Below are 115,343 nucleotides of genomic sequence, written 5' to 3' on the forward strand. Positions count from 1 at the left end.
AGATATTAGTTTTTGGCATATAATTGCTATATTAAAAGATCAACAAAGGTCGTTTGGGCATAGTCTTATATGCTAAACTACCGGAAAAGAGACAAGGCGATGCAAGTAAACTTGGCAAATATGTCTAGTAAAGCTTGAAGAGGCTTTTTAAAAATGGGCTTAGCCTATAAAATTATTATTTTCCCTATATTCAAAATAAACCTTAATGGCGTTTATGCCTCATAAGGTGTTGAAAGGAATCCAGCAATGGCTGATCTGCAAACGGCAGATGTGTCTTCTGATGACTTGACTGAAGAAACAAATGACCATTCAAAAGAGAGTTTTCGTCTCTTATTGCTTGGTGCAATTGGTGTTGTTTATGGCGATATCGGTACCAGCCCGATTTATGCTTTCCGTGAAGCACTCCATGCGGGTGCGGGTGGTAAAGCAATTGCCAGTGAAGATATCTTCGGAGTTATTTCCCTTATATTTTGGGCATTAGCCCTAATTGTCACGGTTAAATATGTCATTTTCGTTTTAAGGGCCGATAATAATGGCGAGGGGGGTATCTTATCATTGATGGCCCTTGCGCGCACGGGTTTTAAACATCATGGTGGTTGGGCCCTTGGCATTGGTATTTTAGGTGCATCTTTGTTTTTCGGCGATGCAGTGATTACGCCAGCGGTGTCTGTACTTTCAGCGATTGAAGGTATGGAAATTGTGGCGCCGGATCTTGAGCCTATTATTGTGCCGTTAACCGTAATTGTGTTACTTGCGCTTTTTGCTGTGCAGCGTTTTGGAACGGGCCGGGTTGCGGTTATTTTTGGCCCAATTACCCTTGTTTGGTTTTTAGCCCTTGGTTTTTTTGGTCTCGTTCACATTCTTGATGACTTTTCTATTTTACAAGCTTTACTGCCTTGGCACGGTGTTGCCTATATTTTCAATAATCCGGCAACATCCTTTGCGGCTGTTGGCGCAGTATTTTTGGCCGTAACCGGTGCAGAGGCTCTTTATGCTGACCTTGGACACTTTGGTAGAAAACCAATTGTTGCTGCTTGGATTTGGGTGGTTTTTCCTTGCCTTATTCTCAATTATTTGGGGCAGGGTGCATTTATTTTAAGCCACGGCCAAGCCGCTGCTAATCCCTTTTACCAAATGTTGCCAAGTTGGGCATTGGTGCCAATGATTTTAATGGCGACAATGGCAACGGTTATTGCGAGCCAAGCAGTAATTACTGGTGCTTTTTCTATGGCGCGCCAAGCTGTGCAGTTAAATATTCTGCCACGTTTGGAAATTTTGCATACGTCTGAAAAAACACTTGGCCAGATTTATATGCCAAGAATCAATTTCATTTTGGCAATTGTTGTGATTGCATTGGTTATTGGTTTTCAAAAATCGACCAATTTGGCTGCAGCCTATGGTATTGCTGTTACCGGCAATATGCTTGTAACAACATCGCTCTTATTTATAGTCATGACCCGCATTTGGAAATGGAGCTTGCCAGCTTGTATTGCTTTAACCGCTTGCTTTCTAACCATTGATATTTTGTTCTTCTCAGCTAATATTATCAAAATCCATGATGGTGGCTGGGTATCAATCGGTCTTGCTCTCATTGTTTGTGTTGTTATGTGGACTTGGGTGCGTGGCACGCGTAACCTCATGAAAAAGACCCGCAAGAATGAAGTTGAACTTGAGGTTATTATTGATAGCCTTGCAAAAAGCCAACCAACTATTGTTTCAGGGACTGCGGTTTTCTTGACGGGCGATCCTAAAACTGTACCAACAGCATTAATGCACAGTTTGAAACATTATAAAGTTTTGCATGAGAATAATGTTATTTTGACGGTTAAGACGGCTTCAACGCCGCGGGTTAGCCGGGCAGATCGTGCAAGAGTTTCGCAATTTAACGAACGATTTATGCTGGTAGAGCTAACCTTTGGTTATATGGAGCAGCCTAACATTCCGCGAGCATTGGCATTATGCCGTAAGCTTGGTTGGAAGTTTGATATCATGACAACATCATTCTTTGTTTCTCGCCGTTCCATTAAGACGGGTAGCAAGCCTGAAATGCCGCGTTGGCAAGAAAAACTATATATTAAGCTTGCACGTGGAGCGTCTGATGCGACTGAATATTTCCAAATTCCAACTGGACGTGTGGTTGAAATTGGTACGCAAATCACAGTCTAGCGACTTTAGAACTAACGTATTTTCGACAAAGCCTAATTGAAGTTTTAGTTATAAAAAGTTCAAACATTAAACAATAGTCGAAAATGTTAAATTGACATGTTGTAGCATATTAGAAAGGCGTTTTAGCAAGCTGCTAAGACGCCTTTTTTTGGAGCATCATGACTGGCTTCACTTAAGGCTTGATATAATGGCGTTATCGCTACCTTTGCGGCAACTATCTCAATCGCGCGTTCGCGGTAGCTTCTAGGCTTAAAAATTGCCGATAATTCTATTGGGTAAAGGCTGTTATATGAGGTGAAAGGGCAGGGTGTTTTTTTAATATAAAAGCATTGGATGTTTATACTAAAACTTGTGTTTAGGTTTTCAATAAGGTTTGCTTTAATTAACAAGAGGCTCCCGTTAAGTAACAATAGGCTCCATTGTAATTTGCCCATCTAAAGACAGAAAAAGCCCGCTAGGTTTGAGCCTAGCGGGCTTTTGTATTTTGCCAGTCCAAATTTATTGAGCTGGAGTTTCTGATTGCGGAGTAGAAGGTGCTTCATTTGGCGCTGCGGGTGCAATATCCGCAGGTGCAGCAGGAGCTGCTGGGAAGATAACATCTGTTTGAATCACGCGGCCCGAACCACCCATCATATTGTAGTTAAGATGGAACATTGTCCACCAAGTACCAAATATAATGATGAGAACGCCGGCAACTGTAACCCACATGGAAACGATGTTCCACTTGGCATCAGGTCCTTCGTTCAAATGCAAGAAGAAAACAATCTGCACGGCCATTTGAATAAATGCAAGACCAAGCAAATAGATAACTTTTGCACTGATTGACCATTCAGCTAACCAACCAGCCATGATTGGGGCAAAAGAAGCAATCGTCAAAACAACCGAGATAATAAAACCGGTTATATATTTTGAAGTGCTGTTGTCATGATTTTCTTGTGTATGTGCGCTCATTACAAAGCCCCCAACAAATAGACAACGGTAAATACGCCAACCCATACGATATCAAGGAAGTGCCAGAATAACGACAAGCAGGTTAGGCGCGTTTTATTTTGTGATGAAAGACCTGTGCGAGCAAGATGCACGAACATGACAGCCATCCAGATAAGACCAGCGGTTACGTGTAGACCGTGCGTACCAACAAGGGTAAAGAACGATGCCCAGTAAGCTGATGTCCAAGGTTGTGCACCTTCATGGAACAAATGAGCGAACTCATAAAGTTCCATAGCAATAAAGGCGATACCGAAAATAAAGGTAATGCCAAGCCATAGGCGTACACCGGAAATATTATTGCGATGCAATTGGATCATTGCAAAGCCATAAGTGATAGAAGAAAGCAAAAGAAATGCTGTTTCTACGGCCACGAAGTTTAGATCAATCACACTCTTGCCGACGATCCCTTCAGCATAAGCTGAAGAGAAAACGGCAAAATTGGCGAAAAGTGTAGCAAACAAGATCAAATCTTGAAGAATATAAACGAAAAAGCCAAAGGTTTTTACAGAATCTACTTCTTCATGGCCGTGGCCGTGATCGTCTGCGTGGGTGTTATTTAGAGCTGTTGCACTCATGCTCTTGCTCCTTTGCCTTCAAGAACAGCAGTAAAATGATCTTCGGTCTTTTGTACCTCTTCAGCAGAGATATAATAGCCATTGTGATCAGCTGTGAATGAATTGACGATGACGCTTGCTATTGTAACGATAAATGTAACAGCAACCAACCACCAGATATGCCAAACAAGACCAAAGCCGAGTGCAAGCATAGCAATGCCGATAACAAAACCAGCTGCTGTATTTGAAGGCATATGGATCTTAGTAAAGCCACTTGTTGGACGCTTTTCGCCACGTACCTTCATATCCCAATAAGCATCTTCTGCCTGTACATGAGGTACAGTTGCGAAGTTATAGGCAGGAGGAGGTGAAGAAATTGACCATTCAAGCGTACGAGCATCGCCCCAAGGATCGTTTTGGGTAATTGGCAAATTGCCTTTGTGTTTGATACCATACCAAATGGCAAGCAAGACTTGGCCAACGAAGCACAAAATACCAAGAGCAATAATTAAAGCACCAATTGCCGCAATGACAAAATATATTTGCCATGATGGATCGACATAGTGTTGCAAGCGACGGGTTGCGCCGAGCAAACCAACAGCATAGATCGGGAAGAAGGCAACATAGAAGCCAACGAACCAGCACCAGAATGATGCAATACCAAGAGCGCGATTTGGCTTGATACCGAATACTTTCGGGAACCAGAATGCAAGACCGCCAAGGTAAGAGAACACAACACCACCGATAATCGTGTGATGGAAGTGAGCAACAAGGAACAAGCTGTTATGGAACTGCCAGTCAGCAGGAACCATGGCCAAGAGAACGCCGGTCAAACCGCCACCAACAAAGGTAAACATCATGCCCATGCACCAAAGCATTGGTGGTTCAAAGCGAATGCGGCCCTTATACATGGTGAATAGCCAGTTGAAGATTTTAACACCGGTTGGTACAGCAATAATCATGGTAGCAATACCGAAGAAACTATTAACTGCTACGCCGCCACCCATAGTGAAGAAGTGGTGAGCCCAAACGAGGAAGGAAAGAAGAAGGATAACCAACACTGCCCAAACCATCGAGGTGTAACCAAAAAGACGCTTGCTTGAGAAGACCGGAACGATTTCTGAAAGAATACCAAAGGCTGGTACAACAAGCACGTAAACTTCAGGGTGACCGAAGATCCAAACATAGTTGATCCACACCATTGGATTGCCGCCACCATAATTGGTGAAGAATGGGAAACCCAAATAGCGTTCAAGCGCAAGAAGCACATAAGCAACAGTAAGCACTGGGTAGATCAATAGGATCAAGATATTAGATACAAGAGCTGTCCAGATGAAAACAGGCATTTTCATCATAGTCATGCCAGGAGCACGCATTTTGATGATAGTTGCAACAAAGTTTACAGCACCCGTAGTCGTCGCTATACCGGACAACTGCAAGGACCATAGATAGTAATCAACCCCCGTGTCGGGACTAGCTTCAAGACCGGATAGCGGTGGATAGGCAAGCCAACCAACGCGGCCAAAGTTACCAAGTGCCAGCGACACGTTGATAAGAATAGCACCAGCAAATGTGATCCAGAAACCAAGATTGTTAAGGAATGGAAACGCTACGTCGCGCGCGCCAATTTGCAAAGGTATTACATAGTTGAAAATACCAAAGAGCAAAGGAGTTGCCATGAAGAAAATCATGATAACGCCGTGCGCGGTAAAGATCTGGTCAAAGTGATCAGCGGGTAGATATCCGCCAGTTGGCCCAAGTGCAAAAGCCTGATGCGTACGCATCATGACAGCATCGGCAAAGCCGCGCACGAGCATAACAATTGCAAGGACGATATACATAATTCCGATACGTTTATGGTCAACCGTTGTTATCCAGTTGCGCCATAAGATACCCCACCAACCAAGTAAAGTAATTGCTGCAAGAACGGCGGCACCGAGCACAACAATTGCAATAACAGTGTAAAGCACGATAGGTTCATGCGTAACCGCATGAAATGCTTCTGCTGTGGGGTCAGTCAGTCTTCCGAAAAGAAATGATGATGACATTTTTTAACCCAAATTCTAGATTTCAAAATGGATGGGCAGCAGCGCTATAATTGCGCGCGTCCATCTATGGATATTAATGTGCTGGAGCTTCAGCAGGTTCTTTTGACAAAGCATCACGTGCTTGTACGACAAGATCAGGTTCAACAACAGAGCAGAGTTCACCCCAAAGTGATTGGGCTGCGGCCTTCGCCATCAATTGTTCGTTACAAGCTGATCCATCAACGCAACGGTTTACAATGCGATAATAAAAATCTGTAGGTACCGATGAGAAATATTCAGGCTCATGGAAGTTACGATTATTTTTATTTTTCTTAAGCTCTGCATAGCGATCAGCATTAAGAGCTTGGTTGCTTGCGCGTGCCTTAGCAATCCAATTATCGAATTCTTGCTGAGAAACTGAATGCCATTCAAAACGCATATTGGCAAAACCATCGCCACTATAATTGGCTGACATACCTTTATAAACATTTTCATGTTCGGAATAAAGGTGTAGCTTGGCGTTCATCTGTGGCATTGCATAAAGAACGGTACCAAGTGATGGCACCCAAAATGCATTAACAGATTGCTCTGATGTCAACTGCAAGAAAACCTGCTTCTTTGCGGGTGCATAAATCTCGTTTATTGAAGCAACGCCATATTGCGGATAGATAAATAGCCATTTCCAGTCCATGGCAACTGCATCAATCTGCAAGGCATCTTCAATCTTGCCGGCAACTTTTTCATCCAGCGGATGAGATGGTTCAAACTTGTTGGTATAATTAACCAACAAAATAGCAAGAAGCGCAACAACCACAACAGGAATTCCCCACATCCACATTTCAATTTTTGTTGAATGGCCCCAATCGGGAAGATATTCAGCCTTGGTATTGGTTGCACGATATTTATACGCAAAAATGACCACAGCGGCCATAACTGGTATAACGATACAAAGCATGACACCTGTTGCAATTAAAATAACATCGCGCAGGTTTTGTGCTACATACCCATCGGGATTTAACACCACTATATCGCAACCAGACAGCAATAGCATCGATGTTAATACACCGACCATGCCCAGTATTTTTGTTAAGTTTTTCATTCTTACCTGCCTCTCCATATGCAGTGCATATTCTGTGCGAGGGTCCCAGTTAATAGAGTTTTCAAGGCCAATCAACGGTTCAAAAGCCATCATTGGTTATTTCTATTCCCACTTTTCCTCTTCTTTTCATTTTTTGAAAAAAGAAAATAAGCGCGAATCTGCCACAACTAAAATTGTGGCGCATTCTAGGCAAATACATAGCGTGAGATAACAATTTAGAAAAGTTCTTTATGCGCCTTGCGGCAATATTGCGCACCTTTTGCGCATAATCTGCATAAAATTTGCCTTTTTTATAAAATGCATGGTCTAATCAAGGGGATAATGTACTTATTCGCCATGGCATAATAACCATTTTTAATTTTTAAAAGGGTAAAATTTTCATATAAAAAGGAAAATCATAAAAGGGTTACGTTACATTATTAAATCGTGACGTAATATAGAGGTGCGCCAATCTAAAAATTGTTGACCAAAAAAGTTGATGGCCAAATTTTCCATGAATGAAAAGGTACAAAAGCAGGGTAAAATACAATCTTACACCTGCTATCGGTTACTTCCAATTTATTTTGTTGCGTTTAATTTACGCGCAACAAAGTCAATAGCAAAATTATAGCCAAGCGTGCCACAGCCAGCGATAACACAATCTGCGCGCGATGATACAAATGAATGATGGCGGAATGCCTCGCGCTGATGAATATTACTAATATGCACTTCAGCAACCAAACCATCAAAGCTTTTTAGCGCGTCAAGAATAGCAACTGATGTATGGCTATAAGCTGCAGGATTGATAATAATTGCTGCCGCAGTATTTCTTGCTTCCTGTATCCAATCTACCAATTGGCCTTCGTGATTGCTTTGCAAAAACCGAATGTTGTATCCAGCCAATTTTGCAGTTTTTTCGCAAGAATTCTCAACATCTTTTAATGTTTCTGCGCCATAAATTTCTGGCTCGCGCGTGCCAAGCATGTTGAGATTTGGCCCATTTAGGATATAAAACATTTTTGCCGACATGCTAATACCTTTTCCCGTTATGATAAGTTCAATGAGTATTCAATAAAATATTGAGCCAATACTAGCATAATAGTACAAATAAACGCCAACTTATAAAAATACGTTATCCATTGTGTTGTTAAAAAATGCAAAGTGATAAGTTCTCCAACTAAGTGTTTGCCCCAAACGCAACAGAAATGCGCCTGCATTCGGCACTGACTTTTTTAGTTTTTCCAACTTCAATCTTGCCGATTTCACTGGTGTTGTTAACATGGGTTCCGCCACAAGGTTGAATATCTATATCGCCAATTTTAACCAATCGCACCTTATCATTATTCTGTGGTGGCGCGGCATTTAATGTGCGCACAAGCTGAGGATTTTGCGCCAGATCACTATTGGTGATGAAATCTTGACTTATTTCTAAAGCATCTTCAATATATTGGCTTAGCTTGCCATTGATAAGATCCTTATCAAAAACATCGGTTGTTACAAAATCAAGTCGCGCAGCACTATCGCTAATTTGGCAACCATTAACTGGGTATGGTAAAATCGCGCATAAAAGATGGGCTGCGCTATGCATCTTCATGATATTATAGCGATATGCCCAATCAATATTGCAGATCACCGACGAATTTAATAAGCTATCGCGATCAAGTGGTGTATCGCTTGCGATAATATGAAATACCCCTTGTTCATTGCTGCTTGGATGAGATTTTATAACTTTTTCAACTTTAAGAGCTGTCCCATCAGGTAAGACAATTTCGCCTTTATCACTTAATTGGCCGCCGCTCTCTGCATAAAAAATTGTTTGATCAAGCACCACAATACTATCAAAAACATCAATAATCTTTGCCTCGCATTGTTTAAGATAGGCATCATCAAGATGGAGCTTTAATGTCTTAACCATGGGATTATTTCCTTTTTACGAGATAAATTCCAACCAAAACGATAAACATTGCTAGTACTTCCATCCATGTCAAACTTTCATGGAAGAACAAAAATGCATAAATTGCCGAAATAACCGGCTGAGTTAAAACAAGAATAGAGGCAAAAGAGGCAGAAATACGTCCCAAACTATAACTCAAACCGCCTTGTCCTAAAATTTGTGAAAAAACCGTTAGTCCAAGAATTGGTAACAAAGCATGCCATGTATTGGGAAATTGAATGCCTTCAGTCATTAAGCATATGAAAAATAGCGTTACAATTGAACCAAGACCGCTGTAAAACATGATTTGCACAGCACTGGTGCGATTACGCAGTTTATAAACCATCAACAAAAATAGCGCGTAAAATATCGAGGTTAAAAAGGCAAGACTATCACCAAGCAGGTTAACTGATGTAATTGTGGATTTACCACTTACCAGCAAGACTACGCCAATTAGAATAACAATCGCCCCCAAAAAGAAATTACGCGATATTGGCTCTTTATAAATAAAATAACATACTGGAATAATAATCAAAGGTACAAAATTGGCTAAAAGATTGGCATTAGCAACAGTAGTATAATGAAAAGAAATATTCCAAATTGCTAAATCGCCAGCCAAAAAGCCACCAGCAATTGCCAAAAGGATAAAATCCTTCCCCGATAGTGGCTTATAGCCAATTTTTGATTTTTCATAAAGTAAGAATGGCAATAGAATTGGAATACTAAATACAATGCGCCATAGGCCAGTATTAATTGGCCCAAGATCACTCATGCGCACAAAAATACCACCTGATGCCAAGCAGCTAACAAATAGCAAAACAAGCAAAACATCACGGCTATTATTATTTGTTTGGATCATAAGGTTTTAATTTCTTGCTTTACATTTTTTACAATAACAATCGAATTATCTGGTATATCATTAGTGATAATTGAATGGGGTGATATTTTAACATGGTGTCCAACTATTATTGGCCCAAAAAGTCTAGAAAAAGCTCCAATTTCAACATTATTACCTATCGTAGGATGTCTTTTACCAGCCATACCTACAATTCTGGATGCTCCCAGAATAACATTTTGTAAAAAATAGCAATTATTGCCAATAATTGAAGTTTCACCGATAACAGTTCCAATACCATGATCGATTACAAATCTTTCACCTATTGTTGCAGCAGGGTGTATTTCTATGCCTGTTTTAATTTTAGAATATTCTTGGACATTCATTGCTTCAATCCTGCACCCCTTTTTCCAAAGAAAATTAGAAAGTCTATAAGCTGCAATTGAATGATGACTAATATAACTGGAAATTAAAAGATTTAAATCGCCATGACAACTAGGATCTTTTTCAACAAATGCATCCAAATCTAGACAATACTGTGACGTTATTTTGGTGATATCAGTTTCATTAATGAAATAAATTTTATTTTCAATTAACAGATTTAATATGATTGCTAATGGGAATTGTTGATTAAACGATTTCATATAATAAAACCTTATTTAAGCTAAATAACTACGCCCGCTATCAGGTGCAACTGTGACTATTTTCGAATTTAGGCTATAATTACTCGCAATTTTCATCGCCCCTAAAATATTTGCACCGGAAGAAACCCCTAAAAATAACCCAAATTCTTTACTGAGTGTCGAACGCAAAGCTTGCAATTCTTCAAAATCAACCTGAATCATTTCATCTATTAATTTTAGATCTAGAATTTTAGGTGTAATACCCACACTAATTGCTTCAATTTTATGCGCTACAGTAATATTATTAAATAAGTCACAACCTGCTGGCTCAACGCCTATTATTTTTGTTGAAGAGCCTGTAATCATTTTAAGATATTTTGCTACACCGGTAATTGTGCCACCACTTCCAATTGAAGCAACAAAACAATCTATATTGTTTGGTTTAAGCTGCCTTACAATTTCTGGGCCTGTTGTTAAAAAATGAGATTTAGGATTTGAGAAATTTGAAAATTGATCGAGGCAAATAAATTTTGTTTCATACTCTAAAATTTCTTTAGCTAATCTTATATGAGAACCTGGACCTGTTTTATGATCAGAAAGAATAATGTTGGCACCGTAAGCTATTAATGTTTTTTGTTTTTCTTGACTAAAATTATCAGGGATAACTAAAGTGACGTCAAGTCCATAGTGCTTAGCTGCTAATGTAATTCCAATGCCTGTGTTGCCCCCTGTAGGTTCTAAAATTTTACGTCCATTTATTTTTTTGGAAAAGTAGGCATCCCACACCATTTGCGCCCCAGGTCTTGTCTTTACACTTCCCCCTGGATTATACTCTTCTAACTTTACATAAACTGGTGGTGATTTTTCAATTAAAAGATTTGGAATTTTAACTAGAGGGGTATTACCTATATATTCAAGTATATGCATATCATCCTCCTTAGATAGTGCAAATAGAAAAATAAATAGTATATAAAGTTTTTATAATTTTATTGCAGCTGATATTGATTAAAATTCATTTAAATAAAATTTAAAAATATCATACCTAAAAGTATATATATTTATACATTTTATAATTTATTTGTCAAAAATTTTTTGTTATTTTAGTTTTTTATTTTACTAAATTTTAAGGCTTATTAATTGAGATTAAAGATAAGGAGCTGGCATAGTTAAGGGTAAGTATAATTATTCCATCCAACTTGACAATGATTTAATAAAGTTCTTTGTTGAATGATAGTTAAAATGCCACTCACACTTCTTTAATTAGAGGTAAAAGTGCTCTTTTGGGGTACCATTAAAGCGACGCATATGCCGCTTGGCTTGGCTCCAGAAATTCCAATTCGATTGATATGATTGCGATCATCGACAAAGGTTTTTGAATGGTTGATTCGCTCAAATTGAAAATCCGAAATATCGAGAACATCATAAGCAGAAAAGCTTATCTCGATAAACAACAGAATTTGGTTTCCTTGATTGTATGATAATTGGTAAAAGCGATTCTTTAACCACATTTGGGATAAGAAAGACACGAACTTTTCCATTGCGTTTTTAAGAATCCGAATACGGGAGTTGTCCCTCCAGTCTCTAAATTAATTTATAATATTTCTTTAAAAAATTTTAAATATTTAAAAAAAATAATGAATGATTTGTTAGGATCGTTTATTTTATATATGTCTTATGCTTCGAGAGTCATATATATTATATTCGAAAATTCTAAAATAAACTGCCTGATAACTTGTTCAAAAAAATAATTATTTTAATCAGAGTAAAAAGGTTTGGAAATAAACAAAATGATTTAAAAAAATAAAGGAATTTTAAAACAGTCTTTTAACTTGTGTAGTCATTAGTGTGAATTTAAATTCAATTATGTTTATTAAATGCACAACTTAAAATATTTCACTCTCTGAACTAAATTTAATATGACTTTATTAAACTAATTAAATTTAAAGTTTTGTTTTTAAATACAAATAAAATGGTCGGTTATGCACGCTTCCAGTCAATATGGTGGGCAAGGACACTTACTGCTAAATCAATATTGTTTTTACGTAAAGCATCTAAAATGGCGCGGTGATCGCGATCGCTTGGTGCTTCCCATTCGGCTCGCCAGCCAGAAAAAACAAAGCGTGCGCTGGCAATATGCAATTCATCAATCGTGCTCATTAATCGTGGCATGTTGCAAGGCACAAGGATAGAGCGGTGAAACTGCCGGTTAGCATCTTCCCAAGTAGCAACATCGCGAGCTGCTTCGCCCAAACTTGTTAATTCTTCAGCCTTTTCTAAAATGGCGGGGGTTAAATGTGGAGCCGCATGGCGCAAGGCCAAAGCCTCTAATGATGCACGCATTTGCGCCACCTCGCGCATGTCATCCTTAGTAAAGGAAGAAACCCGCACGCCGCGCCGCGGTAAGCTTACCACCAAGCCCATAGCTTCTAAACGGCGAAACGCTTCACGCACTGGTACATGGCTGGTTGAAAACTCAATTGCGATATGGTCTTGCCGCAGTTTTTCATCAGCTTGCATCTCGCCGCGAATAATTCGCTCGGCAAGGATTTTAGCAATATTATCAGCAATCGGTTCTTGAAGCGTTTTTTCCATGTTTCAATAGATAATTCATTATTTTATGAAGTCGATTGTTAATTTATCTTTTTAACAGCTAATTCAACCATGCTTATGTAAATATATTTTGGCAAGATGGCTTGTTATACAGCCAAATTGATCATTTAATGCGATAGCAGTTGGCGTTTCATTATGGCTCATCAACCAAGCGGTTAGCTGCATGCGCCGCATCATGATGAGGTGAGGCAAGGATTCAATCATATGTCTATCAGGTTCTCTCACCTTTGCGTAGCCACTCAACCATTGATCTTGCAACAAGGGCACAATTGGTTCATTTTCGATAAAACTAATAGCATTGGCAAAATCCAAACCAAGCCATGAAAAGCCGCAATCATCAAAATCGATAATCGCTAATTCATCTTTATGCTTCAGCAAATTGGCAAGGCGCAAATCCGCGTGTAAAAGCGAAAATTTTGTGCCTTTATTTGCTAGCGTTTCACAGACATTTTTTAATTGTGCATCGCAAATTTCAAGTAAGGCTTTATTTTTTTCCTCAAGCCTTGCTGCTCGCCAATTACCCCAATAGGCATTTTTACCAATCATGGTTTCATAGGCCCAGCTTTTTCGGGTGAAAATATTTTGACTATTAGCATCTTGAGATGGCCAGTCTCGTGTTATGCTGTGTAACTGCGCTGCTAATCCGCCTAATTTATTAAACCATTGCGGTAAATCATCAGATATTTTAGGCTCAATACCTTCGATAAACGAAAAACAGGCAATTCGCCAATCAGTGTTTTCGGCATGAAGTGTTAAAAAATATTGATTATCTTTGGTTTTATAAATATGGGGCAAAATAATATTGCCTTGTTGTTCAACTTTTTGCATGAATTGCAATTCGCTTAATATCTCGGCATTGCTATGATAATGCGGTCGATAAACACGTAACACACGTTTTTGCCCCTTATCTTGAATAATGAAGGTGGCATTTTCCGAATAGGTAAGTAAGGCAACTTCAGCATTGGAGTGAAACCCCCAATGCCTAATATTATCCTTAACAAGGGCGGCTAAAAACGCTAATCTTTCACGGGTATAAAACATGGTTTAACGGCGCAACAAAAACACAGCTTGTTGCCCAAACATATTAAGGGCAGCTTCTGGCAGCCGAAAACTCACCCGTTCACCAGAGCGTTTAAGCACCACTCTTTCCTCAATGTTCCCATTTAACTCGCGCACCGTATCCAAAAAATCTTCAATCGTGCAAAAATGAATATTGGGCGTGTCATACCAACTATAAGGTAATTCTTTGGTAACCGGCATTCTACCGCGAAATAACAGCGAAGCGCGCACTCGCCAATAGCCAAAGTTGGGGATCGACACAATGACATGTTTGCCAATGCGCAAGAGGTTGTCGAGTACATTTTTGGGATTGCGCGTCGCCTGCAAGGTTTGCGATAATATCACATAATCAAAGGCTTGATCAGGATAATAGATAAGGTCACTATCGGCATCACCTTGAATAACCGATAGGCCGCGTGCCATGCAAAGATCGACGCCCTCTTGTGATAATTCAACACCGCGCCCATCAATTTTTTTTCGCTCAATTAAAAGTTCAAGCAACGAACCATTACCGCAACCAACATCAAGGACGCGTGTTTGCGGCTGTACTAGCGAGGCAATGACGTCAAAATCCACACGCGAAAGACTGGCACTAAGATTTGCTATGTCACTCATCTTTTAGCCCTCTTGCTTTAGCAGCCGATGCAACAAAACCATTAATTGCCGAAAACATGATCGGCTCATCCAATAAAAATGCGTCATGTCCTTTATCGGTTTCAATTTCGACAAAGGAAACTGCTGCCCCTGCAGCATTTAGTGCGTGAACAAAACTGCGGCTTTCTTTGGTAGAAAACAACCAATCAGATGAAAAAGAAGCTACAAACACCCGCGATTTAATGCCGGCAAAGGCTTTTGACAATTGGCCATCATGTTCGCTCGCAAGATCAAAATAGTCCATCGCGCGGGTGAGATAGAGATAGGAATTAGCGTCAAATCGCTCAACAAAAGAACTTCCCTGATGGCGTAAATAACTTTCGATCTGGAAATCTGCATCAAACCCATAGGTAATATTACTGCGATTTTGCAAATTGCGACCAAATTTGCGATGCAAGGCGTCTTCTGACAAATAGGTGACATGGGCAGTCATACGCGCAACACCTAAACCTTTGCGTGGCACAGTGCCTTTTTCTAAATAGCGGCCTTCATGAAAATTGGGGTCAGCCATAATCGCTTGCCGACCAATTTCATCAAAGGCAATATTTTGCGCTGAATGGCGTGCGCCACTTGCCAAAATAATCGCCGAGAACATACGACTATGATAGCTTGATGCCCATTGTAACACTTGCATGCCGCCCATGGAGCCACCAATAACCGCAAATAATGTATCAATACCCATATGATCGACAAGCATGGCTTGCGCCCGTACCATATCACCAATGGTAATGACCGGAAAATCAAGTGCGTAAGGAAGTCCTGTTTGCGGATTAAGCGATGCTGGGCCAGATGAGCCTAAACATGAACCAATAACATTGGAGCAAATAACATAATATTTGTTTGTATCGATTATTTTGCCAGGGCCAACCAATGATTCCCACCAACCCGGTTTACCGGTAACGGGATGATCATTCGCAACATGCTGATCGCCGGTTAAAGCATGGCAAATAAGAATAGCATTGCTTTTATCCGCATTTAAAGTGCCATAATCCTGATAGGCAATTTGAAAGGGTGACAATGTCACGCCGCTATCAAGAATAAGGGGATTATCGGGGCCAAACTTGACAATTTTGCTGTCAGGCTGCACCGCTTGGGCAAGCATAATGCCACCCGCAGGATTGGGTATTGAATTATTCATTTCGGTTGCACCGTCTAGAAAGAGTTAATGCCGTGATATTAGCCATAACTCAATCGGTTTTACAACGTATTTTTGCATAAGTATTAATTTTGCTAAATACAAAATAAAAAGCTGTTCGCCCCATTTTTAGGGCGCACAGCTTCTCAATGACGTAATTTTGATAGATTTAACCAAGCACTTTTTTAGTAGCAATGGTTGAATCAGCATTTAAGGTATAAACAATTGGCACACCAGTCGCTAGCTCAAGCTTTACCACCTCATCAGGAGTTAAGCCTTCAAGTGCCATAATTAATGCCCGTAATGAATTGCCATGGGCTGCAACAAGCACCGATTCACCGCGCAAAACATGCGGTTGAATTTTATGGATATAATAAGGCCAAACGCGTGCGCCAGTATCACGCAAACTTTCGCCTGCTGGAGGTGCAATATCATAGGAACGGCGCCAAATATGAACCTGATCTTCACCCCATTTTTGGCGAGCATCATCTTTGTTAAGACCTGATAAATCACCATAATCGCGCTCGTTTAAAGCTTGGTCGCGGATGGTTTGCAAATTTGGTTCGCCAATCTCGTCCAAAATATGTTGGCAGGTCACCTGTGCGCGGCTTAAAGCTGAAGTAAAGGCAATATTAAACTGAAGTCCTTCTGCCTTTAATTTTTGCCCTGCGCTAATCGCTTCTTGATGACCTTGCTCGGTCAATCCTGGATCACGCCAGCCAGTAAAAAGGTTTTTAAGATTCCATTCGCTTTGACCATGACGGACAAGTACAAGTGTGCGTTGCATATCTGTTTCTTCCTTTTGCGAGATTGGATTTTATAAAATAGTAAACTAATTGCTTGTGTTAAGCTTCAAGCCCCAACACATCAGCCATAGAATAAAGGCCATGCGGTTTATCTTGCGCCCAAAGCGCAGCTTTTATTGCCCCACGAGCAAAGATTGAGCGATTTTCAGCAATATGCGATAAAACAATGCGTTCGTTTTCGCCAGCAAATATAACTGAATGTTCACCAATTACTGTGCCACCACGCAAGGCAGCAAAACCAATTGTGCCAGTTTCACGCGCACCAGTGATACCATCGCGGCCACGCACACTCACATCGTTTAAGTTTTGCTCGCGCCCCTTTGCTGCGGCATCACCCAATAAAAGTGCGGTACCTGATGGCGCATCAACCTTTTTGCGATGATGCATCTCCACCACTTCAATATCAAAGTCAGCTATATCAAGTGCTTTTGCAGCTTGCTTGACAAGGCTTGCCAAAAGATTAACGCCAAGGCTCATATTGCCAGACTTAACGATTTTTGCATGGCGGGAAGCCGCTAAAATCGCCGCTTCGTCTTTTTGTTCAAATCCCGTTGTGCCAATAACATGGACAATGCGCGCTTGCGCTGCAAAGCCAGCATAAATAAGACTAGAAACAGGTGAGGTAAAATCGATAACCCCATCAACTGCCGCAAAAGCTGCCAATGCATCATCGGTTATTTTTATGCCATTTTCTTCCAGTCCAGCAAGAAGCCCTGCATCTTTGCCAATAAGGTCGGAGCCACTACGCTCAATTGCAGCGCCAAGCTCTGCGCCATCAATTTCGTTAATTGTGCGAATTAATTCGCGCCCCATACGCCCACCGGCACCCACAACTGCAAGCCGCATTAAAATCTCCTTTAACTAATCTATTCTATAATGAACTTTAGCCAGAAAGAACGCAACTATCAAAAGAGAAAACATGCAAATTTATTTTAAGAAAAATAATGGATATTCACTAAATAATCCTTTAGATTTTTAGCCAAACCTGCCATGCCTGTTAAGGCAGAATTTGAATCCTTGATGATAAAAATTGGCATATCCTGCATCAACCATTGATGAGGAGCTTTATTTTCAAATTCATCACGAAATATACCTTCATCAAGCAAAGGCAAAAGCCGTGGTACAATGCCACCACCAATATAAACGCCGCCTTTTGCCTTAAAGATAAGGGCAATATCGCCAGCAATACGCGCCAACCACTTTAAAAACAAATCTATGGCTTGGCGTGCTAAATGATGATCATCATGTAAAGCTGCATGGCTGACCTTGTCGGCAGATGTAAAATCAATCACAACACCATTTTTTTGACAAAGCGCATGATATATGGCTAAAAGCCCACGCCCACTTAAAACTTCTTCTGCGGTTAAGCGCCCTTCAAGTAATGGTAGATATTTAAAAAGCGCAAATTCATCTTCACCCATTAATGGAAAATCAATATGCCCACCTTCACCAGCAACTGGTAAATATTGCCCTTTAAAAGAAACAAGCCCAGCAACACCAAGGCCAGTACCTGGGCCTAAAATTGCTCGCGACGCATTGCTTTCATGCATTTTACCGCCAATTTGCTGCAATTGTGCAGCTGGTAAAACTGTTGTGGCTAAAGCCTGTGCCTCAAAATCATTTAGCAAACATATGGCTTTTAAATCCAAATTTTTGGCCAAGGCTTGTTTATCAATAAACCACTTAGAATTAGTGAGCTTTGGTGCCACGCCATCAATTGGCCCTGCCCAAGCAATGATGAGTGTTTTAGGAGGATTTTTAAGGTGCGGTAAAATATTACGCTTAATCGCCTGATCTATATTATCAAAATCAGCAGTTTTTAAACTATCAAACAACAAAAGTTCACTTGCACTATCTGCTAAATAAGCAAAGCGCGCATTCGTGCCACCAATATCGGCAATTAAAACAGGAAAGATAATTGATGATGTATCAAGCATTTTACCCCACTCAGTAATATGATTTATCTATTCATTAAGCAAAGCAGCGCAAGCTTTAGGTAAGTCAGATACCATCATTTCTTTTGGTTGTTCTTCTTCCTCTTTTGGCTTTTTAGGTGTTTTGGGTACCCAAGGTTCATCGGTAAACCACCATGCTAGGGCAGAACCACAACCATCACCCTTGGGTACGGGCGGCTGTGAAACACAAGCAGGAGAACCAGGTTGGCATTTTAACCGAACATGGAAATGCCAAATATGCCCCCAATAGGGGCGCACTTTGCCAAGCCATGCACGGTCGCCCGTTGCTGTTTCACATAGTTGCTTTTTAATGCCAGGATGCACAAAAATACGATCGACCAGTGGGCTAGAGGCGGCATCCCTAATGAGAAAACCATGGGCTGGTGTCCATTTTTTAGGGTCAACATAAAGGCTTTTACCTTTAAGCATTGAAACGCCTTGAATATTTTCACGCTCTTTTGCACTCAATTTGCGCGCTGGCATTGGCATCAACCAAATATCGGCATCCATACCAATTTGATGCGAGGCATGGCCTTGCGGCATTGGTCCGCCACGTGGCTGTGAAATGTCGCCAATTAATAAACCGCGCCAACCATCTTTGGCGGCGTCACGGGATAATTGCTGCAAAAATGCAATTGTCGTTGGATGTCCCCAATTGCGATTGCGCGATAAACGCATAACTTGCCAATTGGGACCATCAATGGGCATCTGCATTGCACCTGATAAACAGCCTTTGGAATAAAAACCAATAGCTTTTGGCTCGCCGCCAGTTGGCGTTTTTTGGGCGCTGAAAGCTTGTTTTGCAGGCTCATCAGCTTGGGCAAGACCTGTATAAGAAAGACCAAAAAGACTTAGGCTACATAAAGCCAGACAAAATTTAAAACTCGTTTTCATGCTGCCGCCTTTCTTAATTAACCGCATCATTTGCAACGAGCCACACCGCGCTTTTGTTGCAAATCTATTTTTACCAATCGCATTTTGCGAACACAAAACCGCTTACGCACTTTTGTTGCAAATCTATTTTTACCTACCGCATTTTGCGAACACAAAACCGCTTACACACATTTGTTGCAAATGCTTATTCCCTTTCCCAACTATTATCACGCCACATGCCATTAAGCGCATCGCGATAGTTTGGATATTTGAAATCATAACCACTTTGTCTTAATTTTTTATTGGATACAACCTTATTATCGCCATAAAAAGAACGCGCCATGGGTGACAAATCTGCTTTTTCGAAGGGTACTTCAACCGGCGGCTCAACCCCCATAATTTCAGCTGCATAAGTAATGACATCTTGCGGTGGTGAAGGCTCATCATCCGCAACATTAAAAATGCCGCCCAAATTATGTTGTGCAAAATAGTGTAAAACACCGGCAATATCATCGCTATGGATCCGGCTGAATTTTTGCCCTGGCTTAATAATTCGGTTAGCAGTGCCATTTTTAAGCTTATTAAAGGCATTGCGGCCGGCGCCGTAAATGCCGCCCAAACGTAAAATTGCAACCTTGGCGTTCAGCTTTTTGCCCAAATCAAGCCAGTTTTGCTCAACAATAACCCGCATTTCATTGCGTTCCGTCGTTGGCTTGCAATTGCTTTCTTCATCTACAATATTGCCTTGATGGTCGCCATAAACTCCAACGGTTGATAGATAGCCAATCCATTGCAATTTTGGTAATAACAAATCAATGTCTTTAACTTGTAGTATTGGGTCCCCTGTTTCATTGGGTGCCGCAGAAACAATAAGATGTGTGGTGTCGGATAGTTCTGCGATAATTTCCGCGCTTAAATTGACGCCATCGAAAATATAGGGCTTTACATTAGCATCTTCCAAAAGTTCAAATTTATCAAATTTGCGCGTTGTCCCTGCTACCGCTTCCTTATTTAGTCTTGCAAAAGCTCGTGCGCTAAAACCTGCACCAAATATAAAAAACTTCATGACGTTACTTCCCATTCAATTTTAACCATATCATCATTTTCTTGGTGCATGTGCAATTGGCGAAAGTCATCAAATTCGTTTGATGACATAAGTTCCTTTAATGCCCAAACTGCCATAGAGCGGACAAGAACATCACCATCATTTAAATGCGCCTTAATATCCTCAATAAATGTTCTATCATTGCTATTGCCAGCTGCCAATAAAACATTACGAATGAACCTATTTCGTCCTATACGCTTTATTGGCGATCCTGAAAAAAACTGGCGAAAATTCGTATCATCAAACCTAAGCAAAAACCGCAAATCTGGTTCCATAAGTTCTGGTCGTGCTTGCAATTTAATTTCATTGGTGTGTTGGGCAAACTTATTCCAAGGGCAGGCCGCTAAACATTCATCGCAACCATAAATACGGTTGCCAATGGCTTTACGAAATTGATGCGGGATTTGCTCTTTAAGCTCAATCGTCAGATAAGAAATGCAACGGCGTGCATCTAATTGATAGGGAGCTGGAAAAGCATTGGTTGGACAAGAATTAAGACAGGCTTTGCAGGAGCCACAGCGGTCAATTTCGGCTTCATCAACGGGCAGCTCAAGAGTTGTAAAAATAGAACCTAAAAACAACCATGCACCAAATTCGCGGCTAACAAGATTGGTGTGCTTTCCCTGCCAGCCCAGTCCTGCAGCAACAGCCAAAGGCTTTTCCATCACTGGTGCGGTATCTACAAAAACCTTAACCTCACCACCAGCGCGTGACGCGAAACGCGACGCTAGTTGTTTAAGCCGTCCTTTGATCAAATCATGATAATCACGATGGCGAGCATAAACCGATATATTCCCCTTATCTTTGCTGTTTGCATCTAAGCGTGGATCATGCTCTGGCCCATAATTAACGCCTAGCATAATGACAGAACGCACTTCTCGCCAAAGATTTTGTGGAGATTGACGCCGTTCCAGCGTCTCTTTCATCCATTCCATATCGCCATGATAGCCACGCTCAACCGCTATCTTTAAACGATCACCGGCATCAAGCACCGATTTTGGATCCGCAATGGCAAAAAGGTCAAAACCATGCGCCTTTGCTTCGCTGGCAATAAATTGTTTAAGCTTTACAGCCTTATCAAAAGTCAAGGTCTGCATAATGGGCGACCGGCATAAGACCACGAATGCGATCACTTAACAATGGACGGAAAGACGGGCGAGACTTTAAGCGAGCATACCAATCGCGTGCGGCGGGATATTGGCTCCAATCAATTTCTCCCATATAATCAAGCACGGATATAGAAGCGGCTGCAGCAAGATCTCCATAGGTTAGCGTATAGCCGCCAATCCAGTCACGCGTCGCGGCAAGCCAATCCAAATATTGCATATGGGGGCGAATATTATTGCGTGCATTGCGCAAAATGGTCGAATCAGGTGCACCACCACCTTGAGCCGCAGTCATTTCGCTTTTATAAACCCGTTCACGGACAATATGGACAGTGGCTTCATTTTCAAACTTATTCAAAAACCAGTCAATGACGCGGCGTACTTCAGCGCGTTCTAATGGATTTTGCGGAAAAAATGGTGCGCCACGATTAAAAGTACCGCGCGTTTCATCAAGATATTCGCAAATGACTGTTGCACCACAAATAGCAACTTCGCCTTCTGCAAGCAATACAGGTACAGTACCAGCCAAGTTTAATGCTTTGAATTCACGGCGATTTGCCCATTCATATTCTTCAATCAAATTGGTAGCAACCCCATATTCATTAAGAATAAGGCGGATAAAGCGCGAGGCAGAAGACATGGGATGTTGAAAAAGCGTCAGCATATGCGGCACATTTCGTTCAATTGCAAAAACCTGATTTCAAATTATAGGAAATAAAGCAAATTACATAAAATATTATTTACTTTATTTTGTACTTCATTAACATATTTCAATAGACCAAGCCAAGCATGGCTTTAAATTGATCAAGCCAAACATGGCCCGAAGAAGACTCTGCCCAAAAAATACATTTCTTGTGCATAATGACTTTTAGCAAATACGTCTAGTGAAAACCAATTATAATAAATTAGTTACTAAATAAATATTTTTTAACGCCTTATTTTATTTTAATGCCTTATAAAGCCAATATATTGTTTTTACCAACCAAAGTCATTAACATTTCACCTTTGCACCAATAGGCTCACTATGGATCTTTTTCAAATTTTTAATTCGTTTTTCCTAGGACTTATTGAAGGATTAACCGAATTTATCCCCGTTTCTTCAACTGGCCATCTTGTTTTAATTGGCCATTTTTTAGGATTTAATTCGCCTCAAAAAACCTTTGAGATTCTCATTCAACTTGGCGCTATTTTAGCAATTTTAACCGTGTATTTTGGCAAACTTGCCTATATTGCCCGCAATTTTACCAGCGATGCTAGCGTGCGCCGTTTTGTCCTTGGAGTTTTATTAGCCTTTTTACCCGCTGTTTTTATCGGCTTTGCTTTACATAGTATTATTAAAACTTATCTTTTAGCCTCACCCTTATTGGTTTGTATTTCGCTCATCATTGGCGGTGTTGTTCTTTTGGTTGTAGATAAGATGGATCTTAAGCCCCGTTATGATGACGCAACAAAATATCCGCTCGCTATGTGTCTTGCCATTGGCTTTTGCCAGTGCCTTGCAATGATACCGGGTGTTTCGCGTTCTGGGTCGACAATTGTAGCTGCGCTGTTAATGGGAGCCAATAAGCGCTCAGCTGCGGAATTTTCGTTCTTTTTAGCCTTGCCTACCATGGCAGGAGCTTTTGCGCTTGAGCTTTTCAAAAGCTATCGTGTTCTCACATTTAATGATGGAATTTATATTATTATTGGCTTTGTTGTTGCCTTTATTTCCGGTGTTTTTGTTGTTCGCCACTTGCTTGATTATGTGTCACGTAAAGGCTTTACGCTCTTTGGCTGGTGGCGCATTATTGTTGGCGTTTTAGGGCTTGCTGCGCTGATGATATGGTCTTAAACTTGAGAAAACATCCTATTTTTTGATTTTTTATTAAATGGCTGTTTATCGCGGGGGGCTTTAGCATCATTAACTATTCATTAACCATTCATCTAAAATTTGCTAATAGGATAGTATTACTACACATATGAACGCGCTGTTGTGACATAGAATATTGTAATAGCAAATAATAATGGCGCAATTTTTTGGCCATCAAGGTCATTATCAGCTGCTTTGGCAGCAAAGGATGGTGTATCATGAAAAGGTTTTTAAGTTCCTTATTAGTAAGTATTTTTTGCCTTGGTGCTGGCACTGCACTTGCTGCTGATGCTATTACAACGGGAAATGTGAATTTGCGCAATGGCCCAAGTACGCGCTACCGTGTACAAGCGACGCTACCAGCTGGCTATCCAATTAATATTAATCAATGTCGGGCTAATTGGTGCTCGATCAATGCTGGTGGCTATAGTGGCTGGATTTCAGCACGTTATATTGCTTATCAAAACGCTAGACAACCGGTGAGACCTTATGTGGGAAACCCAGGTCCAGCGGTCGTAATGCCATTTATTATCGGTGGCTATGGTGATTATTATTATCGTAACCGCGATCGCAATTATTATCGTCACCATTATCATCGTCCACCACCACCAGTCTACCATCGGCCGCCGCCAAACTATCACCGTCCACCTCCCGGCTTCCACCGTCCTCCACCTCCGCGGCCCGGTGTCCAAAGGCCACCTGCTGGGTTTCATCGTCCTCCGCCAAATTATCAACGTCCACCAACAATGCATCAAAGGCCGCCAATGGTTTATCAAGGTGCGCCGCAAGGCTATCGAGTATTACCCAAACCGCCCCAACAGTGGCGACATTGATAAACTTGTTTTCATTTAGATAATTATTTAAAATATTTTCACGATCATGCCATGCGTTTTCAATATTAAAAAAACGCATGGCTTTAATTAGCGATGACTTCAACACATTAAAGTAAAGTCAAAACACCTTCATCCGCACGGTCTTTAACCCATTGGCGTTCTGCGTCCCAGTTGTGGCGTTTCCATCCTTCAAAACCAAAACCAATAATATTGATTTGCCATTCAGCTGGCCAAAACTGTTTTAAAGTGCGCCACATGCCAAGATATCCAGTGGACGGAAATTGCTTGTAAAGACCTTCACCTTCAATACCTATATCGCGGCAAGCTGATAAATAAAATTGCGGTGGCATAATTGTAATCGGTTTACCAGCTTCACCTAATATTTTGATTGCTTCAGCCGTCCAATCAACTTTACGACCTTTTAACAATCGCGATGTGATTAAAGGGCGTTTAAAATAACGGCGCATAATATTGGGGTGATAGACAAAAATAAGCTCTCTTGCTGCTTCAAAAAACGGTGAAACAATGAAAGCACTATCATAAAGCTTGGTTTGCATTGGCTTACCAGAATTTGCCAACATTAAACAATCAGTCTTTAGGCCAGCCCAACCACCTAGCATACGCGGTTCATTAAAACGTAAAACATAATCAGCATTATTAATCTCGTTAGAAAAATCTCGTGATAAATTGCCATTTCCAACGATGAAACAGGTTTTACGATTTTCTATTGCTATTGACGAATGCATAGCCATCCTTCGCATTTCATTATCAATAATACAAAACAGCTAGATATAGGATCATAAGCAAAATTTTACTTCATTTCCAAAGCTGCATGCTATCGTTAAAAGCATTTTACAAAAAATGGAGAGGATTACCTCCTTAAAACTGTAAAAATTGCTCTATAAAATATAATTGAAGTGATTTACGGCATTAAAGATTAATATTTTTTTAAAAATAGCTTTTCATTAGCGTTAAAGCATGGTACGCACCGTTGTCAATTCATATCATTAGCCAAGCGTTAGCCGCATCTTTAAAAGAGTGCGGTATTTGTGCATTTAAAAGGGAATTGACAATGGCAAAAATCGTTGAAACCGCTACAGGGCTGTTAGCTCTTACATTTGATGACGTGCTTATCCAGCCAGGTCATTCAGAGGTTATGCCCGGTCAAGTCGATATTAGAACACGTATTGCCCGCGACATTGAACTTAATTTACCGCTATTATCCGCTGCTATGGACACTGTTACCGAAGCGCGTCTTGCCATTGCAATGGCGCAAGCTGGTGGTATTGGCGTTATTCACCGCAATATGACACCTGATGAACAAGCAGAACAAGTACGCCAAGTTAAAAAGTTCGAATCTGGTATGGTGGTCAATCCTGTAACTATCCATCCTGATGCGCCACTTTCTGAGGCGCGCCAAATCATGAAAGCTTATGGAATTTCAGGTATTCCAGTGGTGGAACATAAGGGCGAAGCCAAGGGGCCAGGTCGTCTCGTCGGTATTTTGACCAATCGTGATGTGCGCTTTGCTTCAAATCCTAATCAAAAAATCTATGAATTGATGACACGCGAAAATCTGGTAACTGTGCGTGAAAATGTCACCCAAGAAGAAGCTAAGCGTTTATTGCATCATCATCGCATTGAAAAGCTATTGGTGGTTGATGATCAAGGCCGCTGTGTTGGTCTTGTTACAGTTAAGGATATTGAGAAATCACAGTTAAATCCCCATGCATCTAAAGATGAACATGGTAGCTTACGTGCTGCTGCGGCATCAACGGTTGGCAAAGATGGCATGGAACGCGCCGAGCGTTTGATTGATGCCGGTGTTGACATTATTGTTATTGATACCGCCCATGGCCATTCACAGCGTGTCCTTGATTCCGTTGCTGAAATTCGCAAAATGGCAACGAATACCGCAATTATTGCTGGTAATGTTGCAACAGGTGACGCAACCCGTGCTTTGATTGATGCTGGTGCTGACGCAGTTAAGGTTGGCATTGGACCTGGCTCTATCTGCACAACGCGTATTGTTGCCGGTGTTGGTGTGCCACAGCTTGCAGCGATTATGGGCGCAGTCGAAGTTGCTCATAAGGCAGGTATTCCGGTTATTGCTGACGGTGGCATTAAATATTCAGGTGATTTTGCCAAGGCTATTGCTGCTGGTGCTTGCGCTGCAATGGCAGGTTCGTTGCTTGCCGGTACCGAGGAAAGCCCAGGTGAAGTTTATCTTCATCAAGGTCGCTCATTCAAGGCCTATCGTGGCATGGGTTCAGTGGGCGCGATGGCGCGTGGATCAGCAGATCGTTACTTCCAAGCCGAAGTTCGCGATGAGCTTAAGCTTGTTCCAGAAGGTATCGAAGGGCAGGTTGCTTATAAGGGGCCAATTTCATCAGTCCTTCATCAGCTTGCCGGTGGTTTGCGCGCTTCTATGGGTTATGTTGGTGCCAAAACTATTTCTGAATTTCAAGAAAAAGCAACTTTTGTGCGCATTACTAATGCCGGTCTTCATGAAAGCCATACCCATAATGTGGCGATTACTCGTGAAAGCCCGAATTATCCAAGTGCAAAATAATTATTTAAAATTCGATAAAAGAGCTGGTCATGGGATCAGCTCTTTGCCATTATGTTGATTCAAGTCTTATAGTCTTGCTTTGTTAAGACTTTTTTGAGCATTCTTGGGTCTGTAGGCGCGGCAGAGAAAAGACTGCGAGAATGGTTAATGTAAAAACAATACCAGAAGCAATAAATCGTATTAAATTCCAAAACTGCCATGGTTGTGAATAGTTTTTCCAAATTAAGTCAGCTTTTTGGATATCTTCGGGTATTACCACAGCAGCTAAAGCTACATTCATAGGCACATTTATAAGGGCTGTTAAAATGAAGCAAAAGCAAATATAAACGATACTTGCAACTGCAACCATTAAGGCACTTTTTTTATGGCGCACATAGAATAGTACAATGGCAGTACAACATAAAGCGATAGGTGTGCCAAAAAACGCCGGAGCAAAGACAGCGTTGCGGACCGAACTATTCATAGCTTGCATTGCATTTATTGCAATACGGGGATCTATTTTATCTAGTCCCCACATCGTCGAACAAAGCCAAGCATAAAAAAATCCAAATATGGCCGCACTTAACAGCAGAGAAACCATAACCATGAAAAATGCGAAATTGCGCATATTTATTCCTTTCAATAAGCGTAAACATTTGTACGCTTTATATTCCGTATAAATGTTTACGTTAAATGTAAAGGGGGCCTAACCAAATGAAAGAAATGGTACGGCGTAGCCGAGAAATTTCAATATTTGAAGCTGCCTATGAGCAATTAAAGCTGTATGGCTATGGTGGAGCATCGATGCTTCGTATTGCAAATGCTGCAAAAGCTTCTAATGAAACACTTTATCGTTGGTTTGGCGATAAGGATGGTTTGTTTAAAGCTATGGTTAAAGAGAACGCTGCACAAACTTATCACACTTTAAAAGAAGCTATTGATCAGCATCAAGACGCTTGGCAAACTTTAGTAAATATAGCACCAATTCTATTACGTATGATCTTAAGTGAGAAAGCAATATTGTTAAATCGCGCAGCAGCAGCTGATCCTAGTGGTGCTTTGGGTCTAGCAATATCTACCAGTGGTCGCGGCGAAATTAAAGCCTTATTAAATCAACTTATAAAACGCATTTGTACGGATGAAAGTCATAACGAAATTGAGGTAACAGAGTGGTTTTTAAGCTTGCTTGTTGGAGATCTCCAAACACTGCGGATTATCAATCAACAAGCGGAATTATCAGATATTGAGATTGAAATAAGATGTTTGAAAACTCTTGCAGCTTTGCGTTGTTTGCTTAACGACAAAGCTAAAATAGCTTAATAATGATCAAAAATTGAAAATTCTTTTTGCTTAACATTATTGATGATTGCTTTTAATGTAGCGTAAGATGGTTTTATATTAAGCACTTTTGGCTGATGATCATTGGGCAATCATTGACCCTTGGTAGAAAATTTGGCTACGTCATATAAATTTTTGCAACGCTAATTGCACTTTGACCGATCAATGCCTGATTTTGCGATATTGAAAAATAAGCTTTATTTTATATAACGCTTTCGCGTCTCGTTTACGAAAATTTGAAAGAAGTATCTTTTCTCTAATTGCCCGTTGAAAAAAAGAGGCTCAAACATAAAACAATTAAACTATCTAGTTTGGTATTAAAAAAAGAATACTATAAATATAAAAAAGACCTATCTGATCGATCATGAAATCAGATAGGCCAAGTGGTTAGCTTGATTATAGCTAACGGGGATTGATGAAATTCTTAACGCAAATGTTGTGGCGCAATTTTAGCAACATTGATGCGATTGTGATTAGCAGCTTTTGCTTCTGATTGTTCAGGCACAATAGTGATTGAGATGTTTAAGCCAGCAGAAGCAGTACGGCCACCTGTTGCGCCAGCACTACCAGTTGCACCACCAGCACTCATTGAACGAGCTTGGCTATTTGCTGCAGCTAATTGGCCTGAAAGCTTGTTGGTTTCAACCCAACCTTTTTGGTTGCCAGCAGTTACATAGCACCAAGCTGAATTACAAACACCAACATTAACTTGTGTCCCCTTAGCAATATTGCTTGTTACAGTGGCACTTGATGCAGGTGCATTATGCAATGATAAAGCAGGGGCTGAAATTGTGGTTGCTTGTGCGCAAAGTGCGCCGCTGATAACTGCGATTGCTAGAGTTGACGCAGCGATGATTGATTTTGTAAAACGGTTCATGATCTTTATCCTTAAATTTTTATGGAAGAACCGCTCAAACCAATGAATTTAAATAAAGCTTCTCTATTCGCGAAAACTCGTTTCGCGCTTAAATGCTTCAAATTTTGACAAGGTTAGATCGTTAACGGGAAAGGCTTTTGGCTTCCTGTTGCTAAATTCTTCGGGGTTGTTTGGTTAATTGTTTAAGCTGCCTTTTAGTAAAGGTTGGCTTTTTTGCCATTTGTCAGCGTTCTTGCAATCATAACGGCTTAGCCGGCAAAAGGTTCCCAAAAAAGTTTACAAAAAGTAAATAATTTAAAAAAAAATGCAGAACTAAAAAATATTTATATAAATCAATTAGATGTAGTAATAACTAGTGAATTTTTATTGCGCACTAGTTATTAATATTTATTCAGCGGCAGTTGGTTGGCCAGAAGTCACATCATCAGGTTGCTCTGGATCACCTGCGGCAGTTTCCAAGCCAAGATCAGGAAAAACAACAATGCGCTTGCCAGAAAAATCAGTGCGTACGACAACAAGACCGCGCTCTTCAAAATAGGTAAGCAAACGGCGGGCGCGAGAATGGGAATATGTACCATAAATACGAGCGAGGGTTGCGTCCCCCGGGCAGGGGGCGCCCGTCACAGCGGCTTGCGCTACGGTTAAAAACACACCTTGTACATCATCGGTCAAGGTTTTGGATAATTCAAGCGCCTGTTGCCAGCCTTCACCTGATGCGGTCTCATCATCAATACTGGCTTGCGCAACCGCTAATTTGCGACGAAACTGTGCAAGATCAAGCGGCTCCCCCGGTACACGGTGGATGCGGCAGCGGACAAGAAAATCTTGATAAAGTACTGCAACAGAGCGGTAGGCTGCATCAGGATCGTTAACAATCTCACGCATGACACTTTCGAACTGTGCTTCTTTTTCTGCCTTACCAATTTCTGGAAAGAGAGGGGCTTCATCCTCTGGCTCTTCTTGGCGCATCCGTACAACTTCTTCTAATATTTCAGAAGTTGGCTTTGGAGGTGGTACTGGCGCAGGCCGGCGCGGCGCTATGCGAATTTCACTTGGCAAAGGTGTAAAGATTAATTCCTGCGCATCAATTGGTGCATCAGGTAGTGGCATTAATTTAGGGCTGGATGAACGAGCAGAGGTTTCCACATCTCCAATTTTAATTGGAAATGGCCGGCGCGATAAAGCAGGCCCAAGGGCAATAAAGTGCCCGCGTTCAAGATCACGGAACATCTCGGCTTGTCGGCGTTCCATGCCAAGAAGATCGGCAGCGCGTGCCATATCAATATCAAGAAAGGTACGCCCCATCAAAAAGTTGGAGGCTTCCGCCGCAACATTTTTTGCAAGTTTTGCAAGGCGCTGCGTTGCAATAACGCCAGCAAGGCCACGTTTACGGCCGCGACACATTAAATTGGTCATTGCGCCAAGTGAAATTTTACGGGCTTCATCTGACACTTCACCGCCGGCGGCAGGGGCAAAAAGCTGTGCTTCATCCACCACCACTAACATCGGGTACCAATGATCGCGTTCGGCATCAAAAAGACCGCCCAAAAAAGCAGCGGCAGCGCGCATTTGTTGCTCGGCATCTAATCCTTCAAGGTTTAATACCACCGATACACGGTGTTGACGAATACGGCCAGCGATACGGGTCAATTCATTTTCAGTGCGCGTGGCCTCAACCACCACGTGGCCGAATCGATCGGCAAGAGTTACAAAATCGCCTTCAGGATCAATAATACATTGTTGTACCCAATCAGCGCTTTGCTCAAGAAGACGGCGTAAAAGATGTGACTTACCAGAGCCAGAGTTACCCTGCACCAAAAGGCGGGTTGCCAATAGCTCTTCAAGGTCAAGCGTCGCTGGAGCTGCTTTACCCAAAGCAGCATCCTTGGTCGCCACACCCATATTGATATCAACTTTCATTAAAACTCCAGACCACGGGTCTATTAACGGCAATCTAAGGGCAATCATAATGCGGCCGCAAGATCAATAAGCCGTAGTGGTAAATGATTCTGTCAGACATTTAGCATTTTTTTGGCACAAATTGTGAATTTTTCAATAAAAAACCCACAACTCTTGCAAGTGAGGCAAGTTTGCTTTATAGCAAGCCATCCGCGTAGACACCCTTGGAGGCAACGCGGAATGCAGGCATTTCCCGTTTTCGTTGAAAAATTACTCAAACAGGCATGATTTGCTGCATATTTTCAACTTAAGTTGAAAATCTCCATAACACTTGAAAGGATACAGCCATGAGTAAGGGCTATACACTCAAGGCCGAGAAGCGCGATCGGGTTGGTAAGGGGTCCTCCCGCGAACTTCGCCGCAACGGTCTTATTCCTGCAGTCATCTATGGTGACAAGCAAGAACCTATTGCAATTTCCGTTCCCTATAAGGAAGTTTTCTACAAGATTCATGGCGGCGGTTTCCGTACAACTGTTGCAACTATTGATCTTGATGGTAAAAAAATTCAGGTATTGCCTAAGGATTATCAACTTAATCCAGTAAGCGATGCTCCTCTTCATGTTGATTTCTTGCGCGTTTCCGCAAAGTCAGTTGTTGAAGTGAACGTTCCTGTGCATTTCATCAATGAAGAAGCTGCCCCTGGTATCAAGCGCGGCGGCGTTCTCAATGTTGTTCGTCACGATGTTGAACTTTTGGCTCCTGCAAATGCAATTCCAGAAGCAATCACTGTTGACCTTACCGGTTATGAAATTGGTGATTCTATCCATATTTCTGCAGTTAAATTGCCTGCAAAAGTTGAAACCGTTATCCAAGATCGCGATTTCACCATTGCAACAATCGTAGCTCCTGCTGCTCTTACATCTGAAGAAGCTGCTGAAGAAGCTGCTGCAAGCGAATAATATTTAAAGGGGAGTTCACTCCCCTTTTTCTCTATGTGAGACAATTTAAAGCATTTTAGGCTTAAACATTTTGTTTATGCGTAAAATGCTTTATGTTTTTTATGGTAATTGTTACCCAATTCTTTAAATCAATATTCAAATATTTGTATTATACTGCGAGGCATCATGCTGCTTATTGCTGGTTTAGGTAATCCTGGCGCACAATATGCGCATAACCGTCATAATATCGGCTTTATGGCGGTGGATGACATTCAACAGCGCCACAATTTTTCCCCTTGGAGTAAAAAATTCCATGCCCTTATTAGTGAGGGAAAAATAAATGATCGCAAAATCCTGTTGATTAAGCCTCAAACCTATATGAACCTATCGGGCCAATCAATTGGTGAAGCCATGCGCTTTTATAAAGTGCCGCTTGAAAATCTCATTGTAATTCATGATGAATTAGATTTACCCGCAGGCAAAGTACGGATTAAAACAGGTGGTGGCTCTGGTGGTCACAACGGCATAAAATCAATTGATGCTCATTGTGGCGCAAATTATCGCCGCTTACGCTTAGGGATCGGCCATCCGGGGCAAAAAGAACTCGTCCATAATCATGTTCTTGGTGATTTTGCCAAAGTGGATAATGATTGGCTTGAAGAGTTATTAAAAAAAATTGCTGATAATATTGGCGACATTGCTGACAATAAAGATAGCCAGTTTATGAATAAAATATCTGGACAGCAAGATAACAACCCTAAAGCAAAAAAGCCCAAAGTTGATAAAGCTAAAACCGATGAAGGTGCAACAGAAAAGCCCAAACAGCAAAGCAATGTAAGGGAAGCGCGCAGCGATAATCATCAACTCAAAGCAGCGGGCCCAATGGCAGACATGCTTAAAAAACTTTTTGGTAAAAAAGATTAACTAGCCTTTATTAATATTGCTGGTGTTTGCACAATACTACCAAGCGCGATATTTGGTCTGACCAATATGACTTTATGGCTTATTTTTTGTCGTTGACTTAAATAATTATCCATGTTTTAAAGTATATATATTTATATTGGTCTGACCAACCTTGGAGGAGGATGCAGATGGAGTGGGTACAAAATTATATACCCGTTGGTAACATATGGGTTTCCAGTATTATCGCGGTTATTCCTATTTTATTCTTTTTTATTGCTTTAACAGTATTGCGGATGAAAGGTTATCTTGCCGGTACAATTACCGTTTTGCTAACTTTTCTTATTGCAATTCTCGTTTATAAAATGCCGATAAATGCCGCACTGGCTTCTGGCATTCAGGGTTTCTTTTATGGCTTATGGCCTATTGCTTGGATTATTATTGGTGCGGTCTTTTTATATAAGATCTCGGTTGCTACAGGGCAATTTGATATTATCCGTAATTCGATTTTAGGCATTACGCCGGATCAACGTATCCAATTATTGCTGGTAGGTTTTGCCTTTGGTGCATTTTTGGAAGGTGCTGCTGGTTTTGGCGCTCCTGTTGCAATTACCGCAGCTTTGCTTGTTGGCCTTGGCTTCCGTCCGCTCTATGCAGCAGGGCTTTGTCTTATCGCCAATACGGCGCCGGTTGCTTTTGGTGCCATGGGTATTCCGATTATCGTTGCTGGACAAGTTTCTAGTATTGATCCATTTTTAATTGGTCAAATGGCTGGCCGTCAATTGCCGCTTTTGTCCATTTTGGTACCATTTTGGCTCATTTTAATTATGGATGGTTGGCGCGGTGTGCGTGAAACATGGCCAGCTATTTTAGTTGCTGGTGGTTCTTTTGCCCTTGTTCAATATCTCACTGCCAATTTTATTGGGCCAGAATTACCCGATATTACAGCAGCTATTGCCACGCTGATTATCTTGCCAGTATTTTTACGTTTTTGGCAGCCCAAACGCATTTTCCGCTTCGATGATACAGTTGCAGAAAATGAAACTTCGTCCACTCAATATAGTGTTGGGCAGGTTGTAAAAGCTTGGTCACCTTTTGTTATTTTGACTATTTTTGTGAGTATTTGGAGTATCGCACCATTTAAAAATCTATTTAAAAAGGACGGTATTTTTGAAAGTTGGGTTTCGGTTTTTGATGTGCCCTATTTACACAATTTGGTGTTAAAAACCCAACCTATTGTTGAGGTCAATGAAGCTTTACCAGCTCAATATAAATTCGATTGGTTGTCGGCTACAGGTACATCGATATTATTAGCTGCAATTGTAACAATAATCATCTTACGCATGAAGCCAGCTAAGGCATTGGCGACATTTGGCAAAACATTAAAAGATCTGTTAATTCCTATCTATTCTATCGGTATGGTGTTGGCTTTTGCTTATGTTGCTAATTCTTCAGGGCTTTCAACAACGCTGGCACTTGCTTTGTCGCATACTGGATCAGCATTTACGTTTTTCTCGCCATTTCTTGGTTGGTTAGGGGTGTTTGTCACTGGTTCGGATACCTCATCAAATGCTTTATTTGCCGCGCTGCAAGCGACAACGGCTCACCAAATTGGCGTTTCGGATGTTTTATTGGTTGCAGTTAATACAACTGGTGGCGTAACCGGTAAAATGATTTCACCGCAATCAATTGCGATTGCCTGTGCGGCGGTTGGACTTGTTGGTAAGGAGTCAGATCTTTTCCGCTTCACGGTGAAACACTCGCTCGCATTATGTGCTATTGTCGGTATTATTACAACCATTCAGGCCTATGTCTTGCCATGGATGATCCCTGCATGACATCTTTAGAGTCAATAGAGCCTCATAGTGTTTCTTTACGCATTGAAAATGAGATTGAGGCTTTTATTAAAAAGCAAGGTTTGAAAGCAGGCGATCGTTTGCCTTCAGAACGCGCTTTGGTTGGCTTACTCAATGCTTCGCGGGCAACAATCCGCGAAGCTGTTAGCAAGCTTTCCGTGCGCGGCGTTATTGAGGTGCGAAAATCTGGCATGGTGGTTGGTGAACCGATGGCAGAGGTTTGGGCGGATAAAACTATTATTACCCCGCTTACGCCGCTTCTGATTGAGAAAAATGGCTATTATCATGATGTCATGGAAACCAGAGAAGCGCTAGAAGGTGCAACCTGCTATTATGCGGCGATGCGCGCCGATAGGCTGGCAAAAAGCCGTATATTGCAATGCCTTAACGCTATACAAAATGGCCATGGGCAAGTAGATGCCAATGAGGAGGCGCGGCTTGATGCGGCTTTTCATATGGCTATTGCCGAGGCTTCCGATAATATTATTTTGCAGCAAGTTATGTCTAGTTTATTTGGTCTCTTGCAACTTAATATTTCGCAAAGTCATAAAAAGCTTTATAATGTGCCACGTAATTTTGATATGATTTTTGAACAGCATCAGGCTATCTATAAAGCAATCGAGCGTAATGATTGTGAAGGCGCGCGTAACGCCTCCAATACTCATCTTGATTTCGTTGTAACAACAATTAAGCAAATAGACGATGATACGGCACGCAAATTGCGCGCGCAAAGCGCCAAGCAAAGCCGCACCGCTAAAAATATGTGAGTAAATATTATGATTATATCTTCTATTTCGGATTATCGCGAAGCCGCAAGGCGTAAATTACCACCTTTTCTTTATCATTATATTGATGGCGGTGCTTATGCTGAGCATACGTTAAAAAGAAATGTTTCTGATTTATCCGATATTGCGCTGCGTCAACGTATATTAAAAGATGTTGCCGAGTTAAGTTTGGAAACAGAAATATTTGGTGAAAAATTTGCCATGCCTGTCGGTTTGTCACCAGTTGGTTTGACTGGCATGTATGCACGGCGCGGAGAAGTACAGGCGGCAAAGGCTGCAGCTTCTCGCAATGTGCCTTTTACCTTATCAACCGTTTCAGTTTGCCCTATTGCTGAAGTGCAAAGCCAATCGCCAAAGCCAATTTGGTTTCAACTTTATGTGCTTAAAGATCGCGGCTTTATGCGTGATGTTTTGGAGCGTGCGCAAGCAGCTGGTATCACCACCTTGGTTTTCACCGTAGATATGCCTGTGCCAGGTGCGCGTTATCGCGATAGACATTCGGGCATGTCAGGCCCTTATGCCAAATTTAAGCAAGTTTTCCAAGGTGCAACCCACCCTGCTTGGGCTTGGGATGTTGGCATTAAAGGTAAGCCACATGATCTTGGCAATATTTCTACCTATCGTGGCCAACCAACTAATTTGGAAGACTATATCGGCTGGCTTGGTGCGAATTTTGATCCATCGATCAGTTGGAAAGATCTTGAGTGGATTCGCGAATTTTGGAAAGGTCCAATGCTTATCAAGGGCATATTGGACGTTGATGATGCGCGTGATGCTGTGCGCTTTGGTGCCGATGGTGTTATTGTTTCAAACCATGGTGGTCGGCAACTTGATGGTGTTTTATCGTCTTGCCGTGCTTTGCCAGATATTGCAAATGCCGTTAAGGGTGATTTGAAAGTAGTGGCAGATAGCGGTATTCGCTCTGGGCTTGATGTTGTGCGTATGTTGGCACTCGGCGCAGATTTTACCATGGTGGGGCGTGCCTTTGCCTATGCCTTAGCTGCAGAGGGTGAAGCCGGGGTTGCCAATATGCTAGATATCCTTGCCAAGGAAATGCGCGTTGCTATGGCCTTAACAGGAGCGAAAAGCATATCGGAAATTGATTCCCGCTCGCTTGTGCAAGAAAAATAAACTTTAAATGTAAAATAAGTTTAACAGCAAAATAGCTTTTAATCTGTTTAGAGCGTTTTCAAAAAAATGTGAAGCGGTTTTTGGATAAAACGCGGTGTAAACAATGGATTAGAGCGCCGATCTGATATAAACAGATCGAAATGCGCTCTAATAAAAATCCCCATATTGATTAACCTCAATATGGGGATTTTTTAATTTTTATCTAGCCAATAAACCAATGGTGTAAAGCTTAAAAGCTTTTGGCTGATAACATTATGCTTTGCGCCTATTGGTGTAAATAATATAGCCAGCCGCAACAACCATGCCAGCTGCTAAGGTAAACCAAGTTAAAAAATAGCCTAAATGGTTGTTTCTAAATTCCACAACGGTAAGGCCGCCAATTGGCATTTTGCCAATATTGGGCGTTTTATCAGCATCAATAAAATAGGGGGCAATATTGTCGCCATTAAGTCCTAATTTTTGTGCCATGGCAGGAATATTACGGGTGAACCAGCGATTCTCTTGCGGATTATTCTTGCGCATGAGATAACCTTCACCTTCACCCATGCGAAGCAGGCCCTGAATTGTGGTTTCACCATCAATTTCGCCACCCTTGCGTGAGCCGCGATCCAAATGATCCATTGGTACAAAACCGCGATTGATAAAGACAATGGTGCCGTCATCTTTTTCAAAAGGTACGACTAACCAATAACCTGCGCCTGCATCGGCAACGGCGGTAATGAGAATCTCTTTGTCATTTAAAAAATGGCCATGAACTTTAACAGGTAGATATTCGTCATTATCTTTTGTTACGTCTGGCCATTTGTCTTTGTTGGGCGCATCAACCGCGGGTTGGTGGATACGCTGTTCTACCTTGGCAATAAGATCAAGTTTCCACGCACGGCGTTCCACTTGCCAAACTCCAAGCGCCATAAATAAGCAAAAAAGGACGGTACATAGACCAAGAAACATAATGGTCCAAAAGCCAAAGCCTTTTCGTTTTGAGGTCGAATTATTTGTTTTTGTCATCATAGTTTCTCTTTTACCATGCAAATTTAATAATAAAAGTGTCAATATTGGCGCAGTTTAGTTGTATAGATCGAAAAAGACTTGACCTTTTGCCCATCTACCCCTATAGAAACCCAACTTTTGAAAAATTCCTGATGGCAATTGTGCGATTATGATTTAACTTTTAGATCTATTCAATACAGTTTTTTATCAGATTACAAACCATTTAGAAGGTGATATCATGTCCCGCGCTTGTGAATTGACCGGTAAGTCAGTACAGTACGGCAATAATGTGAGCCACGCCAATAACAGGACGCGTCGCCGCTTTTTGCCTAATCTTTGCAATGTAACTCTTATTTCCGATACTCTCGGTCAGAGCTACCGTTTACGTGTATCTGCCCATGCATTGCGCTCGGTAGAACATCGCGGTGGTCTTGATGCTTTCCTTGTAAAGGCTGCTGATGTTGAATTGTCTCAACGTGCACGTCTTTTGAAGCGTCAAATCGTTAAAAAGCAAGCTGAACAAGCTGCTTAAGTCGCTATCCAGCGAAAAGAATCATCGGGCTGGCTTTTGCCAGCCTTTTTTCTGGTTCCATTACCCAGGTTAAAAAAATGAAACAGACCGAATCTATTATTCTTGCCATTTTTGCCATGTGTGTGGCGGTTACTGCCTCCAATATTTTGGTGCAATACCCCTTTTCTTGGTTCGGGCTTGAGCATGTGCTCACCTTTGGCGCTTTTATCTATCCTTTTGCTTTTCTTATCAATGATTTGACCAATCGGCGTTTTGGGCCCCAAATTGCTCGCTATGTTGTTTATGCTGGCTTTATTGCTGGGCTTGGCGTGTCATGGATATTAGCAACACCGCGCCTTGCCATTGCATCAGGTTCTGCTTTCCTTTTTGCTCAATTATTAGATATCGCTGTTTTTGGTCCATTGCGCCAACGTACATGGTGGCAGGCACCGCTTGCGGCAGCGCTTGCCGGCTCTGTGCTTGATACGTTAATTTTCTTTGGGCTTGCCTTTGCACCAATATTTGGGTTTATTGATACTGCAACGGGTTTGCCAGATCAGTCAATTGCTGGTACCACCGCATTTTGGGGTGGAAATATTGCCATCTGGTTGTCGCTTGCAATTGGTGATTTTTGGGTGAAGGTGGCAATGGCAATATTTATGCTGCTGCCCTATGGTACATTTCTCGCACTGTTTTCCCCTGCGACTTACAACAAAAGCAAAGTAAGTAAATAATCAATTTTTAAAAAGCTCTGATAAATTCAGAGTTTTTTGTTTTATTAAAGTTTATATTAGACAGTTGATCCATGCCAATGCAGTTTGGGTAAAATGCCTCACTCATCTATAAGTTACGATGCAATTTTGGAAATTATGTGTACAGCCAGTATCAAGGCTGGCAACTATATTATGGCGCATTATCAACAACCGATATTGATTGAAGAAAAAAGCGATCATTCTCCAGTGACGATCGCTGACCAAGGTGCTGAAGCGATTATCTTAGCCACTTTACGCAACGCTTTTGCTGATATTCCAATTATCGCCGAGGAAGAGGTGGCAAGCGGCGTTAAAACAAACTTGGCATCACGGTTTTTCCTCGTTGATCCATTAGATGGTACGCGTGAATTTATCGCTCAAAATGGTGAATTTACCGTCAATATTGCCCTTATTGACAATTATTGTCCTTTATTAGGGGTGATCTTTATACCAGCTCAAAATAAGCTTTATGTCGGTAGTCCCAATGGGGCATTTTTATATCATGTTACCCATGGAAAAAAAGGTGATGCGGTAAGGCTAAGATCACGGCAAATGCCAAGCAATCCAATTGCAGTGATGAGTCGCTCACACCGCTGCGCGATAACCGATGATTGGCTCGATAATCATCATATTGAGCATCGTTTGCCGGTTGGATCATCGTTAAAGTTTTGCCTTGTTGCCGAAGGTAAAGCCGATATTTATCCGCGCTTTGAACCATGTATGACATGGGATGTTGCGGCGGGTGACGCCATTTTAAGAGCTGCTGGCGGCGCAATGGTGGATGAAGCAGGAAATCCTATTCGCTATGGCGCATGCGATGTAAGTGCTGATCCTTGCCATAAACAAGGTATATTTTTTGCTGTTGGTGATGAAGCGGGTTTTAAAAAATTAGGTGTATCTCACAATTAGTTTGATTTTGGTGGCATTAGGACATCTGCCAGCGAAACTTTGGCAGAGCCACGTTTTGATGGTTTTTGCTGATCTGGGTGAGGGGCCCAACCGGAAAGCCAAACAAAATTAAAGGTTGCGCGAATACGCCCATCACTATCGGCAAAACGTGAAGCATAGATTTCTGCTACTCGCATAAAGAAACGTTTTGAAACAGGGCGGCGCGAGCGGTCAAATAACGCATTTTGCATACCCATTTGCCGTAAATCGCGCATCAGATCAAAAGCATTGTCATAGCGCACGGTGACACTTTCAATATCACTCACCGGCATGGCAAAGCCTGCCCTTTGCAGTAAAGCACCGGCATCACGCACATCAATAAATGGGTAAATACGAGGACTTACGCCGCCATAAATTTCGTTTTCTGCTTGCAAAAGACTTTCGCGCAATTCACCCAAAGTGCCAGCCCCTGCAAGGCAGGCTAAAAACAATCCATCAGGACGCAGTGCTTGGCGAATTTGAATAAAGACGCCTGGCGTGTCATTGGTAAGGTGAAGCGAAAGCAGGGAAACGATAAGATCAGCTGATTCTTCTGGTAAATCCAAAAACTCGCGGCTGCGTATTAAGGCGTCATAAGTGTCATCAACAAAGTGCTTATTTGTTTCAATGCGGGTAATGTTTTTTACTTTTTGGCTCCGCCCCATGCTATCGGCCACAACACCGTTAAAGCCATGTAGGTCTAACGCATTTTCAAATATACGCTCAACAGGTTGCAGTCTTTCTTCCAAATCCACAGCCATGCGTTTTAATAAAAAATCAACGCCGCTATCCTTATGTTTTAAGGCGCGCTGACGATAGGTTTCAATTAAATCAAGGTCGAAAATTTGTGGGTTTTGGCTCAAAATAATCTCATTGCAAAAGAGGGGCATTTATCAAGATGCTTAAAGCATTTTTTGCGGAAAATTTAAAGCAGTTTGATTTGGTTTATAAATATCGGTTTTGTTTTTTGAAAGATTGTTTTACACTCTGTAAAGAAGCGGGGGCTTTATCATGCAAGAACTATCTTGGCGGCAAAATATTTTGCGCTTGTTCAAAGAAATTGGTATTTTTTCAGGAAATGTGCTTTTTCCAGCCTGTTGTGTCGGTTGCGGCGTTTTGGTTGCGCAAACCGGTACTATTTGTCCGCAATGTTGGGCAAAATTGCAATTTATAACGCCGCCCTTTTGCCCTGTCATGGGGACACCACATAAATTTAGTTTGGAAGGTGAGCTATTATCAGCGCAAGCATTAAATGACCCGCCAGCCTTTGATCGCGCGCGTGCGGTGCTTGTCCATGATGGTCTAGCGCGAACATTGGTAAGCCGTTTAAAATTTGGTGATCGTACAGAACTTGCGCCATGGATGGCAAAATGGATGGTGGTAGCGGGGCGAGAACTGTTAATAGATAAAGATTTTATAATACCTGTACCGCTGCATCATTTCCGTTTTTTTAAGCGTGGTTATAATCAAGCAGCAGAGCTTGGGCGCAATATTGCCCAGCAAAAAAATATTGTATTTTACCCACAAGCTTTACTGCGGCATAAAAATACACCGCCGCAAGTTGGTTTAACTAAAATAGAGCGGCAAAAAAACGTCGCCGATGCCTTTGAGGTGCCAGATAAATATCGTGATAAGCTTAAAAATAAACGCATTTTGCTGGTGGATGATGTGTTAACCACTGGTTCAACCTTGCGCGCAGCAGCTAAAGCCTTGAAAAAAAGCGGCGTGGCAAAGGTGGATGTTTTAACTTTTTCTCATCGCCTTGATTTCTTGCTTTAATTAAAAGAAGCAAAATTTTTAATGTGAGTGGGAAGCCGCCAAGGCCGCATAATGATAACATCAAACCGCAGCGATAAAGATGCGGCGTCTTTTTGTTGGGCAAGCCAAATATCTGCTGCCGCCATAATGCGCCTTTGGCTGGTAAAATCGACTGCATCATGACCAGAAAGAAGATCTTTTCGTGCTTTTACTTCAATGATTAATATGGTTTTACCGTGCCTTGCAATTAAATCAATTTCGCCGCTTTTGGTTTTAAAACGGCGCGCAACAATCCAATAACCTTTTAACAATAAATAAAGGGCGGCAATATTTTCAGCGCGCAAGCCCTTTTTATAAGTTGTTTTCTTTGGCTGTTTACGTGTCATTGCTTCGTAAAGCCATTAGGCGCAAATAAAGCTCTTGGCGTTTTTGCCCGGTAATTGATGCAGCTTCTTGGGCAGCTTTTGGGGCTGGCATAGATTTTGCTAAATCAAGTAGCAAGGCGTCAATATCATTGGCATCAAAAGATTTTTCCTTGGCAAGGGGCCTACCAACCACCAAAACAATCTCGCCGCGAATGCGATCAACTTCGGCATATTTTCGAGCTAAATTGCCTAAATTATCGCAGTCAAAAGTCTCAAAGGTTTTAGTAAGTTCACGGGTTAAAGCTGCAGGGCGCTCAAGCCCAAATACTTCCGCCATATCGGCAAGTGTTTCAGCCGCACGGTGGGGCGATTCATAAAAGATTAATGTTGTATCCATACCGCTCAAATCTTGCAATTGCTTGATACGCGCCCCCTTTTTGGTTGGCAAAAAACCATTGAAGAAAAAACTATCGGTAGGTAAGCCAGTGGCAACAAGCGCGGTTAACAGCGCTGATGCACCGGGAATGGGGACAACTTTAATTCCGGCTTCACGCGCTTGCGTAACAAGACGAAAACCAGGATCTGAGATCAAAGGCGTGCCGGCATCAGAAACAAGCGCTACCGATTTACCTGAAAGCAAGGTTTCAATCAGCATTGGACCACTTGTTTGCGCGTTATGCTCATGATAGCTAACGGCTTTTTTGTGAATGGCATAACGGTCAAGTAAAACCCGTGTTGTGCGCGTATCTTCACAAGCTAAGACATCACAAGCCGACAAAACTTCAAGCGCGCGAATGGTGATATCGCCAAGATTACCAATCGGCGTTGAAACAAGATAAAGCGCGTTTTCAATCACTGGAGCTTGATAATTATGAGCACCGATAATGTAGCGCTTACTATCTTCATTCTGGGACATGTTTTTCTCTTAACTTATCGGCTTTGCTGCGTGTTTGCCAATGTGTTGCCAGCGCCATTGCTGGTGCCATTGCCAACGCTAATGATTATGTGTTGACTACGTATTTTATAAAATTTGTGCCACGTTCTTGATGTCAAGAAGCATGGCACAAACACAATAGAGTATAAGTTCAACTCGCGATTTTTACGAGCGAAGGCTTGCGCAGAAACGTTGGATCCGCTTGCCAGCTTCTTCCAGCATTTCTTCCGATGCTGCATAGGAAATGCGGAAATTTGGCCCAAGACCAAAGGCTGAGCCATGAACAACCGCAACACCTTCAGCTTCTAGCAATGCTGTTACGAAATCCTCATCGGTTGCGATTACCTTACCATCTTCGGTTTTTTTACCAATGAGAGCAGCGCAAGATGGATAGACATAAAATGCACCTTCAGGAACTGGGCATTCAATGCCCGTTGCTTGATTAAGCATCGACACAATAAGATCGCGGCGAGCCTGAAAAATTGCTTTGTTCTTCTGGATGAAATCTTGCGGGCCATTTAGCGCTTCTACTGACGCCCATTGCGCAATAGAACAAGCACCCGATGTTTGTTGGCCTTGCACCATATCCATCGCTTTAATCAAGGCTAAAGGACCAGCTGCATAACCAATACGCCAGCCAGTCATTGCATAGGCTTTCGACACACCATTCATTGTTAAGGTGCGGTCATAAAGACCAGGTTCAACCTGCGCTGGGGTAGTGTAAACAAAATCACCATAGGTTAAATGCTCATACATGTCATCGGTTAGCACATAGACATGAGGATGGCGCATAAGCACATCAGTCAAAGCCTTTAATTCATCATGAGTGTAAGCTGCACCTGATGGATTAGATGGCGAATTGAAAACAAACCATTTTGTCTTTGGCGTAATTGCAGCTTCTAAAGCTTCTGGGCGTAATTTAAAATTGTCTTCATGGCGTGTGTTAACAAAAACGGGTGTGCCACCGGTGAGCAGCACCATTTCAGGGTAGCTTACCCAATAAGGCGCAGCAATAACAACTTCATCACCAGGGTTTAGAGTTGCCATAAAAGCATTAAAAAGTATTTGCTTACCGCCGGTGCCAACAATTGTTTGCTCTGGCTTATAGTCTAAGCCGTTTTCGCGTTTAAACTTGGCAGCAATAGCCTGTCTTAGTTCAGGAATACCGGAGACAGGCGTATATTTGGTTTCGCCGCGCCGAATCGCTTCAATAGCGGCATTCTTTACATTGTCTGGAGTGTCAAAGTCTGGCTCGCCAGCGCTAAGCGAAATAACATCTTTACCTTGGGCTTTGAGTTCACGGGCCTTTTGGGCAACAGCAATAGTCGCAGATGGCTTAACACGAGAAAGAGCGTCAGCAAGGAATGCCATAATAGTATCTCCTGAAAATTGATATGGCGAAACAAAGAGAAATATCTCTGGTAAATGGCGTTAAAGAAACGCAAGTTTCATTCTATGCGCTGATATGAAAAAAAGTGCAATGATCGCACAGCAATTTTACCAAAAAAAATGGCATTTAAAGGTTTTATTCAATTTATTATTAACGCAACAATAAAGATATTAAGAACAGTTTTAATTTATCATTATATGAAAAAATGTGCTTTATAAATAGCAATTTCTACCCGATTACACGGGTAGAAAAATATCTTAAAATTTTGTTATTTTAATTGATCGTGTAAAGTTTCTTTTACAACGCTATCAAACGAATTATTGTCTTTATCGGGATTTAATTTTTGCTCGGTAATATAGGCATCGCGCTTTTCAATGAGGGCAGACATTTCCGCTTCTAATTTGCTGCGCTCTTGCGATGTTTTTTCAACAATTGCATTTTTTTCTTCGCTAGATTTGCCGCGCAGCTCATCGGGTAGCGATGTTTCTTGCACCTCCTCAATTTTTTGCGTGCCATTTTTTACATCGGTAATTAAATCATTACCACCGGTTACAACCTCTTTGCTACCGCTTTTCTTAGAATAAAAACGTGAATTATCGATTTGAACTGGTGCTGGCGCTTCTGCCTTCTCTTCCATTTTATTCGTGAGTGCTTCACGTTCGTCATGATTGCCATAAGGCAAAACAGTTTTATCAATTTTTCGTTGGATAACAATGATTTGGTCATCATAAGGTGTGTTAATCACAGTAATTCTGCCACCATCTTGCGGTATTGGCATATAACGACCATGGCCAAGTTGAGCTATTTCGCGCCAAATCTTTTTGGTTTCCCTGTCATCTCCCGCTTGTATAGTATTTACAATGATACCATCAGCAACAGCGCCTTTTAACACGTTGGGGTAAAGCGGTGCATTGGGGTAGTCCATATGGGGCGGCGCATCACCAACAAGGAAAATAATGCGTTTTGTATCATCGCCTTTGGTCCATTCAAGCTTGCGTACAGCTTCATCAAGGGCTTCATTTACCGATTCTGGAGTATCACCGCCACCGTCAGCTTCAAGCTTGGTTAATTTACCATATAAGCCTTGTACATCGCTGCTCATATCATAGGTTTTAATGATATATTCATCACCCCGATCGCGGTAAGCAATAAGTGCCATACGAATTTCAGCATCGGGATTAACATCAATAATGGTATTGGCGATTGACCAGATTTTTTGTTTTGCACCATCAATCAAACCAGCCATAGAGCCAGTGGTATCAAGCACAAATGCAACTTCAACCTTTTGTTTATTATTGCTTGGTGCAGCACTTGCGTGAAAAGCAAAGGTTGATGTTATAGCAGTTATAAAAATAGTTTTGACAAATAAATTAATAGGTTTCAGCATATCTATTTCCACTTTATTATTGATGATTTAATAATGTAAAATAAATACGGCTTAATATTGTTTGAATTTCGAATAAATGATGTATTGTTATAATTTGTGAGTTAGTATTTGTTTGAAAAAATATATTTATAATATTTGTAAAAAAGGGCATTTTACCAATTGTGCAAAATGCCCTAAATAAAACTTATTCGCCAGCGTCAATACGCTCAAATATTTCATCAAAACGCTTGCGTGCAACGCCTGGTTGTTTCACATCGCGGTAAGCATCTGGCATCGTCGCCTCGCCAACCTTAATCATCATGATCATGCCCATGGCATAATGCGGTGTACATTTAATGCCGTAAAAACCAGGTACGTCAAAAGTAATTTCGCGTTCTTCATCAATTTTGCCCATAAAAGGTGTTGCACCCTCTGGCATCATTTCTTTGATTGAGGCTGCATTGTGCGAGCGGTGGGTTGCCTTGAAAATCACCTTGTCACCAGGCTTAATTTTAAGATAATCGGGTTCAAAAACCATAGGGCCCTTATCGCCACGATTAAGCATTTTTACCTCAAAAGTTTCAGCCATAACTGGAGCTGAAAGGAACATAAGGCCGATAATGGCCAATAAAACACGTAACATTTAAGCACAATTCCTTATTGTTTGTGATGCGCCTGTTTCTAAAGGCATTTTCTTGATTTTCTGTGGTGCAATATAGCTAATGTTCAAATTGCCGCATTTGCGCGTCATGATTTCAACTTCAACCTTAAAAATTTGACGAATAGTTTCCTCTGTCATTACTTCTTTTGGGCTGCCTTGTGCAAATATTTTTCCTTGATCAAGCACAGCAATTTCGTCACAAAACATCGCAGCATGATTGAGGTCATGAAGGGCGGCAATGATTGTTAAACCTTGATTGCGGACGAGGCTTAAAAGTGCCAGTTGGTGATGAATGTCAAGATGGTTAGTTGGCTCATCAAGAAGCAATATTTCAGGCTGTTGAGCAAGTGCGCGTGAAAAATGCACGCGTTGCTTTTCTCCCCCCGATAGGGTTTGCCAAATACGATCTGCCATTTTGAGCATATCGGTTTTGGTAAGGGCTTCATTAACAATGTCATGATCTTTTTGAGAAAAAGGCGATAATACTGATAGATAGGGTGTGCGACCAAGCTCGGCAGCTTGGCGTACACTGATACGCTCGCCTGTATCGGCATGTTGTTCGATAAAAGCAAGGCTTTGGGCAATTTCGATTCGTTTTAAAGAATTTAATGGCTTATTTCTGAGAAAAACGCTGCCTTGAGAAGGTTTTCTAATTCCGGTAAGCAGCGACATGAGCGAACTTTTACCCGAACCATTGGGGCCAATAATCCCTAAAAAATGGCCAGGTTTTGCCTGTAGCGAAACGTTGTTGATGATTGTTTTGTCACCAACACTCCAAAAAAGATTTTCAGCTCTTAACATGATTACATCTCTTTCTTGGTGACAAGAATAAAGGCAAAAATTGGCGCACCGACCAATGCAGTTATAACGCCGATTGGTAAAACTTGTCCCGGCACAATTATACGTGAAACAACGTCAGCGGCAATTAAAAATATTGCGCCTATAACTGCTGATACAGGAATAAGCGTTTGGTGGCGTGTACCAACAAGCGCACGTGCTGCATGGGGTATAACAAGGCCAACAAAGCCGATAGCACCAACAAGGCTTACCATGACTGCGGTCATTAAAGCGCAGCAAGTGATTAAAATGCCGCATACCCAGCGCACTGGGATACCAAGCGAAGCGGCGGAATCGGTGCCAAAGGCAAAGGCATCAAGCGCGCGTGCAAAAAATAGGCAGATAACAAAACCGATAATCGTTACTGGAAAGGCGATTGCAACATCTACCCAACGTACAGTGGATAGATTACCCATTAACCAGAACATAATGCCGCGTGCTTGCTCCGCATCGGCGCCGCGTGTAACAATAAAAGCAGTGAGAGCGTTAAAAAATTGGGCACCGGCAATACCGGCAAGAATAACAGCTGCTGCACTGCGGCCAATGCGAAAGGCAAGAAGGGCAACACAGACAAAAGCAACCAAAGCACCAATAAAGGCGCCGCCTGACATGGAAATTACCCCTAAGCCTGTTCCTATAATCATAACGCAAACAGCACCAGTTGAGGCGCCTGCAGAAATACCCAACAAATAAGGATCAGCAAGTGGATTTCTTAATATAGATTGTAACACCACGCCACATAGTGCAAGACTTGCACCACAACAGGCGCCAACCACCGCGCGGCTCAAACGATAATGCCAGACAATTCCTGCATCAATAGCACTTATATCCACTTTTGCATTAAATAGTTTTAAAGCAATAGTCTCATAAACCGTTTGAAAGGGAATGGTCGTTTCGCCGATTGCTGCCCCCATCATAAGAGCCAAGCTAATGAGTATAATGGCAATAAAAGTAAAAATAAGCGGTTTCAATCGGAAAGTATATGACATTATTTCGACCAGCCCATTAATATATCCTCCGCAATTGCTTTAATTATGCAGTGCGGAGTATATAAGATATTATATTTGTTAAATTATTTCATTTGCTTTTAAGGCAAATGCGCTTGTTTTATTATTTATCGAGTTTGAATTTTTCCAAAGCGTCAGCAATGATTTCAATGCCTTCAATTGTATGGATTGAACCATTCATCGCTTGCACATCAAGTTCAATGATATGTTTGTTTTTAGCAGCATCCATCAAGCTTGCAACAGGATCTTTTTGAAGAAACTCTTCCTTGACCTTGATATCATCGGCAGGAAAACGGCGGCGTTCCATGGTTGCAGCAACGATAATTGTTGGGTTAGATTTAACGATTGTTTCCCAACCAACCATTGGCCATTCATGTTCTGAAGCAATAATGTTTTTGATGCCAAAAACTTCAAACATATAGTTTGGTGCGCCCTTTGTACCTGCAACATAAGGATCCATTTCGAGTTCCATGCTTGAATACCACATAAAACCAGAAATTTTATCTTTTGGTAGGCCTTTTACTTTTTCAATTGCTGCTTTTTCGCGAGCTTTTAAGCTATTGATTACTTCTTGTCCGCGATCTTGTACGTCGAAAATTTTTGATAATTCGTCAATTTCTTTATAGATCAACGCCATTTCAAACGGTGTGCTACGAAGACCATCACTACCGGCTGAGTTATCCTTGCCATCGCAATCAGCAGGTGAATTATAAACAGGAATCTTCACCTCGTTAAATTGCTCATAAGTGCCAATGGTACCAACAGGGCCAACAAGCCACTCATATTGACTAGCAACAAGATCAGGCTTTTTATTAACAACTGATTCAAAGCTTGGAACATTGTCAGCAAGACGCTCAATCTTGCTGTTTACTTCGGTAAATTCAGGCAAAACTGGGTTAAACCAAAGTGCGGTTGCCTTCACCTTATCAGAAAGACCAAGAAGATACAAAATTTCGGTGCTGTTTTGACCTGCAGAAACAACAGTTTGCGGTGCTTTATCAAAGGTAAGAACCCGTCCGCAATTGTTAATTGTTAACGGGTATTGGGTTTTTTCAGCTTGTGCAAAAGAAATTGTTGCAAAAAGGCAGGCAGCAATTGCAGTGCTTGCCTTAACCAAATTTCCGAACTTTAAATTGAACATGACATAATCCTGAATGGGTTTTCACAATAATGTGAACTTATTACTCACGTTTCAAATTGGCTGTCAATGAAGAATATCTAGCTTATAATTCTTCTAATTTTCTTGTGACAATGTTACGGGATACATAATTAAGCAATATTACTCTTTTAAATTGCTTGCAGTTATATTCATTTTACTAATGGCATCAGCTAAAGCTTCAATGCCTTTAATTGTATGAATAGTACCATTCATCGCTTGCACATCAAGTTCGATGATATGATGTTGCTTTGCTGCAGACATGAGGCTTGCGACTGGATCATTTTGTAAAAATTCTTCCTTGACCTTGATATCATCGGCAGGAAAGCGGCGGCGCTGCATTTTGGCAATGACGATAATTGATGGGTCGGCTTTTACAATGGTTTCCCAACCAACATTTGGCCAGTCAAAATCGGACTTGATGATATTATCAATACCAAGGGTTTTAAACATATAACCAGGTGCCCCCAATTGTCCTGCAACATAGGGTTCCATTTCCATTGCCGGACTTGAATACCACATAAAACCAGATAATTTTTGCGGTGGTAAAGCCTTTATGCGGCTAATTGCCGCTTGTTCACGATCCTTTAATTCAGCAATCAGTTTTTGGCCGCGTGGTTCAACATTAAAAATACGTGCTAAATTATCAATTTCTTGATAGATCATCGTCATATTAAAGGGCTTACTGCGCAAACCATCGCTACCGGCTAAATTATCCTTGCTTTCACAATCCGCAGGTGAGGTGTAAACTGGAATGTTTATTTCTTCAAATTGGTCGTAACCTGCCGCTGCGCCAACCGGCCCAATCACCCACTCAAATTGGTTGGCAATAAGGTCGGGCTTTTTACTGATGATCGCTTCATAGCTTGGCACATCATTTGCAAGGCGCTCAACTATATCATTTTGCTCCTTAAATTCTGTCATGACTGGTTGAAACCAAAGAGCTGTGCCTTTTATCTTGTCACCAAGACCTAAGAGATAAAGTATTTCTGTGCTATTTTGACCAACCGAAACAACACTTTCTGGTGCTTTTTGAAATTCCAAGACGCGGCCGCAATTATTAATTTTTAATGGATAAGCGCTTTGTTCAGCACTTTGCGCTGATGTAAGGCTTAGGCCTAATAGTGAGATGGCGGCAAAAGTAGCTTTGGGTAAATAGTTTTTTAAAGTTGCTAACATAGGATATTTTCCTTGTCGAGAAAGACAATATTAAAATTGGTTTACATTTTTAATGGAGGTTATTGGGCGCTATTTTTGCCCCGCTCATTTGATTTTCTTGTATCTTGATAAGTGCATTTGCAAGCTGTTCTATACCGTCAATGGTATGGATTGAACCATTCATTGCTTGAGCATTTATAGTTATGATGCGCTGGTCTTTAACAGCATTCATCAGCTTGGTAACCGGATCACTTTGTAGGAAGTTAATTTTTACATCGGCATGATCGGCGGGAAAGCGTTTGCGCTGCATATCGGCAATTACCAAAATTGTTGGATTATCCTTAGCAATTGTTTCCCAACCCATGGTTGGCCAATCGAAATCCGATTGAGCAATATTTTTTATGTTAAGAGTTTTAAACATATAGGCAGGTGCGCCAAGACGTCCACCAATGAAGGGATCTGATTGCAGTGTGGAACTTGAAAACCACATAATTCCCGAAATATCTTTGATATTAAGGGATTTTGCCTTTTCAATTGCGGCTTTTTCTCGTGCCTTTAATGTTTCAATGACTTTATCACCACGCTCTTCCACGTCAAAAATTTGGGATAATTCATGGATTTCTTTATAGATAATTTCCATGTCAAAGGGGGTAGTGCGTAAACCATCATTGCCGGCAAGATTATCCTTACCCTCGCAATCTGCGGGCGATGTGTAAACTGGAATGGCTAGATCATCAAATTGGCTATAGGTTGCAGTTGCGCCAACTGGGCCAATTGTCCATTCATATTGATTGGCAATCATATCTGGCTTTTGGGCAACTACAGATTCAAAGCTTGGTTCATTATCAGCAAGACGTTTAATTTGTGCATCAATGTCTTTAAATTCAGGCATGACAGGCTCAAACCATAAGGCCGTGCCTTTAACCTTGTCACTAAGGCCTAAAAGGTAGAGAATTTCTGTGCTGGTTTGACCAACCGAAACCACATTTTGCGGCTTCTTTTTAAATTCTATAATTCGGCCGCAATTATTAAGTTTTAGTGGATATTGGGTAGAGGCAGCCTCTGCCGTGTTATTTAATGCGATAAGCGGTAAAATAACGAGCGAAGACAATGTTAAAACTTTTTGAAAAAAAGAAGATGTCGGGATTAGCATAGGTTTTCCGTAAGATTTTAAAATGAAGAAATAGCCGCATATAAAACCGCAGTGAAACGCCGCGATTTCAAAAGGGAGGTAAATCAAGGCGATTTACACTCCGGCTAATTAGAAAAATTTTGGGCTTTTAATTGATTGCTTGGTAAAGCCGTTGCTGAATAAAGGGGGAATTTGATAATTTATGCAGGCTTTTAGCGATGAATAATACCCCAAGATCAATGAGTGGTTCCACCAAGACAACGCTCATATAAGCAATAGCAAAACTGCCAATATTAACTGCTGTCTCGCTACTAAAGCCTTCGCCGTAAAATGCCCAAAACGCCACCCAAGCAACAATACCACCTTGATAACTGGTTGATAAAGCTAGGGCTTGTTTATAGCCTATATCTTTGTAGGCGCTATTTTGTGGAATGATTTTATTGGCAAGCCACGCCATAGCAAAAAGCGGCATCAATAGCGTTGTGACATTCATACCATATTGGGGAAGATCAAAGGGCGCAAAAAACAACCCTTGTAAGAGGAGACCTAATGTTAGTCCTATTGCAGTTGGAGCGGCACCAAAAATTAAAAATAATGATGATCCAAGGATAAGATGAACTTCTGAAACGCCCACTGGATGATGGGGGAAGATTTCAAAAAAAGTAAAAACAAGGGCAGTGGTAATGAGGCTGCGCGCCAAAAGAGATATGATACCACCATCTTTGCTTTTTTGATGAAAGCTATCAGAGGTTTTTTGAGGAAAAATTGTCCTTAATGCCAATTTGGCTGTAATTCCAAGAGCTGCAAATGCTGTTGCATAGCTCAAAATAATTTTAGCGCCGGAAACGACGCCCGGTTCAATATGCATTTTTATGCCTTCCTGCACCCACCGTGCAAAAATAATTGCGCAAAAGGCGAAACGCCTGATGATTGACGGCAGGTCTCCTGGCTTGCGGAATGGCGATGACAAACAACCTTCCCATTCATTGGATTGGCCTAATTTAAAGCTAATCTTAAACAGTGGTTTGCAGCTTTTACTGCACTATATTTGTTATCTACCGCTTACAGTTGCGGGGGCAGCCATGGCTTGGGTCCTTTATAAAGTTAACCCGTCCCATGTTCCCTATTAGTCCCCTATGAAGTCCATCATTCGGGGAACCGTCGCAGCTAGGTTAACTATTTCGCATAATAACGTCAATCAAATTCTTACTATTGTTACGATATAACATTACAATTGTAAAGAAGAAAAGGCGTTAAAACATAGTTGAATAGAATATTGCAAAATTTAAAAATTTAGTTTCATTGAGGATTAGAAAGCATTTTACAAGCAGCGAAACAATAATCGCGTTCCACTTTTGCAACGCGAACAAAATAATCTGAATAAAATTTGGACTTGCCAAGTTTTTGAGCAATTTGATGATCGATGTTGTTCTTCCATGATTTAATACTTGCTTCATCACGCCAAAAGGAATTGGTAATCCCAAAACCATTTTCATCGCGGACAGATTCAGCGCCAAGACAGCCTGTTTGTTGCAGTGCAAGCTCTACCATTTTTTCTGCTATTTGATGATATTCATCATCGCCAAGGCTCCGTTGCGATGAAAAAGCAACAAGATAATAAGGAGGAGGTGTTTTGGCGAACATTTTTAAATCCTTTGCTTAAATCAAAATCTGCAATTAAAGCAATTTTTTAAATATAGGATGAGAAAACAAGCGAGCCATTTTTTTACTTTACATTGAAAACCAATAAAAACTTATACTGATCTCCAAATACCTCGGAATAATTGTTTGATAAGATATAGATGCTATTTGCTTTTCTTTTTTAAACCGCGGCAGATGATTTTAATAAATTTACCAATCTGCTTATCTAGTAAGGCAGGGGGAACGCCTACATCTCGGCTATCAAGGCTAATGGATACAAGGCCGTGAATTCCTGAAAATATGGTTTGTGAAAAGAGCTTCACTTCTTCACTATCTGCGCCCTTCATCAATTCACCAAGCGGCTTATCAACCACTTGAAAAGGCCGTAATCTTTCATGCGATACCCAATCCGGAACAGGCTTATCTTGCGGCAATTGATGGTCGAATAAAGTGCGCCATAAATTATAATTATCACGGGCAAAATGATGATAAGCGCGCGCCGTTACAATCAGCATATCTTCAGCCGTTTGTGGTTGTTCATCATTAAATTCAGCTTCTATTGCGGTTTCAAGCCGCACCAAAGTTTTCGAGCTAACGCGTAATAATAGCTCATCTAGATCCGTAACTAGATTATAGATTTGTCCAAGACCAACGCCGATTTCATCAGCAAGCTCACGCGCTTTAAAACCGTTCAATCCCTTAGCGGCAATAGCCCGCTCCGCCGCGTCAATAAGGGCGATGCGTTGCTGTTCTCTTTTTAATGTCGTTTTAGCAATTTTTTCTTTAGCCATGAACGAGGTTCATATCATAATTAAGCATCAATTGCAAGTTGGGAAGAGTGTATTGCGATAAATTTGTTGTGTTTCAGCGAAATGCTTCATGATGGAGCTCAGTTGGTTTGGCAACTAAATTTAAAGCATATGGTCTAATCTATCTCCTTTGTCATGACACTATCATGTTTTTAGAACTATTTTATCCACAGGCAAAAAATATATCGCTTTTTCCTTAAAATATTCACCAATCGGCTGTATTTTTTGTTTAGAATAGGTTTTGTAAAACCAGATTTATTATCGTGAATTGCAAAATTTTAGATTCGCACCTAAGCCATAGGGTTTTCTTTGTTAATTTTTTTGCCAATTTACGTGAGTGTGAAATAATTTTGAAAATTTTGTTTTTAAAAAAATCATAACTTTCTTCTGGTAGATCATACTGATGCCGAATGGTGGCAAATAGGATTTAAATGATGGGATAGCGCTTTGTCGCTTGTAGTAATGGGGTTGATATAATGGTGACAACAAGGGAAGCGATGCTGGTTTTACTAATCCTGCTCCCCTTCATAGGCAGTGCAATAATTGGCTTTTTTCGCTCCACCGCTAAGAATAATGAAGCGTGGTTTGCAGGCTCTGTTGCGCTTTTTGGTCTGTTGCTCACTATCATGCTTTATCCCTCGATTATGAATGGTGATGCGGTACGCTTACAAATAGATTGGTTGCCGCAATGGGGAATCAATATTATTTTGCGGATGGATGGTCTTGCTTGGCTGTTCTTGCTGATGATCAATGGTATTGGCTTATTGGTTGTAATTTATGCGCGCTATTATATGGATCCGGCTGATCCCGTACCACGCTTCTTTTCTTTTTTCCTTGCCTTTATGGGGGCAATGACCGGTATTGTTTTATCTGGCAATATCATCATGCTGGTGATTTTTTGGGAATTAACCAGTATTTTCTCGTTTTTGCTGATCGGGTATTGGTATCATAATGCTAGCGCCCGTGATGGCGCGCGTATGGCCTTAACGGTTACTGGCCTTGGCGGTTTTGCCCTTTTGGTTGGTATGCTTTTATTGGGGCATATTGTTGGTAGTTATGATCTTGATGTGGTGCTAAAGTCTGGCGATATTATTCGCTCAAGTCCACTTTATTTGCCAGCCCTTATCCTTATTCTTTTGGGTGCGCTTACCAAAAGTGCGCAATTTCCATTTCATTTTTGGTTGCCAAATGCTATGGCCGCGCCAACCCCGGTATCGGCTTATTTACATTCAGCAACCATGGTCAAGGCAGGGGTTTTCTTATTAGTGCGGCTGTGGCCAGTGCTTGCCGGCACTGACGCATGGTTTTGGATCGTTGGTCTATCTGGGCTCACCACTTTATTTCTGGGTGCTTATTTTGCTATGTTTCAGCAGGACCTTAAAGGGCTTCTTGCTTATTCAACCATTAGTCACCTAGGGCTTATCACTACATTATTAAGCCTTGGCAGTCCGCTTGCTTGTGTCGCTGCGATTTTCCATATGGCTAACCATGCGACTTTTAAAGCGTCTCTTTTCATGGCGGCAGGTATTATTGACCATGAAACTGGCACGCGTGATATGCGCAAGCTCACTGGGCTTGCGCGCTATATGCCAATAACTGCGGCACTTGCGATTATTGCGAGTGCTGCCATGGCTGGTGTGCCGTTGTTAAATGGGTTTCTTTCCAAAGAAATGTTCTTTGCTGAAGCTATTGAAACCCATGTTGAATCGTGGCTTGATTTGGCAACACCTTATATTGCGACCATTGCTAGCCTATTTTCAGTTACTTATTCTGTCCGGTTTATCCATGGGGTATTTTTTGGGCCTAAACCTCAAGATCTACCAAAAACACCGCATGAGCCACCGCATTTTATGCGCTTGCCAATAGAGTTGTTGGTAGGGCTTTGTCTGCTTGTTGGCATTTTACCTAATTGGAGTATCGGGCCAGCCCTTTCAGGTGCGGTAAAATCTGTGCTTGGTAGTGCTACACCTCATTACAGCCTTGCCCTTTGGCATGGCTTTAATACGCCGCTGATTATGAGCTTAATTGCTCTTGTTGGCGGTATATTGCTTTATATAGTTGGGCGTCGTTATTTCCTTTCTTGCGAAGATGGGCCACCTTTTTTCCGTCATATCAAAGGTCAGAGAATTTTTGAGCGGGTTTTGGTTACTATTTCATGGAAATGGGCGCGTTGGGCTGAACAGTTTTTTGGTACACGCCGTTTGCAAACGCAGGTGCGCTGGGTGATACTTGTGCCGATTGCGTCTGTTTTTGCCGCCATTGCCATTATTGGTATTATGCCAGGTGATTTACCGCTAACCACGATTGATCCTGTTTTTGCGATCTTTTGGATTATTGGTGGTACATGCGCCCTTTGTGCTGCTTGGCAAGCAAAGTTTCACCGTTTAGCATCTTTGATGTTGGTTGGCGGTGCTGGACTTATGACATGCGTCACTTTCTTGTGGCTTTCTGCGCCGGATTTAGCACTAACCCAATTATTGGTGGAAGTCGTAACAACCGTTCTTTTGCTTTTGGGCCTACGTTGGTTGCCAAAGCGCTGGCAAGATCCAGATCCAATGCCTGCCGGACTATCAGCACGCTTTCGCCGTTTGCGAGATTTGTTAATTGCTATTATTGGTGGTTGTGGTTTGGCTTGGCTTTCCTATGCTATTATGACAAGGGGCGCTTTGGATGCCGGCGGCGATACTATTGCCGAGTTTTTCTTGAAAAATGCCTATGTTGGTGGTGGTGGCACCAATGTTGTGAACGTGCTTCTGGTTGATTTCCGTGGTTTTGATACAATGGGTGAAATATGCGTCCTTGGTATTGTGGCGCTGACGGTTTTTGCGCTTCTACGCCGGTTTAGACCAGCTTCTGAAAGTATTGAATCGCCCTCGCAGCAGCGTATTCAAACCGCATTTGATATTAATCAGCCAGAGCGTGAAGAAGGCGATACCTTGCAGGATTATTTGACCATTCCGCAAATAACCATGCATTGGTTATTTCCAGCGATTATTGGTCTTGCCATTTATATCTTTATGCGCGGCCATGATTTGCCGGGCGGTGGTTTTGCCGCCGGTGTTACCATGGCGATTGGCTTTATCTTGCAGTATCTTGCGTCTGGTACACGCTGGGTTGAAGATCATTTAACTATTTTGCCAGTGCGCTGGATGGGCTTTGGTATATGTGTTGCGCTTGCAACGGGCGTCGCATCGTGGTTTTTCGGTTATCCATTCCTGACCACCTATTTTAATTACCTTGAAATTCCCTTTATTGGTAAAATGCCAACCGCTTCTGCTTTATTATTTGATCTTGGGGTTTTTGCCTTGGTTGTTGGTGCAACGGTTTTGATGCTGATTGCGCTTGCTCACCAATCCATACGCCGCTACCGCGTGCGTAAAGAAGAAACCATTGTGAAAGAGGATAATTAATATGGAAATAATTCTCGCTCTTGCTATTGGTATTCTTGGCGGTTCTGGTATTTGGCTTTTATTGCGGCCACGTACATTTCAGGTGATTATCGGTCTTTCACTTCTGTCTTATGCGGTAAATATTTTTATTTTTTCGATGGGGCGATTAAAGATGAATGCCGCACCGATCACATCAAATGCCGGTAGCATTGATCCTACACAATTTACGGATCCTGTGCCGCAAGCCCTTGTTTTAACCGCTATTGTTATTGGCTTTGCCACCACAGCTCTTTTTCTTGTGGTATTGCTTGTTGCTCGTGGGCTTACCGGCTCTGACCATGTTGACGGAAGGGAGCCAAATTAATGGGAAACGCCCTTTATCATCTCATTATCATACCGATCATTTTGCCTTTGGCTGTTGCGGCAGTGCTGTTGTTTTTCGACGAGCGTCGCCATACGTTAAAATTGCTTTCAGCAATTATTACTAGTGGCTTGCTGGTGCTGGTGGCAATTGCGCTTATTGCGCGGGCTAAGGATATAACTCCTGGTGCTGATGTTTATTTGCTTGGCAATTGGGCTGCGCCTTTCGGTATTGTTTTGGTGCTTGATCGTTTATCGGCAGTTTTGCTTTTGCTGTCTTCATGCCTTATGCTTGGTTCGCTTGTTTATTCCTACACTCATTGGAATAAAGCAGGGCCGCATTTCCCCTCGCTCATGTTGTTTTTATTAGCCGGGGTTAATGGTGCATTCTTAACCGGCGATCTTTTTAATCTTTTTGTATTTTTTGAAGTGATGTTAACGGCTTCCTATGCATTGGCTTTGCATGGTTCAGGCAGTCGGCGTGTACGTGCAGGGTTGCATTATATTGTTATTAATCTGCTTGCATCGTCTTTATTTTTGATTGGTGCTGCCCTCATTTATGGTGTGACGGGCACTTTGAATATGGCAGATATTGCTGCCAAACTATCTGCAATTCCCGCTAATGATCTTATGCTTTTTGAAGCAGGCGCTGCTATTTTAGGTGTAGCCTTTTTAGTTAAGGCTGGTATGTGGCCATTAAGTTTTTGGCTGCCCGCAACCTATAGTGCCGCTCCTGCGCCAGTTGCAGCGGTTTTTGCTATTTTAAGTAAAGTTGGCATTTATGTTATACTGCGTTTATCAATTTTGATTTTTGGTGCAAGCGCCTCTAGCGTTTATGGTTTTGGTCATAATGTGCTGTTTTATGGTGGTCTTGTCACTATTCTTTTTGGTATTTTCGGCGTATTGGCTAGCCAAGCTTTATCTCGGCTTGCGTCTTATTGCATTTTAGTTTCTTCAGGTACTTTAATTGCCACCATTGGTACTGGTAATGAAGCCTTGATTGGTCCTGCGGTTTTTTATCTTATTACCTCAACACTTGCACTTGGTGCGTTTTTCCTTTTGGTTGAGTTAATTGAACGAGGACAAGATAGTGCGGCTAACGTTCTTGCCGTTACCATGGAAGTTTATGGCGATGAGGAAGAGGAAGAGGAAGACGAGGTTGGGCTTTATTTGCCAGCAACAGTTGCTATTCTAGGATCTTGCTTTGCTGTTTGTGCCATTTTGATTATTGGCATGCCACCTTTTTCAGGATTTCTTGCCAAGATCATGCTAATTTCAGGTCAGCTCAATGCGGCCGAAGCACCAACAGCCAAACATTTTGTTGGGCTTAGTGATTGGCTTTACGTTGCAGCTATTATTTTGTCAGGTGTGGCAGCACTTATCGCCATGACACGCGCTGGTATTCGAACATTTTGGGCGTCATTAGAGGGTAGTGTGCCAAGGGTGATGGTAATTGAAATTGCGCCAATTGCTGGACTTTTGTTAATCTGTCTGCTGCTTACCATTATTGCTGGCCCAACGATGCGTTATATGGATGTCATGGGAGAAAGCCTATTTAATAGCTATAATTATATTGGCAGTGTACTTGGCGGTGTCAATGAATTGGGTGGAGCAGGTGGATTATGATAAAACGTATTTTCCCTTTTCCTGTCCTAGCAGTTTCTATGATATTAATGTGGATGGCGCTTGCTGGTTTTACTCCGGGGCAGTTTATTATATCGCTTTTTGTTGCCTTTATTGGCAATCACGCTATGGCGCGTTTGGAACCAGATCCAATTAAAATAAAAGGCTGGCGTTTTGTACCGCTTTTAATTTGGAAAACTTTTTTAGATATTACCCAATCTAACATAGCTGTTGCATGGATTATTTTAACTGGTGGACGTAAAAAAGCCAATTCTGGTTTTATGATTATACCGCTTGAATTAAAAGATCGCACCGCATTAGCAATATTGGGGTGCGTATTAACGGCAACACCGGGTACTGCATGGGTCGCTTATGACACACGCTCCAATGAGCTTCTATTGCATGTGCTTGATCTTAGTAGTGAGGATCATTGGCGCGACCTTATTAAGAGCCGCTATGAAAGCCTACTTCTAAAAATATTTGACCAAGGAGAAGCTATATGAGCTATAACATTCTATTTTGGGCTCTCCTTGTTTCCCAAGCTATGGTAGGGCTTGCAATCTTACTAGCATCATACCGCCTTATATTTGGGCCGCGCGCGCAAGATCGGATTATGGGGTTAGACACGCTTTATGTCACGGTAATGATCATGTTGCTGCTTTTTGGTATCCGCACTGGAACAGCTATTTATTTTGAGTCGGCACTGGTTATTGGCATGCTTGGTTTTGTTTCTAGCATCGCTTTAGCGAAATTTTTAATGCGCGGCGAGGTGATCGAATGAGCGAAGAACTTGTAAAAGATTTACCTATTTGGGCAGCTCTTCTCATTGCCTTTTTTATGGTTTTGGGCAGTAGCCTAACATTGCTTGGCTGTGTTGGTCTTATACGATTTAAAAATTTTTATGATCGTTTGCATATGCCAACATTGGGCACGACTTGGGGTGTTGGTGGCATTATTATTGCGTCAATATTGTTTTTTACCATGACCAGCGGTCGTTTGGTCATTCATGAATTGCTGATCACTGTTTTTATTGTAGTTACTACGCCGGTAACCTTGATGATGCTTTCGCGCGGCGCTCTTCACCGTGATCGCAGTAATGATTGGCGTGATTTGCCGCCAGAATTATTTGATCTTTATCGTGCGCCAAAGGAAGAAGCTGCAGAGGTTACACCCATTGCTGAAGAAAAAGCAGATGAGCGCCCGCAATTTCCTGAATATCATAGCTCTTGATATCGCCTTTAAGTAATTATCGGTTTGAAGTTTTAATCTAAACTATAAACAAAACATTTTGCTAAAAAAAATAAGGGTGCAAAACGATTATTCATTTTGCACCCTTATTTGTTTTATTTCACTGTTATTTTAGTCAACGAATTGGACAACGACACCTGGCTTAATCAATTTTGCAAGTTCTTGCGCATCCCAATTGGTTAAACGAATACAGCCATGACTAGAGGTTTTGCCAATGCGTGATGGATCAGGCGTTCCATGAATACCATAGGTTGGCTTTGAAAGTGCAATCCAAACCGTGCCAACTGGGCCATTAGGGCCCGGTGGAATGGTCAATACTTTGTTATTTTCACCCTGTTTGAAATTGATTTTCGGGTTGTAGGTATAATTGGGGTTAAGTGCAATGCGCTTTACCTCCACTGTGCCCGATGGTGATGGATTATCCGATGACCCGATGGTTGAGGGGTAGGCAACTACTAATTTGCCAGCCTCATCATAACCACGAACTTGCTTGCGAGCTTTATCGGCAATGATAAAGGAAACTGCTTTGCGCTTTGGCAAAAGCAAATTAGGCACATTGATAACCACACCAGGTTGGCGGAAATTTACCCCTGGATTAAGTTCTTGCAAATAACGCTCATCGATATGAAAGCGTTCAGACAACATTTCAAGCACAGATGTGTAAGCCATAGAAGGCAGTTGCGCTTTTAACGCATAATCATTTGGGATTGATGCAACATAGAATTGCCCAACATCCTCATTGGTAATGGTATAAGTTGTAAATGCGGCGCCGCCAGTTGCTTGCAAAGCTGCTTCAATTGCAGGTCCATTATTCGGGTCAATAAATTTGCCGGTCAATTGGCTGGCTGCTGCGGCTGCCTTGTCAAAATTACTACCAGGTGCGCCATCGATAACCCCTGATGACGCGCCAATGCGACTCATTAATACTTGCAATGACGCGATTTGTCTTTTACCTTGCGCGCCTTTGGGCATTTCAATTGCTGGTGTATCAGCGTCTGGTAAGCCGCCATAAACACTTTGTGGCACATTATGCGGAGTATAGGTTTGGTCACTACTACCATTTGGATAATTTGATGGACGATAATTTGATGGGCCATCAATGGAAGCGGTGGTATTTGGATCAACAGCAGGGCGTGGTGTTGGCTGCGGCCGATATTGTGGGCGCGGCGCATTTTGGTATTGCTGTGGATATTGCTGGCGTGCTGGCGGTTGGTAATAAGGGTCTTCCTCAGGCGGATAATAACCATTATTGCCTTGTGTTGGCTGTTGATATTGGTTGCCATAGGGGTGGGGATATTGATTGCCATAGGGCTGCGGTGCAGGAGGATAATAGTCCTGCGCAGTTGCAAAATGGCTTTGTGCTATTGCGCTTAATCCAATAAGCGAAACAAGCAGAACACGACTTTTATTAGCGCTAAGGATTGAAAATCCCGTTTCATTTTGTCGCTTTAAAGGTTTTTTGGTCATATGTTTTCAACCATATTTCATTTTGAATATCTGATGTAGATATTCATTAATCTTTATTCCAGCAGTTAGGTGGCGGATATCCGCTTAAAACTACCTTGGCTTAAAGTTTACTATAGGCAATTATGGTTAATAATTTGTCGCGTGGAAAAAAATATTAAGACAGATTTTAATAAAAATTCAGTTCAGCACATTTTCGCGATTGAAACCCCGGCTTTTGCCGTTTTTAAAATACTATTTTAATATGAGGTAATTGGTACGCCTAAGGGGAATCGAACCCCTGTTACCGCCGTGAGAGGGCGGCGTCCTGACCGCTAGACGATAGGCGCACGGTATTTTTGCTGTATAGGCTTGTTTTATGGAAAAGGCAATGCGTATTTTTAATTTTTAAAATGATCATTTTGTTAAAAAACGAAATTAATATCTTTAACAAGATAAATATTTTGTATATTAGAATATTATTTATTAATAATTTGATTGAAATCAAAGACACCCATAAAATAATTTTATATTTTATCATAATAAAATTAAATTATCTTATTTTAAGAAAATGTTTTATATCTAAAACGGTTTAAAAAGCAACTCAAGATTCATTGATAGTATATATTAAATATACTTCCAGTGCATAGTTTATTTTATATTATGTATTTGGAAATATTTAACTTACATTTTTAATTCTTCATTTGTTGATAGGCCATGATCCAGCGCTCAGATCTTTCTTCACTGGTGCACATGCGTCTTTTCGTTTGTGTTTGGCGTCGTGCACCCAAAATTTGCATATCATATAAGGAGTATGCGTCATGGGCACAGCAGACGCTGTTTCGCAACCTAAAAAAATTACAATCCCTTGGGGTCTTTTCGCGGGGCTGCTAGTTTTATTTGCAATTTTGATGTTACCAACGCCAGAAGGCCTTTCAACCTCTGGTCACCGAATGTTGGCGATTTTAACTTTTGCTGTGATTGTTTGGCTGACGGAAGCAGTTTCCTATGAAGTCAGCTCTCTTGCAATTGTCGCGTTAATTGCTCTTTTGGTGGGCTTAGCGCCGACGGTGACGCTAGATGCAGCAAAGGAGTTCATCAGCGAAGATCCTGCAAAGTGGCTTGGAACATCAAAAGGTATGGGCATGGCCTTATCTGGCTTTGCTAATGGTGCTTGGGCGCTGGTTGCGGGTGCAACCTTCCTTGCTGCCGCCATGACTTATACTGGATTAGATCGGCGTATCGCACTTATTACCTTAAATGTTATTGGTACAAGTACAAAACGCATTCTTATTGGCGTTATTGTTGTTACCATTATTCTTAGCTTATTTGTACCAAGTGCAACTGCTCGCGTTGCATGTATCGTACCAATTATGTCTGGTATTATCGCAGCTTATGGTGTTGAAAAGCGCTCACGCATTGCTGTTGGTATCATGATTTTGATTGCGCAGGCAACAAGTGTTTGGAACGTAGGTATTCAAACGTCTGCCGCACAAAATCTTTTGACAGTTGGCTTTATGCAATCAAGTATTGGACAGCAGGTTTCTTGGGGTCAATGGCTAATTGCTGGCGGACCTTGGTCAGTTCTGATGTCTTTTGTGCTTTATTTCGTTGTTCTAAAGATGATGCCACCTGAAGCTGATAATATTCCTGGCGGTAAGGAAGCTGTTGCAAAAGAATTGAAAGACCTTGGCCCTATCCCTGGCCCCCAAATTCGTCTCTTAACTATTACTTGCGTACTTTTATTCTTCTGGGCAACGGGCGGCGGCACCTTACATAGAATTGATACAACCACATCCACCACTGTTGGTCTTGTTATCATGATGCTACCTGGAATTGGCGTTATTAGTTGGAAAGAGGTGCAAAAGCGCACACCTTGGGGCACTATCCTTGTCTTTGGTGTTGGTATTTCCTTAGGTAGTGCTTTGCTCAATACTGGTGCCGGCAAGTGGCTTGGTGATTGGGTTGTTGAAAGTGCAGGTCTTGCATCATTAAGTCCATTCATGATCTTTACCGTGTTATCGGCATTCCTCATTGTTATTCACTTAGGTTTTGCAAGTGCGACAGCTCTAACCTCATTATTTATGCCAATTATGATTGTTATGTTCCATACAATTGGAACCACCAATTTAAGCTTAACTCCTGATATCCAATTAGGTCTTAGCATGTTACTTGGCTTTGTGGTGAGCTATGGCTTTATCCTTCCAGTCAATGCACCCCAAAACATGGTTTGTATGGCGACCGAAACATTTACGCCAACCGAATTTTCGAAGATGGGTATCGTCGTCACAATCATTGGCTATCTGCTCATGCTTCTTATGGCTCTGTTCTACTGGCCTCTATTAGGGTGGTTGTGATCATGATTAACATCGACATAGCTAATGCCAAGAATTTTATCACTGATATATTGCTTGCAAAAGGTGTAAATAATCAAGTTGCGTTAAATGTTGCTGATCACCTTATTGCCTCCGATCAAGCAGGATATGCAAGCCATGGTTTAACGATTTTACCTAATTATGTAAAAGCTTTAGATCAAGGAACACTTAAAATCGATGGTGAATTTAATTGTTATCGTAAATCTGGGGTATTGCTAGGATATGACGCTCATCTAGGCTTTGGTCAACACGCAGCTAAAATTGCATTTTCAAATGCAATTGATGTTGCCCATGAACAAGGGATTTGCGCCTTAACATTGCGCCACGGACATCATATTGGCCGTATTGGTTATTATGGTGAAATGGTATGTGATGCAGGTATGGCATTGTTAGCTTTTTGCAATATTGTTAAGCGGACCCCAACAGTTGCGCCCTTTGGTGGTGTAAAAGCGAAGCTTACAACAAATCCTATGTGTTATGCTTGGCCTTTGCCAAATGGTAAGCCACCTTTTGTTCTAGACTTGGCAACTGGTGCTATCGCTTTGAATAAAGCACGTGTTCTTGCCGAAAAGGGCTGTGAAGCGCCAGCTGGAAGCATGATTGATGCAACTGGTAAGCCAACCAACGACCCACGTGTATTATTTCAAAATCCTCCCGGAAATCTTTTAACTTTTGGTGGTCATAAAGGTTACGGGCTTGGATTGGCTGTGGAGCTTTTTGCAGGTATTTTATCAGGCGGCGGTACCATAGAAAAAGAGCATTACGGTAATGGTATGGCGGTCAATAATGTCTTTGCTCTCATTGTTAATATTGGCAAATTCGTCCCTAACGACTGGGCTGAACATGAAACGGAAGCATTCTTTGCTTATTTGAAAGATTGTCCAACGCAAGATGCACAAGGTGCTGTCTTATATCCAGGTGAGGTTGAAGCGAAGAACCGTTTAAAATTCAGCAAAGCTATTCCTGTTGAGGAAAAATCTTGGCAAATATTAGTTGAGTTAGCATCTAACTTGGGAGTATCGCCACCTGTTGTACACTCGCTAAACGAACAAAACGCAGTTGTTTAATTTTAAACAATTGCTACCCTGTCGGTAATCCTCCCCCTCGGCCGACAGGGTCTCTTTCATTAAATGAAGTATTTTTAATTTGGGCTTTTTATTTGAACTTAGAATTCTATTTGAAGTTATCCAAAGGCGCTGGTTTACAGCAAAATGCGAAGAATCCGTTGGGATAGTGATATGAATGAACGTGATTGGGAACTATTAAAAGTTCTTTATGAAATTAAGTCTATTACCCGTGCCGCTGACAGGCTCTTTATGACACAGCCGGCTCTTTCCATCCGACTTCGAAATATGGAATCCTATTTTAATACGACGCTAGTTATCAGAAATAAACGTGGTATCCAGTTCACGGCAGAAGGTGAATATTTAGCTAAAAAAGCATCATTTATGCTCAATGAAATGACCAATGTAAAAGAGCATATTCAGACGATGAAAGGCACAATATCTGGAACTGTGCGGATTGGTGCTTCGCATTTTATTAGTAAATTTATACTTCCCCCCATTCTACAAAGCTTTAAAAAAGAATATCCTGAAGTGCGCTATCAAGTGTTTTCTGGTTGGAGCCGGGACATTTTGCAGCTGGTGGTTAGTAATAATGTCCATATGGGCTTTGTGCGTGGCGAGTATCATTTTTCAGGCGAACGGCTTTTACTTTATAAAGACGTAATGTGTTTTGCGAATAAAGAAAAAGTAAGACCTACCGAATTAGATAAGCATTATTTGATTGATTATCAAAATGATCCACTTAATCAATTATTAATTAACCGCTGGTGGGTGGAAAACTATTCGATGCCACCACGTATTTCAATGAATGTTGATCGCTTGGATACATGTCTTGAGATGGTAAGAAATGGTTTAGGATATGGATTTTTACCATCAACCGTGATGAGTTTGGCACCTGAAATTTATCATGAACCGCTTACTTATAAAAACGGTAAATATTGTGAGCGTGATACTTGGCTTTTTTATAATAAGGATGCGTGTGAACTTAGTCTTGTTAAAGCATTTATCGATAAATTAAGCAGCATTGACATGGGCAACTGTAAATTAAAAGCTGCATAAATTCATGGCTTAAACTTTTGAACACCGACAATATCTTGATGAGAGAAGCCGATGGGAAATTGACAAAATACCATTGACACAATTTTAATCTTATCTTAGATGATGGCCACATTGCCCAGGTGGCGGAATTGGTAGACGCGCAGGTTTCAGGTATCTGTGCCGCAAGGCGTGGAGGTTCGAGTCCTCTTCTGGGCACCAATTTGTTTGTCCGTGATAATTAGCAATTACGTTTTTTTAATGCGGTTTTATATTACTAATCATGATTTATCGCGCGCTTTGGCGTGGCGTAGCGTTAAATCAATACCTATAATGATGATATCATCAATATTGGGATAATTAGGTGCGATTTTTTGCCAGTGGGCTTTTAATGCTTCAATCAAATTCGGAAAAACAACTTTTTTCGCATCGGGCGATTGCCAACGCTTTTTTTTACCGCGCCAGATTAACAGAAAAAAACCGCGTTTTGACCGACTATCTTTTAAATAATCGTTGCTTAGCTGGTTTTTAAACCTTTCAAATAATTTTGGCCCTGTCCAATTATCGGCCAATTTTAACTCAATCGGGATTGGCCCGTCAAAACCATAACCATGAACGCGAAAATCAGGCCTTTCATCACCAGATAATTGTTCTTCTTGTGGTATGGAAAAATGTCCCTTGGCGTTGCCACGTAATCTACCACCGATAAATTTTCTAATTTCAACCTCTTGGGTCATCGTTTTAAGGATATTGGCTATACTATCATCACCTTTTTCTAAATCATCTTTTAAATCATTAAGTTGAAATTCAATTAAATCAGCAAGTTGGCGATTATTAGATGGTGTTGATTCAAGCTCATTGCTAAAGTCACGAAATTGTAGCGCGCTCCAAGGCGCATTATCTGCATCAAGACTTGCGCGTTTTATGGCGACAGCTTTAAAAATTTGCCGCTCATTAACATCTGGGTGCTGCTCGCTTAAATTTAAAAAAGCCAAATAGGCTTCTTTACCGGGGATTTCTCCTAATATTTCGCGTAATTTGTCACGGCAATTCTGCGCATTGTCGCGCAATGTTGGGCTATATATTCCCTTTCCAACCCGCCTAGTATCCTCACTTTTTTTGATATATTCGCTAATAGTTAAATAGATATCAGCCAAATGATCTGCTTTTTTATAAGCAAAGCGACATGAATTTTGTTGATAATCGTCATCATCAATCAATTGAACAATAAATAACATTGATAATTGCAGTGCATCTTCAGCCGATAATAACTGCAGCTTATCCCGCAGTGCTGCAATTGCCGGCGCTGGATCTGTCGCACACCATAGAGCAAACCAATGGGCTAAATTTTCCAAATAATTTATCGATTGACATTTTCCTTGGGCCAAATTGGCTAAATCTTGGTTGTTTAGTGCAGATCGCTCAATTAAATTAATACAAGCTGAAAGAAGATCGCGGTCTTTTGGCTCGTTCTTATAAAGCGTTTTCAGTAGTAATTCAGCAAAGAGATTTGAAAATTCGCCATCTTGTATGGCGATTAGATCAATAACATCCCTTGCATATGTTTGACGCTCAACATCGCCTAATGCCCAAACTAATTCCTTGGCTATTATATCAAAGACAAGTTTAGGGAAATGCTTAGTCAATTGGGCAAGCCAAGGTAAGGCATTATTTTTTATGCCATATAAAAAATACCGAATTGCTTTTTCAGCGTCATCTGCTACTAGGGTTTCAGGCCAATGATCATCAAGCTCGGTTTCCATTTCTAAACCCGCAAAGCCAAAAAGAACTTCAAAAGGAATTTTATTTAAAGTTGCACCTTCTGAAAATGTTTTGGGCTTATATAAGCGCCAATAGTTCCTCGCGCCGTCCCGATAGGCTTGCGCTACCTCTTCTCCATACTGCTCGATAAGTGAGCGCCAATTGGCGCCTTGCACAAATTGATTTCCGTCTTCTGAAATGAGCGAACATTCAAAAAACAAGCCCTCTTGACAATCTGTGAGCTGTGATAGGTCTTTAAATTGTGGTTTGGTTAAAATATCTAGATTATTTTTTACCCATTCAATATTTTTTTGTTTTATGCGTTCTTCTTCAATCTGCCTTTTCTTTTCGTCTAATTGATATTGCTCCAACTCTATCTCATCTTCGCTTTTAGGCGCAGGTGAAAGGTAAAAGTTCAAGTTATCTTCAAGCGGTTTTATACCTTTTACCGCTTCTAATAAATCTTTTCTCATAAAATTTGGCTGCTCATTTTGCCGGAATATGTCAACAGCTAACGACAGCGCAACTAGCCTATCCTGCATAAGCGCTTTTGTTGTAATATAACTCAAAATCCTTGTGAAATCCGCTTTTTGAAATTGCCATAATCTGCCAAAAAATGGTAGAGGCCAACAATCCTCCAATGTTTTACCCTCGGATTCTTTTATCAAGCGCACTTGCTCGACTTGATACCAAAACAGCGCGTCATTTAACGCAGGCGACGCTGCTATCAATTTTTCGACTTTTAAATCAATAGTGTGGAAATGTAGAGAGTGCGATCTTGTTACTTGACCTAAGATAAAGAGAGCTGGCAAGATATCCTCAATCAAAGTTTCATCATGCTGCTCAACTAGAATTTTAGTAGCAAAGGCAAAAGCGATAAAAACAGGCTTTAAAGCATCAAAGTTTTCAATGCGATGCTCTTCTGGTTTAATTTTTTTACTTAAAAATTGCCCAATTGCAGTTAGAAAGAATTTTAAGTCATCGCTATGCAGCTCTTTAATGAAATCCACTAAAGTCAATTCAAATAGGTCGATTATTTGTGTATTAAACTCGATTTTTTGTAAAACTTCCACCAACCACAATATGGATTGCTGATTTGGTTCTAAATCCGAAATTAATATATTAGCAAGCCGTCGCTCTAAGGTTTCAGCTTCATTTAAGAAAAATGTTCTTAATTTTTGTTTGGTTGCAGAGTCGCCAATTTCGATAATCGCTTGAAACGCGATGTTTCTAAGTTTTATTGAAGCTTCACAATCATAAGCAAATTTTTCCACCCTCGTTAAAGCTTCATCTAACCGCCCCGCATAAACCATACGCAATAAAAGCGCGTTAATTGAGTTACTTGTCGGATATTGTTTGAATAATTCAAGTATCAAGTCGCATAGATCTTTACGGGCAAAACGAATAAGCGTGTCTAAATCTATGTAAGACGGCGCATAACCTATCGCTTCAATTTCTTGGCAAATGGTTTTTAATATTTGCTCACGCGTTTGCAAGGGCAATAATTCAGGACATTCTGTTTCTAACACAATATAGGGATCAATGGATTTTGCTTTACTTAATATTTTATCATCAAACAAAATAACCCATGCTAATATAGGACGCATAAATGGCTTAATGACATCAATGCCATATTGGTTGGCAAAAAATAGATTTTCAACTTGCCGTCGTGAATTTCCTTTATGTAAAAGCTGCAACACCCATTGACCGGTTAAATATTCCCTTATGCTCCGATGATGAAAACGCACGCAGCCGTAATGCGCCTCATCAAAAATTGCACGGCCTAAAAGTGTTTCTTGTTCTTCTGCTGGCCAATCGGTTAAAATAAGGTCTATTTTCAGGGAATTTGCGTCCTCATCATCGGCATTTATTGCAATTGTTTGGGTTTTAGCCATAGTCATTGCACCAGCAATAAGTTTAGCTGCACCCTCAATTGCTTCTATCGTTATATTAGTCATGCGTTTTCTATCAGGATTATCTTCATTTAACCGTTTTGCAATAAGATCTTTTATCAAATCGATCCGTGGTTTAATCTTGCCATCCTTTAACCAAAGCTGACATAAGCTAACAAAATCTAACGGTCTTTGACCAAAAAAGCTCGCATTTGCTCTTTCCATATTGTTAAAAAAGTTTTTTGTGTCTTTTATACCAATCCGAGCTGCAATTGCTGTTTGCTGCTCCTTTGAAAGATCACATAACGTATAAATATCAAAAGCATTATTTTCGCTTTTGGTAACCTCTACAGGCAATAGTTTTTCACATAAATCTCGGTCTGTTCGTGGCCGCCAAGCACTTGCGCGGCTGGTTATATAGATGTGAGTGCGTTTTAAAGCAGAACGCAGCGTATTTGATATTGTTTTAATGGCAAATTCAAAGTCGCGCGGGTCTTTAAGGCGGCTTTCATCAACGGAATCAAAAAATAGCCAAGCATCATCGCTTGATTTAAGCCATGCTTCAAAAGCGTCCTTGTCACCAACTTCAAAAGCACTATCAAAATCAGTGCGTATATATTCCAACCTTATAAAAAAGGCTATTTTACCTTGTTGATTAAGCTTTTGCGCCTGATTTTGAATTTCAGCGGTTTTACCTGATCCAGCCTCTGCCAATATAACCACGCGCCGCTTTTCTAATAGCTCTGCCCAAGTGATATTGCCAAGATTATTTCCAAAATCAATATCACGATATTCATCATTTTGCGGCTCTTTGGGAAGCTGTTTAAATAAGCGATTTACGTCCAAAAACTCCATACCTGCCCCCAATAATCAGCCAACTTTTCATCTTTAAAAGTCTAAACCAAATATCGTGGGAAGGATAGCTCAAAACAGTATGTTATTTATATTTCATTTTTAAAGTTTAAAAAATCGTGTGCCGATATATTTTAAATATTCAATGCCAAGTACGCGCAGGTGATTAATAACACTTAGCCAGTCTTCACTTTGGTTTTCAACACGGATAGGGTAGGGGATCAGTTCAACATTGGGCATTGCCTGTTGCATAATATAAAGACTGCGCGGCATGTGATAATCATTGGTGACTACATAGATTTTTTTAAAGTTATGCTTTTTTACCCATTCTGCGCTTTCGCTGCCATTGCCTTTGGTGTTTAAAGCCTCTCGTCCCAGCTCAATACAGCATTCAAATAATTTAGGGTCGGTATGGTTGGCACGCGCGAGCGTGCCGCTATCAGCTGAAGGATTGACACCGCTGATTAATAGGTTATGTGCCTTTTTTTGGTTAAGCAAGAAAATGCCGCTTTCAATGCGTGCACGCCCACCTGTTAGAACGATGATGCCATCAGCTTGCGGTAGTGGGTCAGGTGCCATTAAGCGATCGACTTTTTCGCCAAAATAGACAAAGCCGGTGGTGAAAATAGCAAATAGAATAAAAACTAAGATTGAAATTGGTGGAATATGCTTGAAAAAACGCTTGCGCCAATAGCGGCTAGGCTCTAGCCGAGCATCATCCTTGCCTTTTTCGGGCTGTATTTGTTTATGTCCCGAAATGTCACGTGGCTTCATAAATATCTCTTCACGCACTAGGAATAATAATTATTATTGAAGCAAAGGGTAAGTTATAACTCCATCAATATGACAAATTTTTGAAAAACTTGCCTTTATCTGGTTGCTAAACCATAATATGGCAATGTTGATTATCAATAATATTGCAATTATTTCTGGCGCATAAGTTAGTCTCTATGCCACTTAGTTTGCAATATTTGCCTTAAAAATAAAAATTTTTGGTAAAATTATTGATGCAATAGCTAATTTTATTTTTAAAAAATTTTAATGATATAAAATGTTGACGCCCTTTAGGCGTTATTCTCTTGGTGATTAAATTTATCTCATTTATTGGTGTTTTATAAAAAATGTTGAGGCATTTTCCAACTCGGTTAAATTGGAAAATGCCTATATAGCTACTAATTTGCTGTTTTTGTGGCAAGCAAATCGCGGATTTCGGTAAGAAGGATTTCTTCCTTTGTAGGTTCAGGCTTTGCTTCAACTTTGGCCTCATCCTTCGTGCGCAGCTTATTCATTCCCTTAACGACAAGGAACAATACCCAAGCGACGATCAAAAAATTGATGGCGAGGGTGATAAAATTACCATAAGCTATGGTAGCGCCGGCTGCACGGGCGGCAGCTAATGTGGTTTGCGGCTCGCCAGCAAGCTGAATAAACATATTGGAAAAATCAATGCCGCCAGTAATACGGCCGATAATTGGCATTAAAATATCATTCACAACCGAATTGACCAAGCCGCTAAAGGCAGCACCAATAATAACACCAATGGCTAAATCAACCATATTGCCCTTAATGGCAAATTGTCTAAATTCTTTTAACATTTAAATACCCTATTTTGAAAATATCTATTTTCATGAAAATACCATTACTTGATATGGTTTTTCGTGAATGCTAAATTCATTATGTATGTTAAAGAAGCTGTGTGACAATGGTTTTTAATTAATTTTTTGCAAATTGGCGGAAGGGAGTGGGTGTCGAACCCACCAAAGACTGTCTCGCAGCCCCTTACGGCTTTGAAGGCCGTATCCACCACCGGATGAACTTCCCTTCCATTATGCTTTTATTATCACGGTCGTCACCTAAGGTGACAACCAATGATTAGCATATACTGCATTTATCATTAATTATAAAAAAATGCAGTATGTTTTTTAATTCTAAAAGGAATTATATCCAATTAAAATGGATGCAATTCCTGTTTTAATCAAGAATAAAATGGGGGACAAAACGCGAAGTATTGCGAGTAATCGGCGTTGAATCTTCTCTAATGCCAATGCCAGCTGGCTGGCCTGCAACTATCCACGAGCCAATGACTGTCCAGTCGTCACCAAATTGTGGTAAATATTGAATAGCTTGGCGAATATAGCCTTCGGCACCATATGGGCCATCAACTTTAATCGTACTGGTCTTTGTGCCATTGTCAATAATTGTGACATTTGCGCCTTCACGCGATAAAAGTGGTTTGCGCACATAATGATTGGCAAGAAGGCTTTTTCTTAAATCATCTTCAAAATAAGAAGCAAGAAGGTTTGGATGATCTGGAAACATTTGCCAAAGAACCGGCATAAGTCCTTTATTAGAAAGCACAAGCTTCCATAAAGGTTCAATAATGCGGGTCGGTGTATCGATAAGGTATTTGCCAAAATCCTCACGCACCATGTCTTCAAGCGGGTAAAGCTTGAAAAGCGTGTTGATGCGTTCTTCATAAGTATCCGTAAACCAGTGATCGGCATCAACTCCAATATGAGCAATATCAATCATGACCGGCACAAGGCCTGCTTGACTTGCGCAATCGGCAAGATAGGAAACAGTACCGTAATCTTCTGGACTATCGCTGACACTAGCGAAATGCATAACACCATTCGGCGAGCCAATTGCCGTAAGTGCTGTGATAAGTTTTTCATGCAAAAGGTTGAACTGGTCGGCCTCAGCTGGTAATTCGCCACGCTTTTTCATGTCCTCAAGCCAACGCCATTGAAACACTGCGGTTTCAAATAGGCTGGTTGGCGTATCAGCATTAAATTCCAACAATTTTGCGGGCTCTTCACCATTGAAGGAAAAGTCAAATCGACCATAAAGATCACGGTCTTTGCGTTCCCATGATTGGCGAATGACTTTGAAAAATTCTTCAGGAATTGCCATGCGGCGCATAAGTTGGTCATCGGCAAGGATGTGGTCCACCGCCTCATAGCACATGCCCATTAATTCGGCTGATGGATCCTCAATGCCTTCTTCAATTTCCGCTAGGCTAAATTGATAGGCATGGCGTTCATCCCAATAGCGTTCACCATCAATGGTATGAAATTCAAAACCACTGGCGGCGGCGTCTTCACGCCAGTCCGCCCGCTCATTAAGTTCAATACGTTCCATAATGCTTTTGCTGATCCGCTGTTGTCTTTAAGATGAAATAGCGCTTGCCCGGCTACCAAAACCACCCCGAGCCATAGTTTTGGTTCTTGTTTCTGGGGCACGAGCTGCAGCAGAAGAAGATGAAAGGCGTGTTGCACCACGTTGGTTGGCAACGGTTGCGCCGTTACTATTGACATATGAGCTGCTGCCAGAACGTTGATAAAGCGATTGTGGTGCCATTCTTTGTCCACTATTGAACATTGAACCCATCATATAACCCATCATCAGCGGCATGAAGAAGCTGCCCATACCAGAATGCATTGTGGTGTTTGAGCCATTTTCTGCTGCCGAATTTTGTTCGCATTTGCCAACGCCAAATTCAGCTTCACAATCTTCCTTATTGGCATAGGCAGGTGCAGTTGCAAGATGGGTTGTAGTAGCTTCTTTAAAATCTTGCTGACATTGGTCTGCAGGATATATTCCGCTTGAAATACACTCATTCACATCTTTAAATACTGCGGTATCAACTTCACTATCACCACATGCAGTAAGAGCAACCCCACCCATTAATACGAGCGTTACGGCCAGACAACGTTTCATAAATCTTCCTCATTTGCGTTTTTGGTTTTCACGTAAAATTTATCAATATATAGTTTTGTGGCAAATACAAGGCTTTAGCTATCATTGTTGTTAGTCAAAGAAAAATATTAGCTCATTTTACCTATAGAGTGTTGGTATTGATGATATGGTGTGGATATTTCAACGCAAATTGAACAAGTTTGGCTTGAATTATAACATAAAATTGTTATTTGGTCTTTTAAAAGGCAATAAAAAAGAGTAAAAGCTCATCTTATGACCAAAGACATTTTAAATACACCAGAACAAGTAATTAGTCGTCCAAATAGCCGCAAGGTTTTTATTAAAACCTATGGTTGCCAGATGAATGTTTATGATAGTCAACGCATGAGCGATAGCTTAAGCGCAGAAGGTTATGTTGCGACTGAAACGGCTGAAGATGCCGATCTTATTTTGGTGAATACTTGCCATATTCGTGAAAAAGCAGCTGAGAAGCTTTATTCAGACCTTGGCCGTTTGCGTGTTTTGCGCGCCGAGCAAGATCGCCCAATCACGATTGGTGTAACAGGCTGTGTGGCGCAGGCTGAGGGTGAAGAAATTATTCGCCGCGCCCCTGGTGTTGATCTTGTTGTGGGTCCACAAACTTATCACCGCTTACCGCAAATATTGCGTGATGTCGAAAGTGGTAAAAAGGTTGTTGAAACTGAATATGCGGTTGAAGATAAGTTTAAGCATTTGCCTTTGCCAAAGCGTGAAGCGGTGGCAAGCCGTGGCGTGAGCGCCTTTTTAACCGTTCAGGAAGGGTGCGATAAGTTTTGCACTTTTTGTGTTGTTCCTTATACGCGCGGTGCTGAAAGTTCGCGACCCGTTGCACAAATTATTCGTGAAGCACAGCGTTTGGTCGATTCGGGTGTGCGTGAAATAACTTTGCTTGGCCAAAATGTGAATGGTTGGCATGGGGCGGGGGAAGATGGTAAATCTTGGCGGTTAGGTGAACTCCTTTATAAACTTGCAGAAATAGATGGCATCAAGCGTTTGCGCTATATGACTAGTCATCCAAATGATATGGATGATGGGCTTATTGCCGCGCATCGTGATCTTGATGTGTTGATGCCCTATTTGCATTTGCCAGTGCAAGCAGGCTCTAATCCAATTTTAAAGGCTATGAATCGTCATCACACTGTAGATGATTATTTGCGCTTAATTGAACGGATGCGTGACGCGCGTCCTGATATTGCTATGTCTGGTGATTTTATCGTTGGTTTCCCGGGGGAAACCGATGAGGATTTCAAGGCAACCATTCGCTTGGTTGAAGAAGTTTTCTATGCCTCTGCCTATTCATTTAAATATTCGCCGCGTATTGGAACGCCAGGCGCAGAAATGAAAAATCAGGTTAACGAAGCGGTTAAGGATGAGCGCTTACAGGAATTGCAAGCCTTGTTAACCAAGCAGCAGCGCGAATTTTTACGCTCTAAAATTGGTGTTACTACGGATGTTTTGGTGGAGCGTAAAGGTCGCCATGATGGGCAAATGATTGGACGTTCGCCTTGGCTATTACCGATTGCTGTTACAACAGACGCACCAACGGGTGAAATGATAAGGGTTAAGATTGGTGAAGCAGGGCCAAATAGTTTGGTTGGCTATCCGCTTGATGATCACGCGACATTATTACCAACTGCCTTATCTGCTTGACGGTGTTAACAACTAGTAGTTTATTGTTGATAGAAGAAATATTTTGTAAATTTATCAAAAAAATTGCAACAATAAAATATTTTTGAAACTTTGCCATTGGATAAATTATTACATTCATTTGAATGAGTTTTAAGATGGAAACGAATTTAGACCGCTTATATTGGTACCAGCTCACACATTAGGGGAAATACGCTTGAGCGAAAAAAGTGAGATAGAGACAAGTGAAGCTATAGTGACAAGTGGTGCGTCAGATTTGGCCCATATTGTTTTAACCTTTGACAGTAATCGTGAATCTCTTGCGGTTTTTGGGCATTTTGATGAAAATCTTGCTCGCATTGAGCAAAAGTTGGGTGTCGATATCAGAGCCCAAGGCAATGAGGTGACTTTGCGTGGAGAGGCGATTGCAACCGCGCAAGCCCGCCGAGCGCTTGATCATCTCTATCAATTGGTAAAGCAGGGAAATAATCCCAATTTATCTGATACGGATGGCGCCATTGCAATTGCAACCGCACCCGAGCCGCAGCTTGAATTACCCACTATGGAACATAGTGCCAAGCAAAGAATTGCCCATATCTCAACGCGCAGAAAAACTATTTATGCCCGTACGCCAACGCAAGATGCGTATATGCGTGCAATGGATCGCGCTGAGCTTGTTTTTGGCGTTGGTCCAGCAGGCACTGGTAAAACCTATCTTGCTGTTGCCCATGCTGCCCAATTATTAGAGCGCGGAGTGGTTGACCGCATTATTTTGTCACGCCCAGCAGTTGAAGCAGGTGAAAGACTAGGCTTTCTACCCGGCGATATGAAAGAAAAGGTTGATCCCTATTTGCGGCCGCTTTATGATGCACTTTATGACATGATGCCGGCTGACAAAGTCGAGCGCGCCATTACTGCTGGCGTCATTGAAATTGCGCCGCTTGCTTTTATGCGTGGGCGCACTTTGGCGCATTCTGCTATTATTCTTGACGAAGCGCAAAATACCACCGCCATGCAAATGAAAATGTTTTTGACCCGCCTTGGCGAGGGCGGCAGGATGATTATTACTGGCGATCCAAGTCAGGTTGATTTGCCGATGGGGCAAAAGTCTGGACTTGTCGAAGCTTTGCGGATTTTGCAAGGTGTTGATAATATCGTAACCGTCAGATTTACTGAAAAAGATGTTGTGCGTCATCCGCTCGTTGCTGCCATTGTATCAGCCTATGATCGTGATTTTCGTGAAAATAAAGCAAGGCAAGATGGAAAATTGGGTGAAAAAGTCAATGCTAGTTCATAATGGTATCGATTATGAGTACTGAACCAAATATTTTACCAGTAAATGAAGATATGCTAAAAATAGACATTGACCTTATTATTGAAGATGATGCTTGGGGCGGTGAGCCTAAATTATTGGCGCTGGCACAAAAGGCAACCTATGAAACTATGTTGCATTTAGGATTTAGTGACATTGAAAGCGAGTTAAGCCTTGTTTTCACCAATGATGAATCTATTCGAGCTATAAATGCGCAGTGGCGTAATAAGGATAAGGCAACCAATGTCTTATCTTTTCCTGCTTTTGATGTTGAGCCAAATGAAGAACCTGACGTTATGCTTGGTGATATTATTATCGCCTATGAAACAGTAGAGCGTGAAGCTGCTGAAGAAAACAAGCCTTTTGATCATCACCTTACCCATTTATTTGTTCATGGTCTCTTACATTTATTGGGTTATGATCATGAAAATGACGAAGACGCAGAAATAATGGAAGCTTTAGAACGAGAAATTTTAGCAAAACTCTGTATTCCTGACCCCTATACACAAGATTAGTACTGCTATTGCGCTTTACAAATAGTGTAAAAACGCTTTATTATATTTACGAAAATACAAATTAGTTATTCTATTTAAATATTTCCTTTTTAATTGATAGTCAAAAGACGGTCAATTAATAAAGGAATAACCAGTAAAAAGGCAACCAAGAACAACACGATGGCCGACAAATCGACAACATCCAGTTCACATCAGGACAATGGTAGTGACGGCGAAGAGCTTAGTCCTGCGCAAACGCAAAAGCTTGCCAAACCATCTCTCATGGGTAAATTTTTCAATTTTTTGCGTTCGCGAAATGGCGAAAATAATGACAGCGAAAAACTTATTGATGAAAGTTTACTCACGCCCCAGCAGCGGCTGATGCTTGAAAATTTAATGGAGCTGCATGAAGCTCGTGTTGCTGATGTTATGATCCCGCGCTCCGAGATTGAAGCTATTGATATTGATACCAGTCTTGCTGATACATTAAAGTTTTTTGATAAATCTGGTCATTCACGCATGCCAGTTTATGCTGAAACCTTGGATGATCCACGTGGTATGATCCATATACGCGATATTTTAAATTATATGACACGTACGGCTCAAACTGCTGTCGAAAATGGACCGCTAGATCTTGGGCAAGTTGATTTAACTAAGACAATTGGCGAAATTGGGGTCATTCGCGACGTTCTATTTGTGCCCGATTCAATGCTTGCTAGTCAGCTTTTAAGCCGCATGCAAACAACCCGTACGCAAATGGCTTTGGTTATTGATGAGCATGGCGGTACTGATGGCCTTGCCTCCATGGAAGATGTCTTTGAAATGGTGGTTGGTGACATTGAGGACGAGCATGACGATGATGATGTCATGATTGTCAAAGAAGAGGGCGATAGCTGGATTGTTGATGCCCGCACCGATCTTGAGGAGCTTACAGAAATCATCGGTGAGGATATGCATTTTGGCGATCTAGTGGATGAGGTTGATACTATTGGCGGTTTCATTGTTACCGTGCTTGATCGTATTCCACTGCGCGGTGAAACGATTGAAGCAGTCATAGGCTTTAGCTTCCAGATATTGGAGGCGGATCGCCGCCGTATTCGCCGTATTAAGATTAAGCGGTTAGCTACCGACATTTAATAATCTAACAGATGATTTGCAACAGCCGTTTGATAGTTCGTCAAGCGGCTTTTTTGTCTTTTACCATTTTTTTCAAGATCTTAATTTTACAATTTATTTCTAAACTATTTGATATGATGCGATTCATACAGGTATGTTCTTGGTTTTGACACAATTTTAACGCAAAATTTACTAAAGGTTTTTGCAAAAATACTTTACACTTATTAATAGCCATATTAGAGATGACGATAACTTCATTGCTGTTAATTTGCTTGAGATCAAGGAATGTAAAGTAAAAGCGATGTATATTAGGTCGTAAATTATGAGATTTAATCGCTCGTCAGAAATTATACTGCTAGTTAAAATTAATTAAGATTTTTGGCAATCAGTTTGGCTTCATCTGAGGAGCGTGATGTATTGGTATTAAATCTATGATGGAATAAATCTTCGGGTAGTATTATCGTCTTGCCGCATATTCACTTTAGATAAGAGTGTAAAGTGCAGAAGATATTTTATTTTAAATGTTTTTGATGCAAAATGCCTTTAAGTTTTTGACAACTTATTAAGGCCGTCGTTACATTGAAGATTAAACATAAAAAATGAAAAGGAAACAAAATGCTACGATGGATTGACGGGCTTAAGCATTTAACTGGTATAAGACGGCAATTGGTAGCTTTTTTCTTTGGTGCACTTATGGCTTTTGCACTAGCGCCATTTTATCTTTTCTTCCTATGCTTTATAAGTTTTCCGATACTAATCTGGTTGATAGATGGTGTAGTTGAAAGCCAAAAAGGTTTTAAAAAATATGCTTTGGTTGCCTTAACCGGATGGAGCTTTGGTTTTGGCTACTTTGTTTTTGGGCTTTGGTGGCTTTCAAGTGCAATGTTTGTTGATCTTGCCACCTATTATTGGGCAATTCCATTTGCCATTTTTGGCTTACCAGCATTTCTCGCACTTTATTATGGTCTAGCAACTCTGTTTGCTACCCTTTTAAATTGGCGCTCCTATGGGCGGATTGTTACTTTAAGTCTTACTTTTGGTGTCGTCGAATGGTTGCGAGGGGTGGCTTTCACCGGTTTCCCTTGGAACAGTATTGGTTATACAGCGATGCCTGACCTTTATTCTATGCAAATTGCTTCGCTAATTTCGGTGTTAGGTGTTAATTTTTTAGCGGTTTTGGTTTATGCAACGCCTGCAGTTATTGCTGATAAAAAAGGGTTGAAATTGCCCTTCGCACTAGCAGCTTTGCTTATCTTTTTTGATCTTGGCTTTGGTGCTTATCGTTTGTCTTTTGCCCCAAGTGAGTATGCAAAAGGAAATGAGGTTGTTGTGCGTTTGGTGCAGCCATCCATTGATCAAAGCCAAAAGCAAGATATGGTTTTGGCGCGGCAAAGCTATGACCAATTGGTTGTTCTATCCACAGAAGACAACCCTTTAACTACTAAAAATCCCGATATTATTATTTGGCCAGAAACTGCCTTGCCCTATTATTTAGATCATACGCCTGGTTTGGTTGAGGATATTGCCGCCTTATTGAGTGAGGGACAATTGCTGCTGACTGGAAGCGTCCGGCTAGTCTATAATGAAGATGGCAAACAAAGCTATTATAATTCGATGCAGGTAATTAACCAAGAAGGCGAGATTATTGCTTTTGCCGATAAAGCGCATCTTGTGCCTTTTGGTGAATACATGCCGTTTGGTGAGTTTTTTAAGAAGTTTGGGCTAACCGCAATCGCAGAGGCGGTTGGCGGCTATAGCGCCGCAAGTGAGCATAAAACTTTGACGCTTTTGGACAATTTGACGATTTTACCTCTCATTTGTTATGAGGCTATTTTTTCGAATGAAATGGATTATCGCGGGCCGCCGCCTAATGTTTTGCTTAATCTTACCAATGACGCTTGGTTTGGACAGACCCCTGGTCCTTGGCAGCATTTCCAACAGGCACGCTTGCGGGCAGTTGAACAAAATATGCCACTTTTAAGGGCAACCAACAATGGTATCACGGCAGTTATTGATCCATATGGAAGAATCATTAAGCAAATTGATCAAAATCGAGTGGCTTATCTTGATGCACCTATTCCAAGTTATAGGGCGCCAAATTGGCATAAGATTTCAAATGGTAAAGAAATTTTATCTATAATTCTATTTTTATCAATCTTTAGTTGGTTTTTAAGGCGTTACCACCAGTGCTGATCAATTGACATTGGATCATTATTATTATGTTATGAAAGCATTGTGGCAGATGTTTTTCTAATAAAGACATCTGATAGGGGTATCTATTATTATTAATTTAAATTGGCCGGGAAACGCGCTGAAAAAGCGAAAAGCATAATGACAGTAAAGAAAAAACAACCAGATCCGATTGATGTATATGTGGGAAGCCGCATCCGTTTGCGTCGTAATTCTATTGGGCTTAGTCAAGAAAAGCTAGGTGAACAACTTGGAATTACTTTTCAGCAAGTACAAAAATATGAGAAGGGTACCAATAGGGTTGGTGCAAGTCGCCTGCAAGCAATTGCAGAGACCTTGGAAGTGCCGGTATCCTTCTTTTTTGAAGACGTATCCAATAATGAGCTTGACGAGGGTTTTGCCGAAACAGAAGCTAATCCCTTGGAAATAGTTTCAAGTGGCGAAGGATTACAGTTGATCCGTGCCTTTACCAATATTAAGGATCCGCAGGTGCGCCGAAAGATTATTGACCTTGCTAAAGCTTTATCACAAGATGATCAAGTTGAGGAAAGTAAGGTTTAATAGTTTAATTATATGGGATGGTTTTACTCCTTTAAAAACGATCCTACATTATGATTAATTTTATATTTACTATGTTTAAAAAAGTCGGAATACTAATTTATATATTAGAATGTTATCGTTTAATTTTATTGTTTAATTTAAATATATTGAAGTGCGTAATATATCATGCTCATTTGTACTTCGAGTATAGTGATGTCTTAGTTAGGCGCCACTATATTTAAAAATTCTTGCTTTTACGCCTTGTCCATATGTTGAATCCTAATCAATTTTTCTGGCAATGTTATAATATGTGAATGCTTGGCTTTTGTATTAATAGACTTGAAATGGGGCAGCATCAATTAATTAAAAGAAATAAGCTCATTAAACGGCAAAAATATAAGATTTTAACAAGGGCGGAAAAAAACGAAAACTGGCTGCTATACTGAAGTGAAATTAATGACGTTGCGGGTTACAGCTGTTTTGTACCCTTTTAGAATATGTTAAATTTTGCCGATAACTTTGTTGAAGAGCCTTAAAAAGATTCATAGCTCTCAGCAGCTGTTCTCACAAACATAACCTCATACCATTTTGTTCAAGTTAGTCAATTCTGTCTCTACGTCTAAACATCGGGTAGATACATTATATAATTATAATGCTAACGGAATTTTCACAAAAAAAAGCGCATTTCAACTTTGGTAAGCTGAAATACGCTCCATATTTAATAGTCTAATTAGACTTATTCTTCTTCTTCGCCATCAATCGCAATTTTTTCAACTGCGGTTTTCATGTAATCTGCAACATCCTTATCAGGATAGGTCACTGGAAAATCGCTAACGGTTTTCTTGACCAATTCATTATAATTTTTTTGCATTAACATATTTTCAATTTGCGGCTTTACGTCAGCATATTTTGGTGGCTCTTTATCGCGAACATCTTCAACCTTGATAATGTGCCAACCAAATTGTGATTCAACAGGTGTCTTAGTATATTCGCCTGTTTTCAGCGCAAAAGCAGCGTCCTCAAATGGCTTTACCATTTGTCCCTTGACGAAATAACCAAGATCGCCACCATTCGAACCAGATGCGTCGGTTGAAGTTTCCTTTGCAATTTTTTCAAAGTCTTCACCCGCTTCTAAACGCTTAATAATCTTCTTGGCATCGGCTTCATTATCAACAAGAATATGGCGTGCATGCACTTCAACTTCCTTAGGCATGCTTGCTATTTCTTTTTCGTAAAAAGCCTTAATTTCTTCTTCTTTTACAGATTGTTTTAGCTTCTCGCTAACATAAGCCTGCTGCAAACCACTTTCGCGAACCAATTCGGCACGCATTTTGAAAGCTGGATCTTGGTCAAGCTTTTCTTTGATAGCGGCAGTCGAAAATGCTTTTAATGAAACGTAAACTTCTAAAGCGCGCAGACGACGCTGTGCCAAAGTCTCAGGGGTACCAGGAGAAATAACATTGGTCCAAGCATCTAGTTCCTTGGTTGTAAGATTCTTACCATCAACCACAGCAATAACTTGGTCTGGGCCAAAGGTTTTAGTCTCTGCCTTGCTAACCTCAGTAGCTTCTGGCTGGGGCATTGCAGGGCTTTCGGTTTCCTGCGCTACTGCCACCAAACTGCTTGCTAAAATAAAGGTAGACGCCACAAGCACGGCTTTCAATTTCGACTTCATGTAAAACTCCTTAGCAGGAAGAGGGCGACTTGCCCCCCTTGAATTAATATGGCTTATCATGGAAAAGTTGCAATTTTTAAACAGATCATTAAAATTAATAATAAAGATGGCTTTGTCTAAAATCTTTAAATTTCATTTTTCTATTTCATTAAGCTTAGCAAAAACCTTATCTATAAAAGATAATAAGCTTGCAAAGCCAAGCAGCACAGCAATTTTTCATAAATACCACGAAACGACTCTAGTTAGGATAAAGGCAAAATTTTGATTTGAAAAGCATTATAGTGCAAATTTTGTATTTTTACTTAAAGATTAAATATTATTAATTTAATATGTAAGCGTTTAATATCAATATCTTATCTATTTGATATATCTTTTGACATCATGGGTGATGATTTTTTAATTTTAACGAAATGATGCGTGGAAATTATTATGATTATATTGGCGAAGATCCGTGAAAATATAGATATTTTCGGCGGCTCTTCGCCAATATAATTTGGGGGGTCTCACAAGATTCATCGCATTTCATTTCATTAAAATTGATAAGGACCAAATCTCGGCTTTGCTAACATCTCAATATTGCGACCATCAAAATCTTTAGCGAATAATATTCACCATGCGTAGAAAATCCTTAAGCGGTGACAAAGCTGGATGCTTGAGATTCCGCAAGAGATAATCAGTCATGCGTGGTAAATGTTTTAAATAATGCGGCTTGCCATCCCGCTTATCAAGCCGGATAAACAGACCCAGCAATTTACATGCCCTTTGTGCGCCTAAAATCGCATAGGATTGACGAAATTGCTTTTCGTTAAATTGCTTATCAAGTACAGCGCGTTTTGCACAATAATGGCGGATTAGTGCTTCTTCAGTTGGTGTTGCAATGGTAATGCGTGCATCTTGGGCAAGAGACACCACATCATATGCAGTAGGTCCCATTTGGGCATCTTGAAAGTCGATAAGCCCAATGCGATCATTGCCTTCACGCTCGCTGAACCAAAGTATATTAGGTGAATGATAATCGCGCATTACCAAGCTTTTAGGAGCTATCTCAAGTTCGTCGAACAAAACATCCCAAATCTGGTAATAATATTCGCGCATTTGGTCTATAGGCTCGATTTGTGAAATGAATGGTAAATACCAGTCTAATAGTAAATTGGTTTCAATATGAAGCGCATCACGATCATAATTTGGAATTTCAATGCTCAAATCATCCCAAACCGCATGTTTGGGCCAATCAACTTCATGAAAATCAGCTAAAAATGCCGCTGCTGCTAGATAGCGCTCAATAATTGGTAGGCGGCGCTCGTCAATAATGCCATCTTGTCCTAAATATTCAAGTAGCAATAAGCCACTATCAAGATCGCCGGCGTAAATTTCTGGCGCGTTAAAATTATTTTCGCGAATAATACGATCAATGCCAACAAATTGGTCGATGCTTTGTGCAAGGTGGGCTGCTTTGGCATAGCTCGCACCTGCTGTTTCTGCCATTTCCATTTGCGGTGCATCCATAAGCACCTCGCATTTATTATCACCATAGGTAATAAGCTCATAGGCCCGCGCAGAAGCATCGCCTGCTAAAAAATGCCTTTTTGCATCATCACGATTATAACGAATTAAAAAATCACGGATGACAGCGGTGCGCCGTAGGCGTAGGGAAGCTTCTTCATCCACTGAAATGATAACGCTTCGTCCATCATTTTCTTCAAAAATCTTTAGTGAAAATGTTGGCCGCGGTAAAAGTCCCTCCGCCTTATCTGGCCACTCCACAATCAGTACGCCATTATCAAGTGCTTGCTCAAGACCAAGTTCGTATATTTCTTCAGGGCTACCGATACGATAAAGATCAGCATGGGCCACAGGCAGACGCAGCTCATTATAGGTTTGCACAAGGGTAAAAGTAGGGCTTGGCACATCAAGGCGGTCATCATCGGCAAGGGTTTGAATAATGCTGCGGGCAAGGGTTGATTTTCCCATGCCAAGATCACCTTCCAGAATTATAAGATCACCCTTTTTTAAAGTTAAGGCAAGATCCTCGCCAAAACGCTTTGTCGCATCTTCATTACTAAGGTGAAGTGTTAATTCCATGGCAATCTAAACTTTCTATTCAGCAGCACTGGTTAAAGCCGGCATTTTGGTTGGAAACCGGCAGATGACAGTTGTGCCTTTATCAGAACCCGTGTCAATTTCAACTGTTCCATTATGCAGTTCTACAAAACTTTTTACAATGGATAGCCCTAATCCAGCACCTGGTTTTGTACCATGATGAATATGGGTAGAAAAGCGCTTGAATACATTAACAACAATTTCTTCAGGAATGCCACCGCCATCATCATGGACAACAAAAATAATATCATTTTCGTCGTTAAATGCGGCAAAACCAATGGTAGAATTTTGCGGTGCATAATTGGCCGCATTAGATAAAATATTAAATAGGACTTGTCTAATGCGCGCACCATCGGCTTGAAAACTGACAAGGCCATTGGCAATTTGCAAATCAATCTGGATATTATTTTCAAGCAAGCGTTCTTCAACGCGGCTGGCGGCACTTTGCATCACTTCCAAAATATTAACGTCGCCAATATCCAATTCCATAATACCCGCATCAACGGTGGCAAGGTCTAGAATATCATTGACGATGTTTAAAAGCTCTACCGATTCTGAAGCAATATGGGATAGATAATCGTGTTGCCGCGCATCTAACTCCCCAAAGGCTGGGGTGCGTAACAGATCGGTGAAGCCAATAATATTGGTAAGCGGCGTACGTAATTCATAAGAAACATGGCTTACAAATTCATTGCGTAATCGGTCGGCAATTTCTAATGCTTCGTTCTTTTCATGCAAGGCGCGGGCAATATTGATGCTATCCGTCACATCAACAAAGGTAAGCATGGTTTGACCAAGCGGTAGTGGTACCAAGGCATAATCGGCGACAGCACCATTTTTTAAATCAATCCGTCCTTTGCGTGAATCACGCTTATCAGCAAAATCGGTAATGGCAGCGGTAATGTCATTCCAATCCTCATCGACTGCTTGAGGTGCTGCAAAAGCCTCAATCTTTGATATATGAGTGCCTTCAACGCATATTTCTACAGGTAATGCCCACATGGCTGCAAAGGCTGGGTTGGAAAGGCGCATAAGTCCATCAGAGCCAAAAACGGCGACGCCTTCATAAAGATTATCAAGGGTTTCCCCTTGAATGCGAATAAGTGAATTATAGCGTGCTTCAAGATTGAGCTTTTCGGTGAGGTCTTCATAAAGCCAAGTAACACCACCTTGAGGATGCGGATTGGCAATGACCCGCAATGTGCGTCCATCAGGTAGATTCCATATGGTCATTTTAGGCTCTAGTGAGCGATACGCCTCAAATAATTCTTCTTTCCATTGCCGCCAATGGGGTGTTTCATTTAAAATGCCGCGTTCACGCAAGCGGTCAAGCACGAGGGCATGGCTTGGTTGGCTTTCCAAAAAAGCAACATCAAGTGGCCAAAGGGCGCTAAAGGCTTGATTGAAAAATTCGAGCTTTTGATCGGGGTTAAAAATTGCAACCGCCGTTGATAATTGGTCAAATGTTTCCGAATAACCTTGCACCACCCGCTTTAATTCATTGCGTAATGTTTCGCCTTCTGTTTGGTCATTTGCAATGCCTGCTTCGCCAATCTCGCTGGTAATTGCCGTCACATCAATGACCCGTCTTTCACCATTAATTGCGGTGGTAGTGCGGCCTTTAAATATTTCACCCTTGCGGTGATCACTTGCGATCTTTTCGCGAAATGCAGCGTTGAAAATTTCATGATCAGGGCCAGCTACACGAAAATAGGCGCGGTTTCCCCAATCAATGTCGCCATTTCTGTCTCTTATCCAGATAGGGTCAGTTACTTCATCGCCCAAAGCTTGCAAGGCGGAAAGTTTGGCTTCAAAATCATTACAGCGATTTTTAAGATTTAAAAACTCGGTAGTGGTTTTAGTCATATCCCTAAAGCTAACCAGCAGTCTTGCGCCATTGGCATAACCGCAAACTTGTAGGGTGCTACCATGTTGGGTTGCTATCGGCATTTCAAAGGCTTCACCTTCAACCGCCAATAATGCAATATTGTTTTGGTATTCTTTAAAAGATTGTGCTGACATCCAGCTTTGCCAATCTAAAAATCCTTTAGTGGTTGCCGGGACATCTTTAGCATCAGGCAGACGGCCAGCAATTTTAGCATTGTCCCCTTCAAGAATGACAAGGCATTGGCCGCTCAAATTCAAATAGCTTTCATAAGGGTTGAGTAAGGTACTTAAAAAATGCTTGCTATCTTTAAGGTTTATTTCAAGAGCCTTTTTCTCTTTCGCAATTTGGCGCAGCTTTAAAGCGATAACTCCAACAGTTAATAAAGCTCCACCCATGAGTGCAAGCTGTAGCACTGAGAATAGATCATCGCTTGGAAGAGGGGTAATTGCGGCAAAAGCAGGCACAGTGGCTGTACTAAGCATTGTTGTACCTATAAGGCTTTTTACCAATAACTGATGTAATGAACCAGTGTTAGATAAGGCTTTAAAAGCAAGTTTTAGAGCGGAGATTGGCTTAAAGCTCGTTAATTTGAAACGATTTTTTGGGAGCATTGACTTGGTTTTTTGTTGCTTGCATATTTCTTGCTTATATGGGGTCAAATAGGCCACTTTAATCAATTCCTGCAAGCTCCAAGGCTATTAGCGTTGTTACGCTATAGCAATTTTGTTTAAGGCGAGCTATTTTTGCTCTCATTTTCTATAAATAACGCGGCAAAGTATTTTTTCCAGAAATCAAGTATATCATTTGAAAAATGGTATAAACTTTTAGTCGAATCATCATTATTTAATTTAGCACAGCCATATTGAATAAAGGAATGCTTGCCATTAAAAAATAAAGCCGAACAAGAAATATGTCCGGCTTTACAATGGCTTATATTATTAATAAAATGTTAATAACGATAATGCTCTGGCTTGTAAGGGCCTTTTGGAGAAACGCCAATATAATCGGCCTGTTCCTGCGACAAAGTGCTTAATTTGACGCCAAGGCGGTCAAGGTGCAAACGGGCAACTTTTTCATCAAGATGCTTAGGCAAGACATAAACCTTGTTGCCATATTCATTGCCCTTGGTGAAAAGTTCAATTTGCGCCAATGTTTGGTTGGTGAATGAGGCTGACATTACAAAAGAAGGGTGGCCAGTTGCATTGCCAAGATTAAGCAAACGCCCCTCTGAAAGGAGAAGTATACGCTTACCATCAGCAAAAGTAATCATATCAACCTGTGGCTTGATATTAGTCCATTTAAGGTTGCGGAGCGCAGCAACTTGAATTTCATTATCAAAATGGCCAATATTACCAACAATGCACATATCTTTTAAAGCGCGCATATGCTCAATGCGGACAACGTCCTTATTACCAGTGGTTGTAACGATAATATCTGCAGTTGGAGCTGCATCTTCAAGCGTTACAACTTCATAACCATCCATGGCTGCTTGCAATGCACAAATTGGATCTACTTCCGTGACTTTAACGCGTGCACCTGCACCAGAAAGGGAGGCTGCAGAACCTTTACCAACGTCGCCATAGCCGCAAACAACGGCTGTTTTACCAGCCATCATCACATCTGTACCACGGCGAATACCGTCAACAAGCGATTCCTTACAGCCATATTTATTATCAAATTTGGACTTGGTTACACTGTCATTGACGTTAATGGCAGGGAAAGGCAACAGGCCTTTCTTTTCTAAATGATAAAGACGATTCACACCAGTTGTGGTTTCTTCAGTTACACCCTTGATTGCAGCGCGTTGACGGCTAAAGAAATTTGGGCTTGCAGCAAGACGCTTCTTGATTTGCGCAAACATCACTTCTTCTTCTTCAGATTCTGGCTTTGAAAGCACATCTTCGCCAGCTTCAGCGCGTGCGCCAAGCAAGATATAGGCTGTAGCATCGCCGCCATCATCCAAAATCATATTAGATGGTTCGCCATCCGGCCATTGGAAGATAGCATCGGTATAGGTCCAATATTCTTCCAAAGATTCACCTTTAACTGCAAATACCGGTGTGCCACCTGCTGCAATTGCAGCAGCCGCATGATCTTGGGTTGAAAAAATATTGCATGATGCCCAACGCAATTCTGCGCCAAGAGCTTTCAACGTTTCAATAAGAACGGCTGTTTGAATGGTCATGTGCAATGAGCCAGAAATACGTGCGCCGCGCAATGGCTGGCTAGCACCAAACTCTTCGCGGCAAGCCATGAGGCCGGGCATTTCAGTTTCGGCGATGTCGAGTTCCTTGCGACCGAAATCGGCAAGGCCGATATCGCGGATCACATAATCTTGGTTGGCAGCCATGTTTTGCTCCTGAGAAATTTTGATCATTAAGACATTTTACCCAATAAAATGCCTATCCCAATATAGGTATGATTTTATTTTTTCCGCATTAAATGCAGTATAAAATCTGTTGAATGGCGTGACATTAGCAAATAAAATATTAATATGCAATAACCATATAAAGATAGCTTTATATGGTTTGCGCTATTGAACTTAGCCTTCTACCTCATGCATGGATGTTTTGGCGATAAGTTGTTTACGAAATATGAGTGCGATGGCAAAGGAAAATACCGCAAAAGCCAAAGCAAAACGGAAAGTGCTCACTGCATCAAAACGGTCAATTGCAAAGCCGGCAACAGCAATACCAATAGCAGCTCCAACGCTCATACCAGTGATTGCCCATGTCATACTTTCGGTAAATTTTTGCTTGTCAGCAAGCCCTTCAAGTAATCCCATGCAAATAATGATGGTCGGCGAACAAGCAGCCCCTGCAAGCAAGCAAAAGATGGTTAGCATCCATAAATTATTAACGAAGAAAAACGGAATAGCAGTAACCATAATAACGCCCGACATGAATAAAAGCTGGCGATGCAAGGGAATGGTGACATTAAGCGAGCCATAAAGAATGCCGGTTATGAATGAACCAAGCGCATAGGCGGTGACAGGAATATAAGCGAGCGAAGCGACATTTTCTATCTTAACATAAGCAAATACTGGTATATTGGCGAAAACTTCAAAAATTATAGGTTTTGCATAGGCAATACTTGTGACCTCTACCACCCCAAAAATTCCGCCTATTGCCGATAGAGTAAGGGCAATGACCAAGACAGGTAAATCAAAAATAGCGGCGCGACCGCGTTTTGCAGTTACATGACTAATTTTAGGTTCAGTTGCTGTTTGCGAAAAAAAGGCAAATGAACCGATAACTAATAGCCCTATGGCCGCAACCATGCCCGCTTCTGGAAATATAAAAGCCGCAAGATTCATCACCAATACCGGCCCAATCATAAAAATCATTTCATCAACCAGTGACTCAAAAGCAAAGGCCGAGCGTAATAGCGGTTGTCCACCAAAAATACGTGACCAACGCGCGCGTGCAAAAGCGCCAAAGCTTGGCATAAAGCCTGCAAATATCGCTGCAATAAATAAAATAATATCAGGCCAATGATAATGGGCGGCAAGAGCAATAATACCAAGGGAAACCGCGCAGATAATGCTTGCCGGCAAACCAATTTTCAATTGGCCATATTTATCGGCAAGGCGTGAAATTTGTGGGCCAATCAGGGCACTTGAACCGATAAACGTGGTGGCGACAAGGCTCGGTAATGAAAAATTATCGCGTGATGCGGAAATCATCGCCACAACTGATATAGTAATCATGGCGATGGGGAAACGCGCAACAATAGCAGCCAATGAAAAGCCAAACGTGCCTTTAGGTCTAAATATTTCACGATATGGATTTGCCATGGGTCTTTTCCTTTTACATACATTGCGTATGTGTATTGACATACATCACGTATGTCAATATAAATTTGGCATTAGTTAAATCGTTTTTGCATATGTTCATTTATTACGAAAAGACGTATTTAATATGACAGAGCCTGGGAGACGAATGAGTTGGCGCGTAAACGAGATGAAATGATAAATGAAACGCGGGAAAAGCTCATAAAATCTGCTCGACATGCTTTTTCACAAAGTGGCTTTGCCGCTGCCTCTATGGATGAATTGACCAAAGAGGCAGGCCTTACACGCGGCGCACTTTACCATCATTTTGGCGGTAAAATGGGTTTATTGAAAGCGGTTATTGCGCAAATCGAAAAAGAAATTGATAGCGACATCCGTTCAAAAACTCAAAATATCAGCGATAAATGGCATTTGTTTTCAACCGAATGTGAAATTTATCTAACCAATATGCTCGACCATGATGTGCAGCAAATTTTAATGCGAGATGGCCCTGCGGTATTGGGGGATATTTCAACATGGGAAAGTCAAGGCTATTATATAAAAATCATGGCAATTGCCTTGCAAGAATTAATCAATGAAGGCACAATAGCTTCTTGTGACTGTGAGGCATTGGCGCGGCTTATTAATGGTGCCTTGATGCATGCTGCAGCTTGGATTGCCAATGCTGCAAACCCCAATGAAGCGCTTGAAAAATCGCTTTGTGCTTTTAACTTGCTGCTTGAAGGGTTGAAGACATCATGACAAAGAATAAACCCAAATCTAAATCTAAGCGTAGATCCTGTTTGTTTGTGCCAGCCATAAATATGCGGGCCATGGAAAAGACTTTGCAACTTGATGTTGATGTCGTTATTTTTGATCTTGAAGATTCTATCGGATTAGCTGACAAGACAACGGCGATGGACAATCTGCAGCAATTTTTAAAAGATCATCAACAATTACCCTATTTTGCTACCATTCGCATCAATCCAGTTATTAGTAATGATATTGATGAACTGCAACGTGTTGCCGCTCTTAATATTGATGCGTTGGTGTTACCCAAGGTTGAAAATATTGATGAATTGGATTTCATCTATGCGATTTGTAAAACCTCTGCCAAAAGGCCCATGCCTGTTTGGGCAATGATTGAAACACCAAAAGGTATTTTGTCTGCAGCATCGATTGCAAGTCATCCAAGTGTGACGTGTCTTATTGTCGGGCCAAATGATATTGCACTGGCGAGCGGTGTTATGAGCGTGGTTGATGAAAGCGCGGTGAATTATGGCGCAAAACGTCAATATCTTGTTCCTTGGCTTATGCAAATTGTGCTTGCGGCTAAAGCTTATAATCGCCGAGTACTCGACGGCGTTTATAATGATTATAAGGATTTGATTGGTTTTGAAGATGAATGTCGCCAAGCCAAAGCCATGGGCTTTGATGGCAAAACGCTTATTCACCCTAGCCAAATTGAAGCCGCGAATGTGATTTTTCAGCCAACATTAAGTCAAGTTGAGTGGGCGCAAGATATAATTGCCGCCTTTGCTTTACCTGAAAATATCGGTAAAGGCGTTATTTCTTTAAATGGTAAAATGGTTGAAGATCTTCATTTAAAGCAAGCGCAGCGTATTTTAGCCAATAGCGATAATAATGAATAGCAATGGCGCCAGATGCAATATGAGGATAAATATATGAGTGAAAAGCTAAAAATGCTGGCTGGTGAACTCTATAATGCAGGAGACACGGAGCTTATTTTAGAGCGAAAGCAAGCTTTTTCATGGATGAAAACTTTAAATGATGCTTTTGCTATGGATGATAATGAGCGGCTTAGCCTATTGCGGCAAGGCCTTGGCAGTGTCGGCGATAATGTCACCATTCGCTCACCCTTTTATTGTGATTATGGCTATAATATAAACATCGGCAAAAATGTCTTTATCAATTTCAACTGTGTCATTCTTGATGGTTGCAGTGTTGAGATTGGTGATGGTTGTGAGATTGCCCCAAATGTGCAAATTTTAACGGCAACGCACCCTACTGATGCTAAGTCGCGTGAACAAAAACTTGAATATGGCAAGCCAATAAAAATTGGTAAAAATGTTTGGATAGGTGCGGCAAGTATTATATTGCCTGGCGTTACCATTGGTGATGGCGCAACCATTGGCGCGGCAAGTCTTGTTACGCGCGATATTCCAGCAAATTGCACCGCTTTTGGCACGCCTGCGCGGGTGCGTTAAAATCTAAAGTAACTATGAATGAACATTTTGCTTTTAAAACTTAAATAGCAAAATGTTCAAAAAATAAAATGTTCATCTATAATTTGCGAAAACGCAAACGTGCGCTGCGTTCTAATGCGGCAACGGTTAACTCATCAAGCTCCCAACGATCTTGCATCATTTGCAAAAATTCAAGCTCTTCTTGATTAACATTTAAATCAGCCGAGGCAATCTCAACCGCAAGCGCATAGGCAGTATCATAAAGCTTTTCTGGTAATGCTTCATGCGCGAGGTCAAGAATGTGTTCAAGGCCATTTTCTTCTTCCAGATGTCCTAAGCATTCAGCAGCTAACGCATCTAGGCGGTCACTATCAAAGCCGGTAAAAACAGGATAATGGTTGACAATGGCGACAATGCTTGCCAATTCCCTATCCGTCATTGCAGCATCGGCCGCCGCAGTGGTGACCATGACAAATATCAAGCCTTCATGGGGAGTTAGCTCAGCCATTAAAATCTTCCTCGTGATCTATGAATTTGATGTTAGCTTAAAGATAAAATGCTTTTATTAAAAGTGGTTTTAAGCTTCTTACACGAGATTATTATCTTATTTTTTGTTTGTCAAAAATCCAAGTGAATTGATAGGGCGGATAATATTATAAATCAAAAACATGATCGCTTGGGTTAAATCTATAGGCTTAAAGCGGATAATTGTGCTTGAAATTTTGTAAAAATAGGTAGTTTTTATAGATAAGACGGTTGTAGGCTTGCAAGATTTATGAAAAAGAGTAAATGAAAACAAATTGATGTTGTTAATTAACCCAAAACTTGTTTAATTATCATCAATTGATAAAATGATTGCTGGTCAATGAGCTTTTGCTTCAAACCGCATTTGAGCCGATTAACACTATTTAGGGAACCTTTCTATGGCGTCCGATTTTTTAAACCTCCTTCATATAGATCCGCAAAGCGTGACTTTTGCAGGTGATGCGAAAGCTTGGCCTTTCGAAGAGGCACGAAAAATTGTCAAACGCTATGAGAAAAAAGGCTTTCCCGATGAGGTCTTGTTTGAAACCGGCTATGGGCCGTCAGGCCTGCCGCATATCGGCACTTTTGGTGAAGTTGCCCGCACAACCATGGTGCGCCATGCTTTCCATGTTTTAACCGATAATAAGGTTAAAACCCGTCTTATCTGTTTTTCTGATGATATGGATAGTTTGCGTAAAGTACCCGATAATGTGCCAAATAAGGAACTTTTAGAAGCTGCACTCGGTAAGCCACTAACACAGGTGCCAGATCCATTTTTGAGCGAATACCCATCTTTTGGTGCGGCTAATAATGCGCGCCTTCGTGCTTTTCTTGATCGTTTTAACTTTGATTATGAATTTGCGAGCGCAACGGATTATTATACATCTGGCCGCTTTGATGAAACCTTGCTATTAATGCTTAAAAATTATGACAAGGTGATGGATATTATCTTGCCAACCCTTGGTGAAGAACGCCGTGCGACCTATTCACCATTTTTGCCAATTAGCCCATTTTCTGGCAAGGTTTTGCAAGTGCCTATTATTGCCCGTGATGAAGTGCGTGGCACAATTACCTATATTGAACCTGAAACTGGTGAAACTATCGAGACAGAAGTAACCGGCGGTAAAGTCAAGTGCCAGTGGAAAGCTGATTGGGCAATGCGTTGGACTGCCCTTGGCATTGATTATGAAATGGCTGGTAAGGATTTGATCGATTCAGTTACCCTGTCATCAAAGATTTGTAAGGTTTTAGGCGGAACCCCGCCTGAAGGTTTTAATTATGAATTGTTCCTTGATGATAAGGGTGCCAAAATCTCCAAGAGTAAGGGCAATGGTCTTACCATCGATGAATGGCTTACTTATGCACCAACTGAAAGCCTTGGGCTTTATATGTTCCAAAAGCCAAAAACCGCTAAAAAGCTTTATTTTGATGTGATCCCTAAAGCGGTTGACGAATATTATACTTATCTTTCAGCTTATGGTCGTCAGGATTGGAAAGAGCGTTTAAATAATCCAGTTTGGCATATGCATAATGGCAATCCCCCGGCGATTGATTTACCTGTTTCTTTTGCGATGCTCTTGAATTTGGTGAGTGCCTCCAATGCTGAAAACAAAAATGTGCTTTGGGGCTTTATTTCGCGCTATGCTGATGGTGTAACGCCAGAAAATAATAAAAGCCTTGATGATCTTGTTGGCTATGCCATTCGTTATTTTAATGATTTTGTTAAACCTACAAAAAAATTCCGCGCCCCTGATGAGGTTGAGCGGGAAACATTAATAGCTTTTGATAAAAACCTTAGCGCGCTTGACTTGCAAGCTGATGGCAATATCATTCAAAATGCTTTGCTTGACGTGGCGCGTAAGATTGAACGCTATCAAGATAGCGCAAAAAAAGGCCCCGATGGCGGCCCTGGCGTATCTGTTATGTTCTTCCAAATGCTTTATGAAGTATTGATTGGTCAAGAGCGCGGTCCGCGTTTTGGTTCGTTCATTGCGCTTTATGGCATTAATGAAACACGCGAACGCATTCAGCAAGCCTTAAATGGTGAATTGTTAAACTAAATTGTAAGGAAGGCTCGATCCTATTGTATTGAGCCTTCTTGCCATATTTTATTTAAATTAAGACGCGCGGCGCATAGCAAAAGCGTTTTTTATTGCGTGCTAAGCGCGCAAAATAGATTTTAGGAGAATTTGATGAGTGAAGCCAGCGAGGTCAAACGGCGCCGGACTTTTGCGATTATCGCCCACCCCGATGCTGGTAAAACAACGCTTACTGAAAAGCTCTTGCTGTTTGGTGGTGCCATTCAGCTTGCTGGTGAAGTCAAGGCTAAAAAAGACCGTATCCAAACCCGCTCTGATTGGATGAATATCGAGCGTGATCGCGGTATTTCGGTTGTAACTTCAGTGATGACCTTTGAATATAAGGATTGTATTTTCAATCTTCTTGATACGCCAGGCCATGAAGACTTTGCCGATGATACTTATCGCACCTTAACGGCGGTAGATAGTGCGGTTATGGTGCTTGATGGCGCGCGCGGTATTGAGCCTCGAACATTAAAATTGTTTGAAGTTTGCCGTATGCGCAATATTCCAATTGTTACTTTTGTTAACAAAATGGATCGTGAAGCACGTGATCCTTTGGAAATTTTGGACGAGATTGAAGAAAAATTAGCCCTTGATACCGCGCCAGTTACTTGGCCAATTGGTGCTGGTAAAAATTTTGCTGGTAGCTTTTCCTTGCATGAAAATAGCGTACGCCAAAAGGATGAGGAAGAAACGCCAAGACCTGTAAGCGGGCCGGAAGAAGCATCTTTATTACTGCCCGAAAATGAGCGTGATATGTTTGTGGACGGTGTGGTTCTCGCGCGTGATGCTTGTAAGCGTTTTGATTTACAATCTTTCAGTGAAGGCCATATGACGCCGGTTTATTTTGGCTCGGCACTGCGCAATTATGGTGTGCGTGATTTGATCGATGCGCTGGTGGACTTTGGTCCGCAGCCGCGTGACCAAGTGGCCGATACAAGAACTGTTCATGCAGTTGAACCTAAAATGACTGGCTTTGTGTTTAAAATTCAAGCCAATATGGATCCTAACCATCGCGACCGCATTGCTTTTTTGCGTGTTTGTTCTGGCACTTTATCGCGCGGTATGAAAGCAAAATTGGTGCGTACTGGCAAACCAATGACCCTTTCAACGCCGCAATTCTTCTTTGCACGTTCACGCCAAATTGCCGATGAAGCCTTTGCTGGCGACGTGGTTGGCATTCCTAACCATGGTACGCTGCGTATTGGCGACACGTTGACCGAAGGCGAGGATTTGCTCTTTAGGGGCGTACCTAATTTTGCACCAGAAATTTTGCGGCGCGTGCGTCTTGGCGATGCGATGAAAGCCAAAAAATTGCGCGAAGCCTTGCAGCAAATGGCTGAGGAAGGGGTTGTACAGCTCTTTACGCCTGATGATGGCACGCCAGCGATTGTTGGCGTGGTCGGCGCTTTGCAGATTGATGTTTTGACCGAACGTCTAAAGGTTGAATATTCATTACCTGTTGGTTTTGAAGTGGCACGCTTTACAATTTGTCGTTGGATTAGTGCAGATAGTCAAGAAGAGCTGGATAAATTTGTTGCAGCTCATCGCGCCGATATTGCTCATGATCTTGATAATGATCCTGTATTTTTGGCACAAAATGTCTTTTCTCTCAATTATGAAGCAGAACGGTGGAAAGCCATTCGCTTTGCAGCTATAAAAGATTACCAAGTGCGAGCAAATTAATCTCTATAAAATGGCTAATTGCGACCGCTTTTAAGTGGTAAAGTCGCCGATCTCGGTCGATCTTATATTGATGATTATTGATATTAAAAAGCACTATTTTGCATTTCTATGAAATGCTAAATAGTGCTTTTTGCATTATGGCGCGTGCTGTTGGGTGAAGGCTTCATTGAACTACGTGGCTGTAATATTTTTGCGTAAAAGAATCTTAAATTTTACGAAATAGCTTACATATTTGTAATTTGTTGCGTTTTAATACAGCGATTTACGGCGATAATTGGATAGTTTAAATAGATTGATGGTATCAGATTGATTATTATTGCTATTTGTAGACAGTAAATGAGAATATGTTTATACAAGAACAAGATATAGTCGCTGTCTAACGGATAAGTAATGTTCGGGTGTAAATATCCAAATCGTTTAGATCTCGTTAGATAAATTTGCTGTAAAAGCTAAGGGTAATAAACCCTAAATATGTTAAGCAAAATAGCTATTTAAGAGGTAATGAGATATTAGACTAATCAGTTTAGTCAATAACAATTTAGCAAAATTTGTTCGTTTTGCTAAAATGAAAAGCTAATTCATAAACTCAAACCTTATATAAGTGTTTAAAGAAAAATGTATCTATAATTTATAAAAAAACAGATTTACATATTTATTTTAGAATGCATTTATTTTATGATATTTAAAAATTTTAACTTATTAATATGAAATTTATTAAAAATATTATTTCAATTTTCTAAAATTTATTTGAAACCATTGGGCTATCTTGTAATGAAAAATTCAATCACTCGTTTATTATGCGCAACTATGCTTTGCTCAGCTTTTCTTGACCCTTTTTCTGGTATGGAGGCATTTGCAAATATAATTACATATGATGGTACAACCAGCGAGTTTGATCAATTACAAGATGACACGCTAGGGGTGGCTCAAAAGAGGGTTGGACCTAATGATAGTGCAGATCAATCAGATAATTCTATTCTTATAAATGATTCAAATGGCTTAGGTGATGGTTTTTCGGGTAATATTGCCGTCTATGGTGGTTATTCCGATCAAGGAACTTTAATTTCTAATAATAAAATTACCATGACTGGCGGTTCGGCGATAATCGTTTACGGTGGTTTTAGCAATTTGGGGATGGTCCAAAATAACCAAGTTAATCTTTCAAATGCTAAAATTAGCAATAATGTCTATGGTGGCTATAGCGAAGATTCAGAAGGCATAACGAATAATAGTGTTGTTATTGACAATAATAGTTCGGTAACAGGCTCGGTATATGGCGGATTAATGAACGGTTATAACGGTGATATTTCAAGAAATATTAGCGCAAACCGCGTCACAATATCGGGAAATAGTTCGATTGCAGGAGATGTGCATGGTGCCTTTGTTTACAATAATGCGCCTAATATTAGCAATATATTAAATGATAATATTGTCGAAATTACAAATAGTTATGTTAAAGGTCAAGTTTCTGGTGCCTATATTCAAAGTTCGGGCATGTTATCGGCTGATGAAATTTTTAGCCTACAAGGAAATAAGGTCAATATTGTTAATAGCCGTGTAGATGGCAGTATCAATGGTGCTTATAGTAATGTTTACGGATCGTCATCAGCGCTGCACAATAGCGTGACGATTTTAAATAGTGATGTCACTCAGGTAAATGGCGGCAATGTGTTTAGCAATGTTGAAGGGGTTAGTCTTATTGTGAACGCCAATTCCGTCTCCATAAGCGGTGGAAGTGCTTCACAAGTTCAGGGCGGTAATGCTGAGTTAAATGGTTATAGTCCGTCCTTAGGGCAGGTTTTTGATAACCGCGTCGATGTTGATGGTGTCACGGGTATTGCGTCAATTTATGGCGGTAGAGGCTACATTAGATATGGTTCGGCCTTGGTCAACGGTAACCAAGTTAATGTTTCTAATAGCATTTTGCGTTCAAATTCTGAAATCTATGGTGGCTATGCTTTTGGTGGCGAGAGCCTTCAAGCCAATGATAATAAAGTTCAAATAAGCAATAGTTCTTCAATTACCAGAGTTTATGGTGGTTTTGCTACGGGCGGTAGCGGCATGGAAGAGCAAAAAATTGAAAATTTTGCTCAAAATAATATGGTGGTCATATCGGGGAGTGATATTGGCTTAGAAGTTGTTGGCGGTCTTATCGAAACAAGCATGGCGAGCGACAACAATATTTTAAGCAACGCCGTGTCAATTGTTGATAGTCATGTTGGTGGGGATGTTATTGGCGGATCGCTTCGCAATTATGGCTCGTCCATTGATGTTACAATTGCTAGTAATACTATAGAATTATCAGGCCTTACAACTATTGATGGCTCTTTATATGGCGGCTATGCAATTAATGGAGCTGATGCAGGCCATGTCACCAATAATACAGTGACCCTTAATGGTGATCAGCTAAATATTCTCGGATCCTTATATGGTGGTTATAGCATAACAAGTAGCGGTGAGGTCAATAATGAGTTTGACCGCGTTGTTGCCGGTAACACGCTTAATCTTAATCAATATCGCGGTGGTGTCAGTGGTATTTATAATTTTGAAAATTATAATTGGCTATTGCCAAGCTCTGTCGTCAATAATGATGTACTTATCCATATTACCGACAATGATGCTGTCAATTTGGACAATACCAATCATAGCGTTGCAATGATTAATGATGGCAATCGTCTAAATGAGGGTGATGAAATCACCATGATTGATAGGGCTGTTGGCAATCCAGCAGCAACGCCAACCCAAGTAACTCAAGGCCAATTTATTATTTATGACGTTAGCGTTAAAGTGACTGACGACAATAGATTTGTGCTAAAAGTGAATGGTAAAACCGATGGTGAGGAAACGGATACAGACGGCACGGATGGTCATGAAACCGATACTGGAGGCACAGATGGTAATGAAGCCGATAATGGCGGTGGAGATACCGATGGAACATCGGTTAAACCTGAAAAACCTGCAGGCTATATTAATCCACGCAGTAAAGCATTTTCAGAAGGGCGTATTGCTGGCCTTGCCTTCCTTAATCAAGCCAATGATTTGATTGCAACTGCTGGCATTGACAATATTCGTATCATGGTTCGTGCTAATGAAGATGAGATTTATCGACCCCATTTTATTCCATTCATGATCGCTAATGGTTCAACCCAGCGTTATAAAACTGGTAGCCATGTTGATATTGATGGTTTCAATATGGCGGTTGGTCTTGCCACTGGCTTTGAAACCAAGGGAAATCATAAAGTAACCCTTGGTTCATTTTTTGAATATGGTCACGGTACTTATGATACCTATAATAATTTTGCCACTTATGGTTCAGTTCATGCTGATGGTGATGTAAATTATAAAGGTGGAGGTATTTTTGGCCGTATGGAGTTCGGTGGTACCGGTCTTGGCCACGTTGCAAGCCTTGCAGCAGATCAGGTCGACGGCCTTTATGTTGAAGCCTCGATAAGAGGCGGCAAAACCCGCAATAAGTTTGATGGTAGCAATGATTTAATTGATGGTGAAGGTTATCGCGGTATCTATGATAGCAAGGTATCCTATTATGGTGGCCATGCGGCTGTTGCCTATGTTTTCAACTTTGATGAAAAGCAAGCATTAGATGTTTATGGTCGCTATTTGTGGATGCATATGGATGGCGATACAGTCAATATCGGCAAGGACCAATTGCATTTCGATAAAAGCAACAGCTCGCGCATGCAAGTCGGTGGGCGCTATAGCTATGCTTATAGCCAGCAATTTAAACCTTATGTTAGCGCGGCATATGAATATGAGTTTGATGGTGCAATTAGCGCCAATGCCTATGGCTTAAGTCTGGCAGAGCCGTCATTAAAAGGCTCAACTGGTATTTTTGAAGCCGGTTTCTTGTTCCATCCAATTGCTGATAATGATGCGCTTAGCATTAATGTCAATGGTCAAGGCTTTGTTGGCCAGCGTCAAGGTGGTGGCGGTGGCGCAAAAATAAAATATGAATTTTAAAAACTTAAAATTTTCGCTTGAAAATTTATCGCGATGGGTGAAATAGCAAATTTTGCCCATTGCCACAAATATTTCAGTTTTATGCAAAATGCTTTGCAATATCATTACACAATTTGCAGTAATTTAGTTTTGTTCTCTTTTAATTGCCCTTCTCCATATCCACATAGAAGATTGGTAAATTGGAGAAGATAAAATGCAATGTCCTATTGATGGTGAAACTCTGGTCATGAGTGAGCGCAGTGGTATCGAAATTGATTACTGCCCAAAATGTCGTGGTATTTGGCTTGATCGTGGCGAATTGGATAAAATTTTAGAGCGTGGCTCGCAGGAAATGAACCAGCGGGATGTGAGTGATCGGCGGGCTGATACGTCTTATGAGCCGCCAAGAGCCGCAAGTTCGCATCATGATTCCTATCGCGATGAGCGTGCGCGTGATGATAGACATGGGGACAGGCGTTATAGTGAAAAAGATCGCTATAATGAAAAAGATCGTTATGACGACCGCTATCATGATGGTAAGAAAAACCGTAAAAAATCATTCTTAAGTGAGATATTTGAGTTTGGTGATTAAAATTTATGATGTGAAACTGAAAAATAAAAAGCCCCGTTTAATAAAACGGGGCTTTCCTTTATGCCAAAAATAGCTTTTTTATATTAGTCGCGGTTACCAAGGAAACGCAATAGGAACAAGAACAGATTGACGAAATCGAGATAGAGGTGCAATGCGCCTATGACGATTTTTCTGCCGCGTGTTTCATCATGATCACCTTCATAATAGGCTTCTTTGATCATTTGTGTATCATACGCGGTAAGACCCGCAAAAATCAACACGCCCGCTACAGAAATTACAAAATCCAAAGCCGATGATTCAACAAAAAAAGTAACAAGTGACGCAATGATCAAACCAATAAGGCCGATCACCAAAAATGTTCTTAGTGGGCTAAGATCACGTTTAGTGGTATAACCATAAAGTGACAAACCACCAAATGATGTCGCAGTTATGAAGAATGTCCGTGCAATACTTCCAATTTCATATACTAGAAAAATAGGTGCTAGTGATGCACCCAACAATGCAGCATAGGCAATAAATAATGCCTGAGCTGTAAATGTTGATAAACGATTAATGCCAAATTGCAAAAACATAGCAACGCCAAATGGTATGATCACTAGAATAAAGCTATATTGTTGTAAAAATAATTTGAATTGGTAATTGGTGGCTGCAAAATAGGCAACACTTAATGCAAGAATGCCCGTAATTGCAAGGCCAAACATCATCAGGTTATAAACGCCAAGCATATAGCTGCGCAAACCCTGATCTATTGATGCATCTCCGCGCGTAATTGTAGTTGTGCGCATATTATTATAGTCTGCCATAAAAAAATCCTTTGCGTGCGTTCCGTCGGGTGTCGGTCGTTTAAGCTTTAGAAAATATTAGTGCTAAAAAATGCCAATTTTGTGATGAATATTTACATTCTTCAACCATCTACATTTAAAAGCTTTTTTACTTCTCTAAAATTAAAGCGTACAAAAATAAAATATCCACTATAATTTTCAAAAGAGGAAGTTTTTTAATAAACGCCCAGGCGCCGCTGGCGGAACTCCAGCATGCCTTAACATTATTATGGCTATTTACATCTTTACAAACAAGTCGTTAATTTAATTTTTTTTACTTTTTCACAAACTATCGCCAGCAAAACTATAATCAAATATGTTTTGTTATTAGAGCTATTTCCATTTACCAATTTTATTTTTAAGAATTTTCAAGCTTAACCATAAACTCGGCTTATTTTTCCTTAAAAGTAACAACATATAGTTTTATAAGTGGAGGCCTTTGTGGCAGATTTATTGGTGGCTTTAAAAAATGTTGATTTAACTTTGGGTGAGGGGGCGTCAAAAGTTCATGTGCTCAAAAAAATGTCACTTAATATTGATAAAGGCGAGGTTATTGGCATTGTTGGGCCATCAGGTTCTGGAAAATCTACATTATTAATGGTGCTTGCCGGCCTAGAAAAGGTGGACAGTGGCCAGGTTTTAATTAGTGATTGCGATATTTCAAAGCTCAATGAAGATGAAGCGGCGCTTTTTCGTGGCCGCAATATTGGTATTGTTTTTCAATCTTTTCATCTTATCCCCAATATGACGGCGCTTGAAAATACCGCAGTGCCTTTGGAACTTGCTGGTGATAAAAATGCCTTTAATCGCGCGCGGCAAGAATTAGAGGCGGTTGGCCTTGGCCATCGCTTAAACCATTATCCTGCCACCCTATCAGGCGGCGAACAACAACGGGTTGCTATAGCAAGAGCTTTAGCGCCAAGACCAAAAATTATTATTGCTGATGAGCCAACAGGTAACCTTGATAGCGCGACAGGGCAGGATATTGCCGATCTTTTATTTCAGCGTGCGCATGAAAATGCCACCACTATGGTCCTTGTTACCCATGACAATCAGTTGGCAGCTCGCTGCGCTCGCCAAATCCATGTGCGCAATGGTGAAATTGAAGTGGGCCATGCAGTATGAAGCAAGATCATAGCATGACGGGTGCCTCTAAAGCCGTTAATAATTTATCGAAAGTCGCGAGTTTTAAACTGGCTTTTAAGTTCGCTTTACGTGAAATGCGCGGAGGCTTACGCGGCTTTTATATTTTTCTTAGTTGTATTGCTCTTGGTGTTGCGGCAATCGGCGGTGTTGGCGGTATTACTGATATGATTCGCCATGAATTTGCCACCCAAGGTAAAATATTGCTTGGCGGCGATTTGCGCGTTTCGATGACGCAAAAAGAAGCAAGCCCACAAGAATTAAGCTATCTTGAAAGTATGGGTAATGTGTCTTCTAGCCTTTGGATGCGCACCATGGCACGGCGCAGCAGTGACCAAACCCAGCTACTGGCTGAAGCCCGCGCGGTTGATGATAAATATCCGCTTTATGGCGGTGTCAAAGTTAAGCTTAATGATGGCAAATTTTCCAATAATCTTTATGATGAAGTCAAAAATATCAATGGCACTTATGGTGTTGTTGTTGCGCCGCTTTTAGCGCAGCGCCTTGATTTGAATATTGGCGATAAGCTTACCCTTGGCAATACAGATTTTGAAATCAGAGGTTTGGTGGAAAATGAACCTGATCTGTTGTCAGAAGGCTTTCAATTAGGGCTTCGGGTGTTTTTGTCAGAAGAGGCAATGAAGCAAACCGGTCTTTTACAGCCGGGCAGCCTTTTTACTTATACCTATAAAATAGCTGTTCCTGCCGCTAAATTATCTGAGGTTGCCAAATTTGATGAAGCGGCCAAAAAGCAATTTCCCGATAATTTATGGATTATCCGCAATAGCGACAATGCAACGCCAGCTTTAACCAGTAATATTGAACGGTTTTCGCAATTTTTAACCCTCGTTGGCTTAATGGCCTTGGTGGTTGGTGGCGTTGGGGTGGCCAATGCGGTGCGTGCCTATCTTGAAACCAAATTTGGTGTGATTGCCACGCTAAAATCGCTCGGTGCTTCCGGTAATTTTGTTATTTGGCTTTATTTAATCCAAATCGTGTTGTTGAGCTTTATCGGTATTGCAATTGGTCTTGTTTTTGCGCTGATTATTCCGCCTATTGTTGGGCAAATATTAAATTCGTATTTTCCTTTGGCCGGTGGTTGGTCAATTTCCTATCTTAGCCTGTTAAATGGTGCGGCTTTTGCCTTGCTAACCACGCTTGGTTTTGCGTTAATGCCTTTGGCACGCGCGCGTGAAATTCCGGTCACTACCCTTTTTCGCGCCATGGGCTTTTCTGGCAAGGTTAAAATTGCGCGGCTTTATCTTGTTATTGTCGCATTGATTTTTGGCTCTATTGCTTTCATGGCGGTTTTCACCGCTTATGATCGGCGTATGGCGGCTATTTTCATCATTGCCGTTATTGGTGTTTTCATTATTTTGCGGCTATTGGCGATGATCATTCAATATCTTGCCAAAAAGGTTTCCCATGTTCGTGCGCCAGCTTTGCGCCTTGCTATTGGCAATATTTATCGCCCCGGTTCCTTAACCAGTGCCATTGTGCTTGCGCTTGGGCTTGGGCTGACTTTGCTTGTTGCCATTGCCACTATTGACGGTAATTTACGCCGGCAACTTGGCGAAACAGTGCCGATCAATGCGCCAGCATTTTTCTTCCTTGATATTCCAAGCGATGGAGAGCCCGCATTTCGTACCTTAATCGCTCAAAATGACCCCAAGGGTGAATTACGGCTTATGCCCACTTTGCGGGCGCGTATCACCGCGCTTAATAATGTCGAGGCAAAGGATGCCAATGTTGCTGAAAATGGCCGTTGGGTGCTGCGCGGTGATCGTAATATTACATATTCAGATAATGTACCAGAATCGACCGTACTAAAAGAAGGCACATGGTGGCCGCAAAATTATGATGGTCCGCCGCAAGTATCAATGTCAAATGATGAAGCAAAAGCACTTGGCTTAAAGCTTGGTGACATGATAACCGTTAACGCCTTAGGGCGGCAAATATCGGCTAAAATTACCAGCCTGCGAGAAGTGCATTGGGATTCAATGAATATGAATTTCGTCATGATTTTTTCGCCCAATAGTTTTCGTGGTGCGCCGCATATTTGGATGGGAACGCTTAAAAAAGGCGATGGTAAGCTTGAAGATGTGGCATTAATGCGCGCTATTGGTAAAGATTTTCCCTCGGTGACAATTTTATCAGTGCAAGATATTATCACCAATGCACGAGAGCTTATTGATCAAATTGGTCTTGGTGTGCGGGCCTCTGCCTCTATTGCTTTGCTTGCCGCCATTCTTGTGTTAGCAGGCGCGCTATCCGCCGGTAACCGTAGCCGAACCCATGATGCGGTGGTGCTAAAAACTCTTGGCGCAACTCGCAAAGTGCTTATTCGTGCCTTTTTATATGAATATATAATTTTAGGCGTTGTCAGCGCGGTTTTTGCCTTTATTGCAGGCAGTGCGGCAGGGCTTGCTATGGCACGTTTTCGTATGGATCTTGATGCAGTACTATTGCCGCAAACAGGGCTTATGGTTTTGGTTGCTGCCTTGGTGCTAAGTGTTGGTTTTGGTCTTATTGGCACATGGCGTATTTTGGGGCAAAAACCATCGCGTTGGCTGCGTGAATTGTGATCTTATAGTTAATAAAACATGTTATAAAACTCAAGTGGAAGTAAGCGTGACTTATTAGCTTGCTATCACTTGAAGCAGAAGAACGTAGCAGCACAAATTATCAAAAATTTTTTCTTTTTACTTTTGCACTGTTCATTTTCTTGCAAATATTAATAATTTTAGCAAGCAAGCTGTGAAAAGCTGCAAATCTATGCCCAACTTGCTAAGAAGGCCTTTGCCTTTATTGTTAACACCTGCTAAATCGCTTCTATGACGACAAAACTTGACCATATTCGAAATTTTTCCATCGTGGCGCATATCGACCACGGCAAATCAACATTGGCCGACCGCCTCATTCAATTGACTGGCGGTCTGGATACGCGCGAGATGAAGGATCAGGTGCTTGATTCTATGGATATCGAGCGCGAGCGTGGCATTACCATTAAGGCGCAAACCGTGCGTTTGCATTATAAGGCCAAAAATGGTGAAGACTATGTTTTCAATCTCATTGATACGCCCGGTCACGTTGACTTTGCCTATGAGGTATCGCGCTCATTATCGGCTTGTGAAGGCTCGCTTTTGGTAGTTGATGCTTCGCAAGGCGTGGAAGCGCAAACCCTTGCTAATGTTTATCAGGCCATTGATAATAACCATGAATTGGTCGTTGTTTTAAATAAGATTGATTTGCCCGCAGCTGAACCAGAGCGCGTTAAAGAGCAGATCGAAGAAGTGATTGGCATTGATGCCAGTGATGCGGTGGAAATTTCTGCTAAAACGGGTCTTGGCATTGCCGATGTTTTGGAAGCAATTGCAACAAGATTACCGCCCCCACGGGAAGGTGATGCAACCAAGCCGCTAAAAGCCATGTTGGTTGACAGCTGGTATGATGCCTATCTTGGCGTTATTGTGCTTGTGCGGGTTATTGATGGTGTTTTGAAAAAAGGCCAAACCATCCGTATGATGGATACTGGCGCAAAATATCCGGTTGAGCGTGTGGGCGTGTTTACCCCAAAAATGTTGGCAATGGATGAATTGGGGCCGGGTGAAATCGGCTTTATCACTGCGTCCATCAAGGAAGTTGCTGATACGCGCGTTGGCGATACCATTACTGAAGATCGCCGCCCTTGCGAAGATGCACTGCCGGGCTTTAAACCTGCGCAACCTGTTGTTTTCTGTGGTCTATTCCCTGTTGATGCGGCCGATTTTGAAGATTTGCGCGGCGCAATGGGTAAATTACGCCTTAATGATGCTAGCTTCTCCTTTGAAATGGAAACATCTGCCGCGCTTGGTTTTGGTTTCCGTTGTGGTTTCTTGGGGCTGCTCCATCTTGAAATTATTCAAGAGCGTTTGGAGCGTGAGTTTAATCTTGATCTTATTGCCACAGCGCCATCGGTTGTTTACCGCATGAATATGTTAGATGGTAGCCAGAAGGAATTGCACAATCCTGCTGATATGCCCGATATTATCAAGATTACCTCGATTGAAGAGCCGTGGATTAAAGCAACGATTTTAACGCCAGATGAATATTTGGGCGCTATTTTAAAGCTTTGCCAAGATCGTCGTGGTATTCAGGTTGATCTATCCTATGTTGGCACTCGTGCTATGGTCACTTATGATTTGCCATTAAATGAAGTGGTTTTTGATTTTTACGACCGCTTGAAGTCTATTTCCAAGGGCTATGCTTCATTCGATTATCAAATTACTGATTATCGAGAGGGCGACCTTGTTAAAATGTCAATTTTGGTCAATGCCGAGCCAGTGGACGCGCTGTCAATGTTGGTGCACCGCACTGCCGCTGAAAAGCGCGGCCGTGTCATGTGTGAAAAGCTAAAAGACCTCATTCCGCAACATATGTTCCAAATTCCGATCCAAGCGGCAATTGGTGGTAAGATTATTGCCCGTGAAACCATTCGCGCTTTGCGTAAAGATGTGACAGCCAAATGTTATGGCGGTGACGTTAGCCGTAAGCGTAAATTGCTTGATAAGCAAAAAGAAGGTAAAAAGCGCATGCGCCAATTTGGTAAGGTGGAAATTCCACAGGAAGCCTTTATCCAAGCGCTTAAAATGGGCGACAACTAGGTTTTTGGTTCCTGATAATTTAATTAAAACGCTAAATGGCAAGTGTGCCATTTAGCGTTTTTTATTGCGTTTCTTGCTTAATTCATATCTATATAATGGTTGTCGTTATACTAGCAAAGGATTTTTAAGGAATTAAATAGGCGGGTGGATAGTCTTTTTGATTGTGAAAGAGTGGTACATCTTCACCTTCAAAAGCCACTTTGACATCGGCCCTGGCTGTACGTGCAACATTATATAGAGCCAAAAAAGGTTCTTCCATATAAGGTACTTCAAAATACGTTCTTATTTGTTGCCGTTCCTTTTCATAAAAATTATTGCTTTCTGTATCTACCTGACTATAGACGCCTTGAAAGGTTTCTTCAAATCGTTGCCATGCGCTTGCAGCTTCTTTAGGATCTTTCATCGGAATAAATCTCAGCGCATCTTGCCAATGGGAGATGGATGTAGTGATTGATATAAATTCTTTAAAATTGCGGCCGCAAATAATGAGTTCAGCCTCACTGCTTAGGTAAAATATTCGGCCATCACCGAGTACATAAAATAGACCTCCCCCTCCATCTTCGGCAAACAAATAGTGTTAGCTCGGTGATAATATCTCATACATTTGATAGTTATGATCGTCACTGATAATTCCAAGGCCTATAACATTCCAAATTTCTTCCTCAAGACCAGAAGCTTTTATTTGGGATTTTATCTGCGTTGCCATTTGATTTTCTGCCATGGTCACTCCTGCGTTCATAACCACGAGGGCTAGTCCAATCATCAATCTATAAATTAATTTCATTAGTCCCCCTCTAATTTCCCTTCTATTGAGGTAAAAGATCATTATCTTGTGCAATTTTCATCATGGTGTCGATGATTGTATCAGTGTCTAATTCAAAAGTTCCCAAGTCGTCATCCCATTGCGTCCACTCCGCTTTCGAAAAATATTCTTTAGACCGTGTCATGCGATCTTTAGGGTAAGGGGATTTGAACATGGCGAGAGCTTGCGCGAAAATTTCCGCATCTTCTTCAAGCTTATATTTTTTTAATACTTCAAGAGTTTCGGGGGCATTGTCACCGCTGGAATTATAAAAATATTGATGCAATGAACCATTTTCCATTTCCATCATCAAATAATTCAATAAAAAGATTTCGCGATATGGCTCGTTGAAATTATTAATATCGCGTTTTGGGTCATTAGCATAATCAGTAAATATTAGCCTAATCAGTGTCATAAGCCGTTGCTCATCGCTTATTTTCGCAGCCAATTCCTTTTGTAAAACTACCAATTGCGGCACAGAGTTTAAATAATTGGTGATTTCATCATCAAAATTTCCAACCTTATTGAACTCGGCACCAATAGATATAAGCTTTTTGTCAAAAGAATTTAGATCATGAGGGATGGATATCACCTCATTGACTACTATGTTAGGTTGGCTCCAGGCAAAAGATTGTTCCCGAATTTCACTGCTGCGTGGGTAAGGATTTCCCATTAATGCCATAGCTCGATCAAAAATTTCAGCGCGCTGCTTTAATCCCGCATCATGCAAAGCCTTGCTGATTTCTGGTGCGAAATATCCATTCCATAGAAAGAAAAAGCCATGAAGTTCCCCACCATCTTCTTGTGCACCGGTAAGGTTTCTCTGTAAGTAAAGTAACCAAACAACTGTTTTTTCTTGTGGGCTTCGCTTATTAAGCCATTCAAATGCTACCGCCGCAATTTCATGGGCTTCATCCTGTTCATTGTGATTCAACTGCGTATTAAGCTTATCGGGATTTGCATTTAACGCGTCCAATGGAAGTTCTTGTTGCGCAGCTTGCGATAGATATTGGAGTTGCATGCCTGCCCAATTGCGCATAAGATCTATTGTTGGATATGTTTTATGATCATTGGATGGCATTTTAGAGCTCATTTCTTGTGCTGAAATTTGATTGATTGATGTACAAAAATTTGCGGCCAAAACAATGATGGTGATTAAAAGGCTAAACCGATTGATACTGTTTTTAGATGGTGATGTCTTTTTCGACTTGGACCGCGTTGCGAGCGCGCTAAATATAAAATCCATGGAAATTCCTTAGTTGTTGTGTAGGAAGTTAGCTTTTGCAACGGCCAAGCAGCTCAATTGGGTTTTACCCCTTCAGGTTAGCATCAAATTATTCATCCGTATTGTTTGGTTCAACGCCAAGCCTTTTTAGTTCCGCTTTCATTAATGGCAAAAACCGCTCGACCATGATTTCAACACCTTCCTTATTAGGGTGCATGCCATCACTGAGTTGGTATTGGCGTTGCCCGGCTACGCCATCAAGAAAAAATGGATAAAGGGTAATGTTATATTTTTCCGCAAGTTTTGGGTAAATGGCGTTAAATTTCTCTGCATTTTCTGCTCCCATATTAGGTGCGGTCATCATGCCGGCAAGGAGCACAGGAATTTTTCTGTTTTGAAGGCGCTCAAGCATTGCATCTAGGTTCTGCTCTGTTACCTCAGGTTCAATGCCGCGTAGCATATCATTAGCCCCTAGTTCCAAAATAACCAGCTTTGCATCTTCAGGAACTGACCAATCAAGCCGCGCAAGACCCGCGTTTGTTGTATCTCCAGATACTCCGGCATTATCTACAATCACATCATAGCCTTGACTATGCAGTTTTTTTTCTAAAACTGCGGTAAAAGATTGGTCTTGTGGAAGTTCATAGCCGGCCATAAGGCTATCACCAAAACCGATGATGCGAAATGGACTATTGGGAATAAGAGATGGGTCAAGGTCAGTCGCTTGATCCTCGCCAATGTTTTCAGGCAGACTGCTTGCCGTTTGTGCATGGGCATTAAAGGTTAGGAAAAAGCTCAAAATTAACCCCAAACTTGCATAATACATTTTTTGCAACATCACTATAATCCATGTTCTCTTGCGGGATTGCCCCTTTTAGGCCTATGGCACTGTTTACCTATCTAATCTGGCCACTATTTTTTGGCCAATGGCTTGCAGTTTGACATTTTTTATTGTCACTTTTATGGCTTTTTTAAAAACAAGAGTGGCAGATGTCCCCGTTTCAACTCAAAATACCTAAAGCCCTTTTTACCGCTTGCTATGGTAAATTACTATGCACAGCTTTCAAGATGTGTAAAGACGGGTAATATATTGCCTTTTTGTTAGCTGCAGTCTGCCCTAATAGCAAATCGGATACAGTCTTTTTTAAAGCTAACGATTATAAAATATTTTGTGAATTAAAATATAGCATGATATCAATATATTAAAGGCAGAAGGTAAATTATGGCCGCATGGGTAATCGTCATTATAGTTTTTGCTATCAGTAATATTTATAGAATATTACCTTGCGCAAATAAATAGCAATATTATTTGCATAGATAAAATAAAAATGGCAAGCTTTTTGTAGCTGCCATTTAATCCAACTGATATATGTATTTTACTTGTTAAAAATTTAGAGCCATTTCTTTATTGCAGGGCTTTGTTTATTATTTTTATGCTTAACGAAAAAAAACGGCCCCACAAGTCTCGTACGTCTACCCAATTTAAAAGCCTATAACTAGCAAGTTGTAAATATTTCTTCTTCATGCTGCTTCAATAAGGCTGCACGGAGTTTTTCCATAGCGCGGCTTTCAATTTGGCGCACGCGCTCCTTAGATATGCCAAGATGCTCGCCCAAATATTCAAGCGTTGCAGCTTGTTCTTTTAAGCGGCGCATTTTGATAATCAGCAATTCACGCTCATTAAGGCTGTTCATAGCTTCTTTTAGCCATTTGCTGCGTCGATCATTATCAATTTCATCAGCAACCACCATATCTTGTAACGGCGATAAATCAACCAGTTGATCCATTTTGGTTGCAGTACTATCGTCGTCATTGCCAATATTCGCATTTAACGAATTGTCTGATGCGGAAAGGCGAATATCCATAGTCGCAACATCACCAACCGATACGCCAAAATGGGTCGATAGTTTTTTATAAACCTCATCGGTGGTCAAATGCGCCTCTTCGACACTAAGCTGGTTACGCAAACGGCGTAAGTTGAAAAATAATGCTTTTTGCGCCGAACTAGTGCCACCGCGCACAATCGACCAATTTTTGAGGATATAATCTTGAATGGAAGCGCGGATCCACCAACTTGCATAGGTCGAGAAACGCACCTCGCGCTCAGGATCAAAACGTGTCGCCGCCTCCAAAAGACCGATATATCCTTCTTGTACTAAGTCTGCCATCGGTAAATTAAAACGTTTAAATTTATTGGCGGTAGCAATTACAAGACGCATATGGGCAGAGCCGATATCGTGTAGGGCCTGAGTATCTTGCGAGGCCTTCCACTTTGCAGCTAATGCTTGTTCATGATCTCTTTCAAGATAAGGCGCATTAACTGCCCATTGGACAAGGTCTCTACTTATGGTTGCATAACCTTTCCCCGGCCGAAATCTTGCGGTTGGTTTATCCCTAGTAACAATTTGTTGCATGTTAGCCTCTTATAAACTTATCAAACATTAGGGAATTCTGCGGTCTATCGGCGTTGATAGTACCGATATATATATAACGCTGATTTAGCTAATTGGTTGCATACTACTTTTAAGTGTAACTAATACAACCTTAAGTTTAAACTAATTTTTATTAGGCGGCAAACAATAAATTAAAATTATTGAAAATTTCTTGCTATGGTTGCATATAGATATTCTTAAATACTTGACTTTTTTAATCTATTTCAAAATTAGCCTCTGCGATAAATTTCCATCTTGTCTAAAATTTTATCAATAAAAGCGATGAAAAGTTATAAAAATGCGAGATTTTGGAAGTGTGGAGTGATTCTAAGCTAAGGTTAATTCGCTTTTTTTTCTTAACTTTTAAGAATAAAGTGAAATTTTTTGATAATGGTCAAGTATTAAGCATTACGTATATTAAATATACAATCATCATTGCAGAAATATGAAATGCAACCTTGCCAAAATGAGAACGCTGTTTATAGGAACAGGCTGAACGTAGATTCATTTCGGTCTAACTCTTGGATAGGTTAGATGTTTGAGTTATTTGATGAGCACAAAGTAGCTTAACACATTGTCAAAACTCAAAATGCAGCTTCCTTATGAAAGCAGCTGATTAAAGATTGGTGGGTGCTTTGTTTTTTTATTTTTTAGCTGCAAATGCTATTAATCTAAAGAAATAAGCTCAATAAAAAATATACAAGGAGGAAAGCAGAAAGTGGGAGGTATAATTAATTAAGTTTTGTAGCTTCATCAAAGAACCTTAAAAATATGAATATTTTCAAGGTTCTTCGTTTCTTTAACTGAATAGGGCTTGAACCTAGTCGCATGAACATGAAATTACTTATTCGCTCCATATATTATGGAAATGGTGGACAGGTCCATGGCCTTTGCCAACCGTTAAGCGTGTTGACATGATGAGCGCTTGGGTTAAATAGTCTTTTGCGGTAAATACTGCATCTTTAAGCGAATAGGTTGGTAGTAAAGCTGCTATTGCTGCCGATATTGTACAGCCGGTGCCATGGTCATTTTTAGTTTCCACGCGATTTTTTTCCAGCCAAATCGTCTCATTACCAAGGCACAATAGATCGCTCGCCTTCGCGCCTTTCAACGCGCCGCCTTTAAGTAGCACAGCGCCGGCACCAAGCTCCATCAAAGCAGGGGCAACTTCTTGCATTTTTTCAACGCTCCAATCAGGCTTTATCGACAAAAGAACTCCGCCTTCAAGCAAGTTGGGGGTTATAATGGTTGCTTTGGGCACCATGACTTCACGGATAAAATCAACTGCATCGCCATTCATTAACAAATCGCCGCTTTTAGACACCATAACCGGATCTAAAACAATATTTTTAGCCTTGTGATAATTTAAGCGATCCATAATAGCTTCGCCAATTTTTATATTGGCAATCATTCCAATTTTTACCGCGTCAACATTAATATCTTCAAAAACCGCATCAATTTGATCGGCCACAAATTGCGGCTCTAGAGCAACGAAAGATTTAACGCCGCGTGTATTTTGGGCAACGACTGCGGTGACGGCCGCCATGCCATAGCTACCAAGAGCTGAAAATGTTTTCAAATCTGCATGAAGGCCTGCGCCACCGCTTGGGTCAGTGCCTGCAATACTTAGGACATTTGCGATCATTTTTTACTCTCTATACTGCATTAGTCTGTTTTAGAAACTATTTTTAAACGATATAGGCGACGCATATTAAAAATAAAATTTTATTTTATTTTTTTAGTGACATGGGCGCCGGCATCTTTTGCAAGACGCACACTGTCCCAAAGGCCAATTAATGATAATAGGGCAATAATAACAAAAGCAATATGAAATTGCATGCTAGGCACAGCGTTTTCTGGTGCAAGCATAATGCCA

General features: G+C 41.1%; 98 protein-coding genes, 3 tRNA genes and 1 riboswitch (1 of these 102 only partly in view). Of the genes, 40 read left to right on the forward strand and 61 right to left on the reverse strand.

What is annotated here, in order from left to right; translation table 11 throughout:
• Positions 1-246: 246 nt before the first annotated feature.
• Positions 247-2,166 (forward strand): potassium transporter Kup, encoded by a 1,920-nt coding sequence (locus N5852_RS03455; RefSeq protein WP_262099031.1) that lies wholly within the window; start codon positions 247-249, stop codon positions 2,164-2,166.
• Between the two features lie 498 nt (positions 2,167-2,664).
• On the opposite strand, the gene cyoD is transcribed toward N5852_RS03455, so the two are convergent.
• From cyoD to N5852_RS03560, 20 genes are all read right to left on the reverse strand, one after another.
• A complete protein-coding gene (cyoD, locus tag N5852_RS03460) occupies positions 2,665-3,117 on the reverse strand; it encodes a cytochrome o ubiquinol oxidase subunit IV (RefSeq protein WP_262099033.1) in 453 nt (150 codons plus the stop codon).
• Positions 3,117-3,731, reverse strand: a complete 615-nt coding sequence (cyoC, locus tag N5852_RS03465; RefSeq protein ID WP_262099034.1) for a cytochrome o ubiquinol oxidase subunit III — start codon at positions 3,729-3,731, stop codon at positions 3,117-3,119. The genes cyoD and cyoC overlap by 1 nt, the downstream gene beginning before the upstream one ends.
• Positions 3,728-5,758: a cytochrome o ubiquinol oxidase subunit I gene (gene cyoB, locus N5852_RS03470; RefSeq protein ID WP_262099035.1), complete on the reverse strand. Its 2,031-nt coding sequence runs from the start codon at positions 5,756-5,758 to the stop codon at positions 3,728-3,730. The genes cyoC and cyoB overlap by 4 nt, the downstream gene beginning before the upstream one ends.
• 73 nt (positions 5,759-5,831) lie before the next feature.
• Complete coding sequence (gene cyoA, locus N5852_RS03475) at positions 5,832-6,836, reverse strand: ubiquinol oxidase subunit II (protein WP_262099036.1); 1,005 nt, start codon at positions 6,834-6,836, stop codon at positions 5,832-5,834.
• 558 nt (positions 6,837-7,394) lie between these two features.
• Positions 7,395-7,844, reverse strand: a complete 450-nt coding sequence (gene aroQ / locus N5852_RS03480) for a type II 3-dehydroquinate dehydratase (RefSeq protein ID WP_262099037.1) — start codon at positions 7,842-7,844, stop codon at positions 7,395-7,397.
• 148 nt (positions 7,845-7,992) lie between these two features.
• On the reverse strand, positions 7,993-8,730 hold the full coding sequence (locus tag N5852_RS03485) for an alanyl-tRNA editing protein (protein WP_262099038.1): 738 nt from the start codon (positions 8,728-8,730) through the stop codon (positions 7,993-7,995).
• A gap of 4 nt (positions 8,731-8,734) precedes the next feature.
• Positions 8,735-9,607, reverse strand: coding sequence for a DMT family transporter (locus N5852_RS03490; protein ID WP_262099039.1), 873 nt, complete (start codon positions 9,605-9,607; stop codon positions 8,735-8,737).
• Positions 9,604-10,227 carry a serine O-acetyltransferase gene (locus tag N5852_RS03495; RefSeq protein ID WP_262099041.1) on the reverse strand — a complete coding sequence of 208 codons (624 nt, stop codon included), beginning with the start codon at positions 10,225-10,227 and terminating at the stop codon, positions 9,604-9,606. Before N5852_RS03495 ends, N5852_RS03490 begins: the two co-directional genes overlap by 4 nt.
• A gap of 15 nt (positions 10,228-10,242) precedes the next feature.
• Positions 10,243-11,133, reverse strand: a complete 891-nt coding sequence (locus N5852_RS03500; protein ID WP_262099042.1) for a PLP-dependent cysteine synthase family protein — start codon at positions 11,131-11,133, stop codon at positions 10,243-10,245.
• Between the two features lie 1,050 nt (positions 11,134-12,183).
• Entirely contained in the window at positions 12,184-12,798 is a 615-nt protein-coding gene (locus N5852_RS03510; protein WP_262099043.1) for a GntR family transcriptional regulator, read from the reverse strand.
• A 63-nt stretch (positions 12,799-12,861) separates the two neighbouring features.
• Positions 12,862-13,857 (reverse strand): phosphotransferase enzyme family protein, encoded by a 996-nt coding sequence (locus N5852_RS03515; protein ID WP_262099044.1) that lies wholly within the window; start codon positions 13,855-13,857, stop codon positions 12,862-12,864.
• A 3-nt stretch (positions 13,858-13,860) separates the two neighbouring features.
• On the reverse strand, positions 13,861-14,490 hold the full coding sequence (gene metW, locus N5852_RS03520; RefSeq protein WP_182418850.1) for a methionine biosynthesis protein MetW: 630 nt from the start codon (positions 14,488-14,490) through the stop codon (positions 13,861-13,863).
• On the reverse strand, positions 14,483-15,631 hold the full coding sequence (locus tag N5852_RS03525) for a homoserine O-acetyltransferase MetX (RefSeq protein ID WP_410004243.1): 1,149 nt from the start codon (positions 15,629-15,631) through the stop codon (positions 14,483-14,485). Before N5852_RS03525 ends, metW begins: the two co-directional genes overlap by 8 nt.
• 202 nt (positions 15,632-15,833) lie before the next feature.
• The gene (locus tag N5852_RS03530; RefSeq protein ID WP_182418848.1) at positions 15,834-16,451 is read right to left on the reverse strand and encodes a 2,3-bisphosphoglycerate-dependent phosphoglycerate mutase; all 618 of its coding nucleotides are present in this window, start codon (positions 16,449-16,451) and stop codon (positions 15,834-15,836) included.
• A gap of 58 nt (positions 16,452-16,509) precedes the next feature.
• Positions 16,510-17,316 (reverse strand): 4-hydroxy-tetrahydrodipicolinate reductase, encoded by an 807-nt coding sequence (dapB, locus tag N5852_RS03535; protein WP_262099046.1) that lies wholly within the window; start codon positions 17,314-17,316, stop codon positions 16,510-16,512.
• A gap of 86 nt (positions 17,317-17,402) precedes the next feature.
• Entirely contained in the window at positions 17,403-18,407 is a 1,005-nt protein-coding gene (glk, locus tag N5852_RS03540) for a glucokinase (protein WP_262099047.1), read from the reverse strand.
• 27 nt (positions 18,408-18,434) lie between these two features.
• Positions 18,435-19,346 carry a penicillin-insensitive murein endopeptidase gene (mepA, locus tag N5852_RS03545; RefSeq protein ID WP_410004244.1) on the reverse strand — a complete coding sequence of 304 codons (912 nt, stop codon included), beginning with the start codon at positions 19,344-19,346 and terminating at the stop codon, positions 18,435-18,437.
• A gap of 157 nt (positions 19,347-19,503) precedes the next feature.
• Positions 19,504-20,364: an SDR family oxidoreductase gene (locus N5852_RS03550; protein WP_262099049.1), complete on the reverse strand. Its 861-nt coding sequence runs from the start codon at positions 20,362-20,364 to the stop codon at positions 19,504-19,506.
• Positions 20,361-21,500 carry a tRNA epoxyqueuosine(34) reductase QueG gene (queG, locus tag N5852_RS03555; protein WP_262099050.1) on the reverse strand — a complete coding sequence of 380 codons (1,140 nt, stop codon included), beginning with the start codon at positions 21,498-21,500 and terminating at the stop codon, positions 20,361-20,363. The genes N5852_RS03550 and queG overlap by 4 nt, the downstream gene beginning before the upstream one ends.
• Positions 21,481-22,173 carry a glutathione S-transferase family protein gene (locus N5852_RS03560; RefSeq protein WP_262099051.1) on the reverse strand — a complete coding sequence of 231 codons (693 nt, stop codon included), beginning with the start codon at positions 22,171-22,173 and terminating at the stop codon, positions 21,481-21,483. The genes queG and N5852_RS03560 overlap by 20 nt, the downstream gene beginning before the upstream one ends.
• Positions 22,174-22,533: 360 nt before the next feature.
• Here N5852_RS03560 and N5852_RS03565 point away from each other — a divergent pair, with 360 nt between their 5' ends.
• Both N5852_RS03565 and N5852_RS03570 read left to right on the forward strand, forming a co-directional pair.
• The gene (locus N5852_RS03565) at positions 22,534-23,340 is read left to right on the forward strand and encodes an undecaprenyl-diphosphate phosphatase (RefSeq protein WP_262099052.1); all 807 of its coding nucleotides are present in this window, start codon (positions 22,534-22,536) and stop codon (positions 23,338-23,340) included.
• Between the two features lie 236 nt (positions 23,341-23,576).
• Entirely contained in the window at positions 23,577-24,191 is a 615-nt protein-coding gene (locus N5852_RS03570) for an SH3 domain-containing protein (protein WP_262099053.1), read from the forward strand.
• 107 nt (positions 24,192-24,298) lie between these two features.
• Here N5852_RS03570 and N5852_RS03575 read toward each other — a convergent pair whose 3' ends face one another.
• Positions 24,299-24,937, reverse strand: coding sequence for a glycosyltransferase family 29 protein (locus tag N5852_RS03575; protein WP_262099054.1), 639 nt, complete (start codon positions 24,935-24,937; stop codon positions 24,299-24,301).
• Positions 24,938-25,263: 326 nt separating this feature from the next.
• On the opposite strand from N5852_RS03575, the gene guaB reads away from it, so the two are divergent.
• Entirely contained in the window at positions 25,264-26,763 is a 1,500-nt protein-coding gene (gene guaB / locus N5852_RS03580) for an IMP dehydrogenase (protein ID WP_262099055.1), read from the forward strand.
• 82 nt (positions 26,764-26,845) lie between these two features.
• Here the strand turns inward: guaB and N5852_RS03585 are convergent, their stop codons facing one another.
• Positions 26,846-27,370 (reverse strand): anthrone oxygenase family protein, encoded by a 525-nt coding sequence (locus tag N5852_RS03585; protein ID WP_262099056.1) that lies wholly within the window; start codon positions 27,368-27,370, stop codon positions 26,846-26,848.
• 86 nt (positions 27,371-27,456) lie between these two features.
• On the opposite strand from N5852_RS03585, the gene N5852_RS03590 reads away from it, so the two are divergent.
• Complete coding sequence (locus N5852_RS03590) at positions 27,457-28,062, forward strand: TetR/AcrR family transcriptional regulator (RefSeq protein ID WP_262099057.1); 606 nt, start codon at positions 27,457-27,459, stop codon at positions 28,060-28,062.
• A gap of 442 nt (positions 28,063-28,504) precedes the next feature.
• Here N5852_RS03590 and N5852_RS03595 read toward each other — a convergent pair whose 3' ends face one another.
• Entirely contained in the window at positions 28,505-28,957 is a 453-nt protein-coding gene (locus N5852_RS03595; RefSeq protein ID WP_262099058.1) for an SH3 domain-containing protein, read from the reverse strand.
• A gap of 387 nt (positions 28,958-29,344) precedes the next feature.
• On the reverse strand, positions 29,345-30,877 hold the full coding sequence (locus tag N5852_RS03600) for a helicase HerA domain-containing protein (protein WP_262099059.1): 1,533 nt from the start codon (positions 30,875-30,877) through the stop codon (positions 29,345-29,347).
• Between the two features lie 326 nt (positions 30,878-31,203).
• Between N5852_RS03600 and N5852_RS03605 the strand changes: the two genes are divergently transcribed.
• The 5 genes from N5852_RS03605 (at position 31,204) to lldD (ending at position 36,466) form a co-directional block, all read left to right on the forward strand.
• Complete coding sequence (locus N5852_RS03605; RefSeq protein ID WP_182418824.1) at positions 31,204-31,815, forward strand: 50S ribosomal protein L25/general stress protein Ctc; 612 nt, start codon at positions 31,204-31,206, stop codon at positions 31,813-31,815.
• Positions 31,816-31,980: 165 nt separating this feature from the next.
• Entirely contained in the window at positions 31,981-32,718 is a 738-nt protein-coding gene (pth, locus tag N5852_RS03610; protein WP_262099060.1) for an aminoacyl-tRNA hydrolase, read from the forward strand.
• Between the two features lie 167 nt (positions 32,719-32,885).
• The gene (lldP, locus tag N5852_RS03615) at positions 32,886-34,532 is read left to right on the forward strand and encodes an L-lactate permease (protein WP_262099061.1); all 1,647 of its coding nucleotides are present in this window, start codon (positions 32,886-32,888) and stop codon (positions 34,530-34,532) included.
• On the forward strand, positions 34,529-35,317 hold the full coding sequence (locus N5852_RS03620; protein WP_262099062.1) for an FCD domain-containing protein: 789 nt from the start codon (positions 34,529-34,531) through the stop codon (positions 35,315-35,317). The genes lldP and N5852_RS03620 overlap by 4 nt, the downstream gene beginning before the upstream one ends.
• 9 nt (positions 35,318-35,326) lie before the next feature.
• Complete coding sequence (gene lldD / locus N5852_RS03625) at positions 35,327-36,466, forward strand: FMN-dependent L-lactate dehydrogenase LldD (protein ID WP_262099063.1); 1,140 nt, start codon at positions 35,327-35,329, stop codon at positions 36,464-36,466.
• A gap of 252 nt (positions 36,467-36,718) precedes the next feature.
• On the opposite strand, the gene N5852_RS03630 is transcribed toward lldD, so the two are convergent.
• Positions 36,719-37,477 (reverse strand): SURF1 family protein, encoded by a 759-nt coding sequence (locus tag N5852_RS03630; RefSeq protein ID WP_262099064.1) that lies wholly within the window; start codon positions 37,475-37,477, stop codon positions 36,719-36,721.
• A gap of 217 nt (positions 37,478-37,694) precedes the next feature.
• On the opposite strand from N5852_RS03630, the gene rpmB reads away from it, so the two are divergent.
• From rpmB to cysQ, 3 genes are all read left to right on the forward strand, one after another.
• Positions 37,695-37,988: a 50S ribosomal protein L28 gene (rpmB, locus tag N5852_RS03635; protein WP_182418611.1), complete on the forward strand. Its 294-nt coding sequence runs from the start codon at positions 37,695-37,697 to the stop codon at positions 37,986-37,988.
• A 77-nt stretch (positions 37,989-38,065) separates the two neighbouring features.
• On the forward strand, positions 38,066-38,701 hold the full coding sequence (locus tag N5852_RS03640) for a VUT family protein (protein WP_262099065.1): 636 nt from the start codon (positions 38,066-38,068) through the stop codon (positions 38,699-38,701).
• A 93-nt stretch (positions 38,702-38,794) separates the two neighbouring features.
• Positions 38,795-39,628: a 3'(2'),5'-bisphosphate nucleotidase CysQ gene (gene cysQ, locus N5852_RS03645; protein WP_262099066.1), complete on the forward strand. Its 834-nt coding sequence runs from the start codon at positions 38,795-38,797 to the stop codon at positions 39,626-39,628.
• On the opposite strand, the gene N5852_RS03650 is transcribed toward cysQ, so the two are convergent.
• On the reverse strand, positions 39,625-40,509 hold the full coding sequence (locus N5852_RS03650; protein WP_262099067.1) for a methyltransferase domain-containing protein: 885 nt from the start codon (positions 40,507-40,509) through the stop codon (positions 39,625-39,627). The two genes, cysQ and N5852_RS03650, sit on opposite strands and share 4 nt — an antisense overlap.
• A gap of 148 nt (positions 40,510-40,657) precedes the next feature.
• On the opposite strand from N5852_RS03650, the gene N5852_RS03655 reads away from it, so the two are divergent.
• A complete protein-coding gene (locus N5852_RS03655) occupies positions 40,658-41,425 on the forward strand; it encodes a ComF family protein (protein ID WP_262099068.1) in 768 nt (255 codons plus the stop codon).
• On the opposite strand, the gene N5852_RS03660 is transcribed toward N5852_RS03655, so the two are convergent.
• The 13 genes from N5852_RS03660 to N5852_RS03720 form a co-directional block, all read right to left on the reverse strand.
• Entirely contained in the window at positions 41,422-41,790 is a 369-nt protein-coding gene (locus N5852_RS03660) for a YraN family protein (RefSeq protein ID WP_262099069.1), read from the reverse strand. The two genes, N5852_RS03655 and N5852_RS03660, sit on opposite strands and share 4 nt — an antisense overlap.
• On the reverse strand, positions 41,780-42,685 hold the full coding sequence (gene rsmI / locus N5852_RS03665; protein WP_262099070.1) for a 16S rRNA (cytidine(1402)-2'-O)-methyltransferase: 906 nt from the start codon (positions 42,683-42,685) through the stop codon (positions 41,780-41,782). The genes N5852_RS03660 and rsmI overlap by 11 nt, the downstream gene beginning before the upstream one ends.
• Before the next feature lie 183 nt (positions 42,686-42,868).
• Positions 42,869-44,074 (reverse strand): pyridoxal phosphate-dependent aminotransferase, encoded by a 1,206-nt coding sequence (locus N5852_RS03670; RefSeq protein WP_262099071.1) that lies wholly within the window; start codon positions 44,072-44,074, stop codon positions 42,869-42,871.
• A gap of 287 nt (positions 44,075-44,361) precedes the next feature.
• Positions 44,362-45,480 carry a vWA domain-containing protein gene (locus tag N5852_RS03675; protein ID WP_262099072.1) on the reverse strand — a complete coding sequence of 373 codons (1,119 nt, stop codon included), beginning with the start codon at positions 45,478-45,480 and terminating at the stop codon, positions 44,362-44,364.
• A 184-nt stretch (positions 45,481-45,664) separates the two neighbouring features.
• Positions 45,665-46,102: a pseudoazurin gene (locus tag N5852_RS03680; protein ID WP_262099073.1), complete on the reverse strand. Its 438-nt coding sequence runs from the start codon at positions 46,100-46,102 to the stop codon at positions 45,665-45,667.
• Entirely contained in the window at positions 46,103-46,924 is an 822-nt protein-coding gene (locus tag N5852_RS03685; protein WP_262099677.1) for an ABC transporter ATP-binding protein, read from the reverse strand.
• Positions 46,924-47,946: a FecCD family ABC transporter permease gene (locus N5852_RS03690; RefSeq protein ID WP_262099074.1), complete on the reverse strand. Its 1,023-nt coding sequence runs from the start codon at positions 47,944-47,946 to the stop codon at positions 46,924-46,926. Before N5852_RS03690 ends, N5852_RS03685 begins: the two co-directional genes overlap by 1 nt.
• 121 nt (positions 47,947-48,067) lie before the next feature.
• The gene (locus tag N5852_RS03695; protein WP_262099075.1) at positions 48,068-49,105 is read right to left on the reverse strand and encodes an ABC transporter substrate-binding protein; all 1,038 of its coding nucleotides are present in this window, start codon (positions 49,103-49,105) and stop codon (positions 48,068-48,070) included.
• A 138-nt stretch (positions 49,106-49,243) separates the two neighbouring features.
• A complete protein-coding gene (locus N5852_RS03700) occupies positions 49,244-50,299 on the reverse strand; it encodes an ABC transporter substrate-binding protein (protein WP_262099076.1) in 1,056 nt (351 codons plus the stop codon).
• A 49-nt stretch (positions 50,300-50,348) separates the two neighbouring features.
• On the reverse strand, positions 50,349-51,431 hold the full coding sequence (locus N5852_RS03705) for an ABC transporter substrate-binding protein (protein ID WP_262099077.1): 1,083 nt from the start codon (positions 51,429-51,431) through the stop codon (positions 50,349-50,351).
• A 127-nt stretch (positions 51,432-51,558) separates the two neighbouring features.
• Entirely contained in the window at positions 51,559-52,278 is a 720-nt protein-coding gene (locus tag N5852_RS03710) for an energy-coupling factor ABC transporter permease (protein ID WP_262099078.1), read from the reverse strand.
• 49 nt (positions 52,279-52,327) lie between these two features.
• A riboswitch (cobalamin riboswitch) is annotated at positions 52,328-52,588 on the reverse strand.
• 121 nt (positions 52,589-52,709) lie between these two features.
• Complete coding sequence (locus tag N5852_RS03715; RefSeq protein ID WP_262099079.1) at positions 52,710-53,054, reverse strand: antibiotic biosynthesis monooxygenase family protein; 345 nt, start codon at positions 53,052-53,054, stop codon at positions 52,710-52,712.
• A gap of 161 nt (positions 53,055-53,215) precedes the next feature.
• On the reverse strand, positions 53,216-53,842 hold the full coding sequence (locus N5852_RS03720; protein WP_182418625.1) for a TetR/AcrR family transcriptional regulator: 627 nt from the start codon (positions 53,840-53,842) through the stop codon (positions 53,216-53,218).
• 497 nt (positions 53,843-54,339) lie between these two features.
• Between N5852_RS03720 and N5852_RS03725 the strand changes: the two genes are divergently transcribed.
• The 6 genes from N5852_RS03725 to mnhG are packed head-to-tail and all read left to right on the forward strand — an operon-like array spanning position 54,340 to position 60,462.
• A complete protein-coding gene (locus N5852_RS03725; protein ID WP_262099678.1) occupies positions 54,340-57,270 on the forward strand; it encodes a monovalent cation/H+ antiporter subunit A in 2,931 nt (976 codons plus the stop codon).
• A 1-nt stretch (position 57,271) separates the two neighbouring features.
• The gene (locus tag N5852_RS03730; RefSeq protein WP_262099080.1) at positions 57,272-57,613 is read left to right on the forward strand and encodes a Na+/H+ antiporter subunit C; all 342 of its coding nucleotides are present in this window, start codon (positions 57,272-57,274) and stop codon (positions 57,611-57,613) included.
• Positions 57,613-59,235 (forward strand): monovalent cation/H+ antiporter subunit D, encoded by a 1,623-nt coding sequence (locus N5852_RS03735; RefSeq protein WP_262099081.1) that lies wholly within the window; start codon positions 57,613-57,615, stop codon positions 59,233-59,235. The genes N5852_RS03730 and N5852_RS03735 overlap by 1 nt, the downstream gene beginning before the upstream one ends.
• Positions 59,232-59,735 carry a Na+/H+ antiporter subunit E gene (locus N5852_RS03740; protein ID WP_262099082.1) on the forward strand — a complete coding sequence of 168 codons (504 nt, stop codon included), beginning with the start codon at positions 59,232-59,234 and terminating at the stop codon, positions 59,733-59,735. Before N5852_RS03735 ends, N5852_RS03740 begins: the two co-directional genes overlap by 4 nt.
• Entirely contained in the window at positions 59,732-60,013 is a 282-nt protein-coding gene (locus tag N5852_RS03745; RefSeq protein WP_262099083.1) for a K+/H+ antiporter subunit F, read from the forward strand. Before N5852_RS03740 ends, N5852_RS03745 begins: the two co-directional genes overlap by 4 nt.
• Positions 60,010-60,462 (forward strand): monovalent cation/H(+) antiporter subunit G, encoded by a 453-nt coding sequence (mnhG, locus tag N5852_RS03750; RefSeq protein ID WP_262099085.1) that lies wholly within the window; start codon positions 60,010-60,012, stop codon positions 60,460-60,462. Before N5852_RS03745 ends, mnhG begins: the two co-directional genes overlap by 4 nt.
• 129 nt (positions 60,463-60,591) lie before the next feature.
• Here mnhG and N5852_RS03755 read toward each other — a convergent pair whose 3' ends face one another.
• Together N5852_RS03755 and N5852_RS03760 are read right to left on the reverse strand one after the other, a co-directional pair.
• On the reverse strand, positions 60,592-61,947 hold the full coding sequence (locus N5852_RS03755) for a L,D-transpeptidase (protein WP_262099086.1): 1,356 nt from the start codon (positions 61,945-61,947) through the stop codon (positions 60,592-60,594).
• Positions 61,948-62,198: 251 nt separating this feature from the next.
• Positions 62,199-62,273 (reverse strand) — tRNA-Glu (locus tag N5852_RS03760).
• 471 nt (positions 62,274-62,744) lie between these two features.
• On the opposite strand from N5852_RS03760, the gene N5852_RS03765 reads away from it, so the two are divergent.
• The 4 genes from N5852_RS03765 to N5852_RS03780 all read left to right on the forward strand — a co-directional run bounded on the left by N5852_RS03765 (position 62,745) and on the right by N5852_RS03780 (position 66,619).
• Positions 62,745-64,280: a DASS family sodium-coupled anion symporter gene (locus N5852_RS03765; protein WP_262099087.1), complete on the forward strand. Its 1,536-nt coding sequence runs from the start codon at positions 62,745-62,747 to the stop codon at positions 64,278-64,280.
• A 2-nt stretch (positions 64,281-64,282) separates the two neighbouring features.
• Positions 64,283-65,365 (forward strand): Ldh family oxidoreductase, encoded by a 1,083-nt coding sequence (locus N5852_RS03770; protein ID WP_262099088.1) that lies wholly within the window; start codon positions 64,283-64,285, stop codon positions 65,363-65,365.
• 171 nt (positions 65,366-65,536) lie between these two features.
• Complete coding sequence (locus N5852_RS03775; RefSeq protein WP_262099089.1) at positions 65,537-66,421, forward strand: LysR family transcriptional regulator; 885 nt, start codon at positions 65,537-65,539, stop codon at positions 66,419-66,421.
• A gap of 113 nt (positions 66,422-66,534) precedes the next feature.
• A tRNA-Leu gene (locus tag N5852_RS03780) sits at positions 66,535-66,619 on the forward strand.
• A 59-nt stretch (positions 66,620-66,678) separates the two neighbouring features.
• Here N5852_RS03780 and N5852_RS03785 read toward each other — a convergent pair.
• The 6 genes from N5852_RS03785 to N5852_RS03810 all read right to left on the reverse strand — a co-directional run bounded on the left by N5852_RS03785 (position 66,679) and on the right by N5852_RS03810 (position 74,622).
• A complete protein-coding gene (locus N5852_RS03785) occupies positions 66,679-70,905 on the reverse strand; it encodes an NACHT domain-containing antiphage protein HyoA (RefSeq protein ID WP_262099090.1) in 4,227 nt (1,408 codons plus the stop codon).
• A 99-nt stretch (positions 70,906-71,004) separates the two neighbouring features.
• Positions 71,005-71,676: a YdcF family protein gene (locus tag N5852_RS03790; protein WP_262099092.1), complete on the reverse strand. Its 672-nt coding sequence runs from the start codon at positions 71,674-71,676 to the stop codon at positions 71,005-71,007.
• Positions 71,677-72,074: 398 nt separating this feature from the next.
• The gene (gene mscL / locus N5852_RS03795) at positions 72,075-72,497 is read right to left on the reverse strand and encodes a large conductance mechanosensitive channel protein MscL (RefSeq protein WP_262099093.1); all 423 of its coding nucleotides are present in this window, start codon (positions 72,495-72,497) and stop codon (positions 72,075-72,077) included.
• 134 nt (positions 72,498-72,631) lie between these two features.
• Positions 72,632-72,727 (reverse strand) — tRNA-Sec (locus N5852_RS03800).
• A 146-nt stretch (positions 72,728-72,873) separates the two neighbouring features.
• The gene (locus N5852_RS03805) at positions 72,874-74,043 is read right to left on the reverse strand and encodes a glutathionylspermidine synthase family protein (protein ID WP_262099094.1); all 1,170 of its coding nucleotides are present in this window, start codon (positions 74,041-74,043) and stop codon (positions 72,874-72,876) included.
• A gap of 27 nt (positions 74,044-74,070) precedes the next feature.
• Positions 74,071-74,622 (reverse strand): DUF1190 domain-containing protein, encoded by a 552-nt coding sequence (locus N5852_RS03810; protein ID WP_262099095.1) that lies wholly within the window; start codon positions 74,620-74,622, stop codon positions 74,071-74,073.
• A 252-nt stretch (positions 74,623-74,874) separates the two neighbouring features.
• On the opposite strand from N5852_RS03810, the gene miaB reads away from it, so the two are divergent.
• From miaB to N5852_RS03840, 6 genes are all read left to right on the forward strand, one after another.
• Positions 74,875-76,290, forward strand: a complete 1,416-nt coding sequence (gene miaB / locus N5852_RS03815) for a tRNA (N6-isopentenyl adenosine(37)-C2)-methylthiotransferase MiaB (protein ID WP_262099096.1) — start codon at positions 74,875-74,877, stop codon at positions 76,288-76,290.
• A gap of 193 nt (positions 76,291-76,483) precedes the next feature.
• The gene (locus tag N5852_RS03820) at positions 76,484-77,563 is read left to right on the forward strand and encodes a PhoH family protein (RefSeq protein WP_262099097.1); all 1,080 of its coding nucleotides are present in this window, start codon (positions 76,484-76,486) and stop codon (positions 77,561-77,563) included.
• 50 nt (positions 77,564-77,613) lie between these two features.
• Entirely contained in the window at positions 77,614-78,093 is a 480-nt protein-coding gene (ybeY, locus tag N5852_RS03825; protein ID WP_262099679.1) for an rRNA maturation RNase YbeY, read from the forward strand.
• Between the two features lie 159 nt (positions 78,094-78,252).
• Positions 78,253-79,209, forward strand: coding sequence for a transporter associated domain-containing protein (locus tag N5852_RS03830; protein WP_262099098.1), 957 nt, complete (start codon positions 78,253-78,255; stop codon positions 79,207-79,209).
• Between the two features lie 594 nt (positions 79,210-79,803).
• Positions 79,804-81,381 (forward strand): apolipoprotein N-acyltransferase, encoded by a 1,578-nt coding sequence (gene lnt, locus N5852_RS03835; RefSeq protein WP_262099099.1) that lies wholly within the window; start codon positions 79,804-79,806, stop codon positions 81,379-81,381.
• A gap of 138 nt (positions 81,382-81,519) precedes the next feature.
• Positions 81,520-81,939 carry a helix-turn-helix domain-containing protein gene (locus N5852_RS03840; protein WP_262099100.1) on the forward strand — a complete coding sequence of 140 codons (420 nt, stop codon included), beginning with the start codon at positions 81,520-81,522 and terminating at the stop codon, positions 81,937-81,939.
• A 715-nt stretch (positions 81,940-82,654) separates the two neighbouring features.
• Here N5852_RS03840 and N5852_RS03845 read toward each other — a convergent pair.
• The 5 genes from N5852_RS03845 to N5852_RS03865 all read right to left on the reverse strand — a co-directional run bounded on the left by N5852_RS03845 (position 82,655) and on the right by N5852_RS03865 (position 91,377).
• Positions 82,655-83,593, reverse strand: a complete 939-nt coding sequence (locus N5852_RS03845) for a peptidylprolyl isomerase (RefSeq protein ID WP_262099101.1) — start codon at positions 83,591-83,593, stop codon at positions 82,655-82,657.
• 594 nt (positions 83,594-84,187) lie between these two features.
• The gene (gene tsaE / locus N5852_RS03850; RefSeq protein WP_262099102.1) at positions 84,188-85,675 is read right to left on the reverse strand and encodes a tRNA (adenosine(37)-N6)-threonylcarbamoyltransferase complex ATPase subunit type 1 TsaE; all 1,488 of its coding nucleotides are present in this window, start codon (positions 85,673-85,675) and stop codon (positions 84,188-84,190) included.
• Positions 85,676-85,690: 15 nt separating this feature from the next.
• The gene (locus N5852_RS03855) at positions 85,691-88,063 is read right to left on the reverse strand and encodes a sensor histidine kinase (protein WP_262099103.1); all 2,373 of its coding nucleotides are present in this window, start codon (positions 88,061-88,063) and stop codon (positions 85,691-85,693) included.
• A gap of 467 nt (positions 88,064-88,530) precedes the next feature.
• Entirely contained in the window at positions 88,531-89,931 is a 1,401-nt protein-coding gene (ahcY, locus tag N5852_RS03860) for an adenosylhomocysteinase (RefSeq protein WP_262099104.1), read from the reverse strand.
• 192 nt (positions 89,932-90,123) lie between these two features.
• Complete coding sequence (locus N5852_RS03865) at positions 90,124-91,377, reverse strand: MFS transporter (protein WP_262099105.1); 1,254 nt, start codon at positions 91,375-91,377, stop codon at positions 90,124-90,126.
• Positions 91,378-91,527: 150 nt separating this feature from the next.
• Here N5852_RS03865 and N5852_RS03870 point away from each other — a divergent pair, with 150 nt between their 5' ends.
• From N5852_RS03870 to N5852_RS03880, 3 genes are read left to right on the forward strand one after another with little or no spacing between them, the layout of a single operon-like run.
• Positions 91,528-92,115 (forward strand): TetR/AcrR family transcriptional regulator, encoded by a 588-nt coding sequence (locus N5852_RS03870; protein ID WP_262099106.1) that lies wholly within the window; start codon positions 91,528-91,530, stop codon positions 92,113-92,115.
• Positions 92,112-93,005 (forward strand): HpcH/HpaI aldolase/citrate lyase family protein, encoded by an 894-nt coding sequence (locus tag N5852_RS03875; RefSeq protein ID WP_262099107.1) that lies wholly within the window; start codon positions 92,112-92,114, stop codon positions 93,003-93,005. The genes N5852_RS03870 and N5852_RS03875 overlap by 4 nt, the downstream gene beginning before the upstream one ends.
• Before the next feature lie 33 nt (positions 93,006-93,038).
• Positions 93,039-93,581 (forward strand): sugar O-acetyltransferase, encoded by a 543-nt coding sequence (locus tag N5852_RS03880; protein WP_262099108.1) that lies wholly within the window; start codon positions 93,039-93,041, stop codon positions 93,579-93,581.
• 76 nt (positions 93,582-93,657) lie between these two features.
• On the opposite strand, the gene N5852_RS03885 is transcribed toward N5852_RS03880, so the two are convergent.
• Positions 93,658-94,068: a tellurite resistance TerB family protein gene (locus N5852_RS03885; RefSeq protein WP_262099109.1), complete on the reverse strand. Its 411-nt coding sequence runs from the start codon at positions 94,066-94,068 to the stop codon at positions 93,658-93,660.
• Between the two features lie 415 nt (positions 94,069-94,483).
• Between N5852_RS03885 and N5852_RS03890 the strand changes: the two genes are divergently transcribed.
• The 4 genes from N5852_RS03890 to N5852_RS03905 all read left to right on the forward strand — a co-directional run bounded on the left by N5852_RS03890 (position 94,484) and on the right by N5852_RS03905 (position 102,401).
• Positions 94,484-96,145 carry a lysine--tRNA ligase gene (locus N5852_RS03890; RefSeq protein WP_262099110.1) on the forward strand — a complete coding sequence of 554 codons (1,662 nt, stop codon included), beginning with the start codon at positions 94,484-94,486 and terminating at the stop codon, positions 96,143-96,145.
• A 132-nt stretch (positions 96,146-96,277) separates the two neighbouring features.
• Positions 96,278-97,852, forward strand: coding sequence for a peptide chain release factor 3 (locus tag N5852_RS03895; RefSeq protein WP_262099111.1), 1,575 nt, complete (start codon positions 96,278-96,280; stop codon positions 97,850-97,852).
• 771 nt (positions 97,853-98,623) lie between these two features.
• Positions 98,624-101,830, forward strand: coding sequence for an autotransporter outer membrane beta-barrel domain-containing protein (locus N5852_RS03900; protein WP_262099112.1), 3,207 nt, complete (start codon positions 98,624-98,626; stop codon positions 101,828-101,830).
• Positions 101,831-102,023: 193 nt separating this feature from the next.
• A complete protein-coding gene (locus N5852_RS03905) occupies positions 102,024-102,401 on the forward strand; it encodes a TFIIB-type zinc ribbon-containing protein (protein WP_182418659.1) in 378 nt (125 codons plus the stop codon).
• A gap of 83 nt (positions 102,402-102,484) precedes the next feature.
• Here the strand turns inward: N5852_RS03905 and N5852_RS03910 are convergent, their stop codons facing one another.
• Entirely contained in the window at positions 102,485-103,204 is a 720-nt protein-coding gene (locus N5852_RS03910) for a Bax inhibitor-1/YccA family protein (protein ID WP_262099113.1), read from the reverse strand.
• A 459-nt stretch (positions 103,205-103,663) separates the two neighbouring features.
• Here N5852_RS03910 and N5852_RS03915 point away from each other — a divergent pair, with 459 nt between their 5' ends.
• The 3 genes from N5852_RS03915 to lepA all read left to right on the forward strand — a co-directional run bounded on the left by N5852_RS03915 (position 103,664) and on the right by lepA (position 109,008).
• On the forward strand, positions 103,664-104,347 hold the full coding sequence (locus N5852_RS03915; protein ID WP_262099114.1) for an ABC transporter ATP-binding protein: 684 nt from the start codon (positions 103,664-103,666) through the stop codon (positions 104,345-104,347).
• Positions 104,344-106,950, forward strand: a complete 2,607-nt coding sequence (locus tag N5852_RS03920) for an ABC transporter permease (protein WP_262099116.1) — start codon at positions 104,344-104,346, stop codon at positions 106,948-106,950. Before N5852_RS03915 ends, N5852_RS03920 begins: the two co-directional genes overlap by 4 nt.
• A 249-nt stretch (positions 106,951-107,199) precedes the next feature.
• Complete coding sequence (gene lepA / locus N5852_RS03925; RefSeq protein WP_262099117.1) at positions 107,200-109,008, forward strand: translation elongation factor 4; 1,809 nt, start codon at positions 107,200-107,202, stop codon at positions 109,006-109,008.
• A 124-nt stretch (positions 109,009-109,132) separates the two neighbouring features.
• Here lepA and N5852_RS03930 read toward each other — a convergent pair whose 3' ends face one another.
• From N5852_RS03930 to N5852_RS03960, 7 genes are all read right to left on the reverse strand, one after another.
• Positions 109,133-109,579 (reverse strand): hypothetical protein, encoded by a 447-nt coding sequence (locus tag N5852_RS03930; RefSeq protein ID WP_262099118.1) that lies wholly within the window; start codon positions 109,577-109,579, stop codon positions 109,133-109,135.
• Positions 109,580-109,585: 6 nt separating this feature from the next.
• Entirely contained in the window at positions 109,586-109,792 is a 207-nt protein-coding gene (locus N5852_RS03935) for a hypothetical protein (RefSeq protein WP_262099119.1), read from the reverse strand.
• Between the two features lie 22 nt (positions 109,793-109,814).
• Positions 109,815-111,056 (reverse strand): DMP19 family protein, encoded by a 1,242-nt coding sequence (locus N5852_RS03940; protein ID WP_262099120.1) that lies wholly within the window; start codon positions 111,054-111,056, stop codon positions 109,815-109,817.
• A gap of 88 nt (positions 111,057-111,144) precedes the next feature.
• Entirely contained in the window at positions 111,145-111,861 is a 717-nt protein-coding gene (locus tag N5852_RS03945; RefSeq protein WP_410004245.1) for an arylesterase, read from the reverse strand.
• Positions 111,862-112,531: 670 nt separating this feature from the next.
• A complete protein-coding gene (locus tag N5852_RS03950; protein ID WP_262099121.1) occupies positions 112,532-113,449 on the reverse strand; it encodes an RNA polymerase factor sigma-32 in 918 nt (305 codons plus the stop codon).
• A gap of 862 nt (positions 113,450-114,311) precedes the next feature.
• Complete coding sequence (thiD, locus tag N5852_RS03955; RefSeq protein WP_262099122.1) at positions 114,312-115,112, reverse strand: bifunctional hydroxymethylpyrimidine kinase/phosphomethylpyrimidine kinase; 801 nt, start codon at positions 115,110-115,112, stop codon at positions 114,312-114,314.
• 80 nt (positions 115,113-115,192) lie between these two features.
• Positions 115,193-115,343, reverse strand: the 3' end of a protein-coding gene (locus tag N5852_RS03960) for a DHA2 family efflux MFS transporter permease subunit (protein WP_262099123.1). 1,265 nt of this gene lie beyond the right edge of the window; only the last 151 of its 1,416 coding nucleotides appear in the window; its start codon lies off the right edge, out of view; its stop codon occupies positions 115,193-115,195.

Source organism: Bartonella sp. HY328, assembly GCF_025449335.1.
Taxonomy (GTDB): domain Bacteria; phylum Pseudomonadota; class Alphaproteobacteria; order Rhizobiales; family Rhizobiaceae; genus HY038.

Bases quoted from the DNA above. Each gene is read 5' to 3' on its own strand.
- N5852_RS03525 (WP_410004243.1), bottom strand. From the start codon at position 15,631: ATGCTTGCCCAAGCGGTGCAGCCTGACAGCAAAATTGTCAAGTTTGGC.
- N5852_RS03745 (WP_262099083.1), top strand. From the start codon at position 59,732: ATGAGCTATAACATTCTATTTTGGGCTCTCCTTGTTTCCCAAGCTATG.
- N5852_RS03675 (WP_262099072.1), bottom strand. From the start codon at position 45,480: ATGCTGAAACCTATTAATTTATTTGTCAAAACTATTTTTATAACTGCT.
- mepA (WP_410004244.1), bottom strand. From the start codon at position 19,346: ATGCGGTTAATTAAGAAAGGCGGCAGCATGAAAACGAGTTTTAAATTT.
- N5852_RS03830 (WP_262099098.1), top strand. From the start codon at position 78,253: ATGGCCGACAAATCGACAACATCCAGTTCACATCAGGACAATGGTAGT.
- N5852_RS03785 (WP_262099090.1), bottom strand. From the start codon at position 70,905: ATGGAGTTTTTGGACGTAAATCGCTTATTTAAACAGCTTCCCAAAGAG.
- lnt (WP_262099099.1), top strand. From the start codon at position 79,804: ATGCTACGATGGATTGACGGGCTTAAGCATTTAACTGGTATAAGACGG.
- N5852_RS03495 (WP_262099041.1), bottom strand. From the start codon at position 10,227: ATGAAATCGTTTAATCAACAATTCCCATTAGCAATCATATTAAATCTG.
- N5852_RS03950 (WP_262099121.1), bottom strand. From the start codon at position 113,449: ATGCAACAAATTGTTACTAGGGATAAACCAACCGCAAGATTTCGGCCG.
- N5852_RS03755 (WP_262099086.1), bottom strand. From the start codon at position 61,947: ATGACCAAAAAACCTTTAAAGCGACAAAATGAAACGGGATTTTCAATC.
- rpmB (WP_182418611.1), top strand. From the start codon at position 37,695: ATGTCCCGCGCTTGTGAATTGACCGGTAAGTCAGTACAGTACGGCAAT.
- N5852_RS03845 (WP_262099101.1), bottom strand. From the start codon at position 83,593: ATGAAGTCGAAATTGAAAGCCGTGCTTGTGGCGTCTACCTTTATTTTA.
- N5852_RS03575 (WP_262099054.1), bottom strand. From the start codon at position 24,937: ATGCATTCGTCAATAGCAATAGAAAATCGTAAAACCTGTTTCATCGTT.
- N5852_RS03735 (WP_262099081.1), top strand. From the start codon at position 57,613: ATGGGAAACGCCCTTTATCATCTCATTATCATACCGATCATTTTGCCT.
- cyoD (WP_262099033.1), bottom strand. From the start codon at position 3,117: ATGAGCGCACATACACAAGAAAATCATGACAACAGCACTTCAAAATAT.
- N5852_RS03770 (WP_262099088.1), top strand. From the start codon at position 64,283: ATGATTAACATCGACATAGCTAATGCCAAGAATTTTATCACTGATATA.
- N5852_RS03455 (WP_262099031.1), top strand. From the start codon at position 247: ATGGCTGATCTGCAAACGGCAGATGTGTCTTCTGATGACTTGACTGAA.
- N5852_RS03570 (WP_262099053.1), top strand. From the start codon at position 23,577: ATGAAAAGGTTTTTAAGTTCCTTATTAGTAAGTATTTTTTGCCTTGGT.
- N5852_RS03680 (WP_262099073.1), bottom strand. From the start codon at position 46,102: ATGTTACGTGTTTTATTGGCCATTATCGGCCTTATGTTCCTTTCAGCT.
- N5852_RS03935 (WP_262099119.1), bottom strand. From the start codon at position 109,792: ATGAAATTAATTTATAGATTGATGATTGGACTAGCCCTCGTGGTTATG.
- N5852_RS03905 (WP_182418659.1), top strand. From the start codon at position 102,024: ATGCAATGTCCTATTGATGGTGAAACTCTGGTCATGAGTGAGCGCAGT.
- pth (WP_262099060.1), top strand. From the start codon at position 31,981: ATGCTGCTTATTGCTGGTTTAGGTAATCCTGGCGCACAATATGCGCAT.
- N5852_RS03880 (WP_262099108.1), top strand. From the start codon at position 93,039: ATGAGTGAAAAGCTAAAAATGCTGGCTGGTGAACTCTATAATGCAGGA.
- glk (WP_262099047.1), bottom strand. From the start codon at position 18,407: ATGCTTGATACATCATCAATTATCTTTCCTGTTTTAATTGCCGATATT.
- tsaE (WP_262099102.1), bottom strand. From the start codon at position 85,675: ATGGAATTAACACTTCACCTTAGTAATGAAGATGCGACAAAGCGTTTT.
- N5852_RS03500 (WP_262099042.1), bottom strand. From the start codon at position 11,133: ATGCATATACTTGAATATATAGGTAATACCCCTCTAGTTAAAATTCCA.
- N5852_RS03920 (WP_262099116.1), top strand. From the start codon at position 104,344: ATGAAGCAAGATCATAGCATGACGGGTGCCTCTAAAGCCGTTAATAAT.
- lldD (WP_262099063.1), top strand. From the start codon at position 35,327: ATGATTATATCTTCTATTTCGGATTATCGCGAAGCCGCAAGGCGTAAA.
- N5852_RS03910 (WP_262099113.1), bottom strand. From the start codon at position 103,204: ATGGCAGACTATAATAATATGCGCACAACTACAATTACGCGCGGAGAT.
- N5852_RS03865 (WP_262099105.1), bottom strand. From the start codon at position 91,377: ATGGCAAATCCATATCGTGAAATATTTAGACCTAAAGGCACGTTTGGC.
- N5852_RS03690 (WP_262099074.1), bottom strand. From the start codon at position 47,946: ATGTCATATACTTTCCGATTGAAACCGCTTATTTTTACTTTTATTGCC.
- metW (WP_182418850.1), bottom strand. From the start codon at position 14,490: ATGAGTGACATAGCAAATCTTAGTGCCAGTCTTTCGCGTGTGGATTTT.
- N5852_RS03875 (WP_262099107.1), top strand. From the start codon at position 92,112: ATGACAAAGAATAAACCCAAATCTAAATCTAAGCGTAGATCCTGTTTG.
- N5852_RS03660 (WP_262099069.1), bottom strand. From the start codon at position 41,790: ATGACACGTAAACAGCCAAAGAAAACAACTTATAAAAAGGGCTTGCGC.
- N5852_RS03515 (WP_262099044.1), bottom strand. From the start codon at position 13,857: ATGTTTTATACCCGTGAAAGATTAGCGTTTTTAGCCGCCCTTGTTAAG.
- N5852_RS03715 (WP_262099079.1), bottom strand. From the start codon at position 53,054: ATGTTCGCCAAAACACCTCCTCCTTATTATCTTGTTGCTTTTTCATCG.
- N5852_RS03840 (WP_262099100.1), top strand. From the start codon at position 81,520: ATGACAGTAAAGAAAAAACAACCAGATCCGATTGATGTATATGTGGGA.
- N5852_RS03695 (WP_262099075.1), bottom strand. From the start codon at position 49,105: ATGTTCAATTTAAAGTTCGGAAATTTGGTTAAGGCAAGCACTGCAATT.
- N5852_RS03565 (WP_262099052.1), top strand. From the start codon at position 22,534: ATGGATCTTTTTCAAATTTTTAATTCGTTTTTCCTAGGACTTATTGAA.
- N5852_RS03560 (WP_262099051.1), bottom strand. From the start codon at position 22,173: ATGCTGACGCTTTTTCAACATCCCATGTCTTCTGCCTCGCGCTTTATC.
- dapB (WP_262099046.1), bottom strand. From the start codon at position 17,316: ATGCGGCTTGCAGTTGTGGGTGCCGGTGGGCGTATGGGGCGCGAATTA.
- N5852_RS03655 (WP_262099068.1), top strand. From the start codon at position 40,658: ATGCAAGAACTATCTTGGCGGCAAAATATTTTGCGCTTGTTCAAAGAA.
- N5852_RS03585 (WP_262099056.1), bottom strand. From the start codon at position 27,370: ATGCGCAATTTCGCATTTTTCATGGTTATGGTTTCTCTGCTGTTAAGT.
- N5852_RS03895 (WP_262099111.1), top strand. From the start codon at position 96,278: ATGAGTGAAGCCAGCGAGGTCAAACGGCGCCGGACTTTTGCGATTATC.
- N5852_RS03945 (WP_410004245.1), bottom strand. From the start codon at position 111,861: ATGTATTATGCAAGTTTGGGGTTAATTTTGAGCTTTTTCCTAACCTTT.
- N5852_RS03885 (WP_262099109.1), bottom strand. From the start codon at position 94,068: ATGGCTGAGCTAACTCCCCATGAAGGCTTGATATTTGTCATGGTCACC.
- miaB (WP_262099096.1), top strand. From the start codon at position 74,875: ATGACCAAAGACATTTTAAATACACCAGAACAAGTAATTAGTCGTCCA.
- N5852_RS03620 (WP_262099062.1), top strand. From the start codon at position 34,529: ATGACATCTTTAGAGTCAATAGAGCCTCATAGTGTTTCTTTACGCATT.
- N5852_RS03720 (WP_182418625.1), bottom strand. From the start codon at position 53,842: ATGGCTAAAGAAAAAATTGCTAAAACGACATTAAAAAGAGAACAGCAA.
- N5852_RS03805 (WP_262099094.1), bottom strand. From the start codon at position 74,043: ATGGAACGTATTGAACTTAATGAGCGGGCGGACTGGCGTGAAGACGCC.
- N5852_RS03790 (WP_262099092.1), bottom strand. From the start codon at position 71,676: ATGAAGCCACGTGACATTTCGGGACATAAACAAATACAGCCCGAAAAA.
- N5852_RS03765 (WP_262099087.1), top strand. From the start codon at position 62,745: ATGGGCACAGCAGACGCTGTTTCGCAACCTAAAAAAATTACAATCCCT.
- queG (WP_262099050.1), bottom strand. From the start codon at position 21,500: ATGCAGACCTTGACTTTTGATAAGGCTGTAAAGCTTAAACAATTTATT.
- rsmI (WP_262099070.1), bottom strand. From the start codon at position 42,685: ATGTCCCAGAATGAAGATAGTAAGCGCTACATTATCGGTGCTCATAAT.
- ybeY (WP_262099679.1), top strand. From the start codon at position 77,614: ATGCTAAAAATAGACATTGACCTTATTATTGAAGATGATGCTTGGGGC.
- N5852_RS03530 (WP_182418848.1), bottom strand. From the start codon at position 16,451: ATGCAACGCACACTTGTACTTGTCCGTCATGGTCAAAGCGAATGGAAT.
- cyoA (WP_262099036.1), bottom strand. From the start codon at position 6,836: ATGAAAAACTTAACAAAAATACTGGGCATGGTCGGTGTATTAACATCG.
- cyoC (WP_262099034.1), bottom strand. From the start codon at position 3,731: ATGAGTGCAACAGCTCTAAATAACACCCACGCAGACGATCACGGCCAC.
- N5852_RS03595 (WP_262099058.1), bottom strand. From the start codon at position 28,957: ATGAACCGTTTTACAAAATCAATCATCGCTGCGTCAACTCTAGCAATC.
- aroQ (WP_262099037.1), bottom strand. From the start codon at position 7,844: ATGTCGGCAAAAATGTTTTATATCCTAAATGGGCCAAATCTCAACATG.
- lldP (WP_262099061.1), top strand. From the start codon at position 32,886: ATGGAGTGGGTACAAAATTATATACCCGTTGGTAACATATGGGTTTCC.
- N5852_RS03710 (WP_262099078.1), bottom strand. From the start codon at position 52,278: ATGCATATTGAACCGGGCGTCGTTTCCGGCGCTAAAATTATTTTGAGC.
- N5852_RS03600 (WP_262099059.1), bottom strand. From the start codon at position 30,877: ATGAAAGTTGATATCAATATGGGTGTGGCGACCAAGGATGCTGCTTTG.
- N5852_RS03490 (WP_262099039.1), bottom strand. From the start codon at position 9,607: ATGATCCAAACAAATAATAATAGCCGTGATGTTTTGCTTGTTTTGCTA.
- N5852_RS03700 (WP_262099076.1), bottom strand. From the start codon at position 50,299: ATGTTAGCAACTTTAAAAAACTATTTACCCAAAGCTACTTTTGCCGCC.
- guaB (WP_262099055.1), top strand. From the start codon at position 25,264: ATGGCAAAAATCGTTGAAACCGCTACAGGGCTGTTAGCTCTTACATTT.
- N5852_RS03605 (WP_182418824.1), top strand. From the start codon at position 31,204: ATGAGTAAGGGCTATACACTCAAGGCCGAGAAGCGCGATCGGGTTGGT.
- N5852_RS03630 (WP_262099064.1), bottom strand. From the start codon at position 37,477: ATGATGACAAAAACAAATAATTCGACCTCAAAACGAAAAGGCTTTGGC.
- thiD (WP_262099122.1), bottom strand. From the start codon at position 115,112: ATGATCGCAAATGTCCTAAGTATTGCAGGCACTGACCCAAGCGGTGGC.
- ahcY (WP_262099104.1), bottom strand. From the start codon at position 89,931: ATGGCTGCCAACCAAGATTATGTGATCCGCGATATCGGCCTTGCCGAT.
- N5852_RS03670 (WP_262099071.1), bottom strand. From the start codon at position 44,074: ATGGCATTCCTTGCTGACGCTCTTTCTCGTGTTAAGCCATCTGCGACT.
- N5852_RS03510 (WP_262099043.1), bottom strand. From the start codon at position 12,798: ATGGAAAAAACGCTTCAAGAACCGATTGCTGATAATATTGCTAAAATC.
- N5852_RS03810 (WP_262099095.1), bottom strand. From the start codon at position 74,622: ATGAAACGTTGTCTGGCCGTAACGCTCGTATTAATGGGTGGGGTTGCT.
- cyoB (WP_262099035.1), bottom strand. From the start codon at position 5,758: ATGTCATCATCATTTCTTTTCGGAAGACTGACTGACCCCACAGCAGAA.
- N5852_RS03900 (WP_262099112.1), top strand. From the start codon at position 98,624: ATGAAAAATTCAATCACTCGTTTATTATGCGCAACTATGCTTTGCTCA.
- N5852_RS03550 (WP_262099049.1), bottom strand. From the start codon at position 20,364: ATGAAGTTTTTTATATTTGGTGCAGGTTTTAGCGCACGAGCTTTTGCA.
- mscL (WP_262099093.1), bottom strand. From the start codon at position 72,497: ATGTTAAAAGAATTTAGACAATTTGCCATTAAGGGCAATATGGTTGAT.
- N5852_RS03940 (WP_262099120.1), bottom strand. From the start codon at position 111,056: ATGGATTTTATATTTAGCGCGCTCGCAACGCGGTCCAAGTCGAAAAAG.
- N5852_RS03705 (WP_262099077.1), bottom strand. From the start codon at position 51,431: ATGCTAATCCCGACATCTTCTTTTTTTCAAAAAGTTTTAACATTGTCT.
- N5852_RS03485 (WP_262099038.1), bottom strand. From the start codon at position 8,730: ATGGTTAAGACATTAAAGCTCCATCTTGATGATGCCTATCTTAAACAA.
- N5852_RS03730 (WP_262099080.1), top strand. From the start codon at position 57,272: ATGGAAATAATTCTCGCTCTTGCTATTGGTATTCTTGGCGGTTCTGGT.
- N5852_RS03740 (WP_262099082.1), top strand. From the start codon at position 59,232: ATGATAAAACGTATTTTCCCTTTTCCTGTCCTAGCAGTTTCTATGATA.
- mnhG (WP_262099085.1), top strand. From the start codon at position 60,010: ATGAGCGAAGAACTTGTAAAAGATTTACCTATTTGGGCAGCTCTTCTC.
- lepA (WP_262099117.1), top strand. From the start codon at position 107,200: ATGACGACAAAACTTGACCATATTCGAAATTTTTCCATCGTGGCGCAT.
- N5852_RS03775 (WP_262099089.1), top strand. From the start codon at position 65,537: ATGAATGAACGTGATTGGGAACTATTAAAAGTTCTTTATGAAATTAAG.
- cysQ (WP_262099066.1), top strand. From the start codon at position 38,795: ATGCCTCACTCATCTATAAGTTACGATGCAATTTTGGAAATTATGTGT.
- N5852_RS03590 (WP_262099057.1), top strand. From the start codon at position 27,457: ATGAAAGAAATGGTACGGCGTAGCCGAGAAATTTCAATATTTGAAGCT.
- N5852_RS03890 (WP_262099110.1), top strand. From the start codon at position 94,484: ATGGCGTCCGATTTTTTAAACCTCCTTCATATAGATCCGCAAAGCGTG.
- N5852_RS03855 (WP_262099103.1), bottom strand. From the start codon at position 88,063: ATGCTTAGTACAGCCACTGTGCCTGCTTTTGCCGCAATTACCCCTCTT.
- N5852_RS03640 (WP_262099065.1), top strand. From the start codon at position 38,066: ATGAAACAGACCGAATCTATTATTCTTGCCATTTTTGCCATGTGTGTG.